General features: G+C 53.1%; 99 protein-coding genes (2 of these 99 only partly in view). 52 read left to right on the forward strand and 47 right to left on the reverse strand.

Annotated features, from left to right (window positions below; all coding sequences use genetic code 11):
* The 7 genes from cheB to U5L07_11440 all read right to left on the reverse strand — a co-directional run.
* Window positions 1–962, reverse strand: the 5' portion of a protein-coding gene (gene cheB / locus U5L07_11410; protein MDZ7832348.1) for a chemotaxis-specific protein-glutamate methyltransferase CheB. 109 nt of this gene lie to the left of the window's left edge; the window shows 962 of its 1,071 coding nt (coding positions 1–962); its start codon is at window positions 960–962; the stop codon falls past the left edge of the window.
* Complete coding sequence (locus U5L07_11415) at window positions 959–1,894, reverse strand: diguanylate cyclase (GenBank protein MDZ7832349.1); 936 nt, start codon at window positions 1,892–1,894, stop codon at window positions 959–961. Before U5L07_11415 ends, cheB begins: the two co-directional genes overlap by 4 nt.
* Window positions 1,895–1,915: 21 nt before the next feature.
* On the reverse strand, window positions 1,916–4,270 hold the full coding sequence (locus U5L07_11420; protein ID MDZ7832350.1) for a hybrid sensor histidine kinase/response regulator: 2,355 nt from the start codon (window positions 4,268–4,270) through the stop codon (window positions 1,916–1,918).
* Window positions 4,267–6,231, reverse strand: coding sequence for a methyl-accepting chemotaxis protein (locus tag U5L07_11425; protein ID MDZ7832351.1), 1,965 nt, complete (start codon window positions 6,229–6,231; stop codon window positions 4,267–4,269). Before U5L07_11425 ends, U5L07_11420 begins: the two co-directional genes overlap by 4 nt.
* 191 nt (window positions 6,232–6,422) lie before the next feature.
* Window positions 6,423–6,956: a chemotaxis protein CheW gene (locus U5L07_11430; protein ID MDZ7832352.1), complete on the reverse strand. Its 534-nt coding sequence runs from the start codon at window positions 6,954–6,956 to the stop codon at window positions 6,423–6,425.
* Between the two features lie 8 nt (window positions 6,957–6,964).
* Window positions 6,965–8,470 (reverse strand): CheR family methyltransferase, encoded by a 1,506-nt coding sequence (locus U5L07_11435; GenBank protein ID MDZ7832353.1) that lies wholly within the window; start codon window positions 8,468–8,470, stop codon window positions 6,965–6,967.
* Window positions 8,470–8,928, reverse strand: coding sequence for a chemotaxis protein CheW (locus tag U5L07_11440; GenBank protein MDZ7832354.1), 459 nt, complete (start codon window positions 8,926–8,928; stop codon window positions 8,470–8,472). Before U5L07_11440 ends, U5L07_11435 begins: the two co-directional genes overlap by 1 nt.
* Before the next feature lie 422 nt (window positions 8,929–9,350).
* Between U5L07_11440 and U5L07_11445 the strand changes: the two genes are divergently transcribed.
* Genes U5L07_11445 through U5L07_11455 form a run of 3 tightly spaced genes read left to right on the forward strand, consistent with a single transcriptional unit; the run spans window position 9,351 to window position 12,064 of the window.
* Entirely contained in the window at window positions 9,351–10,253 is a 903-nt protein-coding gene (locus tag U5L07_11445) for a cobalamin-binding protein (GenBank protein MDZ7832355.1), read from the forward strand.
* Between the two features lie 27 nt (window positions 10,254–10,280).
* Entirely contained in the window at window positions 10,281–11,255 is a 975-nt protein-coding gene (locus tag U5L07_11450) for an iron ABC transporter permease (GenBank protein ID MDZ7832356.1), read from the forward strand.
* Complete coding sequence (locus U5L07_11455; protein ID MDZ7832357.1) at window positions 11,255–12,064, forward strand: ABC transporter ATP-binding protein; 810 nt, start codon at window positions 11,255–11,257, stop codon at window positions 12,062–12,064. Before U5L07_11450 ends, U5L07_11455 begins: the two co-directional genes overlap by 1 nt.
* 58 nt (window positions 12,065–12,122) lie before the next feature.
* Here U5L07_11455 and U5L07_11460 read toward each other — a convergent pair whose 3' ends face one another.
* The 11 genes from U5L07_11460 to lptD form a co-directional block, all read right to left on the reverse strand.
* Window positions 12,123–13,859, reverse strand: a complete 1,737-nt coding sequence (locus U5L07_11460) for a YcaO-like family protein (protein MDZ7832358.1) — start codon at window positions 13,857–13,859, stop codon at window positions 12,123–12,125.
* A gap of 404 nt (window positions 13,860–14,263) precedes the next feature.
* A complete protein-coding gene (locus U5L07_11465; protein ID MDZ7832359.1) occupies window positions 14,264–15,928 on the reverse strand; it encodes a long-chain fatty acid--CoA ligase in 1,665 nt (554 codons plus the stop codon).
* Between the two features lie 101 nt (window positions 15,929–16,029).
* The gene (locus U5L07_11470; GenBank protein ID MDZ7832360.1) at window positions 16,030–19,746 is read right to left on the reverse strand and encodes an SIS domain-containing protein; all 3,717 of its coding nucleotides are present in this window, start codon (window positions 19,744–19,746) and stop codon (window positions 16,030–16,032) included.
* A 10-nt stretch (window positions 19,747–19,756) separates the two neighbouring features.
* Window positions 19,757–21,106 carry a penicillin-binding transpeptidase domain-containing protein gene (locus tag U5L07_11475; GenBank protein MDZ7832361.1) on the reverse strand — a complete coding sequence of 450 codons (1,350 nt, stop codon included), beginning with the start codon at window positions 21,104–21,106 and terminating at the stop codon, window positions 19,757–19,759.
* Window positions 21,107–21,253: 147 nt separating this feature from the next.
* Window positions 21,254–23,002 (reverse strand): PAS domain S-box protein, encoded by a 1,749-nt coding sequence (locus tag U5L07_11480; protein ID MDZ7832362.1) that lies wholly within the window; start codon window positions 23,000–23,002, stop codon window positions 21,254–21,256.
* 19 nt (window positions 23,003–23,021) lie between these two features.
* Complete coding sequence (locus U5L07_11485) at window positions 23,022–23,885, reverse strand: alpha/beta fold hydrolase (GenBank protein MDZ7832363.1); 864 nt, start codon at window positions 23,883–23,885, stop codon at window positions 23,022–23,024.
* A 2-nt stretch (window positions 23,886–23,887) separates the two neighbouring features.
* Complete coding sequence (metG, locus tag U5L07_11490) at window positions 23,888–25,816, reverse strand: methionine--tRNA ligase (GenBank protein ID MDZ7832364.1); 1,929 nt, start codon at window positions 25,814–25,816, stop codon at window positions 23,888–23,890.
* Window positions 25,813–26,529, reverse strand: a complete 717-nt coding sequence (ricT, locus tag U5L07_11495) for a regulatory iron-sulfur-containing complex subunit RicT (protein MDZ7832365.1) — start codon at window positions 26,527–26,529, stop codon at window positions 25,813–25,815. Before ricT ends, metG begins: the two co-directional genes overlap by 4 nt.
* The gene (gene holB / locus U5L07_11500) at window positions 26,501–27,541 is read right to left on the reverse strand and encodes a DNA polymerase III subunit delta' (protein MDZ7832366.1); all 1,041 of its coding nucleotides are present in this window, start codon (window positions 27,539–27,541) and stop codon (window positions 26,501–26,503) included. Before holB ends, ricT begins: the two co-directional genes overlap by 29 nt.
* 58 nt (window positions 27,542–27,599) lie before the next feature.
* Window positions 27,600–27,881 (reverse strand): HU family DNA-binding protein, encoded by a 282-nt coding sequence (locus tag U5L07_11505; protein ID MDZ7832367.1) that lies wholly within the window; start codon window positions 27,879–27,881, stop codon window positions 27,600–27,602.
* A gap of 239 nt (window positions 27,882–28,120) precedes the next feature.
* Window positions 28,121–30,382 (reverse strand): LPS assembly protein LptD, encoded by a 2,262-nt coding sequence (gene lptD, locus U5L07_11510; protein MDZ7832368.1) that lies wholly within the window; start codon window positions 30,380–30,382, stop codon window positions 28,121–28,123.
* Between the two features lie 319 nt (window positions 30,383–30,701).
* Between lptD and U5L07_11515 the strand changes: the two genes are divergently transcribed.
* From U5L07_11515 to U5L07_11575, 13 genes are all read left to right on the forward strand, one after another.
* Entirely contained in the window at window positions 30,702–31,664 is a 963-nt protein-coding gene (locus tag U5L07_11515; protein MDZ7832369.1) for an HD domain-containing protein, read from the forward strand.
* Between the two features lie 15 nt (window positions 31,665–31,679).
* On the forward strand, window positions 31,680–32,330 hold the full coding sequence (gene tmk, locus U5L07_11520; GenBank protein ID MDZ7832370.1) for a dTMP kinase: 651 nt from the start codon (window positions 31,680–31,682) through the stop codon (window positions 32,328–32,330).
* A 272-nt stretch (window positions 32,331–32,602) separates the two neighbouring features.
* On the forward strand, window positions 32,603–34,903 hold the full coding sequence (locus U5L07_11525; protein ID MDZ7832371.1) for a cysteine synthase: 2,301 nt from the start codon (window positions 32,603–32,605) through the stop codon (window positions 34,901–34,903).
* Between the two features lie 4 nt (window positions 34,904–34,907).
* The gene (locus U5L07_11530; GenBank protein ID MDZ7832372.1) at window positions 34,908–35,852 is read left to right on the forward strand and encodes a hypothetical protein; all 945 of its coding nucleotides are present in this window, start codon (window positions 34,908–34,910) and stop codon (window positions 35,850–35,852) included.
* Between the two features lie 127 nt (window positions 35,853–35,979).
* Window positions 35,980–36,168: a ferredoxin gene (locus U5L07_11535; GenBank protein MDZ7832373.1), complete on the forward strand. Its 189-nt coding sequence runs from the start codon at window positions 35,980–35,982 to the stop codon at window positions 36,166–36,168.
* A 420-nt stretch (window positions 36,169–36,588) separates the two neighbouring features.
* A complete protein-coding gene (locus tag U5L07_11540) occupies window positions 36,589–37,857 on the forward strand; it encodes a DUF362 domain-containing protein (protein ID MDZ7832374.1) in 1,269 nt (422 codons plus the stop codon).
* Window positions 37,850–38,347 (forward strand): methylated-DNA--[protein]-cysteine S-methyltransferase, encoded by a 498-nt coding sequence (locus U5L07_11545; protein MDZ7832375.1) that lies wholly within the window; start codon window positions 37,850–37,852, stop codon window positions 38,345–38,347. The genes U5L07_11540 and U5L07_11545 overlap by 8 nt, the downstream gene beginning before the upstream one ends.
* A gap of 143 nt (window positions 38,348–38,490) precedes the next feature.
* Window positions 38,491–38,943: a four helix bundle protein gene (locus U5L07_11550; GenBank protein MDZ7832376.1), complete on the forward strand. Its 453-nt coding sequence runs from the start codon at window positions 38,491–38,493 to the stop codon at window positions 38,941–38,943.
* 105 nt (window positions 38,944–39,048) lie between these two features.
* Window positions 39,049–39,381 (forward strand): hypothetical protein, encoded by a 333-nt coding sequence (locus U5L07_11555; GenBank protein ID MDZ7832377.1) that lies wholly within the window; start codon window positions 39,049–39,051, stop codon window positions 39,379–39,381.
* 24 nt (window positions 39,382–39,405) lie between these two features.
* Window positions 39,406–41,058, forward strand: coding sequence for a ribonuclease J (locus U5L07_11560; protein ID MDZ7832378.1), 1,653 nt, complete (start codon window positions 39,406–39,408; stop codon window positions 41,056–41,058).
* Window positions 41,059–41,071: 13 nt separating this feature from the next.
* Window positions 41,072–43,297 carry a DNA translocase FtsK 4TM domain-containing protein gene (locus U5L07_11565; protein MDZ7832379.1) on the forward strand — a complete coding sequence of 742 codons (2,226 nt, stop codon included), beginning with the start codon at window positions 41,072–41,074 and terminating at the stop codon, window positions 43,295–43,297.
* A gap of 45 nt (window positions 43,298–43,342) precedes the next feature.
* Window positions 43,343–44,005, forward strand: coding sequence for a class I SAM-dependent methyltransferase (locus U5L07_11570; protein ID MDZ7832380.1), 663 nt, complete (start codon window positions 43,343–43,345; stop codon window positions 44,003–44,005).
* Window positions 44,006–44,068: 63 nt separating this feature from the next.
* Window positions 44,069–45,406, forward strand: coding sequence for a YihY/virulence factor BrkB family protein (locus tag U5L07_11575; protein MDZ7832381.1), 1,338 nt, complete (start codon window positions 44,069–44,071; stop codon window positions 45,404–45,406).
* 54 nt (window positions 45,407–45,460) lie between these two features.
* Here U5L07_11575 and U5L07_11580 read toward each other — a convergent pair whose 3' ends face one another.
* From U5L07_11580 to U5L07_11610, 7 genes are all read right to left on the reverse strand, one after another.
* The gene (locus U5L07_11580) at window positions 45,461–46,504 is read right to left on the reverse strand and encodes a type IV pilus twitching motility protein PilT (protein ID MDZ7832382.1); all 1,044 of its coding nucleotides are present in this window, start codon (window positions 46,502–46,504) and stop codon (window positions 45,461–45,463) included.
* A gap of 173 nt (window positions 46,505–46,677) precedes the next feature.
* Window positions 46,678–47,742 (reverse strand): PilT/PilU family type 4a pilus ATPase, encoded by a 1,065-nt coding sequence (locus U5L07_11585; GenBank protein MDZ7832383.1) that lies wholly within the window; start codon window positions 47,740–47,742, stop codon window positions 46,678–46,680.
* Window positions 47,743–47,909: 167 nt separating this feature from the next.
* On the reverse strand, window positions 47,910–48,155 hold the full coding sequence (locus U5L07_11590) for a hypothetical protein (protein ID MDZ7832384.1): 246 nt from the start codon (window positions 48,153–48,155) through the stop codon (window positions 47,910–47,912).
* A 24-nt stretch (window positions 48,156–48,179) separates the two neighbouring features.
* On the reverse strand, window positions 48,180–48,557 hold the full coding sequence (locus tag U5L07_11595) for a response regulator (protein ID MDZ7832385.1): 378 nt from the start codon (window positions 48,555–48,557) through the stop codon (window positions 48,180–48,182).
* Window positions 48,523–50,277, reverse strand: coding sequence for an ATP-binding protein (locus tag U5L07_11600; protein ID MDZ7832386.1), 1,755 nt, complete (start codon window positions 50,275–50,277; stop codon window positions 48,523–48,525). The genes U5L07_11595 and U5L07_11600 overlap by 35 nt, the downstream gene beginning before the upstream one ends.
* 3 nt (window positions 50,278–50,280) lie before the next feature.
* The gene (locus U5L07_11605; GenBank protein MDZ7832387.1) at window positions 50,281–51,483 is read right to left on the reverse strand and encodes a response regulator; all 1,203 of its coding nucleotides are present in this window, start codon (window positions 51,481–51,483) and stop codon (window positions 50,281–50,283) included.
* Between the two features lie 17 nt (window positions 51,484–51,500).
* On the reverse strand, window positions 51,501–52,049 hold the full coding sequence (locus U5L07_11610) for a response regulator (GenBank protein ID MDZ7832388.1): 549 nt from the start codon (window positions 52,047–52,049) through the stop codon (window positions 51,501–51,503).
* 960 nt (window positions 52,050–53,009) lie between these two features.
* Here U5L07_11610 and U5L07_11615 point away from each other — a divergent pair.
* From U5L07_11615 to U5L07_11655, 9 genes are all read left to right on the forward strand, one after another.
* A complete protein-coding gene (locus U5L07_11615; GenBank protein ID MDZ7832389.1) occupies window positions 53,010–55,109 on the forward strand; it encodes a PAS domain S-box protein in 2,100 nt (699 codons plus the stop codon).
* Between the two features lie 238 nt (window positions 55,110–55,347).
* Window positions 55,348–55,725, forward strand: a complete 378-nt coding sequence (locus U5L07_11620; GenBank protein ID MDZ7832390.1) for a response regulator transcription factor — start codon at window positions 55,348–55,350, stop codon at window positions 55,723–55,725.
* A gap of 46 nt (window positions 55,726–55,771) precedes the next feature.
* Window positions 55,772–58,768 carry a response regulator gene (locus U5L07_11625; protein MDZ7832391.1) on the forward strand — a complete coding sequence of 999 codons (2,997 nt, stop codon included), beginning with the start codon at window positions 55,772–55,774 and terminating at the stop codon, window positions 58,766–58,768.
* A gap of 495 nt (window positions 58,769–59,263) precedes the next feature.
* Window positions 59,264–59,662 (forward strand): transposase, encoded by a 399-nt coding sequence (locus U5L07_11630; protein ID MDZ7832392.1) that lies wholly within the window; start codon window positions 59,264–59,266, stop codon window positions 59,660–59,662.
* 555 nt (window positions 59,663–60,217) lie between these two features.
* A complete protein-coding gene (locus tag U5L07_11635; GenBank protein MDZ7832393.1) occupies window positions 60,218–60,712 on the forward strand; it encodes a PocR ligand-binding domain-containing protein in 495 nt (164 codons plus the stop codon).
* Window positions 60,713–60,793: 81 nt separating this feature from the next.
* On the forward strand, window positions 60,794–61,780 hold the full coding sequence (locus U5L07_11640) for an ATP-binding protein (protein ID MDZ7832394.1): 987 nt from the start codon (window positions 60,794–60,796) through the stop codon (window positions 61,778–61,780).
* A 36-nt stretch (window positions 61,781–61,816) separates the two neighbouring features.
* Window positions 61,817–62,002, forward strand: coding sequence for a hypothetical protein (locus U5L07_11645; protein ID MDZ7832395.1), 186 nt, complete (start codon window positions 61,817–61,819; stop codon window positions 62,000–62,002).
* Window positions 61,962–62,684: a response regulator gene (locus tag U5L07_11650; protein MDZ7832396.1), complete on the forward strand. Its 723-nt coding sequence runs from the start codon at window positions 61,962–61,964 to the stop codon at window positions 62,682–62,684. The genes U5L07_11645 and U5L07_11650 overlap by 41 nt, the downstream gene beginning before the upstream one ends.
* Before the next feature lie 60 nt (window positions 62,685–62,744).
* The gene (locus tag U5L07_11655) at window positions 62,745–63,182 is read left to right on the forward strand and encodes a PilZ domain-containing protein (GenBank protein ID MDZ7832397.1); all 438 of its coding nucleotides are present in this window, start codon (window positions 62,745–62,747) and stop codon (window positions 63,180–63,182) included.
* Between the two features lie 429 nt (window positions 63,183–63,611).
* Here U5L07_11655 and U5L07_11660 read toward each other — a convergent pair whose 3' ends face one another.
* Window positions 63,612–64,625 (reverse strand): DUF4388 domain-containing protein, encoded by a 1,014-nt coding sequence (locus tag U5L07_11660; protein MDZ7832398.1) that lies wholly within the window; start codon window positions 64,623–64,625, stop codon window positions 63,612–63,614.
* 274 nt (window positions 64,626–64,899) lie between these two features.
* Here U5L07_11660 and U5L07_11665 point away from each other — a divergent pair, with 274 nt between their 5' ends.
* A complete protein-coding gene (locus U5L07_11665) occupies window positions 64,900–68,430 on the forward strand; it encodes a transporter substrate-binding domain-containing protein (GenBank protein MDZ7832399.1) in 3,531 nt (1,176 codons plus the stop codon).
* Between the two features lie 97 nt (window positions 68,431–68,527).
* On the opposite strand, the gene U5L07_11670 is transcribed toward U5L07_11665, so the two are convergent.
* The 7 genes from U5L07_11670 to U5L07_11700 all read right to left on the reverse strand — a co-directional run bounded on the left by U5L07_11670 (window position 68,528) and on the right by U5L07_11700 (window position 80,253).
* Entirely contained in the window at window positions 68,528–71,527 is a 3,000-nt protein-coding gene (locus U5L07_11670) for a PAS domain S-box protein (GenBank protein MDZ7832400.1), read from the reverse strand.
* Window positions 71,528–72,375: 848 nt separating this feature from the next.
* Window positions 72,376–73,923, reverse strand: a complete 1,548-nt coding sequence (locus U5L07_11675; GenBank protein ID MDZ7832401.1) for a sensor domain-containing diguanylate cyclase — start codon at window positions 73,921–73,923, stop codon at window positions 72,376–72,378.
* Between the two features lie 134 nt (window positions 73,924–74,057).
* A complete protein-coding gene (locus U5L07_11680) occupies window positions 74,058–76,190 on the reverse strand; it encodes a PAS domain S-box protein (protein ID MDZ7832402.1) in 2,133 nt (710 codons plus the stop codon).
* A gap of 245 nt (window positions 76,191–76,435) precedes the next feature.
* Window positions 76,436–77,026, reverse strand: coding sequence for a GGDEF domain-containing protein (locus U5L07_11685; GenBank protein MDZ7832403.1), 591 nt, complete (start codon window positions 77,024–77,026; stop codon window positions 76,436–76,438).
* A gap of 199 nt (window positions 77,027–77,225) precedes the next feature.
* The gene (locus tag U5L07_11690; protein ID MDZ7832404.1) at window positions 77,226–77,795 is read right to left on the reverse strand and encodes a hypothetical protein; all 570 of its coding nucleotides are present in this window, start codon (window positions 77,793–77,795) and stop codon (window positions 77,226–77,228) included.
* A 522-nt stretch (window positions 77,796–78,317) separates the two neighbouring features.
* On the reverse strand, window positions 78,318–79,028 hold the full coding sequence (locus U5L07_11695; protein ID MDZ7832405.1) for a class I SAM-dependent methyltransferase: 711 nt from the start codon (window positions 79,026–79,028) through the stop codon (window positions 78,318–78,320).
* A complete protein-coding gene (locus U5L07_11700; protein ID MDZ7832406.1) occupies window positions 79,015–80,253 on the reverse strand; it encodes a glycosyltransferase family 4 protein in 1,239 nt (412 codons plus the stop codon). The genes U5L07_11695 and U5L07_11700 overlap by 14 nt, the downstream gene beginning before the upstream one ends.
* A gap of 181 nt (window positions 80,254–80,434) precedes the next feature.
* Between U5L07_11700 and U5L07_11705 the strand changes: the two genes are divergently transcribed.
* Window positions 80,435–81,352 (forward strand): dihydroorotate dehydrogenase, encoded by a 918-nt coding sequence (locus tag U5L07_11705; GenBank protein ID MDZ7832407.1) that lies wholly within the window; start codon window positions 80,435–80,437, stop codon window positions 81,350–81,352.
* Between the two features lie 104 nt (window positions 81,353–81,456).
* Window positions 81,457–82,650, forward strand: a complete 1,194-nt coding sequence (locus U5L07_11710; protein MDZ7832408.1) for a chalcone isomerase family protein — start codon at window positions 81,457–81,459, stop codon at window positions 82,648–82,650.
* A gap of 203 nt (window positions 82,651–82,853) precedes the next feature.
* Here U5L07_11710 and U5L07_11715 read toward each other — a convergent pair whose 3' ends face one another.
* The 7 genes from U5L07_11715 to U5L07_11745 all read right to left on the reverse strand — a co-directional run bounded on the left by U5L07_11715 (window position 82,854) and on the right by U5L07_11745 (window position 92,233).
* Window positions 82,854–84,392, reverse strand: a complete 1,539-nt coding sequence (locus tag U5L07_11715) for a 2-isopropylmalate synthase (GenBank protein MDZ7832409.1) — start codon at window positions 84,390–84,392, stop codon at window positions 82,854–82,856.
* Window positions 84,389–86,005, reverse strand: a complete 1,617-nt coding sequence (cimA, locus tag U5L07_11720) for a citramalate synthase (GenBank protein MDZ7832410.1) — start codon at window positions 86,003–86,005, stop codon at window positions 84,389–84,391. Before cimA ends, U5L07_11715 begins: the two co-directional genes overlap by 4 nt.
* 24 nt (window positions 86,006–86,029) lie before the next feature.
* A complete protein-coding gene (gene ilvC / locus U5L07_11725; protein MDZ7832411.1) occupies window positions 86,030–87,082 on the reverse strand; it encodes a ketol-acid reductoisomerase in 1,053 nt (350 codons plus the stop codon).
* 138 nt (window positions 87,083–87,220) lie between these two features.
* Complete coding sequence (gene ilvN / locus U5L07_11730; protein MDZ7832412.1) at window positions 87,221–87,709, reverse strand: acetolactate synthase small subunit; 489 nt, start codon at window positions 87,707–87,709, stop codon at window positions 87,221–87,223.
* A 12-nt stretch (window positions 87,710–87,721) separates the two neighbouring features.
* The gene (gene ilvB, locus U5L07_11735) at window positions 87,722–89,413 is read right to left on the reverse strand and encodes a biosynthetic-type acetolactate synthase large subunit (GenBank protein MDZ7832413.1); all 1,692 of its coding nucleotides are present in this window, start codon (window positions 89,411–89,413) and stop codon (window positions 87,722–87,724) included.
* A gap of 21 nt (window positions 89,414–89,434) precedes the next feature.
* Window positions 89,435–91,105, reverse strand: a complete 1,671-nt coding sequence (ilvD, locus tag U5L07_11740) for a dihydroxy-acid dehydratase (GenBank protein MDZ7832414.1) — start codon at window positions 91,103–91,105, stop codon at window positions 89,435–89,437.
* Window positions 91,106–91,486: 381 nt separating this feature from the next.
* A complete protein-coding gene (locus U5L07_11745) occupies window positions 91,487–92,233 on the reverse strand; it encodes an alpha/beta hydrolase (GenBank protein MDZ7832415.1) in 747 nt (248 codons plus the stop codon).
* A gap of 356 nt (window positions 92,234–92,589) precedes the next feature.
* Here U5L07_11745 and rlmD point away from each other — a divergent pair, with 356 nt between their 5' ends.
* From rlmD to U5L07_11760, 3 genes are all read left to right on the forward strand, one after another.
* Window positions 92,590–93,978: a 23S rRNA (uracil(1939)-C(5))-methyltransferase RlmD gene (gene rlmD / locus U5L07_11750; GenBank protein MDZ7832416.1), complete on the forward strand. Its 1,389-nt coding sequence runs from the start codon at window positions 92,590–92,592 to the stop codon at window positions 93,976–93,978.
* Between the two features lie 10 nt (window positions 93,979–93,988).
* Complete coding sequence (gene tsaA / locus U5L07_11755) at window positions 93,989–94,408, forward strand: tRNA (N6-threonylcarbamoyladenosine(37)-N6)-methyltransferase TrmO (GenBank protein ID MDZ7832417.1); 420 nt, start codon at window positions 93,989–93,991, stop codon at window positions 94,406–94,408.
* Between the two features lie 150 nt (window positions 94,409–94,558).
* Window positions 94,559–95,464 (forward strand): universal stress protein, encoded by a 906-nt coding sequence (locus U5L07_11760; GenBank protein MDZ7832418.1) that lies wholly within the window; start codon window positions 94,559–94,561, stop codon window positions 95,462–95,464.
* A gap of 14 nt (window positions 95,465–95,478) precedes the next feature.
* Here U5L07_11760 and U5L07_11765 read toward each other — a convergent pair whose 3' ends face one another.
* Window positions 95,479–96,249 carry a 4Fe-4S binding protein gene (locus U5L07_11765; protein MDZ7832419.1) on the reverse strand — a complete coding sequence of 257 codons (771 nt, stop codon included), beginning with the start codon at window positions 96,247–96,249 and terminating at the stop codon, window positions 95,479–95,481.
* Window positions 96,250–96,272: 23 nt separating this feature from the next.
* Entirely contained in the window at window positions 96,273–96,998 is a 726-nt protein-coding gene (locus U5L07_11770) for an HD domain-containing protein (GenBank protein MDZ7832420.1), read from the reverse strand.
* A 156-nt stretch (window positions 96,999–97,154) separates the two neighbouring features.
* On the opposite strand from U5L07_11770, the gene U5L07_11775 reads away from it, so the two are divergent.
* Window positions 97,155–98,519: a sigma 54-interacting transcriptional regulator gene (locus U5L07_11775; protein ID MDZ7832421.1), complete on the forward strand. Its 1,365-nt coding sequence runs from the start codon at window positions 97,155–97,157 to the stop codon at window positions 98,517–98,519.
* Here U5L07_11775 and U5L07_11780 read toward each other — a convergent pair.
* Window positions 98,470–98,712 (reverse strand): DNA/RNA nuclease SfsA, encoded by a 243-nt coding sequence (locus U5L07_11780; GenBank protein ID MDZ7832422.1) that lies wholly within the window; start codon window positions 98,710–98,712, stop codon window positions 98,470–98,472. The genes U5L07_11775 and U5L07_11780 overlap by 50 nt on opposite strands.
* Window positions 98,670–98,873 carry a hypothetical protein gene (locus tag U5L07_11785; GenBank protein MDZ7832423.1) on the reverse strand — a complete coding sequence of 68 codons (204 nt, stop codon included), beginning with the start codon at window positions 98,871–98,873 and terminating at the stop codon, window positions 98,670–98,672. Before U5L07_11785 ends, U5L07_11780 begins: the two co-directional genes overlap by 43 nt.
* Before the next feature lie 358 nt (window positions 98,874–99,231).
* On the opposite strand from U5L07_11785, the gene U5L07_11790 reads away from it, so the two are divergent.
* The 20 genes from U5L07_11790 (at window position 99,232) to U5L07_11885 (ending at window position 113,377) form a co-directional block, all read left to right on the forward strand.
* Window positions 99,232–99,432, forward strand: a complete 201-nt coding sequence (locus U5L07_11790) for a hypothetical protein (protein ID MDZ7832424.1) — start codon at window positions 99,232–99,234, stop codon at window positions 99,430–99,432.
* Between the two features lie 171 nt (window positions 99,433–99,603).
* Complete coding sequence (locus U5L07_11795) at window positions 99,604–99,984, forward strand: desulfoferrodoxin (GenBank protein ID MDZ7832425.1); 381 nt, start codon at window positions 99,604–99,606, stop codon at window positions 99,982–99,984.
* A gap of 195 nt (window positions 99,985–100,179) precedes the next feature.
* A complete protein-coding gene (locus U5L07_11800) occupies window positions 100,180–100,614 on the forward strand; it encodes a flavodoxin domain-containing protein (GenBank protein MDZ7832426.1) in 435 nt (144 codons plus the stop codon).
* Window positions 100,615–100,683: 69 nt separating this feature from the next.
* Entirely contained in the window at window positions 100,684–101,919 is a 1,236-nt protein-coding gene (locus tag U5L07_11805; GenBank protein MDZ7832427.1) for an ISAzo13 family transposase, read from the forward strand.
* Between the two features lie 54 nt (window positions 101,920–101,973).
* Complete coding sequence (locus tag U5L07_11810) at window positions 101,974–102,159, forward strand: hypothetical protein (protein MDZ7832428.1); 186 nt, start codon at window positions 101,974–101,976, stop codon at window positions 102,157–102,159.
* 20 nt (window positions 102,160–102,179) lie between these two features.
* On the forward strand, window positions 102,180–102,548 hold the full coding sequence (locus U5L07_11815; protein MDZ7832429.1) for a cytochrome c3 family protein: 369 nt from the start codon (window positions 102,180–102,182) through the stop codon (window positions 102,546–102,548).
* A 179-nt stretch (window positions 102,549–102,727) separates the two neighbouring features.
* Entirely contained in the window at window positions 102,728–102,886 is a 159-nt protein-coding gene (locus U5L07_11820) for a rubredoxin (protein MDZ7832430.1), read from the forward strand.
* A gap of 135 nt (window positions 102,887–103,021) precedes the next feature.
* Window positions 103,022–104,215: a flavodoxin domain-containing protein gene (locus U5L07_11825; protein ID MDZ7832431.1), complete on the forward strand. Its 1,194-nt coding sequence runs from the start codon at window positions 103,022–103,024 to the stop codon at window positions 104,213–104,215.
* Entirely contained in the window at window positions 104,212–104,400 is a 189-nt protein-coding gene (locus U5L07_11830) for a ferredoxin (protein MDZ7832432.1), read from the forward strand. The genes U5L07_11825 and U5L07_11830 overlap by 4 nt, the downstream gene beginning before the upstream one ends.
* Window positions 104,401–104,477: 77 nt before the next feature.
* A complete protein-coding gene (locus U5L07_11835; GenBank protein MDZ7832433.1) occupies window positions 104,478–105,200 on the forward strand; it encodes a HEAT repeat domain-containing protein in 723 nt (240 codons plus the stop codon).
* A complete protein-coding gene (locus tag U5L07_11840) occupies window positions 105,194–106,171 on the forward strand; it encodes an NAD(P)H-dependent oxidoreductase (protein ID MDZ7832434.1) in 978 nt (325 codons plus the stop codon). Before U5L07_11835 ends, U5L07_11840 begins: the two co-directional genes overlap by 7 nt.
* A gap of 635 nt (window positions 106,172–106,806) precedes the next feature.
* On the forward strand, window positions 106,807–107,640 hold the full coding sequence (locus tag U5L07_11845; GenBank protein ID MDZ7832435.1) for a hypothetical protein: 834 nt from the start codon (window positions 106,807–106,809) through the stop codon (window positions 107,638–107,640).
* Between the two features lie 499 nt (window positions 107,641–108,139).
* Window positions 108,140–108,493 carry a hypothetical protein gene (locus U5L07_11850; GenBank protein MDZ7832436.1) on the forward strand — a complete coding sequence of 118 codons (354 nt, stop codon included), beginning with the start codon at window positions 108,140–108,142 and terminating at the stop codon, window positions 108,491–108,493.
* Entirely contained in the window at window positions 108,490–109,641 is a 1,152-nt protein-coding gene (locus U5L07_11855; protein MDZ7832437.1) for a radical SAM protein, read from the forward strand. Before U5L07_11850 ends, U5L07_11855 begins: the two co-directional genes overlap by 4 nt.
* A gap of 10 nt (window positions 109,642–109,651) precedes the next feature.
* Window positions 109,652–110,578, forward strand: a complete 927-nt coding sequence (locus U5L07_11860) for an SPASM domain-containing protein (protein ID MDZ7832438.1) — start codon at window positions 109,652–109,654, stop codon at window positions 110,576–110,578.
* Between the two features lie 88 nt (window positions 110,579–110,666).
* Window positions 110,667–111,005, forward strand: coding sequence for a hypothetical protein (locus tag U5L07_11865; GenBank protein ID MDZ7832439.1), 339 nt, complete (start codon window positions 110,667–110,669; stop codon window positions 111,003–111,005).
* A gap of 183 nt (window positions 111,006–111,188) precedes the next feature.
* Window positions 111,189–111,422, forward strand: a complete 234-nt coding sequence (locus U5L07_11870) for a hypothetical protein (GenBank protein MDZ7832440.1) — start codon at window positions 111,189–111,191, stop codon at window positions 111,420–111,422.
* A 176-nt stretch (window positions 111,423–111,598) separates the two neighbouring features.
* The gene (locus U5L07_11875) at window positions 111,599–112,798 is read left to right on the forward strand and encodes a hypothetical protein (GenBank protein MDZ7832441.1); all 1,200 of its coding nucleotides are present in this window, start codon (window positions 111,599–111,601) and stop codon (window positions 112,796–112,798) included.
* Between the two features lie 13 nt (window positions 112,799–112,811).
* Complete coding sequence (locus U5L07_11880) at window positions 112,812–113,009, forward strand: hypothetical protein (protein MDZ7832442.1); 198 nt, start codon at window positions 112,812–112,814, stop codon at window positions 113,007–113,009.
* Between the two features lie 29 nt (window positions 113,010–113,038).
* Window positions 113,039–113,377 (forward strand): hypothetical protein, encoded by a 339-nt coding sequence (locus tag U5L07_11885; protein ID MDZ7832443.1) that lies wholly within the window; start codon window positions 113,039–113,041, stop codon window positions 113,375–113,377.
* 314 nt (window positions 113,378–113,691) lie between these two features.
* Here the strand turns inward: U5L07_11885 and U5L07_11890 are convergent, their stop codons facing one another.
* The 3 genes in view from U5L07_11890 to U5L07_11900 are tightly spaced (each overlapping or abutting the next) and all read right to left on the reverse strand, a layout consistent with a single transcriptional unit that may run on beyond the window.
* Entirely contained in the window at window positions 113,692–114,360 is a 669-nt protein-coding gene (locus U5L07_11890; protein MDZ7832444.1) for a GntR family transcriptional regulator, read from the reverse strand.
* Entirely contained in the window at window positions 114,338–115,156 is an 819-nt protein-coding gene (locus U5L07_11895; GenBank protein ID MDZ7832445.1) for an AAA family ATPase, read from the reverse strand. Before U5L07_11895 ends, U5L07_11890 begins: the two co-directional genes overlap by 23 nt.
* Window positions 115,146–115,343: the 3' portion of a hypothetical protein gene (locus U5L07_11900; GenBank protein ID MDZ7832446.1), read on the reverse strand. The gene runs 549 nt beyond the window's last position; only the last 198 of its 747 coding nucleotides appear in the window; its start codon lies off the right edge, out of view; the stop codon is at window positions 115,146–115,148. Before U5L07_11900 ends, U5L07_11895 begins: the two co-directional genes overlap by 11 nt.

Here is a 115,343-nt window from a genome sequence, read left to right on the forward strand (position 1 = left end):
GCCTCGGGCATGCCAAAGACGGTTGCGGTTTCGCGATTCTGCACCAGCGTCTCCGCCCCGCGCTGTTTCATCTCTTTTAAGCCGGCGGCGCCGTCATTGCCCATGCCGGTCAGCAGAATCCCGATCGACCGGTCCCCGCAGTGACTGGCCACGGAAGAAAACAGATGCGACACCGGCCGTTTTAATCGCCCCTGGCCGGCGGATGGGCTGATAAGAATTTTGCCGTCATCCGTAATCCCCATGTTGCCCTCCTCAGGGGCAAAATAAATATGGCCGGGCGCAGGGGATTCCCCGGTTTTGGGGATTTTTAAAGCAAGGCGCGTTTCCCTGGACAGCCATTCCACCATACCGGCCAGAAAGCCCGCGGCAATGTGCTGAACGACCATGATCGGCACCGGAAAATCCGGCGGCAGATCCTTAAAAATCTGCTGCAGTATCGGTGGTCCGCCGGTTGAGGCCCCGATGGCGACGATTTTAAGATTTGGCAGGGCGGTTGAACGGGTGTTTATATCCGGTGCCACCCGGATACGCTTCTGCTGTTTGCCGGGAATGCGCTGGACCACCTTGACCTCTGCCATCAGTTTAATGGTGCGGAGGAGTTTTGCCATAAACGGTTTGGCCTCCGGACTGCCAAGTCCCGGGGGCTTCTGTGCCACGGCCACGGCGCCAGCCTGCATGGCTTTAAAAATATTTTCCGTCTGCTCCGGCGCAACCAGGGAGCTGTATACGATGATCGGCACCGGATGGGTTTCCATAATCGCCCGCGTCGCCTTATACCCGTCCATCCCGGGCATTTGAATATCCATTAGCACGACATCCGGCCGGGCTGAGGCCACCATCTCAAGCGCCTCCCGGCCGTTTTTGGCCGCTCCGGCCAGGCGCAGGCCCGGGTCCTGATCAATAATGTATTTGACGTATTCCCGGGTGGTCCGGGAGTCATCCACGATGAGGACACTGATCATAGAAGGGTTCCGATGATGCAGTTGCGGCCGCTGGCTTTGGCCTGGTAAAGGTTTTGGTCCGCCGCATTAATCAAATGATCCGTGGTCAGATCGGGCAGGTCTGTTTGATCACCGATGGCGGCAATTCCGAAGCTCGCAGTGATTTGGATGCTTCCCTTTTCGGTTTCCGTTTGCATCTCTTCGATCATTCGGCGGAACCGTTCAGCTGCGGCCTGAGCCCCGGCCAGGTCAGTTTCCGGCAGTACGATAATAAATTCCTCTCCGCCATAGCGGGCCATCCAGTCCAGATCTTTTCTCAAGGCTTCGTCAAGCAGATCGGCAAAGGTTTTTAACACCATATCCCCCACTTGATGACCATGCTGATCATTGACATTTTTAAAATGGTCAATATCGGTTATTATAATAGAGAGCGGGGAATGATAGCGCTGGGCGCGTTTAAAGGCTTTGGGCAGGTTTTCATTTAAATATCCGCGGTTAAACAGCTGGGTCAGGGGATCGGTAATGGATAAGAGGGCGATTTCCTTGTTTCTCTGTTTAAGCGAGCTCTCCAGCGAAATAATACGTTCTGCGGTGGCCAGCCGGGCAACCAGCTCGGCATCATCCACCGGCTTGGTCAGGTAGTCATCCGCGCCGGCCTCCAGGCCCTCGATGATGTCATTCTTGGAATCCTTGGCGGTTAAGAGGATAATATATACATAGGAGCCGAAATCATGCTTGCGTATGGCCTGACAAAGTTCAGAGCCGTCCATTTCCGGCATCATCCAGTCGCTAATGACAATGGAAACCTGACGGCTTAACAGCATGTTCATGGCTTCGAGCCCGTTTTTGGCGATCACCACCTGATAGCCATGATTTTCCAGCATCAGTTTAAACTTGAGGGCCTGTGTCTGGCTGTCTTCAACCAGCAAAATCTCAAGGTCTTTTTTTATCATGAAAGGCTGCCTTTCCTATTTTCATAACAGCCGGTCCAGCACTTCTATCAGGTTGCTCTGGTCAAAGCTGCTTTTAACGATGTAGGCGTCAGCCCCGGCTTCGACGCCGCGTTCCCGGTCCTTTTGCGAATCTAAACTGGTTACCAGAATAACCGGGATCCCGGCAAGGGATTTGTCCGCCCGAATGCCGGCCGTGAGCTCAAATCCGTTCATACGCGGCATTTCCACGTCCGATACCACCGCGTCAAACGCCCGGGTTTTAAGCTGGGATAAGCCGTCCGCCCCGTCAATGGCCGTCTTCACATGGTATCCCGACGCCTCAAGGATGTTTTTTAAAAGGGTTCGGGAGGTAAAAGAATCCTCAACGATTAAAACGGACTTTGGCGCCTCCGAAGGCTCGGCGGGGCTATCGGCCGTTGGCCGGGCGATGGAAAAAGACTGGCCGGATGCGGTTTTGATCAGGTCTTTAACGTTTAAAACCGGTATCACCTGGCCGTTTCCCAGGATCGTGGCCCCGGCAAAATGCCGGACTTTTTTAAGCTGCCGGCCCAATGGTTTGACCAGTACTTCCTGCTCGGTAAGCACTTCATCCACGCAAAAGGCGATTTCCGTTGCTTCGGTTTCAAGTATCACCACCGGGATGGCGGTCTGGCCGCTGCCGCCGTTTTTCCCGGCGGGTTTGGGGATTCCCAGGACATCGGCCAGATGGACGAGTGCGGTGGGGCGGCGGTTAAAGTAGATGATTCTTTGGCTTTCAATCGTTTGGATGTCTTGCGGCCGGATTTTTAAGCTGTGCTGGATTTGCGCGTTGGGAAGAATAAGCAGATGCCCGGAAACATCGACCAGCACGCCCCGAAATGTCGCCAGGGTCACCGGGAGATAAATCAGAAACACCGTGCCCCGGCCCGGCTCGGAGCGAATGCGGAGCCGTCCGCCCAAATGATCCAGCGCATCCCGGATAATCGGCATGCCCAGTCCCCGCCCCGATATCTGGGTCACCATGGCGCTGCTTGATACCCCGGACTGAAAAATCAGGTTCAGCGCATCCGCTTCAGCGGCGGCCTCCGCATCTGCTGCCGAAATAATGCCTTTTTTAACTGCGCCTGCTTTAACGGCGTCAATGTCAATGCCGTTTCCGTCATCTGAGATTTCAATGCATACCTGACGGCTCTCCGGCTGGGAGACGGTTACCCGGATGCTGCCGGTGGCGGGCTTGCCCCGGGCGGTTCTGAGCTCGGGGGGTTCTATGCCGTGATCAACGGCGTTTCGCAAGAGGTGGGTCAGGGGATCCTTCAACCCCTCCAGGATGCGTTTATCAATTTCCACGGACTCGCCGTCAATCCTTAAATCAACAGATTTGCCGCGATCCCTGGCAATCTCGCGGACCATGCGGGGAAAAACCGTAAAAAGGCCTGAAAAGGGCATCAGCGAGGTATTTTTGGTCTCAGCCAAAAGATCATCGATCAGGCCGCTGAACTGCCGGCTGTCCTGCCCGGCTGCCGAGGCCGTCTGTTTGAGCTGATGGTCGAAATCCCGTATAAATTCCATGGTATCGTCGATAAACTGAACGGCCCGGTCCACCCCGGGGGCCGGGGTATAACGATCCTCTAATTTTCGAAAATCACCTTGAAACAAGTCCCATTGGTGTCTCCATTCCTGAAGCGTCTGATCCAGGCTCTCAATTCGCTTTAACTGCTGGTGGGCGGCCTGTTTGATGGTGATTAATTCCTCTGTTTTTAACAGGAGCGCGTCGAGTTTGGCGGCAGGGATGCGAACGGAAGTGGAAAAAAGCGGTTTGGCGGCCTGTTGTGAGGCGGTGTCAGGCGCTTCTGAAGAAAATGACGGATCTCCTTTCGGTGGAGCGGGGAAGGGCGTATCAGGTGGCGGCACATCCGGCGTGTCATGATCCTCATCAGGCGGTTCTTTGGAAAAGTTTTGTGCCGGCTCTCTATATGATGGTTCGTCAGCCCCGGTTCGGGTTTTGGCCTCTTTGAGCGACCGGACCATTTGCGTGATCGCGCTGTCTGTCTCCGCGGCATCCGCTTCCGGGTCGATGGATTTTTCAATCAGCCGTGTGGCCGCATGAAGGGTGTCAAAAAGCGGTGCGGACAATTGCAGGGCGCTGGATTGAACCGCGGCAAAAATGCTCTCCATTTCCTGGCACAGGGATTCAATGACCGGCAGATTCACCGACCGGGCCGCCCCTTTTAGGCTGTGGGCCTCCCGGAATACGGATTCGACGACATCTTCCGGGAGCTCCTCGGCATCGGCTGTTTCAAGGCTTGAAAGCCCGGAAAACAGGGCCTCGATGCGCTCCTGGGCCTCGTCCTGAAATGCGGCCAGCAGCTGCTTCTGGATTTCCGATTCGTCCATCATACCTTATAATTCGACGTAATATCCCGCATGGTCTGGGCCAGCTCCTCAAGCCCCTTGATCGCGTCCTCCAGCTGTTTGACGCCGTCCAGATTCTGCTGGGTGGCATCATTGATGCTCTCCATAGCCTGGGACAGCTGATCAATGCCCGAGCGCTGCTGCTGGTTTGAGGCCGTAATCTGGGCGGCGGCATCCGAGGATTCATTGACCTGCCGCTCCAGGCGGTCAATGGCATTGCCTGCCTGTTCAGCCAGTTCAATGGCCTCCTCCACGGTTTTGGTGCCCCGTTCGGTGGCCATGACCGCCGCACTGGTGGCCTTCTGGATATCCCCCAGAATGCTGCGCACCTGGCTGGTGGCCTCCTTGGATTGATCCGCCAGGGTTTTCACCTCCTGGGCGACCACGGCAAAGCCCTTGCCCTGTTCGCCTGCTTTGGCCGCCTCAATGGCGGCGTTCACCGACAGGATATTGGACTGGTCGGCAATATCCGTGACAGTATTAATGATTTCTTCAATGCTTTTGGTCTGTTCGCTGAGCTTGACCGTGCTTTCGGCGATATAATTCATCTCCTCTTTGATGCGGTTGATGCCGGCGGTGGTGTTTTCCGTGGCCTGCTTGCCGGCAAGCGATATTCTGGCGGTGTTCTCCGCGCTTTTGGATACATATTCGGCCTTTTCAGTGGCCAGCTGAGAGGTCTGGCTGACCTCTTCGACCGTGGTGGTGACTTCGCTGATGGAGCTTGAGGTCTCAGAGGCGCTTGAAGCCAGCTGCGAGGCGGTGGTGGATATCTGGCTGATGGAGGAGAGCAGGTGCCGGGAGGATTGGCCGAGCTGCTTGATCTGCTTTCTGAACCGCTGGGTGCCGCTGGCAAAGGCCTTCATCAGCATGCCGATCTCATCTGCCCGGTTTTTATGCTGTTCAGATACGGTCAGGGTGAAATCGCCCTCATCCATCATCATGACCCGGTAGGACAGGGCATTGATCGGCCGGGCGATCATTTTGGACTGGACATAGCCCGCCCCGCAGATAAGCACCAAAAGGATGAGGCCGGTCCAGAAAATATTCAAGCCCAGTTTGTGCAGAAGGCTGAAGGCTTCCGCGGCATCCATCTGACTGATAATCGCCCAGTTAAAATCCGTTCCCATCCGCTTGGGCAGATCCAGGCTGTCATAGGCGGCAAGGACCTCCACGTTTCGGTAATCCCGGATTTGCCGGGTGCCCGCCTTTTTATCAAGCGCCAGTTTCACGGCCGTAGTTTGGATTTTTTCGCTTAAAACCGATTTGTCCTGTAAAAAGCGGGATTGGGAGCGCATGAGCTGATCCTGGCCCACCAGATAGGTCTCCCCGGTCTTGCCCATGCCGGTTTTATCGCTGGCAATGGCATTGATCCGGCCAGCATCAATCAGAAACACCAGGATGGCCTCAAGTTCGCCGGTGTCCGCATATATGGGGGCGGCCATAAAAAGCCCGGGCGATGCGCCGGATTGATAGTTTGTTATATCCGTTAAGAGAGGGGCCTCGGTTTTTCCGATGTCTTTGGAGATGGCGGCCAATCGGGTCATCGGCGCGGTTTCCGCAGCCGCATCTTTTTCGGCCGGCGCTTGCGCCTGGTGCATCAGTTCCCCTGTTTTTGAGAGCAGAAAGATATTGCTGTAGCCGAAGCCTTTCATATAATAGTCAAACAGCGGGTTCATTTCCCGGTAGGTCCCGGTGTTTAGCATATTCCGGATATGCTGGGAGCGGGAGAGCAGGATCAGGTTTTTCATCCGGGATTTTAAAAATTCGAGCACCTGTTCCTTTCTGATTTTGTTGACCGCGGACAGATGGTTGAAGGCCTCGCTTTCCATGGCGGAACGGGAGTAAATATAGGTCATGCCGCCCAACAGGATGAGCGGGATCAATCCGACGATTAAAAACTGGGTGATCAGTTTTGCCATGATCCGTTTGGAAAACCATCGCAGCATGTTGGACTCCTTATAAGGAACTTCACGGTTTAAGGTATAGGGTTTAAGGTGTAAGGTATAAAACTCAAGGTTTCAGTGTTCAGGCCTGCAAAAATTTTGGCTCGCTCGCATAATATTTCCTGAAACCTGACACCTGAAACCTGACACTTGACATCTGAAACCTGTATCCGGAATTTTTAATCAATGCGTGTTTACTCTGCCGTCTGATCAACCACCAAAGCCTCGTCTGTCAGCAGTTTTTCACCGTCAAGCACAATCGTCCCTGACGCATCAATCCCCTTCAGATAGGCGGCCCGCACCCCGGTCAGCGTAGGTACCGAGGTGTGCGGCAGATCAACCGGGATTTCCTTAACGCCGATGATCCGGTCCGCCAAAACCCCGAATGCCATATCTTTTGCGGATAAAATTAATACATAGGCGTTTTCCGCCCGCTCGCTTGGCTTAAGTTCAAACAGGCGCTTTAAATCCATGATTGACAGGATTTCCCCCCGCACATGGATAATCCCGGGAATATAGGCCGGAAGGCCGGGCAAAAACGTCAGCTGCCCAATCGGCAGAACCTCCCGGACAAATTGCAGCTCAATGCCGTATACTTCCCCGGCCAGAAAAAAGCCCACTGTTTTGACAGTTTCTTTTTGTTCCGGCCCGGATTTTGGTTTTGCCAGGGTTTCGGCCCGTTTTTTAAGGATTTCGGCATCGGATTTCTTGGCGGCGTTCTCCGGCATCGGCAATTTTACCTGATAAAGGATTTAACGGTTTCAAGCATGCGGCCAGCGGTCATGCCCTCTGAATGGGGCAGGATTTCCCCCGGATCTTTGGCTTTTAACAAACTCTGGGCGTTTAGGAAGCGTTTCCGGCTCTCCTCAGGCCGACCCCTTTGTTTGAGCAGAAGGCCCAATTGGAAATGGGCCATGACAAAATCCGGGTCCAGGTAAAGGCTTTGTTTCAATGCCCGGATGGCCGCCTCCGGGGCATTTTCCGCCTGATGGAGGCCGGCCAGCAGAAAATACAGATCCGGATTCAGCTTTTCGGTTTCAATGGCCGCCTGGCACCAGTACTCGGCATTTTTAAGCTCTCCGAGGTTGGCATGGCATCGGGTCAAAAGCACCATGGCCTCGGTCTGCATCAGAAACGTCCCGTTTCGGGCGCGCCCGTTTGAAAGCATCCGGTGGAGTTTATCTGCCGATGCCTGGTAGCGCCCCTGGTCATAATCTGACAGGGCATCTTCATAGCTATAGCGCACAGAAGGGGCTTTAACCGGCCGGGTGTCTGTCATGCGCCGATTGCAGGCCGCGCTGTTTGATCTTTGGCCGGCAGCGCTCGGATTGGCGGGACTCCGTTCCTGATTCCGCCTTTTTGCATAGGTTAACGGATATTTTTCCTCTTTGCGGGCAGGGCCTTTGCGAAAGAAAGTGGCATGGGTGAACCGCACCGGGGTAAGGGCCGAAGAGTTGACGAATCCGGACTCCGCCGGTCCGGTAATCAGCCAGCCGTTCTCCTCCAGAAGATCGATCAGCCGGTTTATCACATGCTCCCGGCTCATGGGGTCGTGATACATGAGCACATTGCGGCAGAAAATCACATCCATGGGTTTGGGGCCGCCCAAAATTTTCCGGTAATCCGGTTCCGCAAAATTGAGCCGGGTAAAGCAGACCTGCCGGCGGATGCGGGGGAGAATCTCAAACCGGTTGTCCGGGCAGGGCTTAAAATAGGTCCGGATAATCGACTCCGGCGTTTCCCGCATGGACCACTGGGTATAGATGCCTTGTTCGGCGATTTTTAAGAACTTTTGGTTCACATCTGTGCCCAGAATATGGATGTCCCAATTGTTCAGCCGGCTGCCCAAGCGATCCAGCAGGATGGCGATGGAATAGGCTTCTTCGCCGGTGGCGCAGCCCGCGCTCCAGAAGCGAAGCGTTTTTTCCGGCCGCCGGGGATGATCAATCAGTCCCCGGATGACATGGTCCTGGAGGGCCTGAAACATATGCTTGTCTCTTAAAAAATAGGTCTCCCCGATGGTCAGATGCCCCACCAGCGGCTCCAGGAGTTCGGCGGGCGCGGCGGATTCAAGAATTTTTCGGGCGTATCGGGCGGGTTCGTCAAAACCGGTTTCGCGGGCTGCGGCAGCAATGCTTTTGGCAAGCGTCTTCCATTTCGGCCTGGGAAATGAAAGACCGGTGCGGGCGGTAATAAATCGGCTGATGTCGCTTAGAATCTGCTCCGATAAAGACAAATGCATTACACTGTTTCAATCGCCAGTTTGGCCTGTTCAAGGGTTGTTTGCGGAATCAGGGTGTCAATATCATAGATAAATACGGTTTGGTGTTCAAACGTCGCCGCGCCGGTGATGTATCTGCGCATTTCCGGGTAGATGGTTTCCGGATCAATGGCCGGCTCCGGGTAAAGCAGGTCCACGCCGGCTATTTTATCCACGGCAAATGCAAGGGAAAATCCGCAGGCACGGCAGAGGATGATCCGGTCGGATTCGCGGATCGGCCGCTCCGGCAGACCAAACTGTTTCCGGATATTAATTAAGGGGACCACGGCCCCGCCCATATTGATAAGTCCCAGGATCAAATCCGGGGCATCCAGCGGATAAGCCGGCTGCACCGCCCGGATGACGTGCTCAACAGCTGAAGCCGGGACCGCAAAGTGCTGTTCATCAATTGCAAAAATAAGGTGATGGTCCCCGGACATGTCTGATGCCCCCCCCGGAATTTGTGTGAATATAATTAAATCCTTATACGTCAATTTGGGCTGTTTTTCAAGAAAAAGCCTGTTTCGGCCAGGGTGAATTTGTTCTGGCGATAAACCCCATAACCAAGGGGTCGTTCGCATGTAAGGTCGGCACGGTGGCCGACCCTACGCAATTTGGAGTTAACCCGTATTAAGGTCGGCACGGTGGCCGACCCTACGAAATTGGTGTTAACCCTCGTAGGGCGGGCCACCGTGCCCGCCTGAAAAATAGATAGAACAAATTTATCGTGCTGTTTCGGCTGAAGTATCGACGGGATGCAGGGGGTTGTTAACGCCTTATTTGTTTACAATTTGCCGCATATGGACTATTACAGGGGGCAAATTAAGGTTTCCAATCAGTTTATATCAAGGGGTATTTGGTAATGAGGCACATGGCGCATCTTTTCCGGATCACCGGCATGGGCATCGCTTTATTGCTGGCTTGTCAGCTTCCTGCCTGGGCAACCGAGATGCATTCCCTGGTGGATCAAACCGGGCGAAAGATCCGCGTGCCTCCAGCACCGCAGCGGGTGGTGGCGCTTGCGCCGAGCATAACGGAAATCCTTTTTGCCCTGGACTGCCAGGACCGGCTCAAAGGGGCCACGCGATTTTCCGATTATCCGGAAGCAGCCCAAAAGGTTCCCAAAGTGGGTTCCTATGTATACCTGGATTTGGAGAAAATCGTGGCCCTGGATCCGGATGTTTGTATTGCCATCAAAGACGGCAACCCGCGGGCGGTGATTGACCGATTGGAATCCCTTGATATCCCTGTGTTTGCCGTAAACCCCAGGGGACTGGACACGGTGATGGCGGCTATCGGCCATATCGGTAAACTGATGGGAGCGGAAAGCCGGGCGAATGAAATTGTCGCGGACATGGAGGCCCGGATCGACGGGGTCGAATCCAAGGTGGCCCAGACCGAAAAACGGCCCCGGGTGTTTTTTCAGATCGGCATCGCACCGATTGTGTCCGCCGGCTCGGATACATTCATCCATGAGCTGATCGTAGAGGCGGGCGGGAGAAATATCGCGGGCAAATATACATCCTACCCCCGGTTTTCCAAGGAAGAGGTGCTGGAGCTGGCACCGGATATCCTGATTATCACATCCATGGCCCGAAAAGAGGTGTTTGATCGGGTGAAGAGGGAATGGGAGAGGTGGGATCAGATTCCGGCAGTGGCCAATGACCGGGTTCATCTGGTGGACTCCAACCTGTTTGACCGGCCCACGCCGCGGCTGGTGGACGCGCTGGAGAAATTGGTTGAGCTGATTCATCCGGAGTTGTGATTAATCATGTCGGCGGTAAGCAGGAAAATGCTTATAACCACCCTGGCCATGCTGGCGGTACTGGTTGGGGTGATGATTCTGGGCCTTGGGATGGGGTCTGCGGAAAAGGGGTTTATGTCTTTTTTAAGGGCCATGTTTTCCCCCGGAAAGGCGGATCCCCTGCTAAGCACAATAATCTGGGAGCTCCGCTTTCCCCGGGTGATCGTGGCCGCCCTGGTGGGCGCGACCCTTTCCCTGGGCGGGCTTGTATTCCAGGCTCTGCTTCGCAACCCTCTGGCTGAACCCTATATCCTGGGCATTTCCGGCGGCTCTGCCATCGGCGCGATTATCGGCATTCTTTTGGGATTTGCCCGGTTTCCGGGCGTTAGCATACTGGCTTTTATCGGCGGCATGGGAACGCTTCTTCTGGTGCTTTTCATCGCAAGCGGCAGAACCCTGCTTAAAAAAGAGGCGCTGCTGCTGTCCGGCGTGATGGTCAATGCGTTCTGTTCCGCGGTGATCATGTTTTTGATCTCCCTTACCCAGGATTCGCGCATTCACAATATCATGTTCTGGCTGATGGGGGATCTCTCGGCGGCCGGCAGAAGCGAGGCCATGCTGATGGCCGCAATGGTGCTGCCCTGTTTTATCGTGGTATTCTGGCTGTCCAATTCCATGAACCTGCTTCTGATGGGAAAGGAAATGGCCCACTCCATGGGCGTCAATGTCCGGCTGATCACGGTTGTGCTTCTGGTTTTGACCTCCTTTATGGTGAGTGCCACGGTTGCCAGCTGCGGGCTTGTGGCATTTGTGGGGCTGGTGATCCCGCATTTGTTCCGGCTGATTATCGGTGCGGATCACCGGGTTCTGGTGCCGGCCTGTCTTTTCGGCGGGGCCGGCTATCTGGTGCTATGCGATCTTCTGGCCCGGACCCTGCCCCAGCACGGGGAAATGCCGGCCGGGGTGATCACTGCCATGGTGGGGGCGCCGGTATTTATTATTCTTCTGAAACGGACGGGATAATGGCACCTTCGGTGGATGTAAAAAAATTGGCGTATGCCTATGAAGACAGCCGGGTACTTGAGGATTTATCATTTTCCGTGGGCCAGGGCGAATTTTTTGTGGTGATTGGGCCGAACGGGTCCGGAAAAACCACTCTGATGAAGCTGATTGCCGGGCTGCTGAAGGCCCAACGGGCCGCCATCCGAATTATGGGCCAAGATATCCGCTCCTACGGCAGAAAGGCTCTGGCCCGCCGGATTGCCTTTGTGCCCCAGCAGATGCCCATGGATTTTCCCTTCACTGTGGCGGGTGTCGTGCTTTTCGGCCGCGCCCCGCATTTAGGCACCTTTGGCCTGGAGTCCAAAGAGGATCGGCAGCAGGCGGAACAGGCCATGGCGTTTACGGAAGTGGATCATCTGGCCGGACGCCGGATGGATCAGTTAAGCGGGGGCGAGCGGCAGCGGGTGTTTATCGCCCGGGCCATCTGTCAGGCACCGCAAATCATGATACTTGACGAGCCGACCGCAGCGCTTGATATTGCCCATCAGATGCGGATTATGGATTTAATGGAGAAGATGAAGCAGGAAAAGGGCATCACTGTGCTCATGGTCTCCCATGACGTTAACCTGGCGGCCATGTATGCGGATACCTTGCTGCTCTTGAAAAACGGCAGGCTGGCAGAATGGGGGCCGCCGGGCCAGGTGCTCGCCTATGAAACCCTTGAGCCGGTCTACGGCTGCCCGCTGCTGGTGGATGAAAGCCCGCTGGGCGAGCTGCCGCGGGTAACCCCCGTGCCGGGGCGCTATATTATTGAGGAGCTGGTGAAATAGGTATTAGGTATTGGGTATTAGGTATTAGGTGGGTAGGTGTTGTGCCAACACCTAACACCTAATACCTAATCCCCAATTTCTCCAGATTCTCCCGGGCAAACCCGATTTCCGGATCAATGCTCAAAGCAATCTGGTAATAGGCGATGGCGGTCTCCGCATCCCCCAACTCCCGGTAATTGGTGGCGATGTTGGCGTAATCAATGGCGGAATTGGGGTTCAGGCGGATCACCTGCTCAAAACTATGTATGGCCTTTTGGTGCTCGCCCAGTTTGAAATAGCAGAATCCCATCAGGTTATAAATATCGGTTCGCTCCGCATCCCATTGAATCCCCTGGTAAAGCACGTCAAGGGCCTCTTCATAGGCGCCCGAGGTTTTTAAGCAGACCCCCATGTAGGAATAGATGCTGGGAATATCCTGCGGATCCGGTTCCAGGTCACGGGCGGCCTGAAAATGCGAAAGGGCGGCTTCAGGCTGGTCCAGGGCAAGAAAGCAGGTGCCCAGATAGAATTTGATGTAGTATCTGCTGGGCAGCTTCTGGTCAATCCATTCAAGCCGCTTAACAGCCGCGTGCGGGGGATATTTTTCCGTGATCAGCTTGCCGCAGAACATGGCGATACTCGTGGCTTGCGCCCGCTCCCGGAAATGGGCGCCCGGGATCAGGGTATAAAAGGCCGGGATGTGAAGCTCCGGATGGGCGGTCGGAATGGTGATGACCGGCATATCTTTTTTTGAAAGCGCGGCCACACAGTTTTTGATTTCAGTTTTCATATTATTATTCGAAATATCCGGCAGGTCGGCGAGATTTATACGTTTTGCCGGATGGGTAATATACCGGGCCTCATCCAAAGTTTTTAGTTTCGGCAGGCCGGAGGCCACATAGTTTGAGCCGGTATTAAAGTCGCCGCCCAGCTGGGCGGTTTCCGACAAGGCCCGGGAGAGGGCTTTTTCCGGATTCGGCGTGGTGCCGGCGGTCCATACGATTTCGCTTTTCTCCGGATGCGTTGCCGGGTCATGGGCCAAAACCCCGACCGTGGGGATTCCCATGTCCAGGGTAAAGTCCGACAAATAGAGCGAAATCCCGTTTCGATGGAATTTTTCCAGAAGCCCGCGCCCCACCGGATCAGCGGCGGATGCCGGATTAATGGCCGGCACCGGGATTTTCTCCCGGCAGATCAGGGCGGAGACATGACGCTCCACGATTTCACAGATGCCCTGGCACAGGGCTTCTTCCACGCAGTTGCCCGCAGATGTGCCGTTAAACGCGTTTATGGCAAAAAACCAGTCAAACGGGACCAGCATCTCCCGGTTATTTGTGAAATCATGGCCCCGGGTCCATTTCAGGGAAAGTTCGGAAAAAATTTCCCTGGCAATATCCCGATCCACCGTATCATCGTGGACCGAGCGGGCGATCATTTCAAATGGAAGGGCGCTCTCCCGGATATTTTCATAAGTGTCCATGATGAAATTGTCCGGATTTTCCGCAAAACTATAGATGGAAAATCGCTCCACCAGCTCCATCACGGCACTGGCTTCAGCCTGGGCCGGGGTGGCGCCTTTTCCCATCTGTTTGGCCGTGCCGGTCAGCCGGGCCGCATCCGATCCGCAGACACTGAAAAACACCGGAATGTCCAGCCGGCCGTTATCGATCCGCACGGTTTCGGCCAGGATATCCAGATCCAGTTGAGCGAATTTTTCCTTCACCCGGCGGACGGTTTCCGCCGGCGGGACGGATTTATCCTGGTCTTCTGTGGACTTTTTATATGCATCGTTTAGGGTTAATACATGTTTATGCAATGGGTTTGTATTCCTTCCTGTTGCTTATCCGTCTTACTGATTCGTACTCGTAATCGTACTCGTAATCGGCTTTTAATTTTTTAGTTTCGATTACGAGTACGAGAACCGTCCCGCTGGCGCGGGACTGAGTACGATTAAATTACTTAGAAGTATTCCCCCAGGCCGTTGCCCGGGACCGAGCTACAAAGTAAATTTAAAGGCACTGAGGCACGATAAATTTGTTCTGTCTATTTTTCAGGCGGGCACGGTGGCCCGCCCTACGAATGGGGAAAAACCCGATCCATCGTAGGGTCGGCCACCGTGCCGACCATAAATTATTGATTTAATTAATCTAATACCTAATACCCGTGAAGTTACTTAGAAGAACCCTGAACCCTGAACCCTGAACCCTGAACCCTGCCTCCTTATTTGGCCAACTCGGCTTCCCTCAATTTCCGCCGCAGGATTTTACCCACTGTGCTCTTGGGGAGTTCATCGATGAACTCAATCTGTTTGGGCACCTTATAGGGCGCCAGATGTTCCTTGCAGTATTGGATCACTTCTTCTTCGGTCAGGGTTTCGTCTTTTTTGGTGACAATAAAGGCTTTGACGGTTTCGCCCCGGTACTTGTCCGGTATGCCGATGGTGCAGGCCTCAAGGATTTTCGGGTGGTCAAAGAGCACGTTGTCCAGCTCAATGGGATAGACATTATATCCCCCGGCAATGATCATATCCTTTTTCCGGTCCACAATGGTGAGATAGCCGTCTTCATCGAACCGGCCGATATCGCCGCTGTAAAACCAGCCGTCTTTTAACACGGCCCGGGTCTCCTCCGGCTTTTTGTAATAGCCCCTCATCACCTGGGGGCCTTTAATGGTGATCTCGCCGACCTCCCCGAGCGCTACCTCGGTCTCCCCGGTTTCCACATCCATGAGCCTGACATCCGTGTCCGGCACCGGACAGCCCACAGTGCCGGGTTTTATTTTGCCGCCCCACGGCGTGACGGTCACGATGGGCGAGTTTTCCGTGGATCCGTATACCTCGCACATATCCGCGCCGGTCAGATCCTTTAAATCGCGGATGGTATCTGCCGCAAGCGGCGCGGCCCCGGAAAAAAAGCCTTTGATGGAGGAAAGATCCATTTTTCGGAATTCGGGCTCGGCCAAGAGTCCCACGAAAATGGTGGGCACCCCGGGAAGGAATGTGGGCTTGAATTTTTTGATCATTTTGATGTTGATGGCCGGTTCCGGCCGGGGGACCAGGATGATTTCATAGGCCTGCCAAAGGCAGTAGTTCTGAATGGCGGTAAATCCCGCGGAGTGAAAGACGGGGAAGTTGCCGACCAGCCGCTCCGTGCCGGGCTTTAGTTCCGGAAACCACGCCTCAAACTGCTGCACGTTGGCGCTTAAGTTGGCGTGAGTAAGCATCACGCCCTTGCTTTTGCCGGTGGTGCCGCCGGTATAGAGCAGCGCCCCGATCTCGTCCCAGTGACTTTGCTCTTCTACCGGCGTGTCCGGGTAGCGTGAGATGACTTTCCGAAAGGAAAAGATGTCATCTGCCATGGGCATTTTTCGGTACATCTCCCGTTTGGCCAGGGGAAACAACTGCTTCAAGGGAAACGGCAGATAGTCATTGATGTTGCAGGCAATAATGTTTTCAATCTGTGTTTGATCTCTGATTTTTTCAATCCTTGGAAGCAGCAGGGAAAGCGTAACCAGGAGCCTGGCATCGGAATCATTGAGCTGATAGGCGAGTTCGCGTTCGGTGTAGAGCGGGTTGTTCTGGACGGTCACTGCGCCGATCCGGAAGATGGCGTAGTTGGCGATCACGACCTGGGGGATGTTGGGCAGGCAGACCGCCACCTTGTCCCCGGGCTGGATGCCGCAGTCGCTCAATGCGCGGGCAAAAGCATTCACCAGGCGGTCAAGTGCCGCATAAGTGATGCGTTTGCCCATGTAGTTTAAAGCGGTGTGGTTGGGAAAGTTTTGGGCGGAGCGGGAAAGGGCGGCGGAAACGGTTCGCTGTTCATAGTCCAGATAAGGCTTAACACCCTTGGCATAGGACTTATGCCAGAGTTTTTCTACGGCCATCATGGGCCTCCAGACGCATGAATGGTTAGTGGACCAGATGCGTTAGTAAAAAATCCGTCTGTTTTTGAACGGCATCCGCAAACGCATCCCCCTTGTATAAATCAAAGTCTCGAGACAAGCATCTCGCTTACCTTTTCCGCAGACCGGCCGAAGAGTTCCGGCATGTCGAGAAGCTCAAGGAATTTGTCCTCCCACTGGATATTGTTTTCCTGGACCAGGTTCTTGATGTGCTCGTGCTTGCCGCCTAAGGCCTTGACTTTGGCGGTAAGATCCACCTGCTCCTTAAAAGCGATTTCAAGGAGCATCAGGTGTTCGATGGTATTCGGCCGGTTGGGATCGGTGGATATAACCGGAATGATCAGAATGCTCCGGTCGTCCTTTCGGCCTTTGCCGATGTAGACATTGCCCTGCCGGACGATGATTTTTTTGGTGCCCTTAAGCGTCTGATCCGTCTCGGACCGGGATGGGATGGCACTGGAGGTGCCCTCTTTTTTAATGATCCGGATGCGGGTCTCCTCGGTTGGCTCGCCCAGCAGGTTGATGCCGGATATCTGGTAAAGGGTCAGGCCCTTGATATCATCAATAATCCGCTGCAAATTCCGGAGTACCATGATGTTTGAGATGGAGAGCTGGGCAATGCCGAAGCCGTGTGCGCCGAGCACATCAAAGAGCAGCCCCTCGGCCTTTTCCTCGATCCGGCTGGTGCCCACGGTCACGGTTTTGGCCTGGTGCTTGATGGCATCCACCGGCCGCGCCAGGCAGTTGATCGCCTCGCCCAGGGATTCGAAGAGTTTCTCAAACATGTTTTTGGCCGTGCCCTTTACCCCGAAATCGATTTCAAAATCAGAGAGCGGCAGACGGCCGGCCAGATATTTAAGCAAAAGGGTCAGGTTGGTGGCCCCTTTAATGCCAAGCGGGGAGGGCAGTTCATTATTGGTCTGTTTTTTGCGGAACTCCGTATAAAACTGAATGATTTTTTCCCGGAAGCTCTTTTCCAGGGCGATTTCAAATATATCCATATCCGCTTCGGTCAGGCGGTTGATGGTCTCCTGCAGGTCCTGCCGGAAGTCATAGAGAAAGCGGGAGCCCTCATTAATGGCAAGGGCCGCATAGTAGCCCCAGATATGGCCCACCAGGGTATTTAGGATCGGCGCAAAATGTTCGCTCGCAGACGGCACATGGATGACATCCGATGCATAGGGATCAAACCGGTCCTCATGTTCATCGGCAATAACAATCGGCAGGGCCTTATGGGAGCGGAAGATGGCCGTGTCCTTGATGATATCCCCGATAACGCTCCGCCGCGTGCCGGCGGCGCAGACAAATATCAGCGGCTCGGAGGAGAGATCGATATGTTTTTTATCCTCCACAAAGTCAGAGGAAATGGTTTTATAGCAGAGCTCGCTCAGCTTGATCCGGATTTCATCCGCCGCGGATTTGTTCGGCCCGCTCCCGACCGCCGCCCAGTAGGTGCGCTGGATCGCCAGGCGCCGGGCAGAGGTTTGAATCCGGTGGCGGGCGGCCAGCACCTTCTCCATTTTTTCTGGGATTTCAAGCATCTGCCTGATCTCCTGGGAGATGAAGGCCTCGTTGCGCCGGCGGGTCAGCTGGGTAAAATACAGGCCCAGAAGGGCCCCGGCAATGATCTGGGAATAAAAGGCCTTGGTAGAGGCCACCGACATTTCAATATCCCGGCCGGAGCTGGTATACACCACGCCGTCCACTTTAAAGGTCAGATCCGAATCCCGGCGGTTGACAATGGCAATCGCCCAGGCGCCCAGCTGCTTCATCATATCCACGGTCCGGTTGGTGTCCGTGGTGGTGCCGGACTGGCTGATGGGGATCAAGAGGGTTTCATTCAGATGGTCGGTTTCGCTGATAACTCCGCTTAGCTCCGAGGATTTTAAGGCATCCACCTGAAGGGTCGGGTCGTTTAAATAAAACCGCAGGATGTTCGCGCACACCTGGGCGGCTACGCCGGCCGTGCCCTGGCCGATGAATAGAATCCGGCGGATGGCATCGGCTTTAAGTGCAGACACCAGCGCATCCGGCACCATGGAGCCATCCAGGGTCAAAACGTACCGGGAGCCGCCGTTTTCAATAATCTTCCATCGGTTTTCAAGGGTTTTTCGGACCGAGACCGGGGACTCCATAATTTCTTTCAGAAAATAGTGGCTGAAATGCTGCCGGTCGATATCCCTTGAGGTAAGCGGAGTTTTTCGGATATCCGCTTCAGTCAGGGCAATCGGCGTGCCGTCGTAGAATATGGCCTGAACCCCGTCCAGTCCGCCGGCTGATGCCTGGTCGATGACAAATATCTGGCCGTAAACCGGCTGGCCGGCATCACTATAGCGGGGGGTGCCGCCGTCGAGTTTCAGGTATTCCGAGGTCTCCTCCACCAGGCCGTAGATTTCTGAGGACGGGATGTAGTGGTCCCCGGCAAGCCCCACGAATATGGCCTGACCGCTCCCCTTTAGCGCCAGAAAGAGTTTGCCCGGGGCCAGGTCCGTGTGCATGGATATGGCGTGCGAGCCTTCAAAATCATTGACCGCCAGACGAAAAGCGGTTTCAATGGGATATCCTCGCGAAAGATAGGATTGAATGTGCACCGGAATGATCTTGGTATCACAGCTGATTTCGTCGGGTATCTGTATGCCGCGGGCAAAATACCCGGCTTTGATGGTCTGGTAGTTGTCGATATCGCCGTTTAAGCAGACATGGATGATACCGGCGGCATCCGGGGAGTCGGGCAGTGTGCGGTTGTCCACCGGATGGCAGTTGGCCTCATTGATGGCGCCGACAGACGCCCACCGGGTATGGGCGGAGACGGTATGATAGAGAAACGGCCGGGAAAGCACCTGCTTTAGTATCGGGTCATCCGTTATCTGGCCGCGGATAAAGGAAATGTTTTCCCCCAGACCGCCGATTTCCGCAGCCACCTTATAGGTAATGGCAAGCGAAACCTGTTTTTCGGGCGTTTCCCGGCGGGTCTCATTTACAGAAATGGCCTGGTTGGTCAGTATATGAAAGCTCTGGCGGGAATTGAAATCCGCTGTCAGGCCGGCGGCTGCGATCTCTTCTGTCAGGCGGTCATAAACCGACGGCGCCATGATGAACAGCAGCGAAATTCCGGCGGAATCCCGGCCTCTGACTTCGAGCCGGTCGATGCTGTTTAATACGGCATTGATATTTTTAAGGGTGGTAATGGTTTCTGCCGGCGGCTGCGAATGTTCCGTCCCGTTTAGCGCGCGGATTTTTTCAATGTTGTCGACAATCTCCGTCTTTAAGCACCAGCCCGTATCTTTCAGCCGTTCAATGCGCTGGGACATGGCTTCGACAATGCCGGGACTCAACCGGCCCATCAGGCGGGCAAGCCGGCTGCTTTCCGCGTCAATGATGCGGCCAAGCTCGGCTGATAGGGCCTTTAGCTGCTTTTTCGCTTCCGCTTGCGTAAAAATATGGTAGAACGCCGTCCGGGTTTTAAGCGAGCGGACAGCGGCATAGAAATTTTCGATCAGTTCCCCGCCGCCCAGGTAATCCGATCCGATGTCGGGCTGGGCGGCTTGATCAAGAGTCTTTGAGGCTTCGGCAATCTGCGCCAGCATGTCCCCCACCGGCGGCATGGCATAATTCTTATTCTCGGTTTCATCGGTTTTCACCGCCACGATGCCGGTGATGCCGCACTGGCAGGTGCCTGCCGCATAGGGGAATAAAATAATCGTTTTTGCTGGAACGCTTTGGATGTGTTTGCCAAAGGTTATCCGGAATCCGGCCAGGAGAAAAATAAATTCGGAAATCCACTGAAGAATATGTCTCATAGGTTTCATATTACAAGTTTGAATCGGTTGAAGGGGTTTTAAAATATTCCTGAAACGCCAGTTTCGCATAGCTGGCCGCCCGGGTGCCGATGTATTCCTTGTGCGCCACAAATACGGCGACCGCCAGTTTTTTCCCGCCGTCGGGGTCTTCGGCGAACCCGGCAAACCAGTCGTATTTGATGTGCAGGGGGTTGTTGTTGATGGAGCCGGTTTTACCCCCGATATCCAGCCGGGAAAGGACCTTGTCCCGCCGGCGGGCGCTGAAGGCTTTTCGGGCGGTTCCTTCGGTGATCGTGGCATGCATGAGCCTTTTTAATCGGTTGGCCGTATCCGCTGAAACCGCCTGGTTCAGGACTTGGGGCTGGCTCTTATAAACCGGCTGGTTCTTTTCGCGCACGGTTTGAATTAAGGTGGGCGCCATGAGTCTTCCCTCATTTGCGACGCCGGCTACCAGGACCGCCGCATGCAGTGGCGAAATCAGGGTCTGCCGATTGAACCCGCAGGCGATTTCCGCCCAGTTAAAAACTTCATCTTTTACTACAAGCGGGCTTTGGGCAAGCGGCAGATCAAAATTAATGTCTTGGTTAAACCCAAACGCCCTGCCATATTTTTCCAGTCCGGATTTTTTCAGGCGGTGGACACCGATTTTGCCGAACACCGGATTAATGGAGTCCGCAAAGGAATCTTCAAATGTGATGTGGTTGGTATACCGGTGTTCGTTGGTTTTAAGCTGGGATTTGTATAGGGTGTATTTTCTGCCGTTAAAGGAGACCGGCGTGGTAGGGCGAAATCCGTACTCCTCAATGGCCGCCCCGGCGGTGACGATTTTAATCAGGCTGGCTGCAGGAAAATCCGGCCGCGTGCACACATTGGAATTCTCCCCGGTTCTATCAAAACTGACCATGGCCTGAATCTCTCCGCTCTCCGGGTCAAGGGCCACAAAACCGAAATACTTGGCATATTTGCGGTCTATGTGATCCGTAATGACCTGCTGCAGAGACGGTTTGACGCTGGTGACCATGCGGTATTTCCCCCTGCCGGATTCAAGGTAGAAGCTTTCCCGGGTGAGCTTTGTCAGCGGTTGGCTGGCCAAAAGCTTCTGCAGATCAGACTGGTCCAGGGGCTTAACAGAAACCTCTTCCGGCTTTGCGCGGGAAGTCGCCGGCTGAATAAATGCCCGGTCATATACCCAGAAAGCGCCCTTGGTGAGCGCGATGAGGACGATCAGGGCGAAAAAATAAATCGGCAGCCGGCGGACGGCCTTTTCTTTGGCGGATCGCCGATGCAGTTTGACCTGATAGTTACGCCAGCGATGGGTGGGGGCGTAAAGCCGGGTATTTAATTTTGAGCGTTTAAACATTGAATTCTATATTTGCATGTTGATGTTCTTGACGAAAAGCCGTTTGGCGGCCCATACGATCCGGTTTTTCGGGCAAACGCCCGATAGTTCAATTTTTTCTTAATTTACCGGCAATCCAAACCCCCTGTCAAATCGTTTTTATCCGCCTTACGGCGACAGGGAGAGCAAATAGGATCGCAGGTTCATCTTTTTGTTTTTAAGCCCCAGTTTGTTGCGGATGTTGTTCCGGTGGAATTCAATGGCCCGATCCGATAGGTTTAACAGTTCGGAAATTTCCTTTGTGGTTTTGCCGGCTTTTACCATGTCCGCCACCTGAATCTGCATCGGAGTCAGCTGCTGATACTGGGTGGAGAGTTTTTTCATATAGGGGGAAACCATGTCCTGGACGTTGTTCTCCAAAATTTCCAGGTATGTCTGCTGGGAGGCGGAGAGCGGGGTGTTTTTCAGCTTTTCGATATAGGGCAGAATAAGCGACTTGACATTGGCCATCACCTTTTCTTCAAGCTCCTCTTTGTCCTGATCCCGCTGTTTTAACAAAATTTTTAACGCCGTATTGGTCTCCTGCAGATTAAGGGACTGATCCCGCAGGCTTTCCTCGGTCTGGCGCAGCGAGGTTTCGATTCTTTTTCTTTCCTCGATCTCTTTAAGCAGCCGTTCATTGGCGGCCACAAGTTCCTGGGTGCGCTCCGCCACGCGGATTTCAAGTTCCTCATTGGCCCTGGCCAGGGCGGTTTCCGCGTTTTTGCGGTCCGTGATATCAACGAATGCGCCCATCATACAGATCGGGGCGCCGCTGGTATCTGTTACCAGGTTGGCGGAGAGAAGAACGGTCACGGGGGTGCCGTCTTTTTTAATCCCTTCGATTTCTCCGTACCACCGGCCCTCCTTAAGTATAACCGACATGACATGAAGCGCCTGGTCCGGATCCCGGGCAAAGCTCACCGCCTGTCGGCCCAGGACTTCGGCGATGTTGTCATCGCCCCACATATCCATAAACGCCTGATTCACATAGGTGATGTTGCCTTCCAGGTTTCCGATGACAATGGCGTTGATGGAGGAGGTGACAGCAGAATCCTTGATGCGCAGCTCCGCCTCGATATTTTTTCTTTCCGTGATGTCGATGAAGGAGACCATGATGCAGACGGGCCGGTTTTCGTCATTAAACACCAGGTTGGCGGAAAGCAGCACGGTAACGGGCGTCCCGTCACTGCGGAAGCCTTCGATTTCCCCCTCCCATGCGCCGGATTCCAGCACGGTACTGAGCACAAGGGCCGCCTCGTCCCGGGATCGGGCCAGCGTTAATGCGGATTTTCCGATCAGTTCATTCGGGTCGGATGCGCCCCAGATCTGCAGGGTGGCGTTATTTACGTAGGTAATCGTGCCATCAAGGTCGGCCATGCCGATACCGTGGATACAGGAGGCAATGGCAAATTCCTTGATACGGAGTTCCTCCTCGATCTTTTTTCTCTCCGTGATATCGATGAAAGAGTCCATGGTGCAGATCGGCTCGCCCGCGTCGTTGTGGACAAGGCTTGCGGAGAGGTAGACGATAATGGGCGAGCCGTCTTTGCGAAAGCCCGAGATTTCGCCTTCCCAGTAGCCGTTTTCCAGAACCGCGGTCATCACCTCAAGGGCCTGGTTCTCATCCTGGGCCAGCTCAAGAGAGGATCGGCCCAGAACCTCGGCAGGATCATCCGCGCCCCACATGCGGAGCGCCGCATTGTTGACATAGATGATGTTGCCTTCAAGATCGCCGATGCCGATGCCCTGGACTGAGGAGGCGATGGCCCGGTCCTTGATCAGGAGCTGATCCTTGATGGCCTTGTCTTCCAGCGGATGGCCGGTATCACCGAATGCCGGAAACGGCCGGTGACCGCCGTTTGATTGTTGCGTCATGAAACCCCCTTTGCAGGCTTCATAGATACGTTTGGGCCCATTGGCTGGTATGGGCCATGATCGCGGATTTTTGGGTGTCCAGATGGCCGGAATGACCGCTTTCCGGGATCAGCTCAAGGGATTTTTCGCAGGTGAGGGCGTCAAAAAGCAAGCGGGCGGTCTCCGGCGGATCCACTTTGTCTTCTTTGCCGTGCATGACAAGGGTTGGGATTTGAATCCCGTGCACCCGGGTCAGGGTATCCACAAATGCGCACGACGCTGCCCCGGGCAGCGGAAATGCCGAGTATGCTTCAATAAGCGCCGGATCGTTAATAATTTGCCGGTTGACTGCCGGATCATAGGCTATGGTGGCGGATTTCAGCACCCATAGCATGTTGAACCGCCAGCCCGCACCGGTCAGTCTTTTTTTTATCCGGGAGGCACCGAGGAGTGATTTGAAAAAGAGCGTCTCCCAGACGTTCAGATAGTTTCTGACCGTGGCATCCAAAGTGACGATGGCTTTGATCCGGGGCTCTGCCAGGGCCGCCTCCAGGACGGCGGTGCCGCCTGAGGAGAAGCCGAAGGCGCCGATCCGTTCGGCATCGATAGATTTTTGAGTGGAGAGATAATCAATGGCCGCGCTGATGGCCCGGACCCATTGATCCATATCCAGATAAGACCGCGGACCGCCGCTTTCCCCGTGGCCCGGCATATCCACGGCCATGGCGGCAATGCCGCTGCCGGCAAGAAATTCAGCAAATTCGAAAAAGTTTTCCTTTTTTTCAAATGCCCCGTGGCAGATGATCAGGCAGGGCGCAGGCACTGAATGGCCGCCGGCAGGGACGAATAAGGCGGCGGCCAATGTTTCGCCGCTGAAGTCAATGGTGATATTTTGGCGGTTCATGTTTATTTTAACGCTGCCCCCGGGGCTACCGGCTTTTCCACCGTGGCAACAGTTGAGCCCGCCTCCGTGGATGCGGCCAAAAGCATCCCTTCGGACCGGATGCCCTTTAATTTGGCAGGTTTCAGGTTGGCCACCACAATGACCTGTTTGTTAATGAGATCCGCCGGGCTGTAGCTTTGGGCGATGCCCGCCACAATGGTCCGTTCTTCCGTGCCCAGGTCCACGGTTAATTTTAACAGTTTATCGGTTTTCGGTACCGCTTCGGCGGAAATAACCGTGGCCGCCCGAAGATCAAGCTTTCCCACGTCATCAATGGCAATTTCAGGCTTGAATTCGGGCGTATGGGCTGTCTTCTGTTCCGGCGCCCCGGATTCTTCAGGTGCCGGCTTTTGTTCGATCCGGGGGAAAAGGGAGATGGCTTTGGGCAGCCGGGTGCCGGGTTGAAGCGCCGGCCACTCCCTGATCGCTGAGATGGAGAGGCATTCGGAACGCTCCATGTCAAAGCCCAAACGGGAGAGCATGGTCCGGGATGTGTCCGGCATGATGGGATACAGCAGGCCCGCAATCACCCGGAGGCCTTCCAGAAGATTGTAAATAACCGCTTCAAGCCGCTGTTTCTCTTCCGGCTGCTTGGCCAGCTCCCACGGGGCGGCGGTATCCACGAATTTGTTCATGCAGCTGATGTAGTCCCAGATGGCCATGGCCGCCTTGTGAAAATGGAGTTCCGCCATTTCACTTTGATAGGTCTCAATGGCCGTCCGGGCCGGCCCGGCGAGTTCCGGACCGATTTGGGCCTGCGTGCCCTCGTCAACCCCCGGAATGACGCCTTTGAAATATTTGTGAAACATCCCCAGCACCCGGGAGAAAAGGTTGCCCAGGTCATTGGCCAGATCGGCATTGATCCGCTGAATCAGGGCTTCCTCTGAAAAATTGGCATCCAGGCCGAAGGTCATGTCCCGTATGAGAAAAAACCGGATGGCGTCGGTCCCGTAAGTTTCCTGCAGGTAATGGGGGTCCACCACGTTGCCCAGGCTTTTGGACATTTTACTCTCATCCACATTCCAGTAGCCGTGCACATAGAGCCGCTTGTAGATGTCTATCCCGGCGGCCTTCAGCATGGTGGACCAGTAAATGCCGTGGGGTTTCAGGATGTCCTTGGCCACAATGTGCCGGGCCTGGGGCCAGAATTTTTTGAAGTTTTCGCCATCCGGGTACCCCAGGGCGGAAATGTAGTTGATCAGGGCATCAAACCAGACGTAGGTGACGTAATCGGGATCAAAGGGCAGGGTGATTCCCCAGGTCAGGCGCGTTTTCGGCCGCGAGATGCAGAGGTCATCCAGCGGCTCTTTTAAAAAGGAGAGCACTTCATTGCGATATCGCTCCGGCTGGATGGTCTCAGGATAATCGGTCAGGTACTGGATGAGCCAGTCCTGGTATTTGCTCATCCGGAAAAAATAATTGGACTCCTTGATCAGTTCCGGAGCGGTGCCGTGATCCGGACATTTCCCCTCCACCAGTTCCCGCTCGGTGTAGAAGCGTTCGCAGCCGTAGCAGTAAAGCCCTTCATATTCGCTGTAATAGATATCTCCGGCATCATAGATCTGCTGCAGGATTTTTTCAACCACCGCAATGTGATCCGGATCCGTGGTACGGATGAAATGATCATAATCAATATTGTACTTGGGCCATAGGTCCTTGAACAGCTGGCTGATCCGGTCCGCGTATGTCGCGGGGGTCTCCCCCTGGCTTTCTGCGGCCTTGACGATTTTGTCCCCGTGCTCGTCCGTACCGGTCAAAAAATAGGTCTCCTGCTCCTGCAGGCGGTGAAACCGCCGGGCCACGTCCGCGGCAATGGTCGTGTAGGTATGGCCCAGGTGCGGTTTGGCATTTACATAGTATATCGGCGTGGTTATATAAAACGGTGTTGTCATTCGATGCCTGGTTCCTCTTCCGCGTGGTTGTTATTCTGATTGTTTTGATTCTTTTGGTCTTTCGGGTTCGGCTTCCGGTATATGCCGTCTTCGAAGGTGAGGCAGCACATGAGCCGGCCGCAGACGCCGGATATCTTTGTGGGATTTAGGGATAATCCCTGGCGCTTGGCCATTTTAATGGATACCGGATCGAATTTGGTTATAAACGCGCTGCAGCAAAGTTCGCGGCCGCAGCGGCCGATGCCCCCGCATATTTTGGCCTGGTTTCGGATGCCCACCTGCCGCATCTCAATCTTGGTCCGGAATTCTTTGACCAGCATCTTAACCAGCTTCCGAAAATCCACCCGGCCGTCTGCCGTAAAATAGAAGGTCAGTTTGCTGGTGTCAAAGTTGGACTCAATGTTAAACAGGTTCATTTCCAGGCCAAGTTCCTGGATACACTCCTTGCAGAACGTATACGCCCGGGCCTCGATATCCTTGTTTTTTTCAATCTGGCGGATGTCTTCTTCTGTTGCCGGCCGGTAGACTTTTTTAAGCGGTGCCTTCTCGGCCTTGCGCTCCTTGGCCATGGGCGGAACCGCCACCGTGCCGAAGCAAAGCCCGTTTTCCGTTTCCACGATGACCCGGTCGCCGGTATTTAACACATAGGCTCCGCAGTTGAAGTCGTATATTTTGCCGGCTGCTTTAAACCGGATGCCGATTATTTTTTCCATTTTTCGTGCTTTCCTTATCAGTCAGGGCAAGGACCAGATGGTCCATTGCCAGTCTGGCATTGGCGTTGGCATTCATATTCCGGGCCGCCGCCTCGATGACCTTTGCAATCTCAAGCAGCCGCGCCGGAGCCGTCTTTTTTGACCGGGCGGCGATGTCCGCCTGAAAATCCCGGTTGATCAGCTGACCCGGCTGATGCGGATAAACGGCCAGATCCCGGTACCAGGATTTCATGATATCCAATGCGGTCTCCAGGCGACTGCTGTTTTTGGCCAGGGATTCGGCAAACGCCAGCTGATAATTCAACGGCTGGCTGTCCAATTGCGTCAGCGTCCTTATAATCCAGTTGCGATGCGCAATCCAGTCTTTTTCGATCATGGCCGCCGCGCGGGTGAGACTGCCGCCGGCCATGGCCGCCACAATATCGGCCGCATCAGCGTCTACCTTGAACCGGTGTTTTAGATAATTTCTGATACTTTCCCGGGATACGGGGTTGAACCGGATATGGCGGCATCTGGATAAAATGGTGGGCAGCAGATCGGAGGCCTGCCTGGCGGTCAGAACAAATACGGTCCGTTCGGGCGGCTCTTCAAGGGTTTTGAGCAGGGTGTTGCCGGCCTCCGGGTTCAGGGTGTGCGCATCGGCGATAACCACCACCCGTTTTTTTGCTTCATAGGGTTTTAAGGCCAGGCGCTGGCAGAGCTCCCGGATTTGGTCCACCTTGATGTAGGTGCCGGACGGAAGAATCCAGTGCACATCCGGGTGGGTTGCCGAAAGAATTTTTCGGCAGCAGCGGCATTGCCCGCACGATATATCGGCCGTCCCGGAAGCGGATGAGCCGGCGGTATCCGCGTCGCCGGAAGCTCCGCGCCCGAAATTCATCCGCGGCGATTGGCAGTTGCAGGCCATGGCAAACGCTTGAGCCGCAGTCTGTTTGCCGACCCCATCCGGGCCGGTGAAAAGATACGCATGGGGAAAACTGCCGGTTTGGAGCGCCGCAGTCAATAATCGCACAGGCCGATGCTGGTCCAGTAAGTCACCGAATCCGGGCACAAGTCCAACCGTCAAGCCATTATTGATTTTTGTTGACCCGTTCCCGGAGTTCCTTGCCGCATTTGAAAAACGGCAATTTTTTGGGCTGGATCTTGACTTTTTCCCCGGTTTTGGGGTTTCTGCCCGTGTAGCTTTTATACTCTTTGACGAAGAAGCTGCACAGACCCCGGATTTCAATCCGTTCCCCCTCGATCAGGGCGTCGGCCATGGAGTCGAAAAAAATCTGGACCACTTTGGCAGCCTCAGATTTTGAGATATTGGATTCCTTTTTCAAGGCGGAAATCAGTTCCAGTTTATTCATATAACCTCCCTGTTATATTGTTTCGCCTGATATATTATTTAAATAATTGCAGTATAGACAAAAATTTTTTTAAGTCAAGTAGTTATGGACAAAAAAGAGCGGCCCGCTGATTGATTGCATATGGATACAGCCATTCTGCCGTTTGCGTCAAGTCTGATTTGAGTGTTCAGGTTTCAGGTGTCAGGTGTCAGGCCTAAACCCTAAACCCTGAACCCTGAACCCTGAACCCTGAACCCTTATCACAGCCGGTTGCCCACCTCCCCTAACCCGTGGAGCCGGATCATCCCGGAGATCCGCTGATCGGTTTCATCATCCGAATATCCTACAGCAATTGACCAGCACTGGGATTGGTAGAGGGCTTCTATGCGTTTTTCAATGTCTGCACTGTCATCGAGGTTCCGTTCATATTCGCCGCTGATCCGGATGCGGTCTGTCAGGGCGATACTGGCGGCCAAATCAATGGACTGCCGGCTGTCCCGAAGATAGCGATACTCCAGTGCCAGATGATCGCCGCGCTGATTCCGCAGCCGGGCGGAGAGCAGGTGAGAGAGCAGTGTGTCTGCTTCATGGCTCCATTCCGCTTCGGCATGGAGGTTCAGCATCCGGACCGGGGTGATATCCATTTCCGCGTAAAGGGGAAGAAACGGCTCGGCATCGGTTTTCTTTTCCCTGTTAAAATCATAGGCCTGTTCAATGAAAAACCGGAAAAAGCGGTTATATCTGGCCTCAGCCGCTTCCCGGCCGGCATCCGTCTCCGGCCTGGCGTCCGGATCAAAATATTTGGCGGTCAGCAGGTGGGTTAAGGAAAAGCTGATCTGGTTGGCCCCCGCGATCCGGTCAATGCTGTCAAAATCCGGATATTCGGACTGGTCCGTGTCCGGTACGTATTCATAGGCAAGCTCCGGAATGATCGTATGCTTGATAGGACGCGCCGCAGGGGTTTGATCCTTGTATATCCGGTAAAGATCCGTGGAAAGCGTTGCTTTAAGGTCATAGAGTTCCCGGTGCTGATAGTCTTTGTCCCTGCCCGCGGCTTCAGTCTCCATATCCGGGTCATCATCGGCAGACCAGGCGGTCTGGCGGATGCCGGCGGAGGGCTCGAACGTAAAGAAGGGGCCGGCGCGAAGGGGCAGGGAAAACCGGGGGTGGATGTCCATCCGGTGGCCTGAGATGCCGTCCTGGCGGTAAAAATAGGTGTACTCCGTGTCTGATTGAAAAAAAACCGGGCTATCCAGCATCGGCTGCTTTAAAACGTCAAAGGTCATGGCCGGCAGCTGCTGAAGGGTATCATCGCTATCTTCCAGCCGCCGCTTGATAACATTGTCATACCAGAGCAGATCCGCGTTAAAGCTGTACCGGGGCCAGATTTTCTGAAGGTGGGCCCGGTTTTCCCGGACCGGATCATCATTATCGTCCAAGCCCCGGCCGAATTCAGACGCAAAATAGGCATTGGTGTCATCATATCCGGTATACCCGTCCTCAAATTCCCGCAAATAATCCTGGTCGCTTACAATATCCAGATCCAGCTGGGCATCCATGCCATAGGGCATCTCCTGGTCGGCTTTCATGCGGAACCAGTAGCGGTCGGAATTGGGCCGCAGATACCGGTCATCGCCATAGCCCCACTCAGCCCCTGCGGCCTCGTCATCGTCCACCTTCCGGTCCTCCATTCCGTCAAACATCAGGGCGCCTTGAGACTGAGGGCTTAGCCGGTAGCGGAATTCGCCGCCCAGTTTTTCGCCCCGGTTCTGGATGTGGTGATAGTAGAATGTGGCATCTAAGCTCCTGTGGATCGCCCAGTAATAGGGCTGGATAAATTCAATACCGTTTCGGTCTGAAAACCCGGCTTCCGGGGCCAGAAAACCGGATTGCCGGTTTCGTTTGACCGGAAAGGCAAAATAGGGAAGGTAGGCGACCGGAAGGTTTTTTGCCCAGAGCGCAGCATGGCGCACCGAGCCGTAGCCGCCCATATCCACTGCCAGATCCCGGCCGGTCACCTGCCAGTCCGGCACTTCGCCGTCACAGCTGGTTAAACTCCCGCGATTGATCGCATAATGGTCCTCCCCGGTCTTTTGAATCTTATCGCCCCGGATGTAGAAGTTCTTCTCCTCGATAAAAATCAGGCCTTCATAAACCGTACCGGTCTGCTCATTCAGGTCAAGGTTCATTCGGCTGCCGGACAGGCGGTCGCCCCGGCTGACCAGCCGGACATTGCCGGAGGCGTGCGCCTGCATGGTGGATTGATTGAACCGGACCGAATCTGCGAAAAGCGTGGTGGCGCCTTTTTTTATGACCACCTGGCCGGTGGCCGTATAGACATCCTGATCCTTGTCATAGACCAGGCGGTCGGCCGTGATGCGCCAGGGCGCGCCTTCTCCGCTGTCATTGGGTAGGGGCAGGGTTTCCGCCCGGCTGCTTGGGGCGGTTCCGGCAAAAATAACGGCAGCCAGAAAGAGGAGAAAGCCACTGATTCGCAACAATTTTTGATTTTGGGTGTTCATCCTGCACTGTATCCATTGGGTTGGCGAAAACCGGTGGATTCTGGTCACGGTAAATTTGTTTTATCTGTTTTTCAGGCGGGCACGGTGGCCCGCCCTACGCGACAATGCAGACATTTTGTAGGGTCGGCCACCGTGCCGACCTTACATGCGAGAAACCCCATGGTTATGGGGTCGTTCGCCAGAACAAATTCACCGTGGGATTCTGGTTATCTGGCCTTGAAGCCCATCGAATTTTTCAGTATAGATCCATGATGGTCTTTTGAACGTTACCAATTTTTCAGCTTAATGCTTTTAAGCTTTTATCATAAAGGCGGCCAGAATGAAAAATATCTTTGTCAGTGATCTGAAATCCGGGCAAGCGGTAAACGACAGCTTTGTGCTCGCGGAAAAGCATTTGTCCCGGAAAAAGGACGGCGGCCAGTATATTACCGGGGTATTATCCGATAAAACCGGCACCGTCAAAGGGGTGGTCTGGGATAATGTGGAGGAATTAACCGAAAAGCCGGCTGCCGGCGATTTTGTCCATATTCGGGGAAATGTCTCCGAATACCGGGGGACGCTTCAGGTGGTGATTCAGTCCATGGTAACGCTGGCGGCAGCGGATGTGGATAAAGCGGATTTTTTGCCGGCCACCCGCCGGAATCCATCGGCCATGTTTGAAAAATTAAAGGCTGTTTCGGATTCCATGGCCAACCCGGATCTAAAGGCCCTTTTGGCCGCCTTCTGGTCGGATGCGGCGTTTGTGGAAAAATTCAAAACCGCGCCGGCCGCCAAAAAGATGCACCATGCCTATCTCGGCGGCCTGCTCGAGCACACATTGTCGCTCGTCCTCCTGGCGGATCGGATTGCGGACCACTATAGCGGCATTGACCGGGATTTGCTTTTGACCGGCGCGATCCTCCATGATATCGGTAAAATTAAGGAGTTCCGCTATGAGCGGCAAATTGACTACTCAGACGAGGGCCGGCTGGTCAGCCATCTCGTGATCGGAGTAGAGATGGTCCAGGAAAAAATCGCCATGCTTCGCGACTTCCCGCCCCGGACCGCCATGCTGATCAAGCATATGATAGTCAGTCATCACGGCAATCGGGAATACGGTTCCCCTGAGCCGCCCAAAACCCTGGAAGCGGTGATGCTTAATTACCTGGATGAAATTGATGCCAAGATAACCGGTATCCGGGAATTCATGGATAAGCAGGCGGCGGATGAGGACTGGACCAGTTATCATAGGCCGCTGGACCGGTTTTTTTACAAGGCGGCGATGACGCCGGATCCGGAATAAAGAAAGAATAAATAGATGTTTATTACATTTGAGGGGATCGAGGGCTCGGGGAAGACCACCCAGATTCGTCATGCAGCCGAATTTCTGACCGCTGCCGGGCACCGGTGCCGGATAACCAAGGAACCTGGGGGGACGGCCGTCGGCCGGCAGATCCGGTCCATCCTGCTGGATCCGGAAAACCGGGATATCCATTCGGTGACGGAACTGCTATTATATGCGGCAGACCGCAACCAGCATGTACAGAAACTGATCCGGCCGGCCCTGGCAGACGGGCAAACCGTCATTTGCGACCGGTTCCATGATTCAACCGTGGTCTACCAGGGGTATGCCCGGGAACTGGATATGGGGTTGATCGAAGATTTAAACGCCCGGCTGCTGGCTGATCTTAAGCCGGACATCACCTTTGTCCTGGACCTGGAGCCGTCCGTCGGACTTAGGCGGGCCTGGCAGCAGGTAAGCCAGGGGGATCGCACCGACCGTGAAACCCGGTTTGAAAACGAGGCGCTTTCTTTTCACCAAAAGGTGCGGGCGGGCTACCTGGAACTGGCCCGCCGGGAGCCGGGCCGGTTTATTGTAGTTGATGGGGCCCGGGATGAAGATGCGGTTAAAGAGGATATTTTAACCGCGCTGGCGGAAAGGCTTGGGGCCAAAGGGCAAGAGGCTTAACCTGGGGGGCGGGTTTCAGTGTTCAGGTGTCAGGAAAATGCCGTTAACTTAAGAATGAGAATTGTTTCGGTTGTCATTTCGATCGCCAGCGAGAAATCTTAGGATTCCTCGTCGCTGTCGCTTCTCGGAATGACAGTGGCGGAAGGCTAAAGTTAATGAAACAGGGGATCAAGATTTATAATGCCTGTTTTGAACACTGAAATCTAAACCCTGAACCCTGAAACCTGAACCCTGAACCCTGAACCCTGACAGTCCGATACAGAGGCGAGTTGATGGGCAAAACCATATTAGATGCCATTGGAAATACCCCGCTGGTGGAAATACAGCGGCTGAACCCGAACCCGAGGGTTCGTATTTTCGCCAAAATTGAATACATGAACCCGGGCGGCTCCATCAAGGATCGGCCGGCGCTCTCCATGATCGAGGCCGGGGAGCGTTCCGGACAGTTAACCCCGGATAAGACGGTGATTGAGGCCACCAGCGGCAATACGGGTATCGGCCTGGCCATGGTCTGCTCGGTCAAAGGGTATCGGCTGCTTCTGGCCATGCCGGAATCCGTCAGCATTGAACGCCGGAAGATTTTAAGCGCCCGGGGGGCGGAGATTCTGTTGACCCCGGGACATCTGGCAACCGACGGCGCCATCGAAGAGGCCTACCGGCTGGCCCGGGAATATCCGGAAAAATATTTCATGACCGACCAGTACAATAATGAGGCCAACTGGATGGCCCATTATTCAGGCACGGCAGAGGAGATTATCCGCCAGACCGAAGGCGAATTGGCCATGTTTGTCGGCACCATGGGCACCACCGGCACATTGATGGGCATATCCCGGCGGCTTCGGGAATATGACCCGAACATTCGGATTATCGGGGTGGAGCCGTATTTCGGCCATAAACTGCAGGGGCTGAAAAATCTGAAAGAGTCCTATCGGCCGGAGATATTCGCCAAGCAGTGGCTGGATGAAAAGGTGAACATCGATGACGAGCCCGCCTTTGAGATGACCCGGCGCCTGAGCCGCGAAGAGGGCCTGTTCGTGGGCATGAGCAGCGGGGCGGCCATGGCGGTGGCCGCCCAGCAGGCGGAAGCCATGGAGCAGGGCACCATCGTGACCATATTCCCGGACAGCGGGGAGCGGTATCTGAGCACGCCGATTTTTGAAGTCAAAAAGCGGGATGACATCCGGCTGTTTAACACCATGAGCCGCTCGGTGGAGCCGTTTGAGCCGTTAAAGGCCGGCCGCGTGTCCATCTACTCCTGCGGCCCCACCGCCGATTCCCGGATGAATATCGTCCAGTGCCGCCGCTATGTGTTTGCCGATATCCTCTGCCGCTATCTTTCCTACCGGGGTTATGAGGTGACCCATGTCATGAACATCACCGATTATGACGACAAGACCATTCAGGGATCGGAGGCGGCAGGTGAGGATTTGGCTGCATTTACCGGGCGCTATATCGAGCTTTTTAAACAGGATCTGGCAGCGCTTCAGATCCGGCCGGCGGATGAATACCCCAGGGCCGGTGAACACGTCAATGACATGGTGGAAATCACCCGGGACCTGGTGGATAAGGGGGCTGCGTATGAAAAAATGCGCTGCGTCTATTTTAATATCAGCGCCCTGGATGAATACGGCGGCCTCTCCGGTATTGATCTGGACAAGATCAGGCTCGGCGCCACGGTGGATCTGGATGATTATGAAAAAAACAATCCCAAGGACTTTACCCTGTTAAAGCGGGTCCGGCTTTCCGACCTGAAACGGGGCTTGTATGTGAAAACCAAATGGGGCAATGTGCGGCCGTCCTGGCACATCCAGTGCGCGGCCATGTCAATGAAGTATCTGGGCGAGACCTTTGATATTCATACCAGCAGCCGGGATCTTTTGTTTCCGCACCATGAAAATGAGATGGCCATTGCCCGGGCGCTGACCGGAAAACCGCTGGCCCGCTACTGGCTCCATTGCGAGCGGGTTGGGCTTGACCCGGCAGCCCAGGGCGATGGCGGTGAAAAGCAGGATCTGCCGGGCCTGGATGTGCTTTTCGGGGAGGGATATACGGCCCGGGAAATCCGGTTCTGGCTGCTCTCCGGGCATTACCGCAAGCCCCTGACATTTGACCGGGACCGGCTGATCCAGGCGAGAAATACATTGAACCGTCTGGATGCTTGTGTCCAGGCACTTTTAAATGTCTCATCCGGCGAGCCCTACCCGGAAATCGATCAGCTGGTCTATGACATCAGGCAGGGTTTTATCAATTCCATGGATGATGACCTGAACATGCCGCATGCCATTGCCGCCGTGTTCAAGGCCGTTCGTCGGATTAACCGCCTGATTGATAACCGGCAACTGGCTGCAGCGGATGCCGAGAAAATCCTGGAGAGTTTCAGGGATATCGATCAGGTGCTGAAAATCTTTGACTTCAGTCCCGCCGGCCGGATGGATTCGGACGTGCAGGACTTGATGGACCGGCGGGAAGCGGCCAGAAAGGCCGGCGATTTTGCCGAGGCCGACCGCATCCGCGATGAGCTCAAGGCCAGAGGCATTGACGTCCATGACCAAAAACTCGGAAGGAGTGAATAATACCGTGAAACCGGTCTATTTTCCGTTCACATGCGTATCCGGCGAGCTGATCGCCCGAATCAATCAGTATGTCGGCCCTTTTATCGTATACCAGCCGCTCTCGGACCAACCCCCGGCACCGGTGGCTGAGGCTGCCCGGGAAGGCCGCGTTGAATTCCGGGCGCCGGTGACAGGCGATGAGGCGCAAATCCTCGATGCGGCCCAACGCTCCCAGCACTGGGGCATGGCCCATCAGGGGCATATGGAGGCATTCAGGGTGCCGGCCGGCGGGGACTTTTACAATGAAACCTTTGCCGCGGAAATCCGGTCCGAAATTCTGGGGACCAAAACGCCGCAGGCGGATCCGGCGCCCATGTATACGGCCCGGCTGTTTCTTTACCTGGCCCAGGCATTTGATATGCAGCAGAGCACGCTTCACGAGGAACTTACGGCATCGGATCGTACGCGGAAACAAATGTTTTCAGACCTGAAAGGGGATGCGGAAACCCGCCTGCCGGCATCTGAGAAACATAGTCCGGAGGATTTGGGCGAGTACCAGACCCGAAACCGGATTACCTCATGGCTTCGCCTGGCCGCAGTGGAAACCGGGCCGGTACCCGCTTTGCTGACCACCAGCCGGGCCGTATTTGAGCATATTCTTGAATTCGTGCCCAATGTTCAAATTGCGCAAACTTTTGATCAAGGGCCGCCGGGTGAGGCGTTTAAACAGGCGCTGCCTGATTATTGGCGGGAACTGGCTGAGGGCCAATCCCCTGAATCGATAACCCCGCCGGCTGCCACCGGTCTGACGGCGGAGGCGGCGCAAATGCAGTTAACTGTGGCGGTTTTGCCGGCAAGCACGCCGGCGGAGCTCCTGGAAAAGCTGCTTGAACCGGATCAGTCGTCCCCGGCAGATTTTGGAAAAACCGGTCGCATACTGCTTAATCTGCTCTCAGTTAAAAAAATATGAGCAGGGGCTTGACTGCCTTTATCAATTGGGATATGAGATTCCTCTTTAGCTTTGTGTTTGGGCCAAGTATTTGGATAAAAGAGAAATTTTTCTCATATCAATTAATTGATGAAAGGAGATTGGAAAAATGGCGTTTAATCCGATTGTTGATCCGGAAAAGTGTGAAGGGTGCGAAGAATGTGTTGATGTCTGCCCGGTTGAGGTATTTGAAATTCAAGATGGTAAATCGGTTCCGGTTAACGCCGAGGAGTGCCTCGGCTGCGAATCCTGCATTGAAGTCTGCGAGCCCGGCGCGATTACGGTTGAAGAGACCTAGCCCCTGTTTCACTTTCAGCTTCCCCGGTTATCCGTTAATCGGGGAAGCTGCTTTGCCTGCCTTTCCCAAGCCCTTTCGACAATTATTTATCCAAACTCTTAAATACGCATATGACCCTTCTAAAAAACTTCATCGTACTCAGTCCCGCGCGAGCGGCACGGTGGCCGACCCTACGATGAATCGGGTTTTTCCCCATTCGTAGGGCGGGCCACCGTGCCCGCCTGAAAAATAGATAGAACAAATTTACCGTGCTTTAGCATTAAGCACCTGTCATTTCGAGGAACGACAGTGACGAGAAATCTAAAAAAATCATTTAATTACAAGATTTCTCGCTGCCGCTCGAAATGACAACCGAGCCAATTTTTAATCTTAAGTTAATGGCATTGTCCCAAACCTTTAATTGTTTACAGGTCACGTTCAATGGATTGGCTGTTGCCTGAAATGGCGGTTATCCGGCAGTCCCTGGTCAGCCGTGAGATTGCCGATGTGCCGGCCGCATTTGCGGCGGCCATGGCGCCGATTGAAAAAGCCCTCGGCAGCGAAAATGGCGCGTCCGTGGCGGTTTGCGTGGGCAGCCGCAACATTTCCCGTTTGGATGCGCTTGTTTTTCAGTGCCTGCGGTTTTTAGAAGACAAGGGGTTCCGGCCGTTTATCGTGCCGGCCATGGGCAGCCACGGCGGGGCCACGTCAAAGGGGCAGAGGGCGGTGCTGGCTGGTTTTAACATTACTGAGAGCACTATGCAGGCGCCCATTGCAGCGGAAATGAAGGCCCGGCCCATAGCGTCGCTGGGGGCGGATCTGCCGCTTTATGTTTCAACCGCCGCGCTTGACGCCGACTATATCGTGCCCATTAATCGGATCAAGCCCCACACCAAGTTCAGCCGCGCCATTGAAAGCGGTATTTGCAAAATGCTGACCATCGGCCTTGGCAAGGCGGACGGTGCGGCCGCATTTCACCGGGCCGCAGTTACCCGAGGGTTTGGCATTATTGAACAGGCGGCCGAAAAACTGCTCAAACACCTGAGCATTCTGTTCGGCGTGGGGGTGCTGGAAGATGGATACAGCCGGCTTTCCCATATCGCGGCCCTGCTGCCGGAGACGATGATTGATCGCGAAAAAGAGCTCCTTTTGCAGGCCAAGCAGATGATGCCGGCCATTCCGTTTGATCCAATCGATATGTTAATTATTGATCAGATCGGCAAAGACATCTCCGGTATCGGCATGGACTCCAATGTGACCGGCCGTCACCGGGATATTGCGGGGGATTTTTACAGCGCCCCGCATGTGAAGCGCATTTTTGTAAGAGGCCTATCCCCTGCCTCGGGTGGCAATGCCAACGGCATCGGATTGGCGGATGTGACCACCCGCCGGCTGGCGGATGCGGTTGACTGGCAGAAAACCTTTGTCAATGCGGTAACCGCCGTTTCTCCGGAAAAAGCGGCCCTGCCCATGCATTTTGAAACCGACCGTGAGTGTCTGACGGCCTGTGCAAAAACCACGGGTGTGGCGGAAATGCCGGGTCTGCGACTCGTCCGTATCAAGCATACAGCCAGCCTTTCTTATCTGCAGGTATCCAGGCCGCTGGAATCCGAAATCCAGGTTAATCCCGCACTTTCCCGGATAGGCGACTGGGCGCCGCCTGCCTTTGATGCTAACGGCAATCTGAAGGATTTCATCCCCGATGAATGAACCGGCATGCGCTGCTGCTGATACCCCGCTTGGGCCGGTGGCCATCCGGTATCAAACCCACCCTTTTCGGTTAACGGCCCTGGAATTGCCAGAGCCGGGCCGGCTTAGACAACAGCATGCGGCCGGTATGCCGGAAATTGAAGAATTGCAGCAGATATTTGCACTGATCCATGGTTATTTCAACGGCCGGCCCATTTTTCCGCCCTGGCAGTTTCTTGTCATGGCCCATTTAACCAAACTCCAGCGGAAAGTTCTTTACGTAACCGCCCAAATCCCCTATGGGTCATTAAAAACATATAAACAGATGGCCGCGGCCATCGGACAGCCCCGGGCCTGCCGGTTTGTGGGCAGCGCCCTGGCCGGAAATCCGTTTCCCCTCATTCTCCCCTGCCATCGGGTGATCCGCAGTGACGGGCGCATCGGAAACTTCGGCGCGGGCCCGGAAATTAAGCGGTGGCTCATTGATTTTGAGGCCGGAAACTCGCGGTAAATTTATTCTATCTGTTTTTCTGCCTTACGCGATAATGCAGACATTTTGTAGGGTCGGCCACCGTGCCGACCCAGGGCTAATTTGTTCTGTATCCAAATCGAAATCGCTATCGGGATCGGGATCGAAATCGAAATCGAAAAAATATGACCCTTGGACACGAAAAACTGGACGTCTATCGCCTTTCAATAGGCTACGTTGCATGGGTTTACGAGAAGGCCGACAGCCTGAACGGAGTCCATCGGCCTGCCCGGGATCAATGGCTTCGGGCCAGCCAGTCGATACCGCTCAATATCGCCGAAGGTAATGGCAAGACCGCGGAAGCCGACCGAAGGCGTTATTTCGAAATCGCTCGTGGCTCCGCGCTTGAGTGGGCGGCGATTCAAGATGTGCTGGTTGTCGGCAAGGCGCTGGACAAGATGGAAAGCCGGAACCGCAAGGATGAACTCGACCGTATGGCCGCGATGCTCAGCCGTCTCGGCGGAAGAGGATACCAAGTTCGAGAGGATCAGGAAGTCTACAGCATCGATTTCGATCCCGATCCCGATTTCGATCCCGATAGCGATTTCGATCCCGAGGAAAACGAATCCCAACCTTAGCGTTAACAGGACCGGGGGTATGGATTTTGCGGTTAGAACAAATTAGCCGTGCGTGCCGACCTTAGATGCTTGCAATTGGATTTTCGGCATGCTAAGGATTAATATATGAAACAGTATGTTATTGATGAACTGCGTCCGGGGGATCATGAAAAATTAAAATCCTATCTGGAGTCGCATTGCGGTCCGGCGGAATTAGGGGATCTTTACTGGGTGGCGCTGGATGAATCGGTGTATTCGGAGACACAAACCGCCCATGCCGATTGCCAGCCCTTTTATGCCGCCGTCCGGCTGGGCGAGCAGTCTGTTGCCATTGAGTTTTTGATTCGAACCAAAAATCGTATCCGGTGCAACTGTATCGCTTATGCCACAGCCCGCCAGAAGACATGGCTCATGGATTTTCTGGATGCCATGTTTGAGCGGCTGGAACTGAGGACCTGAGAAAATGAAGTGGTGGCGGGCAGCATGCTGAAGATAATCCCTTTAGGCGGGCTCGGGGAAATCGGGCTGAACATGATGGTGTTTGAATCCCGGGACACGCTGGTTGTGGTGGATGCCGGCCTGATGTTTCCCGAGGATTATATGCTGGGGGTGGATTATGTGATTCCGGATATGGACTATATCCGGGAAAACCGCTCCCGCGTGGCGGGGATTGTCATCACCCACGCCCACGAGGATCACACCGGCGCACTGCCGTATCTGCTGCGGGACGTCAATGTTCCGGTGTATGCCACCCCGTTTACCCTGGGTATGATCCGGCATAAACTGGAAGAGCACGGGCTGCTTGAAGCCGCCTCCCTGGTGCCGATCGCTCCGGACCGGAAATTGCGGCTGCCGCCGTTTGAGTTTGATTTTATCCGGGTAAACCACAGTGTGGTGGATGGCGTGGGCTTTGCGCTCAATACGCCGGAAGGTCTGGTGGTCCATACCGGGGATTTCAAGCTGGCCGAGACCAACATTCCGGGCATGATGACAGATATTAACAAGTTTGCCCGGCTGGGAGACCAGGGCATACTGGCCCTGCTGTCGGATTCGACCAATGTGGAGCGGCAGGGACACACCATATCGGATGAACGGGTGGGCGAGACCCTGGGCCGGATTATTGCCCGGAGCAGCGGCCGGGTGATCATCGCTTTGTTTGCCTCAAATATCGCCCGGATTCAGCAGGTGGTCAATATCCTCGCCAATACGCAGCGCAAACTCGTATTTAACGGCAGAAGCATTGAGTCGAGTGTCAATATCGCCAAGGATCTGGGACTGCTCCATATTCCGGAAGACCGGGAGATCGATATCAATCAGATTGAGGCCTTTGCCCCGGATGAGCTGGTGATTTTAACCACCGGCAGCCAGGGGGAGCCCATGTCCGCGCTAACCCGGATGTCTGCCGGCATGCACAAACAGATAAAGATCGCGCCCGGGGATACGGTGGTGCTGTCCTCCAAATTTATTCCCGGCAATGAAAAGGCGATTGCCAAGATCATCAACAACCTCTTCCGAAAAGGCGCTGAGGTAATCTATGAGACCATCTCCGAGATCCATGTATCCGGGCATGCCTTTCGGGAGGAACTGAAAATGATGATCAACATGACCATGCCCGACTATTTCATCCCCATCCACGGGGAGTATCGGCACTTGTATCATCATGCAAGGCTTGCCGCAGAATGCGGGATCCCCGAGGACAACGTGCTGCTTGCGGAAAACGGCCAGATTATCTGTTTTGACGGGCAGGGCGGCCGGATTGCAGAGGAGATGGCCACCACCCGGGTGCTGGTCGATGGCAAGGGAATCGGCGATGTGGGCCGATCGGTTTTAAAGGAGCGGCGGCTGCTTTCGGAAAAGGGGGTGGTGGTGGTGATTCTGGTTCTTGATGAAACCAGCGGCTTTGTCATCCACGGCCCGGAAATTGTCTCCAAAGGGTTTGTGTTTGAAAGCGAAACCGGGCATATCCTGGAAGACGCCAAGTGCATTGTTCTGGAAGTGGTGGATGATATGATCGTCCAACAGCCCCCGGATTGCGCGGCGTTTTTGCGAAACCGGCTGCCCGGTGCCCTCAGGGAATACTTTAATTTTACCATGAAGCGAAAACCCGTGGTGGTGCCGATAATAACGGCGGTGTAGGGATAGTTACTCCATGAAATCCATGCGAAATGAAATTTTGGGCATTTTTCTGTTCTTTCTGGTGATATTTACCCTGATCAGCCTGGTGACCTATAGCCCGGCCGATCCCTCGGTGCATCATGTGGGCACCAGCGGGAGCGTGCATAACTTTTTCGGCCTGATGGGCGCCCATATTGCCGGGATATTTGTCGGACTTTTCGGGGTGGGGGCATTCTGGATACCGGTTCTGCTGATGCTTGCCTGTATCGAGTTTTTCAAAGAGCGCTCGGCCCAGGCCCTGCTGCTGATTGCCGGCGGCGGCTTGATTTTAACGGTGGTGACCGGAAGCCTTTTTGCCATCTATGGCGAGTCCTACGAGATATTCGGCAGCCGCTATGCGGCCGGCGGGATGATCGGACATCCCGTGCGAACGATGCTTTTGGCCTATTCCAATGCCACCGGCGCCACGGTGATTCTGGCGGTGTTCTTTATTATCGGCTTTATCCTGACCACCGGGGTGTCCTTTCTCGGGGTGCTGCGGAATTTCGGCCGGATGGTTGGAATGGCATTTACCCGGATTCAGGGCATTTTTGCCAATTTCAGGCAATGGAGAAAAGAGAGACAGAAGGAAAAGAAAGCCCGGAAGAAGCCGAAAAAAGCCGCGCCTGAAAAGAATCCGCCCAAGAAAAAGAAGCCGCCGCAAAAAGCGCCTGCAGAAGATATCACCATCAAGGAGGCCCCGTGGTCCCGGGAAAAAAAATCGCCGGTGCCGGCGCCTAAGCCCAGGCAGCAGGTTTTTGAATCCATGCGGTTTAGCAGCGGCTTCCACCTGCCCGCCCTCGAGTTTTTAAAGGACTCGGAAATAGTTGCCGATTCGGTGGATCATGAGCATCTGCGGGAGATGTCCCATCTGCTCGAGCAGAAACTTGATGATTTCGGAGTCAAAGGAAAGGTCGTGACTGTTGCCCCAGGGCCGGTCATCACCCGGTTTGAGTTTGAACCCGCGCCCGGGATTAAAATCAACAAGGTGGTCAACCTCTCGGATGACCTGGCGCTTGCGCTTAAAGCCATGAGCATCCGCATCATCGCCCCGATTCCCGGAAAAGCTGCGATCGGCATTGAGGTGCCGAACAAACAGCGCGAAGTGGTGACGATTAAGGATATCATTACATCCTCGGAGTATGAAAAATCCAAATCCTTTCTAACATTGGGATTGGGCAAAGATATTGTTGGCAGCCCTGTGGTTTCCGATCTTCAGACCATGCCGCACCTGTTGATTGCCGGTGCCACAGGCACCGGAAAGAGCGTGGCCCTGAATACCATGATCTGCAGCCTGTTGTACAAGGCCACGCCGGAGGATGCTAAATTTATCATGATCGATCCCAAGCGGATCGAGCTTTCCGCCTACAATGATATTCCGCATCTCATCACCCCGGTGGTTACGGACATGAAAAAGGCCACCAATGCGCTCTTCTGGGCGGTGAAGGAGATGGAGCGCCGGTATCAGCTGCTTTCTGAAAACAAGGTCCGAAATATCAACCAGTACAACCGCAAAGTCCAAAAATCCGCTTCAGAGCCGGCGGAACCGGATGCCCCGGTGCTGGAGAAGCTGCCATACGTGGTGCTCATCATTGATGAGCTGGCGGATCTGATGATGGTTTCCTCAAGGGATGTCGAGGTCGCCTTGACCCGGCTGGCCCAGATGGCACGGGCCGCCGGCATCCATTTGATCCTGGCCACCCAGCGGCCCTCCGTGGATGTATTGACCGGGGTGATTAAGGCAAATTTCCCCACGCGGCTTTCCTTTCAGGTATCCTCCAAGACGGATTCCAGAACCATTATCGACGCCAATGGCGCGGAAACACTGCTCGGAAACGGCGACATGCTGTTTTTGCCGCCGGGCACCGCCAAGCTTCAGCGGATTCATGGGGCCTTTATCACCGAAGAAGAGGTCTCAAGCATTATTGAGTTTTTGAAAACCCAGAAATCGCCGGATTATAACGAAGAAGTGCTTGAAAAGCAGACCTCGGAGAAAAACGGGGCCGAGGATAAGGACTATGACGAACGCTATGACGAGGCCGTCGCCCTGGTTGCCCGGACCGGCCAGGCATCCATATCCATGGTCCAACGGCACTTGAGGGTCGGATATAACCGGGCCGCGCGGATTATCGAGGTGATGGAGGAGGAAGGCGTGGTGGGACCGTCGGACGGGGTGAAGCCGAGGGAGGTGCTGGCGAGAAATTATGAGGAGATGTCGTAAATAAGGGTATAAGGTGTAAGGTATAGGGTGTAGGGTGTAGGGTCTATGCTGGATGATGCGCTGATTGATTCGGTTAAGGGGTTTTTGGATAAAGAAGAAGGCCGCCGGCTGTATGAAATGGCGGGTCTGGCCAGCCGGATGGGGCCGTGCCTTGAGATCGGCAGCTACTGCGGCAAATCCGCGCTTTATCTGGGGACGGCCTGCCGGGAAAACGGGGGCATTCTATTTTCCATTGACCACCATCGCGGCTCGGAAGAGCAGCAGCCGGGCGAGGGCTATTTTGATCCGGACACCTATGATCCGAAAACCGCGATGATCGATACCCTGCCGGTTTTGCGGCAGACCCTTTTTAAGGCCGGCCTGGAAGACGCGGTTGCCCCTATAGCTGCCCGCTCGGCGGCTGTCGCCCGGTTCTGGTCCACGCCCTTAAGCCTTGTTTTTATAGACGGCGGCCACACCTATGAGGCTGCAATGGGCGATTATACCGCCTGGGCGGGCCATATTATGCCCGGCGGCTATCTCCTGATCCATGATATCTTCAAAAATCCGGAAGCAGGCGGTCAGGCGCCTTACTATATTTACCAGCTGGCCCTTTCATCCGGGCTTTTTAATGAGCTTCCCATGACAAAGACCCTGGGCGTCCTGCAGCGCAGGCGGCCGGCTGATCCCTTGCTTGCTGCAGAAGAAACCTATCCAAATGAAATTTAATGATGAATCCGTCGCGCACGCCATTAATCATCTGTCACAGGAAAAGTCAGGGAGGAACTGTTCATGAAGAATTGGCTGAGCTGGGTATCTGTTGTCATACGGTTTGTCCAGTATGATATCTGGCGAACCCGTGTAAAGGATTTAACCCGGTTTAAAGGCTTTCTGATTAGAAACACCCGGGTGGTTGTCATCGCCATAAAAGAATTCATTGAGGACAGGTGCACGCTTCGCGCCTCGGCGCTGACTTTCTACTCGCTTCTCTCCATTGTGCCCATGGTGGCAATGGCATTTGCCATCGCCAAAGGGTTCGGCTTTCAGAATCATCTTGAAGACCAGCTCCTGGAAAAATTCAGCGGCCAGGAACAGGTGATTCTGCAGGTGATCGATTTTTCCCGGAACATGCTTGAAAATACCAAAGGCGGCATCATTGCCGGTGTGGGCGTTGCCGTTCTGCTCTGGGCGGTCATGCGTATTCTGAGCCAAATCGAATTTTCGCTAAACGATATCTGGAGAATAAAAGCCGCCCGTTCTTTTGGGAGAAAATTCAGCGATTATCTCTCTATAATGCTTATCGCCCCGGTTCTGCTCATCATGTCCAGCAGTGTCACCGTCATGGTCGCCACTCAACTTAGCCAGATAACCGAAAAGATAGCCCTGCTGGGGGTGTTCTCCCCGCTTATCAGCCTGGTGATTGAAATTCTTCCGTATGGCCTGATCTGGATTCTATTCGCCTTTTTATACCTTTTCATGCCCAACGCAAGGATCAACTATGCTTCCGGGCTGATCGCGGGTATAGCGGCCGGAACCATCTTTGTCATCGTGCAGAAGATCTATATTGTTTTCCAGGTGGGGGTTGCCCAGTACAATGCCATCTATGGCAGCTTCGCCGCATTGCCGCTGTTTCTGGTCTGGCTGCAGCTCAGCTGGTTAATTGTGCTCTTCGGGGCTGAACTCTCCTGCGCCCACCAGAATGTGGAGGCATATGATTTTGAACCGGACAGAAAGGATATGAGCCTCTCATTTAGAAAACTGTTGAGCGTGCAGGTTATCCACCTGCTTGTCACGCAGTTCATGCGCGGGGAGGCCCCGATGACCATACGGACAATATCTTATCGGCTGGAGATGCCCATCCGTCTGGTTCAGGAAATTGTCTCTAACCTTTCAGAGTGCGGTCTTGTATCCCAAACCGCACCGAAAGACGGAGAAAATATTGCCTGCCAGCCGGCGCGCGACATAAACGAATTGACCGTCGCTTCCATCATAGAAGCAATGGAGAATAAAGGCGGCGACGCAATCCCGGTTGCCAAAACAGAGGCATTTCTCGACCTGTCAGAGACATTGAGAGAGTTTAATGCCGCCATCGAGAGATCCCCGGCTAACAGGCTGCTCAAAGACATTTAATTCCGGTGCGGGCATGTTTAGTGTTTAGGGACGCACCAAACAATTAAGCAGATTTCATGAAAAAATCGTCTTGTCCATGGCTTTTTCATATGCTGCTTCGCGGGTGATGCGCTCCTGCTGGACCAGCTGCTTCAGGTGCTGATCCATGGACTGCATGCCCGCAGCGGTGCCGGTTTGAATTATGGAGCTGATCTGGGATATTTTCGCCCCCCGGATCATGCTGGCCAGGGCCTGGGAGCCGATCAGCACTTCATTGGACGCACAGCGCCCTTTGCCGTCTTTTGTTCGCAATAGCTGCTGGGCGATGACCGCCCGAAGGGCTTCCGAGAGCATGGTCCGGGCCTGGGCCTGCTGGTCCGTGGGAAATGCGTTGATGATGCGGTCCACGGTCTTGGCCGCGCTGTTGGTATGCAGGGTGCCGAACACCAGGATGCCCAGTTCCGCGCAGGTTAAGGCCAGGGATATGGTTTCCAGATCCCGCATCTCGCCAACCATAACAATATCCGGATTTTCCCGGCTGGCCACCCGCAGGGCATCACCGAAGCTTTTGGCATGGGTTCCGATTTCCCGGTGGGTCACCAGGCAGCGCTTGTTGGGATGCACAAACTCCAGCGGGTCCTCGATGGTGATGATGTGGCCGTCGCGTGTTTCATTGATATAGTTGATCATGGCCGCAAGCGTGGTGGATTTGCCGCTGCCGGTCGGACCGGTCACCAGCACCAGCCCCTTGGTATAACAGGCGATGGTCTTGAGAATCTCAGGCAGGTTCAACTGCTCAAGGGTTAAAATATCGGTGGGAATAATGCGGAAAACCGCAGCAATGCCCCGGTGCTGGTAGAACATATTGCACCGGAAGCGGCCCACCCCTTCCAGTTCATAGGCCATGTCAAAATCCAGATCATTTTGGACAGAGGCCCGCTGTTCGTCATTTAAGATTTCAAAAAGGATGTGTTCATTTGATTCTGCGGTAAGCGGGGGATGATCCAGGGCGGCCAGTTCCCCTTTAAGCCGGATCAGCGGCGGAAACCCCACGACCATATGCAGGTCGCTCGCCCCGTTTGCCTGCATTTCTCTGAAGTATTGGTCAATCGCTGCCATATTTGCCTCAAATTTTAACCTGGGTTTTCATTTCAGGCGCAACCACCTGCCAGTTAAATGGCGGGCGCGGTGGCCCGCCCTACGAAAAATTTTGTAGGGTCGGCCACCGTGCCGACCGTCCATATGCTTACAGCCCCATGATATGGACTTGACCGGCAAAAAAGTTTGTCCCGTTATTTGCTTTCTTTAACCTGGATTTTCATTTTATCCGGATTGGCCGCATTGGCCACCGCATCCTCCGCAGAGATTCGGCCGGACTGATATAAGGCCAGCAAGGATTCATCCATTAACTGCATGCCGAGTTTTTTGCCGGTCTGCATCATGGAAGGAATCTGAAATGTTTTGGCGTCCCGGATGAGATTGGCCATCTGGGTGGAGCCGATCAGAACCTCAAGGGCCAGGGCCATGTGCTGCTGATCGGTATGGGCAATCAGCCGCTGGGTGATCACGGCCCGCAGGGACTCGCTTAACATGGCCCGGATCTGGTTCTGCTCCTTGGGCGGATAGGAGTCGATAATCCGGTCCACCGTCTTGGGCGCACTGGATGTGGACAGGGTGCCGATGACCAGGTGGCCGGTCTCAGCCGCGGAGATGGCCATGGAGATGGTCTCAAGGTCTCTTAGCTCGCCCACCACGATTATATCAGGGTCCTGGCGCAGCGCACCTCTCAGCGCATTGGCATAGGCCCATGTGTTTTTGCCGATCTGCCGCTGGTTGACCACGCCTTTTTTAAACGGATGAATAAATTCGATGGGATCCTCTATGGTTAAGATATGATGCGGCCGTTGGGTGTTAAGGTAATCCACCATGGCCGCCAGGGTGGTGGTTTTGCCGTGGCCGGTGCCGCCGGTGACAAGGATCAGGCCCTGGTGCTGGTCCAGAACTTTTTGCACCACCGCCGGCATTTCAAGGGATTCAAGCGTGGGTATCGCCGGCGGAATCAAGCGGAAAGCCGCGCTCATCCCTTTCTGGTGCATCATGGCGCTGCCCCGGAAGCGGCCGAGTTCCGGGACCTCGTAGGCAAAGTCAAGCTGGGCCTCCGCCGTCAGGGTGGCCTGCTGTTTTTCATCCAGAAGCTCGAAAATAAGCTGTTTGCAGGTTTCAGGGGTTTGCGCCGGGCTTTTTAATTTTCTAAGGCGGCCAAGGCGCCTGACGATAAACGGCTCGCCAGGGGCGATGTGCACATCAGAGGCGTTTAAATCCGCAGCTGCCTTGAAAACCTTATCTAATTTGGCCATTCCGATGCCTCCACTGCTAAAACTTAACCGGTTTTTTTCTGTTTTTGGGAATTTTTTCCATATAATTTTTGGCGGGCACGGTGGCCCGCCCTACGCTATTGATGGAATTTCGTAGGGTCGGCCACCGTGCCGACCCCCTATGCATCCACCGATTATATCTATTATATCTATGCCTTTAACTCGGCTGAAGGCAGGATAAGCTCTATCTCATCGCGCCTTAAGTTTAAAAATCCGGCGGCGAAAACATGCTGCCCGTCCCGGTCGTACACCACCACGTCGGTGACAGAGACAAAGGGCTTGGATTCATTCATGTAATCGGTGAGGCGCACGCCGGGGTAGATGCTCAGATTCCCCACAATCTTGAACTGCCGGGTAAAAATATGGACTTCCATTCGGTCGTTGCTTTCATTCATGCCCGCCTCCTTAAACTTTTCGCCTCAAATCACTTCATTGATGGCCCCAACCAGCTCCCGGGTCCGAACCGGCTTTGAAATATAATAGGCGCTGCCGGTTTTCTTCAAACTACTCTCACCCGTGTCAGTCCGGGTGGCCAGGGCGGTGACGAAGATTATGGGGATTTCCGCTGTTGCGGCATAATCCTTTAATTCATCCGCCACCTCTTCGCCGGTTAAATCCGGCATCATCAGGTCCAGCAGAATGATATCCGGCTTTTCCTGCCGGGCCAGCTTAATGCCGTAGCGGCCGTTGGTCGCCACGAACACATCAAACATGCCGGTATTGATCAGATTTTCCCGGACAAAAAAACAGAAATCCTCTTCATCATCGATGATCAGGACTTTTTTGGTCTCGGCCATTGATTAACTCCCCTGTGTTATTGTTTTCTCCCCAAGGCTGAAGCTTGACATAGAAGGTGGTGCCTTCATCCACCTGGCTTTCCACGTCAATGGTGCCGCTTAAGCGGTCCATGATCATATGGGCCAGACTCAAGCCAAGGCCGGTGCCTTTGCCGGTGTCCTTAGTGGTAAAAAACGGTTCAAAGATTTTCGGAAAATCGTCCTCGGAAATGCCTTTGCCCGTATCCGCGATTTCAACGACCACCATGGAATCGCCGACTTTGAAAAAATCCGCGCGGCGGTAGCCGGTTTTGTAGCCGACGGTTGTCACCTTTTTGCGGTACACCCGGAGGGCCAGATGCTTTTGCGGGGATTCGGCTATGGCATCCACCGCATTGTTCACAAGATTTAAAAGCACCTGCTCCAGCATGTGCCAGTCCGCCGCCACTTTAATAGATTCATCCGCATAATCCCGGCGCACGGTCACGCCGTTTTTATCTATATGATGGGCGGCAAGGGTTATAACCTCTTTCAGCAGTTCGCAGATGGCCACATCTTTGACCTGAAAATCGGATTTTCTGGAAAAAGACAGCACATCATCGATGATCCGGTTGGCCCGATCCACCGCATTGGAGATTTTTTCAAGGGATTGATGCACATTATCGCCTGCCGCCTGCAGGTTGAAATCCAGATAATCCACCCCCATGGCGATAATTTCCAGGGGATTGCGGATTTCGTGGGCCACGCCGGAGGCCATGCGGCCGAGAGACGCCATCTTGTCCTTTTGAATCAGCTGATCCCGGGTGGTGCGCAGCAGTTCAATCGTGCTGTCCAGCTCCTTTTCGCGCTCCACCCGCTCGGTAATGTCTTTGGCAACGACGCAGACCGCAAAGACGCTGTTATCCGCCGGGTTCCGGATGGGGCTCAGGGTGTTTGAGAACCATCGGTGGTTTGTTTGGTCATAGGATTCAAACTGCACCATGTCGTTGTGTTGGTAAACCCGGTCCACCTTATCCAAAAATACGCGGCTCTCGTCGCTTGCATACAGGTCCGCGTATGGCCGGCCAAGCAGGCGTATTTCCTTTGAAAACCCGTGATAATTCACAAATTTGGAATTGGCGAACAACAGGTGCCCCGCTTTGTCTACGCTGTAAACCAGCACATCCGTGGCCTGCACGATCTGTTCATACTGCTCATTAGCCGTCCTGAGCCGATCCTCCTTGTCGTTCATCCGGGCGGATACGATATAGCCGTAGAACAGGGCGATGGTCACCATGAACGGAATCCGCAATGCGTAGCTGATGGACTCAGACCCGGTGAGCAAGCCGTTCTGATAGAGCATCCAGGCATAAATGGCGGCAAAAATGGCGATATTGACCATCAGATAATGGAATCGGGCGCTCATGGTGGTGAGGCAGAGGATCAAAAAGTAGATAAGATATAAATCCGAGCCCACATACCCGGAGAAATAGATGCCGGCGGGCAGCATGATGCTGTCAAAAAAGATGATGAAATAAAACACCCGGTCATCGAAAAAAAACGTCTCCGGCACGGCCGCCACAACCAGGTTGGTAAACAGGTAGAAGGCGATAAATATATAGCCCCAGTTTTTGACGTCCGGGCTGGCCGGGGTGAAAACAATGACATAGGCGGTAATAATAATGACCAGCAGCCGAATGATAAGCACCATTCGCTTCCGGGAGAACGGCCCGTCCGTCATCGCTTCCAGATTCATTCCCATGCGTTATTTCCCCGCAGATGGCTGTTTGATATCAGCGTGTTGGTAAATCCCGTTTTCAATATCGCGTTCGCTCCAGATAAAATCAGAAACCGCCGTGTTATCCGGGCTGTTAATCGCCGCTTTAATCTCCCGGATTTCATCGATGGCATCAAGGAATGCGTCCACAACCACCGGCTCAAAATGTTTTTCCCGTTCCGATCGGATGATATCCAGCGCCACTTCCGTGGGATAGGGGTTTTTGTACGGCCGTTTGGTGGTTAAAGCATCAAATGTGTCCGCAAGCCCGACGATACGGGCGCTCAATGGGATCTCCGGTCCGGCCAGGCCGTTTGGATATCCCTTGCCGTTCCATTTCTCGTGATGGTTTAGGGCAATCTCGTTCGCCAGCTTTAATACCTCGGCCTGGGAGCCGGAAAGAATATTGGCGCCGATGGTGGTATGGGTTTTGATGACGTTAAACTCCTCGGTCGTAAGCTTGCCCGGTTTTAAAAGGATGTGATCCGGTATGCCGATTTTTCCGATGTCATGCATGGGGGAGGCATAGCGCATGAGCTGCACGAATTCTTCCGGCTGGCCGAGCTTTTGGGCCATCATCTCACAGTAGCGGCTGATGCGAGTAATATGGTCCCCGGTGTCGTCGTCCTTATATTCCGCCGCCAGGCACAGCCGGTTAATGGTATCCAGATAGGACTGGTTAAGCTGCTGGTTCATACTCTGCAGTTCCGTCATGGCGTGTTTTAATTCCGTATTCACCGTTTCCATGCGGGCAACGTTTGCCTCAAGCTCTGCGTTGATCTGATCGCGCTCGATTAAAAGGTAGCGCATTTTTAAGACCCGCTTCAGACGGAGCAGCAGTTCCCGGGGGCTGAAGGGTTTGGTGATAAAATCACTGGCCCCCTCCCGTATAAGGGTCTCATAGTTGTAATCCTCCGTGAATCCGGTCATGAGCATGACATCCGCAAAATATTCGGCTTTGACTTTTTTAAGCAGGGTCACCCCGTCCATTTCAGGCATCATGATATCGGATACCACCACATCGATCGGTTCCTGTTCTAAAATCCGCAGCGCCTGTCTGCCGTTTTCAGCCATCCGGCAGGTATAGCCGGCTTTTGAAAGGGTTTGTTCCACCAGTTGCGCCACCGGCGCCTCATCATCGACCACAAGTATTTGGGCTTCTTTGGGGGCTTCAGTAATAGAAGGGTTCATGATTCGGTTACCTGTTTTTAGTTCTTTGAATTATTGGGTAAAAATACGCCTGCCACCCGCAGGAGCAGTTCCTTTTCCAGCGGTTTCGGCAAAAGCATCACCGGGGACTGCTGCATGGCGTCCATGATTAATTGACTGTCCGGATACCCGGTAATCAATATGACGGGGACATGCGCATCAAAGCCGCGAAGGTGGGTAAGAAATTCAACCCCGTTCATTTCCGGCATCTGAAGGTCCAACAGGACAAACTGCACATTTTCCCGGTTAAATATGGCCAGTCCGTCAGCGCCGTTAGCCGCTTCCCGAACCTCGTAGCCCTGCCGCTCTAAAATCTGACGGGCCAGGTTCCGAACCGGCGCATCATCATCCACGATCAGGACCACCGGCGGCTGATTTCTCAGGTGATGGTTTTCAGCCCAGTGCAGTAAGTCGTCTTCCCGAAACCGCCAGTCCTTGCCGACTTTAAATGAGGGAATTTGGCCCTTACGGGCCAGCCGGCGGATGGTTTCCACGTGGGCGCCTAAGAATTCGGCTGCTTCGCTGGCATTAAATATTTTTGGATTCATGATATCCTTTGTTTGGCCATTGCTTGAAAGTATTCCCCCCGGGCCGTGCGCCCGGGACCGAGCCTAAAAATAACTTTAAAGGCACTGAGGCACGGTAAATTTGTTCTATCTATTTTTCAGGCGGGCACGGTGGCCCGCCCTACGAATGGGGAAAAACCCGATTAATATTGGGGCGGGCACGGTGGCCCGCTCTACAAATACGAACAACACCGAACCATCGTAGGGTCGGCCACCGTGCCGACCATAAATTCTTGATTTCATTAACCTAATACCTAATACCCAAAACCTAATACCCGATAAGTTTTTTAGAAGCGTTAACCGGACCCCTGAAAATTCCGGAGGGGGCCGGCAGAACGGAGGAAAAAATGACGCCGCGCCCAGTTCCTGACGCGTTATATTGAACTCAATTAAATTTAGTTGAGTTTAGTTGAGTTTAATTTAATTGAGTTTAATTTGTAATATTGTATGTGTCAATATAAAAACATACACAGCCGGGCGAATTTTTCCGGGCAGCAAAAATCGTACGGGGCGGGGTCGGCGCGGTGGCCCTGTCATACGTTGGCGGGCACGGTGGCCCGCCCTACGCCTGGGGAAAAACCCGATTAATATTGGGGCGGGCGCGGTGGCCCGCTCTACAAATACGAACAAAACCGAACCTTCGTAGGGTCGGCCACCGTGCCGACCTTATTATTTTAAGGCGGGCGCGGTGACCCGCCCTACAAATGGGGGAAAAACCGCCCCCATCGTAGGGTCGGCCACCGTGCCGACCTTACTGCGAATAGCCCCCTGGTTAAGGGTTTTATCGCCAGAACAAATTTACCGGACAAATTTGTTTTTACAGTTGACCGGCCGGGCAAATTCAATCATTCTAATACTTGCGTATTTGTATGAAAATTTTCATGTACTTATCAATCGCGTCAACCAATACCGGAGTCACCCCCAAACCGTAGGCTAAACGGCATGTCGTCTTTAAACCAGGTGCGCCGCATTTTTCAGGCTTTTTTCGATTCTCTGGATAAGTGGACCCGGCCGCAGGCGCATTTGTCCCAGGATAGCCTGGTTTACTGGCGGGAGCGGATTGTCTGGAGCATCCTTTTAACCGGGGTGATTTTTGGGGGGATTGCCTTTGTGCCGAGCGTGCGGCTTTGCATCAAGGAGGGCAGATGGCTGGTGGTCTTTTTTGATACCGCCATCTACGCGATGGTGGTCATCCTTTTCTTTGTCCGGCAAATCCCATTTATTGTTCGCGCTTATGCCATCATCATCGGCTCCTATATCCTGGGCATGGTGTTGATGCTGGTTATCGGCCCCTCGGCCTCGGGGCCGTTATGGCTGTTCGCATTTCCGATCATTGCGGGCATTATCCTGGGCATTCGCGCCGCATTTGCTGCACTCGGCTTAAATATACTCTCCCTTGCCGTTATAGGGGCTATGTTGGGGAGCCAGGCGCCCCCGTGGATCGACCCTGCGCCCCATACCATGGAGCGGTGGTTTGTTATCTCCCTTAATTTTATTTTATTAAACGCTGTCGCCGCCCTGTCATTGGCTATCGTGCAGCGGGGCCTGGCAGCATCGCTAAGCATAGAAAAAACCATGCGCGAGTCCATTCAAAAACAGATGGATGTGCGGATGCAGGCAGAAAAGGCCAGGCGGGCAAGCGAAGAGAGATTAAGCGCGTTGGTTGAAAACGCCCCCATCGGCATCTTCTGGACCACGGCAAAAGGCAAAGGGCTGGACGGCAACCCGGAAATGGCCCGGATGGTGGCCTGTGCATCGCCTGAGGAGGCCAGGCAATATTTCACCGATCTGAGCACCCAGCTTTATGTTGATCCCGGAGACCGCGAAGATATTCTCACCCAGATCAAGGAAAAGGGCTATGCGGAAAATGTCGAATACGAGGCGTACCGGGCCGACGGGAGCACCTTCTGGATGCTGGTAAATGCCCGGATCAACCGTCGGATTTCAGAGGATGACTTTGAAATCGAGGGCTTTGCCGCAGACATCACCCAGCGCAAGCAATACGAGGAAAAACTGCTGGCTTACCAGATGGCGATTGAAAGTTCCGGGGATTTTATCGCGATTGTGGATGAGAACTATGTCTATCAGGTAGTTAATTCTGCCTATGCAGCGCTTCAGGGCAGGCCCAAACATGAGATCGTCGGCCGGCCGGTGGCGGCCATAATGGGTGAAAATTTTTTTCAAACTGCCATTAAGTCTTCCTTGGATCGGTGCCTGGCCGGAGAAAATCTGTATATTGAGGAGAAACGGCTGCATCCGAAACTCGGCGTGATTGATTTGGCGATCAGTTATTACCCCTTGCGCTCAGAGGAACAGATCATTGGTGTTGTGGCCCTGCTGCGGGATATTACCGAATACAAGGCGGCTGAATCCGAACTTATAGAATCCCGGGAGCAGTTGCGCGGGCTTTCGGCGCATCTTGAGGAGGTCAGAGAAAAAGAACGCGCAGAAATCGCCCGGATGCTGCATGACGAACTCGGGCAGGCCCTGACCGGTTTACGGATAGACACCCTGCAGCTGGGCCAAAAATTGCGGGCAGTCAATCCGGAACTGGCGGAAAGCACGGATTCAATGGTCACGCTGATTGATTATTTGAATAATAAAACCCGGCAGCTGGTAGCGGATCTGCGGCCGGGCATGCTGGATGATCTCGGCCTGATTCCGGCGCTTGAGTGGTATGTGGATCATTTTATGCAGCGTACCGGCATTCATTCTGTTTTCAGCACCAATACCCCTGAGCAGGAATTGGCTGATGAGACGGCCACCGGCATTTACCGGATCTGCCAGGAGGCACTCACCAATGTCTATCGCCATGCCGCCGCAAGCCGGGTGGAAGTCGAACTGACCGTCGGTGATGGACAGATCGCTTTGGAAATACGGGATAACGGCGTTGCTATTGATCTGCAGCGCATTAACACCCAAAATTCATTCGGAATCCTCGGCATGCGGGAGCGCGCATGGGCCCTGGGCGGCACGCTGACTGTGGATCGGGCCCGGCCGTCAGGGACCACCGTTCGGGTGCAGGTGCCGATCAGTTTGTAGGGCCGGCCACCGTGCCTGCCCCAATATTGATCGGGTTTTCCCCATGCGTAGGGCAGGCCACCGCGCCTGCCTGAAAAAGCGGTCGGCGCAGTGGCCGACCCTACATAGAGCATGCAACCGCAATTATCCAAAAAGCCGACCCAACGTAGGGCAGGCCACCGTGCCTGCCAAAAAAGTAGGACGGGCCACCGGGCCCGCCTGAAAAACTTGTCAAATCGAATAAAGCGGGGTAAAAATATTGAAGATACTTATTGCAGATGATTCCGGTATTATCCGGGATCGGGTAAAAGCGGCCATCCATGGCATTTCAGCCACGGATCAGATTTATGAGGCCAGCACCATTGAAGACACCCTGAACCGCCTCGATGCCGTTTCCCCCGATGTGGTCATTCTTGATCTCCGCATGCCGGACGGCAGCGGCACGGATGTGCTCAAAACCATAAAAGCCTATCCTGATCCGCCGGTTGTCATCGTGTTCACGAGTTATCCATATCCCCAATACCGACGAAAATGCATGGATTTGGGGGCGGATTATTTTTTCGATAAATCCAAAGATTTTGAGAAGCTATCGGCGCTTATCGAATGGATACACGTTGATGCCGGCCCAAGTGCCTGAGAAACGATTGGTTTTTCATTAGACGGAAAGAAAGGAGCTTTGTGAAATGGCAGCGAGCAAGCCGGTCAGGCCCATCAAAATTCTCCTGGTAGAAGGCAACCCCGGGGCCGTGGATCTTGTTGCCGAGATGCATGCCGAACTTGCATCAGCCGAATATCATATTAAAAAAACAGAAAAGCTGGCCGATGCCCTTGGGCAGTTGCAAACCGATTTTTATGATATTGTTCTGCTGGATCTGAACCTCCCGGACAGCCGGGGCCTTGAAACACTGCAAAGCCTTAAGGGGGCGGCCCCCCTGATGCCGGTTGTGGTGATGACCAACCTTGATGACGAGGAAACCGGCCTCGCCACCGTCCACGAAGGGGCCCAGGATTATCTGGTAAAAGGCAGAATCGACAGCGCCGTGCTCCGGCGGGTAATCCGATACGCCATTGAACGGCAGGAATCGGTCAGGCAGATTCAGCGCTTAAACAATATCTTGTCCGCCATCCGTCATATCAACCATCTGATTGTCCGGGAAAAAGACCGCCAGCGCTTAATTGAGCAAGGCGTACGCCCCATGGTGGATTTCGGCGCCTGGGATACGGCCTGGATTGTGCTTTTTGATAATTCAGGCCAGCCTGAAGCCTGGGCCGAAGCCGGGATCGGGGAGGCCTTTTCCGGGTTGATCGAAGGGTTTAAGCAGGGCCGTCCCCCGGCATGCGCCCGGGAACTTTTTGCACAGGGCGCTGAAGAGATATTTTTCAGCCATGACCGGCATTCGGTATGCGGGGAATGCCCCCTGGAACCGCAAATCCAGGGCGGCACCTGCATGAGCTGCCGGCTTCGAAATAACGGCCAGGAATTCGGCATGATCACCGTGGCCCTGAAAACCCAGGCCGCGCAGGAAAATGAACTGGAACTGGTCAAGGAGGCGGCCGGCGATATTAGCCTGGGGCTTCACGGCATCCGCATCGAGGAGCAGAAAAATGCCGCAGAGGAGCAGTTTCAGCGGATGTTTTATGAATCCACCTTTCCGGTCATGCTCCATGCCGAAGACGGCGAAGTCCTTGCCGTCAATAAGGTATGGCGGGATCTGACCGGCTATCGCCATGACGAAATTCCGACCATCGGGGACTGGACCGAAAAGGCTTACGGTGAGCAAAAGAATGAAATAAAGGCCAGTATCGAAGAGCTTTATGAGCTAAACCGGCGCCGGGATGAAGGTGAGTTTGTCATCCAAACAAAAGACAGACAACAGAGAACCTGGCGGTTTTATACCACCCCCCTGGGTGGTCTGCCGGACGGCCGGCGCATCGTCATGAGCCAGGCTGACGATGTCACGGAACAGAAACAGGCGAAAATCTATCGGGAGCACTATATCCAGGAGCTCCAATTGGTGAGCGATACGATTATCCAGGGCAGCCGGGTGACAGACATTGATGCCCTGTGTCAGCTCCTGGGTGAAACGATCCATGGGGTCAATCCCCGGGCATATGTGCTGGTTTCTTTGTATGATCGAAAAGAGAAAGCGATCAAGCTGAAGTCCATGCATGGCCTGGAGGCATTGATGGACGGGGCGACAGATTACCTGGAGATGCTCCGGGATATTAATTTAAGGCCTGAGGAAATGGGCGAAGAGGCGGAGCTTTATACCACCGGACTGCTTGAACAGATTCCGGGCGGGCTATATCAGCTTATGGCGGAAAAAATTCCAATGGAAACATGCCGGGAGATGGAAGCCCTGCTGGATATCGGCTCGGTATATACCATCGGTTTTGCCCTTGACGACAGGCCCTATGGGGGGGTGTCCCTGCTTTTAAAAAAAGGTGAGGACCTTGGGTTCCGGTATGCCATTGAAACCCTGGTTAGCCATTTTTCGGTGATTATCAATCGGCAGCAGACAGAAGAAGAACGAAAAATGCTTGAATCCGAGCTTCGGCAGGCCCAGAAGCTTGAAGCCATCGGCACCCTGGCGGGCGGCATCGCCCACGATTTCAACAACATCCTGACCGCCATCATCGGCTATTCCGAATTGCTGCTGGAAGATGCGGAAAAGGGAACCCTCTTTGAACAAAATCTCAGCCAGATTTACGCGGCCGGGGCCCGGGCCAGGGATCTGGTCAAGCAGATCCTCACCTTCAGCCGACAGACAGAGTCGGATATGGTGCCCCTGAATGTCAATCTGCTGGTCAAGGAATCCATGAAGCTGCTCCGGGCATCGCTGCCGAAATCCATTGAAATCAAACAGGAGATAGAAACCGACATTTTAGTCAGCGGCGATCCGGGGCAAATTCACCAGATCATCATGAATCTCTGCACCAATGCCGCACAGGCCATGGAAAACAGTGGGATAATGACAATCCGGCTTCGAAAAGTGGACCTGGATGCGCACTTTACCGCCTCGCACTTCGGCATGAAACCCGGGAAACACGTGGCTTTGAGTGTCTCGGATACCGGTCCCGGTATTGACCCGGGGCTTATTGACAAAATTTTTAATCCGTTTTTTACCACAAAATCTGAGGAAAAAGGCACGGGTCTTGGGCTTTCGGTTGTTCATGGCATTGTTGAAGGCCATCACGGTATGATCGATGTGGCAAGTCAGCTGGGGCAAGGCAGTGAATTCATCGTTTACCTGCCGGCTGCCGAGTTTGCGCCAACCCAAACAAAAGCAACAGAAAAAGAACTCCCCAAAGGTTCAGAGAGAATTTTGTTTGTGGATGATGAGCATCCGATTGCCGAGATGGTGGAGCAGCAACTGATAAACCTTGGCTATACCGTGGAGGTCCGCACAAGCAGCATTGAAGCATTGGAACGGTTCCGGGAAAGTCCGGGGGATTTCGATCTGTTGATTACGGATATGGCCATGCCCGAGATGACGGGTATTATCCTGATCAAAGAGGCTCGCCGCTTGCGCCCGGATCTGCCGGTTATTCTCTGTACCGGCTTCAGTGAACAGATCAATGAAGAAATGGCAAAAGAAATGGGTGTATCCGCATTTCTGCTAAAACCCATTGTCCGGGACGAAATGGCAGCCGCGATCCGTGAGGCATTAGACACCTGAAAAGTGGTTAACGGCTGAGGAGCCCAAACCCTGATTCGGCGGGCGCAGTGGTTAATGGCAGGCATGGTGGTTAATGGCGGGCGCAGGGTCGGCCGCCGTGCCGGCCGACAAATGGGCGGGCACGGTGACCCGCCCTACAATAGGAGATGCCAGGGACCAACCGTCGTAGGGTCGGCCACCGTGCCGGCCCAAAATGATCGGCAAGCACGATGCTTCGCCATACAGCAGGATGTGCCTGCGGCCCAAACCGTCGTAGGGCCGGCCACCGCGCCGGCCAAATTGATGGCGGGCACGGTGACCCGCCCTACAGCAGGATATCCCAGGGACCAACCGTCGTAGGGCCGGCCACCGCGCCGGCCGATAAATGCGGCCACCGCGCCGGCCCAACAACGCCAATGAACACATGACTGTTCAAAAATAAATTTAATGGCCCGCAGAAGAAAAAACATACGGCTTCCGCGAGAACAATACGAAATCCCCGCCCGGATTTTCAGCATGACCATTTGTACATTTAACCGCCGTCCCTTATTTCAAAACGAAAATTACGCCCAAAAAATAATTCACACACTGCAATCCGGCCCCTTTGGCGAACAGACAAAACGCTATGCGGTTTGCCTGATGCCGGACCATCTGCATATAATGATTTCACCGGTTACAGGCAATTTGATGGATGCCATAAACAGCTGGAAAAGTTACACCGCCAATCTTTTGATGAAAAACGGGTTGACCGGCACCTGCTGGCAAAGAGGGGTTTATGATCATGCCCTGCGAAAAGAAGAGGATATCCGGGTCGTTGCCGAGTATATTGTAAACAATCCCGTTCGCGCCGGTATAGTGGATCGATGGCAGGAATATCCATATTCATGGCACCGATGGATGGCGGATATGCCATGATTGCCGGCCGGTTTGATCGGCCGCTATGCCGGCCGATGTCATGGCGGGCACGGTGGCCCGCCCTACAATGGGATTTGCCAGGGAATAACCGTCGTAGGGCCGGCCACCGCGCCGGCCAAATTGAACGGCCACCGTGCCGACCGATAGAGAGAGACCATTGATACAATGAACCAGGACCCGACAAAAAACAAACCCGCCGAAGGGGCTTCGGAGAAAAAAAGCCGAAACGGATGTGCGTCACATCGAGTGGATGCTCGCCCCGAAAAAAACGGCAGAGAGTGATTTTGCGCCCGAATACGGCGATTTGAGCCTGCTCAACGAAACCGGAATAATCCTGGCTACGGTAGGAAAGGAACAGCTCCGGGATATGGCCACGGAATACCTTGATCTGCTCGAAACCTCCACGGCCATATACGAAACCAGCGGCGATTATGCCCTGGGATTGTTTTCTTCGGGCTGGTGCCGAATGATGGACGCCGCTTCCCGAAGACTATGCCATACCGACGATAACCGTGCAGCGCTCAATAGCGGTAAATGGCTGTGCCATGAATCCTGCTGGCAGGAGGCTTCTCTGCCGGCCATAAAAAGGGGCAAGCGGTGGACGTGGCCTGCCACGGAGGAATCCGGTTATATGCGGTACCCATTCGGGCCGGCGGCGCAGTTGTGGGGGCCATCAACTTTGGCTACGGCGACCCGCCCACCGATGAAGAGACGCTGCAGGCGCTTGCCGAAAAATACCGCCTTTCCGTCGAAGATTTGCGCAAACAGGCCCAGACCTACCAATCCCGGCCCCGATTTATTATCGATTATGCCAAGGAGCGCATTCAAAAAGCGGCTTTGTATCTGGGCTACATCATTGAGCGCAAGCAGGCCGAGGACGAACTCCGCCGGCTAAAAGCGCATCTCGAAACCGAAGTGGCAGAAAAAACAAGGGAGCTCAAAGAACGGGTGGCCGAGCTGGAGCGCTTCCGCGATGCCACCATTGAACGGGAGTTCCGGATAAAAGAACTGCGCGATGAGATCGCGCGTTTGAAAGCCGGCACTTCGTGAGGCCCGGATGGCTGACATATCTTCTGGCGGCTTGGCTGCTTTTTGTCCCGGCCGGCGCCTTCAGCCAGGAAAACGGACATATTGAGGCCCCGGTTTCCCCGCAGGACCGCATCGTCATCGCCTCGGAACCCGATTATCCGCTACACTGTTATCCCGCTTTTGATTGTCGGCGGCGGCATCTCCATCCTGTTTCTCCAGAAGGCGGTCAAAAGGCGCACCAAAAGCTTGAACAATCTGAAGGATGACCTCGAAGCCCAGGTGGCCCAGCGAACCGCGGAGCTCCGGGAAAAAGTGGAAAAATTAAACAACAGCCAGCAGGCCATGCTCTATATGGTGGAAGACCTCAATCAAATGACCGCCGAGTTAAAAGAGGAACGCCGCAATCTGGAACTGGCCAACCAGGAACTGGAAGCATTTGCGTATTCGGTCTCCCACGATTTGCGGGCCCCGCTTAGGGCCATTGACGGCTATGCCCGGTTCCTGCTGGAAGATTACGCACAACAGCTTGATAATGAAGGCAGGCGCTTTATCGACACCATCCGGCAGAATGCCGTCCGCATGGATAAACTGATTTCCGATCTGCTGAGTCTTTCCCGGATTTCAAGAGCTGAAATGAATTTTTCCCCAGTTGACATGCGGGCCATTGTCGAATCCGTGTACCAGGAATTGGCAAGTGAATCTGAGAAAACTGCATTTGATATCCATATCGATCGCTTGCCGCAAGTCGCATGTGATATTACATTGATTAAGCAGGTCTGGCGCAATTTAATCGGCAATGCCTTGAAATACAGCGCCAAATCGAATATCAAAAAAATCGAAATTGAGGCTCAGCAAAAGGATAGAGAGGTGATCTTTTGCATAACCGATTATGGCGCCGGATTTGATGAGCGATATGCGCACAAACTGTTCAGCGTGTTTCAACGGCTGCACAAGGATGATGAATTCGAAGGCACCGGGGTGGGGCTGGCCATTGTTCAGCGGATTATCCACCGCCACGGCGGCCGGGTTTGGGCCCGCGGAAAAATCGATCACGGGGCGGCGTTTTTCTTTACACTGCCCCGGCAGTGACGATGCGCTTCGGGTCGTCATTCAAGGAGACAACCCATGGAAAACTTAAATGAAGTGGAAATTCTGCTGGTGGAGGACAATCCCAATGATGCCGAAATGGCCATGCGGGCCCTGAAAAAACACAACCTTGCCAACAACGTCCTGGTGGTGGGCGACGGCGAAGAGGCCCTGGATTTTCTGTATGCCCGCGGGCCATACGAAAACCGGCAATGTCAGTTTTGACAAAGACTACTGCGCCGATCACGCGGGATTTGTGCCGGGCGACTTTACCCTTCTGGCGGTCAGTGATGACGGTTGCGGCATGGATTTGGAAACCCGGGATAAAATATTTGAACCGTTTTACACGACCAAGGGTTTGGGTGAAGGCACCGGCCTGGGCCTTTCCACGGTATATGGCATTGTCAAGCAGAACAATGGATTCATTAACGTCTACAGTGAGCCGGAAAAAGGCGCCACCTTCCGGATTTATCTGCCCCGCCATGCAGGCGAGTCAGGCGCGCTTGAAACGGAATCCGCGGTTAAAACCCCGCCGCACGGCAGCGAGACCGTGCTGATCGTTGAGGACGAAACGCCGGTGCTAAATCTTGCCAAGACCATGCTTGAAAAACTGGGCTATACCGTTCTGGATGCGGCCACGCCGGAGCAGGCCATGAAAAAGGCCCGGGAACATGGCGACAGCATTCATCTCCTGATCACCGATGTTGTCATGCCGGAAATGAACGGCCGGGCGCAGGCTGAGCAACTGCAAGCCCTGTATCCGGAGTTAAAGGTATTGTTCATGTCCGGTTATACGGCCAACTTCATCGCCCACCGGGGCGTGCTGGCTGCGGGCGTGCATTTCATTCAAAAGCCGTTTGCCAAAATCGACCTGGCGGTCAAGGTGCGCAAGGCCCTGGCGGATTGATCTATAATGGACTGTTGGGGGAATTAATAATCATTCAATGCAGCTCGGGGAGGATCTGACATGACCAACCAATGGGAAAAGCAGCGCAAATATAAACGGGTATTTTTTTCCAGGCAGCAAGGGCTTACCGCATTGTTTGCCCTGCCCGGTATCCAAAGCACCATTCCGGTTAAAATAATGGATTTAAGCCTGGGCGGCATGGGCTGTGTTTTAATCCGGCATCCCAACCTGACGTTTAAGGAAGGCGATCACCTGACGCTGATTGAATTGCATGACCTTGAAAGACGGCGCATTCCAGCCGATATTGCGGTTGAAATCCGCTGGGTGATCGATATGGAGAGATTTCAAAGCATCGGCCTCGGCTGCCGATTTTCCGATACGCCGCCGGAACTGGAAAAGAGCCTGCAGTCCTTTATTGAACAAGGCCCATCCGCGGATGAGATCAAGCCGCAAACCACGGATTCCAAGGATTTTGTCAAAAAAAAAATCGCCGGATGAATCAGACGGGGTCAATTTGTTCCGCCTGTTTTTCGGGCGGGCTTGACGGCGGGCTTTACGGCGGGCACAGTGGCCCGCCCTACAATGGGATGTGCCAGGGACCAACCGGCCTATGGTCGGCCGCCGCGCCGACCGACAAATGGGCGGGCACGGTGACCCGCCCTACGCCTGGGGAAAAACCCGATTAATATTGGGACGGGCGCGGTAACCCGCCCGACAAATGGGGAAAAACCCGATTAATATTGGGGCGGGCATGGTGACCCGCCATACGAATGGAGAAAACCCGATTCATCGTAGGGTCGGCCACCGCGCCGACCTAAATTGATGGCGGGCACGGTGATACGCCATACAATGGAATGTGCCAGGGACCAACCGTCGTAGGGTCGGCCACCGTGCCGACCTAAGCCGACCATATTGAACGGCCTCATTTTAACCCGCTTGATTGAAGGCCTGCCATAACAGTTCGATGATATCTTTCATATACGGCACCTGGTTTTCTTCCCGGATTTCATTTAATGCCATTTTTTCTTCTTTGGATTGATTGATTTTGGCTGCTTCTTTTTCAGCCACAGCCCGAATTGGATTTTCATTGACCGCCTCCCGGAAAATTCGGGAGAGCGCGATCCGAAGCAGGCTGGATCGTTTGAGCCCCATATTATCCATTGCCCATCGGAATTGTCCTGCGTCTATGCCCTGAATTTGTCTAATCACGGCTTCTTCCAGCTCAGCCAATGTTCTTGGCTGGCGAACTTTAACCCTTCCGGAGGAAATCAGGGAATTTAATATCTGGTATGCGGTAAAATCGTCGAATCCGCTTTTGTCAAAAATTTGCCGTACCGTTGCCTGGCCGTTGAGCAGTGACAAAATACGCCATTCATCCGCTTTAAGTTTAATTTCGCCCCTGCCGCCTGTTTGGCCGGAAATTTTAGGGATCGCCGCGTCGCTCGGTATCTGTTTCTTTAAAATCCCCATTTCTTCGATCCGGCGGGAGGCATCAAGCAGAATATTCATGGTATCCAGTTTATACTCGATGGCTCCCTTCAGGTTGAGCGGGGCGTCCATATATTCAAATTTACCGGTACCCCACAACAAAACATTATATACCGTGTTTTCGGCCTGCTTTAGAAGAAAGGCATTGAGCCGCTCCAGGGAGAGGTAGCCCTGCTCCACGAGCGTTTTGCCAAGCCGTTCCTTCTTTTTTAAACTAAGCGTCAAACACTCATCCAGCACTTGCTGCGAGATCAGGCCGTTTTCTTTCATAAGCTCGCCCAGGCGGTTATTTTTTCGGGTTTCCGTGGCAAACACAATATCCCCGTCATGAAGAAAGACCTGGACCGTATTGGTCTCGGATTTAATAACCAGTCTGCCGGTGCGCTGCTCGTATGCCAGCATTCGCAAAAGTGCGCTCAGCTCGAATGTTTCCAGGTTGCCGGTTAGCGACATAAATGCTCCCTGAGTTTAAAAATTTTATTCAACCTATAATAATAGAACCTTAAGCTTATATCAACAAGGAATCATTTGTTGCTTTGTCCACTCCCCTGCTTTTTGATAACTATTTATCCTTCCCTATAAATTTTTGCATATTACAGTCTTGAAGTTATTATATATAAACGATAAGTTACAAAACGATATGCCAAAAATTCAGAAGGCTAAAAGCGCGAGTGTCTGCAGCTCTAAGTCATTTAACTTCCCAGATTACATCCAAAGACTTTCAAACATGCACCTAAGCTTCAAGCACCCATACATACCGCACAAGTTCTTTATCGCAACAATTCTTGCCATCGCTTTATTGTTTTTTTACACGCCCGCCAATTCAGCCGAAAAAGCTGATCCCCCTTTGCTTTCCGCCGCTGAAACCAACTATCCCCCATTCTCCATTGTTGACCCGGAGGGACGGGCAAACGGTTTCTCGCTTGAACTGATGCGGGCGGCGCTTAACGCCATGGGCAGAGATGTGACTTTCCGAACCGGTCCCTGGGCCGAGGTAAGGGGGTGGCTTGAACATGGCAAAGTCAAAGCTCTGCCAGTTGTGGGGCGAACAACTGAGCGGGAATCCATCTTTGACTTCACCTTCCCCTATATGTCCTTGCACGGCGCTCTTGTCGTGAGAACTGAAGCAAGAGGTGTTCGGGGAATGGGCGACCTCGAAGGCAAAACCGTTGCCGTCATGAAAGGCGACAATGCCGAGGAATACCTGCGCCGAAAAGATCATGGGGTGGAAATCAAAACCACAAACACGTTCAAGCAGGCATTGCAGGAACTTTCCGAAGGTCGCTACACGGCAGTGCTCATTCCCTGGCTGGTGGCGCTTCGCCTGCTCCAGGAAAATGAACTGCTCAATCTGCGGATAGTCGACAAACCGGTTGAAGATTTTCGCCAGGATTTCTGTTTTGCGGTAAAGGAAGGCGACCGCGAGACGCTGGCCTTGTTAAATGAAGGCCTTTCCATTGTCATGGCAGACGGCACCTATCGCCATCTGCATGCGAAATGGTTTGCCGCTTTGCAGCTGCCAAGGAACCGTCGGATTGTCATTGGCGGGGATCACAATTATCCCCCTTTCGAGTATATTGACGAAAACGGCAATCCCGCCGGATTCAATACCGCCATTACAAAGGCCATCGCCAATGCGCTGGGCCTTGATATAGAAATCCGGCTTGGCCCCTGGGCCGAGATTCGGGATGAACTCGGTGCGGGCAAAATCGACGCCATACAGGGTATGCTCTATTCACCCGGGCGGGACCTCACTTTCGATTTTACGCAGCCCTATACGGTAAACCATTATGTCAGCGTCACAAGAAAGGGTGAACGCCCCCCGCCGGAAACGGTTGAAGCGTTGAGCGGGCAGCGGATTGTGGTTCAGAAGGGCGATATCATGCATGATTTCGTTCTGGAAAACGGGCTCGAAGATCAGGTGGTCACCGTTGCCGCACAGGAGGATGCGCTGGAAAAGGTGGCATCAGGAGATCGCGACTGTGCTTTAGTCGCCCGGCTGACAGCCTTGTATTGGATCGATAAAAAGGGATGGCAGAATTTAACGTTAAGCCAGCAGCCGCTGCTTTCACCGGGCTATGGATTTGCCGTGCCGCATAATCAAAAGGCCTTATTGTCCCATTTCAGTGAGGGGTTGAAGCTCATCGAAAAATCCGGTGAATATCAGCAGATCCGGCGGAAATGGCTTGGGGGCTATGAAGATTTGCCCCCCACTTTCTCCGAAGTTTTCCGATATATCGCCTGGGTGGTTGTGCCGCTGATTTTAGCTGTTTTAGCGGTTTTTCTCTGGTCATGGTCTTTGCGCAAGCAGGTCAGGCGCCGAACGGCGGAATTTCAAAATAGTGAAAGGCAATACCGGCTCCTGGCCGATAATACGCTTGACGTGATTTGGACCATGACCCCGGAAACCGTATTTACCTATGTTAATCCGGCGATTGAACAATTAACCGGTTATACCCCTGAGGAATGGATCGGCAGCCGTTTGTCAGACCACTGCAGTGAGGCTGAATTTGCTAAATTGGCCGCGATTATTGCCCGGGAAATTGATAAAGGCCTGGCTCATCAGGGCGCCGTATTTGAAACGGAGATTTATCGAAAAGACGGCTCAGCCGTTGCCGTGGAAATTCACGGCACGATTATTTTCGATGAAAATGCCGCGCCGGTCAGACTCCAGGGCGTTACCCGCGAGATCACTGAGCGTAAAACGGCCGAGCAGGCGCTGCGTGATAGCGAGCAAAAATTTCGGCTTCTGGTTGAAAGCTCGCCGGATGCGATTTTCGTCCAGACCAATGGCCGGTTTGCCTATTTGAACCAGGCGGCAGTCACGCTTTTCGGGGCCAGCGCTTCCGGCGATTTAATCGGAAAACCGGTATTAGACAGCTTTCATCCGGACTATCATAATATCGTGCGCGAACGGATTCGCCTGTTGAATCAGGAAAAAATGGCAGTGCCGTCCATTGAGGAAACTTATCTGCGAATGGACGGCAGTCCCGTGGATGTTGAAGTGAAGGCCGTCCCCTTTCGCTATGAAGAAAAAGACGGCGCACTGGTATTCGTCCGGGATATTTCCGAGAGAATTAAAAAAGAAAAGGCGCATCAGCAGTTGCAGGAACAATTTGTACAGGCGCAAAAAATGGAATCCGTGGGCCGGTTGGCGGGCGGGGTGGCCCATGATTACAACAATGCGCTCAGTGTTATCATTGGCTATACGGAGATGGCTTTGGATAAGGTTTCTCCGGATGAACCATTGTATGCGGATTTGGAAGAGATCTTCTCGGCGGCCAAACGCTCATCGGCCATCACCCGGCAATTACTCGCGTTTGCCCGGAAACAAACCATTTCACCGAAAGTGATCGATTTAAATGACACAATTGAAAACATGCTGAAGATGCTCCGGCGTCTGATCGGAGAGGATATCGCCCTGGCCTGGCGGCCGGGGTCCCAGCTGTGGCAGGTAAAAATGGACCCGGTTCAGGTCGATCAGATACTGGCCAATCTGTGTGTCAACGCAAGAGATGCCATCACCGGTGTGGGCAAAATTACCATTGAGACACAAAATGTGACGTTCAACGAGGAATACTGCAGAGAACACGTGGATTTCCTGCCCGGCCAATATGTCCTGCTGGCGGTCAGTGACGATGGCTGCGGCATGGATAAAGAGACTTTGGAAAGTATTTTTGAGCCCTTTTACACGACCAAAGGCCTTGGCGAGGGAACCGGGCTGGGACTGGCCACCGTATACGGCATCGTTAAACAAAATGAGGGGTTTATCAATGTCTACAGCGAACCGGAAAAAGGCAGCACTTTTAAAATTTATTTGTCCCGTCATATCGGTGGTGAAAGGGAAGGGGCGGAAACAGAGATAGGGGCGGAAACACCGGTGGGTCGAGGTGAGACTATTCTGCTTGTTGAGGATGATTTGTCAATTCTGAATCTCGGGAAAATGATGCTTGAAAAGCTTGGCTATAAAGTTCTTTGTGCGAAAGATCCGAATGAGACAATGGCCATTACCGAGACTTATGCGGACGAAATTCATCTTTTGCTCACCGATGTGGTGATGCCCGGGATGAACGGCCGGGAACTGGCTGAAAGATTGGAAACGTTTTATCCGGGGCTTAAGGTTCTTTACATGTCCGGCTACACCGCCAATGTCATTGCTCACAGAGGCGTGCTGGAAAGCGGTATGCATTTTCTTCAAAAGCCCTTTTCCAAAAGGGAGCTGGCTATTAAGGTGCGAGAAGTATTGGATCATCGATAAAAGAGGTTTGTCAAATGGCCAGATTGTCGAAAAACAAGTGGACCATATTTGGTGCGTCCCCTTTTCTATGCTCTTCAGGAAAGATATTTTTCAACTATTACTGCCCTATCGCATCCCGCACCTTGACCGCTAATTCCTGCATCGAAAAAGGTTTCTGAATGAATTTAACGCCTTCATCTATCACCCCTTTATGGGCAATCACATCAGCCGTATAGCCCGACATGTATAAAATTTTGAGTCCGGGCCGGCTCATGGCCATTCGTGAGGCCAGATCCCGCCCATTCATCTCCGGCATAATCACGTCGGTGATGAGCAAATGGATTGTTCCATTGTATGCTTCAAATAGTTGCAATGCCGCAGATGGATTTCCAGCAGTCTGAACGGTGTAACCCAGCCTTTCGAGGATCTGTCTGGACATTTGCAGCACAGGTATTTCATCTTCGACGATCAGGATGGTTTCCGTTCCCGTGGGTAATTGCCGTGTGGGCGTGGATTCTTTTGCGGGCTCCAAAGCGGATTCTTCCGTTTCAAGACGGGGCAGGTATATTTTAACAGTCGTTCCCTTTCCGGGTTCGCTGTCTACATTGATAAAGCCGTTGTGCTGTTTGACAATGCCGTATATCATAGCCATGCCGAGTCCGGTTCCTTTCCCGATCTCTTTGGTGGTAAAAAACGGTTCAAACAGATTCGCCAGCGTCTCCTTGTCCATGCCCGAACCATCATCGCTTACGGAAAGCATGACGTATTGTCCGGGAACAAAATAAGGATAAAGGTTACAATAATCGTCATCAACCTCGACATTGTTTGTTTCTATTTTAATTTTGCCTACATCGGCAATTGCATCCCGCGCATTGACGGCAAGATTGGCCATGGTCTGGTCAACCTGGGAGGGATCTAGTTTTACCGGCCAGAGATTGTTGCCCGGGTGCCACACAAGATCAATATTTTCGCCGATCAAGCGTTGCAGCATTTTCAGCATGCCGGAAATGGTCTCATTTAAATCGAGCTGCACCGGATTGATGGTCTGCTGCCGGGCAAAAGCCATTAGCTGCCGGACGATGTCGGCGGATTTTTTTCCAGCGGTATATATTTCCTGGATCGTTTTACGGAGAGGGTCTGACGGGTCCATCATGTCAATGGCCATTTCGGCATAACCATTTATAATGGTCAGCTTGTTATTGAAATCGTGGGCCACGCCACCCGCCAGACGTCCGACGGATTCCATCTTCTGGGCCTGGTTGAGCTGGGCCTGGAGTTTTTCCTTCTCCGCTTCGGCCTTTTTGCGGTCGGTGACGTCTCTTGCAACCCCTCGAAAACCGATCGCCTTGCCATTGGCATCTCTCATTAAAGAAACAGAGGTGTCCACATAGCATTTTTCCCCGTCTTTTCTTATAAGCGCCCAGTCAAATGTCTTTATCGAGGCTCCGGTAGTAAATACTTGATTAAATGCCTGAAAAACTTTTTCGGTATTATTTTTATCCGTTAATTCCCTAAAGTTCATCCCCATTAATTCGGCACTTGAATAGCCGAGTATCCGGCACGCGGAATCATTAAAAAAGGTAAAATTTCCGGCTGTATCCACCTCAAAATAGCCATCTTCGATACTGTCCAATATGGTCCTGTATTTCTCCTCGCTCGCCGCAACCGCCTTTTCCGCCTGCTTGCGCTCCGTGATGTCAATACAGGAAGCTATACTGCGATTGGTTCCGGCAATCATGTCCACGGCCAGAAAAATATTTCGCTTTTCACCGTGGCGGGTAATGAAACGAAACTCATACTGGTGTGGTGCAGGGTCCGGATTCCCGCGGCGCAAATAATGGTATTGTTTCATCCAGCCGACATCATCGGCGTGAATAAATTCGGTCCAGGATTTTTTCCCTTCCACCTCCTGCCTGGAATATCCGGACAGTGTTTCGAAATTGGTGTTAACATGCGAAATGGTGGTGTCTTCTTCAATAATGAACATGGCCGTGCCGGAGGTCTCAAATATGGCGCGATAGTAGCTCTCAGATTGCTGCAGGGCTTGTTCAGCTTGTTTTCGCTCCACTATTTCGCCTATTAAATAAGCTGCGGAACGAATCCGTCGCTTGGCCAGTTCAATGATAAAAGGGGGACGGATTTCATAGGCATTTGAACACTCGACTAAGTCTTTTATATCTACCCCGTATTTTTTAGCCAGCTCTGACAGTCTGTTAACATCGGTTGGCGGATCTCCGTATCCGACATTAATTGTCCCGATCACCTCCCCACCGGCGAATATAGGTACGGCATAAAGGCGGATTCCGCCCTCACATTCCATATCTACCGGCTTTGCTGTGGCAATGGATTGTTTGGCGGTATTCCAGCATGATTCATGGCACAACCATTTTCCACAACTCAGGGCCTGTGCGCTGTCCTCTGTCTTACACAAACGATATGAAGCCTGATCCATAAACCTGCACCAGTCAGAGGAAAACAGGCCCAGGGCGTAATCGCCGTTTCTTTCATAGACGGCAACCGAGGTTTCAAGCAAATCCAAAAAGTCGTCTGCAATATTTTTAAGCGTTTCTTCTCCTGCCGCATCCAGTATCTTCCGGCTGGTATTGAGTTTTGTCAAATCCCCGTAAGGGGGGACATAAGGCTCCTCTAAAGCGCGGCGTGCAGCGTAAAGGGCTTTCTGTCGGCTGGAAAGCATCCATTCGATTCTTTGCAAGCCTTTTTCGGTCTGTTTGCGCTCGGTGATATCTTCAATGGCAAGGAGGATAAGCCGTTCTTTTCCGGACTTTCTGTGAATTTCCCGGGCATTGACGAGCATGGTGCGCCGGCCGAGGTCGGCAAATTCCTGTTCAACCTGGTAGTCATCAAGGGTTGTTTTTTGAGGAAGGAGAGTTTCGAGCAGATCCCGCAGTTCCGGAATGTCCCACTGTTTGTTGTCCAGGTCATAAATCAGTTGCCCCTCGGTCTCTTCAGGCTTTACCGTAAAGGCGTCATAAAAGGAGCGACTGGCTGAAATTACCCTGAGATCCTGATCCAGAATGATCAAGGGGTCACGCACGGTGTTGATGATGCTCTCGGCGTATTCGCGGGCTTCCCCGTCTGAATTCTTAAACGCTGTCATTTCTTTGTTCCTGTAAATTTTGTTTTGTAACCCAAAACCTATTTACTTGGTGCTATCTTTTAAATCCTCATCAGGCAACTGAAGTAACCGGGAGTATAATATAGTTTGGATTTTTCCGGCAAATGCAATACATATTTTTAAATATAACGAAAGTATAGGTGTTTTGCAAAAACAGGGCCACGGATTTTAGCCTTTTGCGTACCCTTTTTATCACCGCGCGGTAAATGTGTTCTATCGATTTTTCAGGCGGGCACGGTGGCCCGCCTTACAATGGGATATGCCAGGGATCAACCGTCGTAGGTTCGGCCGCCGTAGCGACCGACAAATGGGCGGGCACGGTGTCCCGCCCTACAATGGGATATGCCAGGGACCAACCGTCGTAGGGCCGGCCACCGTGCCGGCCTAAATTGACGGCAGGCACGATGGCCCGTCATACAGCAAGATAGCTCGGGATTTGGTCATCGTAGGGTCGGCCGCCGTAGCGACCGACAAATGGGCGGGCACGGTGACCCGCCCTACAATGGGATATGCCAGGGACCAACCGTAGTAGGGTCGGCCGCCGTGCCGATCGACAAATAGGCGGGCACGGTGGCCCGCCGTACAATGGGATATGCCAGGGATCAACCGTCGTAGGGCCGGCCACCGTGCCGGCCTAAATTGACGGCAGGCACGATGGCCCGTCATACAGCAAGATAGCTCGGGATTTGGTCATCGTAGGGTCGGCCACCGTGCCGACCAAAGTGATGGGCCACCGCGCCGACCTTAAATGCGAACAACCCCATGGTTATAAGGTTTTTCGCCAGAACAAATTCATCGGGCGGGTCGTATTTTTACCGGTTTTGGGGAGATCAAAACACCACCTGGTTTCTTCCCCGGAACTTGGCTTCGTAGAGTTTACGGTCTGCTTCAACAAGCAAATTCTCCAGAGAGAGCTCGGACCTATATTCACAGGCTCCCGCGCTTATTGTTACTTTTCTTGGCACAGAAAACCGGTTTTCTCCAATAGCGGCTTGAATTTTTTGTGCAATTGTAGCGGCGCCTTCCAGGTTTGTTTCCGGGCAGAGGATCAAAAACTCTTCCCCGCCCCAGCGTGCCAGCCTGTCGGTGGCGCGAAGCATTGAACTGACGATATCCGCCACTTCTTTAAGCACCTGATCGCCTGCATCGTGCCCGTACGTGTCATTGATGCTTTTGAACCAGTCAATATCAAATATGATGATTGAAAATGTAGCGGCATACCGCATGGTTCGCTGATACTCTTTTTCCAGCGCTTCATTAATTTTCCGGCGGTTTAGCAGGCCCGTGAGATAATCGGTTTGGGAAAGCCTTTCAAGCACTTGATTTTTGGCCTCCAGTTCCTGATTCTTTTGAAACAGGGCCCGCTCGGTTAATTGTTCTATGGCATTTGCGATTGAATCAATCTCGTTATGCCGGGAAGTTGCGGGAGGATCTGCCTGATTAGGATAATCTGTTTGCGGAGATCCTGATATTGCGGCTTTAACCCGCTGTTCCAGCGTTCTCAAAGGGGCGATTATATTATTGCTGAGCGTTCGGCTAATAATTTGTCCGACCAGCAGGCTCACTGCTATAACAACCGCAATGCTGAGCAAAATCCTGACTATTAAAAACTTAAGTATTTCGTATTTATTAATAACCGTAACCACAATCCAGCCCAGGGATTCCAGCCGGGAGTGGTAGGCGATTTTGCTTTGTTGTTTAAAGGTATAGCCCGAACGGCCGGCAGAACTGGAAAAGTCATCTTCAGTATCCACAATTTTTTTGAATTCCTTGCCTCGAAGGTTCTCACGATGGTGAATGATAACCGTCCCTTCCTCATCAACCACGAAACTATACGAAGAAGAATACGCCGGATCACGCTCGGAAAGGATTTTTGTAACCGCGTCCATGGATGAGTCTATGGTCATTACTCCCTGAAGATTACCGGTATCGTCGGTCAAAACCTTGCTGAAGGATACCAGCCACTCCCTGGTTTTGGCCTCCCGGTAAGGGATACCGCCGGATATATCCGGTGACGCCTTTAAGGCCGCCAAATACCATGGCCGTTTTCTCGGATCATAGCCCTTTGGTGGTGTATAGTCATTGATTAAAAGCGTTCCATCCTCATATCCGGAATAAATGTAGTTGATATTTGGAAGAAATTTCTTGAGGGTTTCAAAGAGCGATAGGGCCTTTTCTTTATGCGAAAGAGGATCTTCAACCGCGTAAATCACCTCCGGCTTCCGGGCCAGAAACTGTACGGCGGACCTCAGCGGTGTAAAGTGTCCCTGTATATAGTTGGTAGCGGCTTGGTTCTTATTACGAATAACTGCGTATGCGCTGTTTATTCCATTATAGTATAGAATCGCGGACATCAGGATTCCAAAAAGCAGAACCATGACCAAAGAAAGAAACAGTATATTTACAAACAGCCATTTTTTAAGTGTTCTGATTCGTTGCCGCTTCACCCGAGACTGCCACTCTTCTTTAAAATCAACTTGCTATCCTCTTCAGGAAAGATATTTTTCAACTATTACTGCTCTATCGCATCCCGCACTTTGACCGCTAATTCCTGCATCGAAAACGGTTTCTGGATGAATTGAACGCCTTCATCTATCACCCCTTTATGGGCAATCACATCAGCCGTATGACCCGACATGTATAAAATTTTGAGTCCGGGCCGGCTCATGGCCATTTGCGAGGCCAGATCCCGCCCATTCATCTCCGGCATAATCACGTCGGTGATGAGCAAATGGATTGTTCCATTATATGCTTCAAATAGTTGCAATGCCGCAGATGGATTTCCAGCAGTCCAAACGGTGTAACCCAGCCTTTCGAGGATCTGTCTGGACATTTGGAGCACAGGTATTTCATCTTCGACGATCAGGATGGTCTCCGTTCCTGTGGGTAATTGCCGTGTGGTTTCCTTTGCGGGCTCCAAAGCGGGTTCTTCCGTTTCAAGACGGGGCAGGTATATTTTAACAGTCGTTCCCTGTCCGGGTTCGCTGTCTACATTGATAAAGCCGTTGTTCTGTTTGACAATGCCGTATATCATAGCCAGGCCGAGGCCGGTTCCTTTCCCGACCTCTTTTGTGGTAAAAAATGGTTCAAACAGATTCGCCAGCGTCTCCTTGTCCATGCCCGAACCATCATCGCTTACGGAAAGCATGACATATTGTCCGGGAACAAAATAAGGATAAAGTGTACAATAATTTTCATCAACCTCGACATTGTTTGTTTCTATTGTCATTTCTCCCACATCGGCAATTGCATCCCGCGCATTGACGGCAAGATTGGCCATTATCTGGTCCGCCTGGGAGGGATCTAGTTTTACCGGCCACAGGTTGTTGCCCGGGTGCCACACAAGCTCAATATTTTCGCCGATCAAGCGCTGGATCATTTTCAGCATGCCGGAAATGGTGTCATTTAAATCGAGCTGCACCGGATTGATAGTCTGTTTCCGGGCAAAAGCCATTAGCTGCCGGACGATGTCGGCGGATTTTTTTCCAGCGGTATATATTTCCTGGATCGTTTCGCGGAGGGGATCTGGCGGGTCCATCATGTCGATGGCCATTTCGGCATATCCATTTATAATAGTAAGTTTGTTATTGAAATCGTGGGCCACGCCACCCGCCAGCCGTCCGACGGATTCCATTTTCTGGGCCTGAGCGAGCTGCTTTTGAAGCTTTTCGCGCTCCTCCTCGGCTCGCTTGCGATCGGTGACATCCCAGACAGTCGATACCACCAGATTGTTTTCGGGCAAGGGAATGTTCTTGGCTGTTATATAAAAAGGTTCCTTTCCAGGACGTGAAACCGGGATATCTTCCCAGTACATTCGCTCCGGGTCGTTGCTGGCGTAATCCTCAAGCACCCTTTTTTTGATCTGTTCTCTGAACGTTGCATCCGTATAGACAACTTCCCAGAAATCGTTCGGTGCAGCCAATGCGTCCCGTGTGGTTCGGTAGAATCTGGCGAAATTCTCGTTCATGTAGGTGAAATGGACTTCTGGATCGACTGAGTTGACGGCGACTCCCACTGGAAGGTTATCCAGGGTGGCTTTGATAAAAGCTTCCCGTTCTTTCAGCTTTTCAATAGCCTGCTTACGCCCGGTGATATCTCTTGCACTGAATACGATTCCTTGAGGGATACCATTTTCATCTTTAATAAAATTTCCAATGGTTTCAAACCAGATGTAGTTGCCGTCTTTGCACTTGTATCGATATTCAACCCTGCGAGGATAGCCCGATGCAACGAGTTCATTAAATTCCTCCAGTATGCGCGGGTGATCTTCCGGATGCACAAAATCCATCACATTTTTTCCGATCAGGAAACCAGGCTCGTAACCCAGGATCTCATGGGCTTTTCCGGCAAAAGTGAAATGGCCCTCCATATCGGTCAGTGCGACCATATCCAACATGTTCTCGGTGACGATCCGGAACAGCGCAGCCTGATCATCCCTTTCTTCAAGCTGGCTCCGCAGCTGCTCGTTTTGTAACTCGGCCTCAATCTGCTTTACCTGCATTTCGTAAAACTGTTGTTGAATTTCTTCGAGTGTCATGGAAGCAAAATCAGGAAAGGGGATGGCTTTGATTTTTTGCTCTGCTTGTTCGCGGATTGAGGTCGAATTGGATTGCACGCGTGGCGGGTGGTTCTTTTCATCCGTCATGGCGATCTCCTGGGATGGTCAGGCCAAAAAATCCATTCAGCAGATATGGCCTGTATGGGTCTCCGGCAAAGCTTCTTATAAATCCTTTAGGGCGCCCGCTATGCTTTAGCACTCTGCGATTAAGCCTGTTTTTCTTAGGGGTTATCATCTATCATAACTGAATCAATTCCGGGTTGCAATGGTAACGTTAGATTTTTACGTAAGAAAAGAAGGGCAGGCCACCGTGCCTGCCTGAAAAACTCGCCCTATCCTGCGTTTTTTACAACCCGGTTCCGCCCCGCCGCTTTGGCCCTGTATAGTGCTTTATCAGCCAGCAGCAGCAGCAGCTTGTCTTTGCTGGCGGCATTTTCATTATGAGCGGTCACGCCGATGCTTGCCGTGTAAAAAATTTCTTTTTCTTCATAGATTGCAGGGGTTCGCTCAATTGTCAGCCTCAACCTTTCGGCCAAGGTCGCCGCTTCTGCGAGGCGGGTGTGCGGTAAAAGCAGGCTGAATTCTTCACCCCCCATCCGGGCGGGCATATCCGGCTGCCGAAGATGGTTTTTAAAGATTACCGCCATGTGCTGTAAGACTTCATCCCCGGCGGCGTGGCCGAGTGTGTCATTGACACGCTTGAAATCATCAATGTCAAGCGTCAAAACTGAAAAAATGTGTCCGTACCGGTTAGCGCGTTCGAGTTCGCTATCAAGCGCGTCCATGAAGTACCGGCGGTTCCAGAGGCCGGTCAGCTCATCTGTGGTGGCCAGCTTGTTCGCCCGCGCGATGGCGACCTTGAGCTCTTCATTCGCTCTTTTCTCGCGCAGGAATTGTTGTTGACGGGCAAAGGTCGCAGCCAAATTATCGGCGGCAAGACTCAGCAGGGCATGTTCGGTATCCGTAAAAATACGCTCCTCAGTGGTGTCAATGAATCCGAGAAATCCGATCAGCCGCCCTTTCGGCCGGATTGATCGGCGTCTGCAGAACCATACACATTATTTCGAGTTTCGAGGGGCGCTCCATACTGATTTACTGTCGGTTCAAGGGGGGAGGTGGATTTCAGCCCGATTTGCGCATTACATGCGACTTGAGATAGCATCGCCCCCTTTTGTCCCGCACATCAAGAACCGCGTGCCGCAGCACCATCACCGGGATGCCGCCCTTGAGGCCGACGGTCAGATCGTAGCGCGAAAAGGCCAGAACCACCCCCCGGATGATCTCGCCCTCCAGCAGCGTAAAAAATAATACCTCCCGCTGCTGCATCAGGGGAAAAAGGGTTTTGTTTTTGATGTAATGGCGGTTTTTCGGGGAAATGATCGGTTCCAATCCACGCGCCGCGATCTTTTTATCCGTTTTGATCCGCTTGCCGGCGGCCCCGGCCTGGGATGCCGGGTAGAGCAATTTGATATTGATTTTATCGATTTCCTGCTCCGTCTCTCCATCAGCGCTCAGCACGACCTGATAAGGGGAATTGGCAACCATCCGGGCCTGGATGATATTCCGGCCGTGCAGGTGATAGACCCAGGGCGATGGATCATTCAACGCCGCATCAAATACCGATTTTTCGTAATTGTCTTTCAGATATTGCCTTAACGTACCGAAATTCTGCATCCCTGTTTCTTTTCTCATAATGGTGAACTTAATAAAGATTACCGGCGGATGTCAACTATTAGGATTGCACGATAAATTTGTTCTGTCTTTTTTCAGGCAGGCACGGTGGCCTGCCCTACATACTCCGGGATTTCCAATCTTGCCGCATCTACTTTTCTTAGGCAGGCACGGTGGCCTGCCCTACGGCTTAGGCAGGCACGGTGGCCTGCCCTACATACGGCCACATGCGTCGTAGAGTCGGCCACCGTGCCGACTAGTTGTCCGTTAACAGGACCGTGGTTATGGGTTTTGCGGTTAGAACAAATTAGCCGTGTCACGGACCCCAACATACCTAAACTTGTCTTGGATAAACTAGTGATTGCACATAGCAGCTATGAAGCTTCAGTTATACTGGACTATACGCCGCTAAGGACTCTCAAACACTATACGGATTCTTTCAGTTTTAAAGATGCCCCCAATATATTGATGTGGGACTGTTAACTGAACTTTGGCGCGGGATCCAAATTCATCGATCCAGATTCATTAGCGGCGGCCTGAGGCTTATGATTTCTTAAAATACAGCACGAGGCTCTTGCCCAGTACGGGGTTTAGGAGGGTGTCCATAAAGCGCGTGATTTTCGGCTTTTTCATGATATCCCAGGTGAGGAGCCGATGGTAGAGGTTGATTGGCTGGATGTCGTCTCTGGTCGGTCCCATCAGGCATTTGAGCCACCAATAGGGGGTGTGCAGGCTGTGGGCAAAATGGGTGGTCCGGAACACAGCGCCGCTGTTTTCAAATAGCTGCCGGATACCGTGCTGGGTGTAAATCCGGACATGGCCGCCGTTTGCCGAATAATAGGCGGTGGAGAGTTTCCAGCAGATTTTTTCCGGATAATACCGGGGCACACTCACTACAAGGTCTCCGCCAGGTTTGAGCACCCGCAGGATCTCGTTTGAAGCCCTTCGGTCATCCGGGATATGCTCCATTACCTCCGAGCAGATCACCAGATCAAAAATTTCGGCGGGAAAGGGTAAGGACAGGATATCGCCGGCCGCGCATCCCCAGCTGCCGCCGCCGTGTGCGCCGATGGCCTCATGATATGCCAGCCGGCCCCGGGCTTCATGGACATCCTTATAATTGGCATCCACCCCTATGACGGTCACACCGTCGCAGGCATAAGCGCGGCAGCAATGTCTGCCGCTGCCGCAACCGATATCCAGAATTTTATCCCCGGGCCGCACCCGGATCCGGTTAAAATCAACGGTAATCATTGATCACTTGAGAATAGGCAGCGACTGTGCGCTTTGCCGCCGCCTGCCAGGTCAGGTGGTTTTGTACCCGGCGGTAGCCGGCGTCACTTAATTTTTGGGCGTATTCCGGATGATCAAGCACTGATACGAGGGCCCTGGCCAGCGCCTCCGAATCCTTTGGCGGAACGAGGATGCCGGCATCGCCGACAACCTCCGGAAGCGCCCCGCCCGTTGTGCTGATCACCGGAACCCCGCAGGCCATGGCTTCCCCCGCAGGCAGCCCGAAGCCCTCATAGACTGATGGCACCACGGAAACCGTGGCCCGGGCGTATTGCCGCACAAATTCCTCGTAGCTGATGCGGCCTGTGAAGGTCACCAAACGGCCGATGCCCAGCTTACGGATCAGTTTAATGACCATGCCGTTTTTTTTGGGCGTGCCCACAACAATTAATCGGATGTCCCGCCTGGCCGAAATTTTAGCGATAGCCTCCAGCATGTAGTGCAGACCCTTTAACGGGGTGTCTGCACTGTTTGTGACGATGATGCGGTTGGCCTGCCGGGGGATGTCTTCTATCGGATAGAAAAAATCCGTATTGATGCCGTTGGGCACCACGGAAAATCGGTCCTCATCAATATCAAAGGCCCGGCTGATATCCGCGCGGGCGCATTTTGATACGGTAATGATCCGGGGCATGCAACGGGCCACCCGTTTCTGCATATCCAGAAAGGAATGCCATCGCAGTTCTTTTAGCTTCTGCCACAAATGCGGCGCGGTTTTTACCGCGATCTCCCGGTCCACCGTGATGGGGTGGTGGATGGTGACGATGGTGGGCAGCATTTTTTTGATGCCCCACAGCCCGTAGGCCAGGCTCTGATTGTCATGGATGATATCATATTTTTGTTTATTCGCTTTGATGTATCGGGCCGCCCGGAGGCCGAAGGTAAACGGCTCCGGAAAGCCCATGGTGGAAACCCCCAGCCATTCGATCAGATTGATCATGTTTTTGAGTTCATAAGTTTTCGGCACACGGAAAAGATTGTCCGGGTTATAGAGGTCCAGGCCGGGGAGCTTGACCAGGTGTACCCCCGGATCCGTTTCCGGGTAGGGGGGGCCGGAGATCACTTCCACGCGGTGTCCGAGGGCTGCAAGCGCCCGGCTGAGGCTTTTTACATATCCGCCCTGTCCGCCGCAGTGCGGGTTGCTGCGGTAGCTTAAAATGCCGATGCGAAGGGGATGTTTGGGCATACTATTATTTGACGCCTGATCTTTTCTTCTCTATACTGACGGTTATAATCAAGTTTCCCTTAGAGTAAAATACTTCAAATACTGATGCATTGTAAATCCGTCAAGCGTTTTATGGGGTTTTCCCTAAACCTTAAACCTTAAACCCTAAACCTTAAACCTTAGACCCTAAACCCTGAAAAAAATGGAAAATCCCCTCTCAATCGATATCGGCGGGCTTTTACTTGAGAACCCGGTGATGACCGCCTCCGGCACATTTGGATTCGGCAGGGAGTTTGAGCCGCTGGTTGATTTAAACCGCATGGGCGCGGTGATTGTCAAGGGGCTTTCCCGGGAGCCATCCCCGGGCAATCCCCCGCCCCGGATTATTGAAACGCCCTGCGGCATGCTAAATGCCATTGGTTTAGAAAATATCGGCATTGACGTCTTTATCCGGGACAAACTCCCTTTCCTCCGGCAATTTTCATGCGCCGTAATCGTCAATGCCTATGGTAAAACACCGGAGGATTATGCGGCGGTGGCGCAGCGCTGCGAGGGGGTTGAGGGCATTGACGCCCTTGAAATCAATATATCATGCCCGAATGTGAAAGCCGGCGGGGTGAGTTTCGGGGTGGATCCGGCGGCCGCCGCAGAGGTGGTTTCTGCGGTCCGGGAGAAAACCGACAGACCGATGATCGTCAAACTATCCCCGAATGTGACCGATATCGTCTGTATTGCCGAGGCCGTGGCGGCGGCCGGTGCGGATGCGCTCTCTTTGATTAATACCCTGACCGGCATGGTCATTGATATCCATAAACGGCGCCCCAAACTTGGCAATATCACCGGGGGGCTCTCCGGTCCGGCCATCAAGCCGGTTGCCCTTCGAATGGTCTGGCAGGCGGCACAGGCGGTAAATGTGCCGGTTATTGGCATTGGCGGGATTAATACAGCCGAGGATGCCCTGGAGTTTATCATTGCGGGGGCTTCTGCGGTTCAGGTGGGCACAGCCAATTTCACGAATCCGGCGGTCACAATGGAGGTCATCGAGGGCATTGGATCGTTTCTTCAGCAGCAGGGCATCAATCATATTAAGGACCTGATCGGCACGTTGAAAACGGATTAAAAAAAATGCTATCCACATCCGGGGGTCCTGTGGTATATAATTTACTTAAACCAAACGGTGTTTGTTTCATTAAACGACAATTTAATCAAAAAAAGGAGTCTACTATGCTGAAACGAGTAATTATTGCCATGATGGTCGTTTTAATGATGGCGAGTGTATCTTATGCGCGGGAATATGAAGGCATTGAGATACCGGAGACCCATGAAATCGGCGATACGGTCCTTTTATTAAACGGCGTAGGGGAGCGTTCCGTATTCATGCAGGAGGTTTATGTCGTCGGGCTATATTTAACGGAGCCCGAAGAAGACTACCAAGCAGTGTTAGAAGCAGATGAGCCGATGGGTATCAAACTGCATGTCACTAATGCCTTTTTTGCAAGCAGTGAAAGGGTTATGGATGCTTTATACAAAGGATTTCGAAATAATATGCCGAAGGGCGATTTGACTCCGATTGAAGACAAGGTCGAAAAATTCAACCAGTGTTTTTCCGGTGAAATTGCAAAGCACGACGTCTTTGACATTGTCTATTTACCGAATAATGGCGTGACAGTCAGTAAAAATGGTGAGCCGCAAGATACGGTTCCGGGCTATGAATTCAAGAAAAAGGTTTTTGGTATATGGATCGGTGAGACCCCGGTTCAAAAAGATATGAAGACTGCGATGCTGGCCGGTGATGTTTCGGATAAGGCCCTTACCATGCAGGAGGAGAAGCTCGCGCAGCTTGAGAAAGAAAAAGAAAAGCGCCTGGCCCAGGCTGAAGAAGCCAAAGCCGCCGCGGCAGCCGAAAAGAAAAAAGCTGAAGAGGCAGCCGCCGCAGCTAAAGAAAAAGCCGCCGCCGAAGCCAAAAAAGCGGCTGCTGAGGCCAAAGCAGAGGCTGCCGCCAAAGCTGAAGCGGCCAAGGCAAAAGCGGTAGCGAAAAAGGAAAAGGTTGAAGAAACGGCTTCCGGTGTTATCTCAAAGGATAAATTTGTCTCCGCGGATATATATTTTACCCTGGGCGGCGACAGTTTAAGCGCTGAGGCCAAACAGAAACTGGATAAAAAGGCGGCCTGGCTCAAAGCCAACCCGGATGCCATGGTGCTTGTCGAAGGCCACTCAGATGCCCGGGGCCCGAAGGATCTCAACTATCGACTGGCTGAAGAGCGTGCCAATAGCGTTAAAAATTATCTCGTTGAAGCGGGTGTTGATGGAAACCGCCTCGGCGTGATCAGCTACGGCGAAGAGCGGCCCATCGCCGCCGGCGACAATAACGCGGCCTGGGCGAAAAACCGCCGGGTGCATCTGCGGATTATTGAATAGAATCGGATGTCATTTCGAGCGAGAGCGAGAAATCTTTTAATTGTTTGACTTTTAAAGATTTCTTGTCGATGGCGCGCCCCGAAATGACAAGCGTGAGGCCCTATGTAAATAAAAAGGGGAAGGCCGGTTTCAACGGCTTTCCCCTTTTTTTCTTTTCCCTCACAGGCGGCCTACAGGCCGCTTGAAGAAGCCTGAAACTGCTGCTACAGGCCGCCCTCCGTGTTGGGCGGATTTTGTTTCAGGTATTCCAGGCGGTTTAACCCATTGACATAGGCGTATGCACTGGCCGTAATAATGTCCGGGTCCGTGCCGCGGCCCAGCGCGATAAGCCCGTTTTCCTTGAGCCGCACGGTCACTTCGCCCTGGGCGTCCGTGCCGTCAGTGAGCGCATTGATGGAAAAGCGCATAAGCTCGGACCGGGTCTGCGTCATTTCGGCAATGGTGTGGTATGTGGCGTCAATCGGACCGTTTCCGGTGCCCGTGCCCCTGATGACCTTGCCGTTGATCGAGATTTTGACGCTGGCGGTCGGAAAGACCGTGGTGCCGATGGAAAGATGGAGATATTCCAGGGAATAAATGTCCGAGGTCCGAAGGATGCCTTCATTGACGATGGCTTCTATATCCTCGTCATGAACGACCTTTTTCTTGTCCGAAAGGGACTTGAATTTTTCGAAAACGATTTTGATCTCGTCCTCGGAGAGATCATAGCCCATGTTTTTTAAATATTTTCGCAGGGCATGCTTTCCCGAATGCTTGCCCATGACCATCCGGTTACTGGTAAGCCCCACGGTTTCCGGTTTCATGATCTCATAGGTCATGGGGTTTTTTAATACCCCGTCCTGATGGATGCCGGCTTCATGGGCAAACGCATTGGCCCCGACAATGGCCTTATTCGGCTGCACCATGATACCGGTGATCATGCTGACCAGCCGGCTGGTGGGGTGAATGCGCTGGGTTTGAATGCCGGTGGTCACCGGCACATAGGTGGGCCGGGTATGAAGCGTCATGACCAGCTCTTCTAACGAAGTGTTGCCGGCCCGCTCACCGATGCCGTTCACCGTAACTTCCGCCTGCCGGGCCCCGGCATGAATCGCCGCCAGGGTGTTGGCGGTGCCCAGGCCCAGGTCGTTGTGGCAGTGCACGCTAAGGATGGCCTTGTGGATGTTGGGCGTGTTTTTCATCACATAGGTGATCAGTTCGCTGAATTCATTGGGAATGGCGTAGCCCACGGTATCCGGCAGATTGACCACCCGGGCGCCGGCATCAATGACCGCCTCAAAAATCTGGCAGAGAAAATCCGGATCACTCCGGGAGCCGTCTTCTGCGGAAAATTCCACGTTATCCGTAAACGAGGCCGCGTATTTGATGGCGTCTACGGCGGTGTTCAACACTTCTTCCCGGGACATATTGAGCTTGTAGGTCATGTGGATGTCAGAGGTCGCCAGAAACGTGTGAATCCGGGGCCGATTGGCATGGGATACCGCCTTCCAGGCCCGGTCAATGTCTTTGACCGAAGCCCGGCAGAGGGCGGCGATTTCAGAGTTGACCACCTTTTTGGCCACCTCCGAGACTGCCTCAAAATCCCCTTCAGAGGAGGCGGGAAACCCGGCTTCTATGACATCCACCCCCAGTTTTTCCAGCTGGGTGGCAATGCGCACCTTTTCTGCCACATTCATGCTGGCGCCGGGCGACTGCTCCCCGTCCCGCAGGGTGGTATCAAATATATATAATTTCTCCTTCATGGTATGACTCCATTTGTTTTATCTTTGGCCAGCTTGAACTGGAAGCTGTCTGCCAGCGCCTGCCAGGTGGCTTCTATGATATCTTCAGAGACGCCGATGGTGCTCCAGAGCTGCTCTTCATCCCGGGATTCAATCAGCACGCGGACCTTTGCGCCCGTGCCTTCGCTGCCGTCTAACACGCGCACCTTAAAATCTACCAGATGCACCGGGTCCAGTTCATTGGCATACACATGGTTTAGTGCCTTACGCAGGGCGTTATCCAAAGCGCTCACCGGCCCATGGCCTTCGGCGGCCGTAATTTCTTTGACATTGCCGACCCCGATCTTGATCAGGGCATGGGAGTAGCAGGGCTGATCCTTGTCCTTTTCAATGGTGACCCGAAAAGAATCCAGCTCAAAAAGCGGCTCAAACTGCCGGGTCAGTTTTTCCATTAAAATTTTAAATGTGCCGTCCGCCACATCAAACTGATAGCCTTCCTGCTCCAGGCGTTTGACTTCAGCCACGATGTCACTGGTGCTCACCCCGTGGGAGTTGATATCAATCCCCATTTCTTTGGCTTTGTATTCCACATTGCTTTTGCCGGCCATATCCGAGACCAGCACCCGCCGCTCGTTGCCCACCAAACCGGGATCCATGTGTTCATAGGCCCGGGGTTCCTTCATGATGGCGTTGACATGGATGCCGCCTTTATGGGCGAATGCGCTTTTTCCCACAAACGGCCGGGAATGAATGGGCGGCATGTTGGCAGTCTCGCTCACATAAAGGGAGACCTTGCGGAGTTTTTTGAGATTTTCTTCCCCAATACAGGGATGGCCCATCTTTAACTGGACAATCGGAATAATAGAGGTCAGGTCGGCGTTGCCGCAGCGTTCGCCATATCCGTTGATGGTCCCCTGCACAATAACCGCCCCGTTACGGACCGCGGTGATGGTATTGGCCACCGCAAGTCCGGAGTCATTGTGGGTGTGAATGCCGAAACGGATTGCTTGGGCGGTTTTTCCGACCTCCGGGTCATCGAACAGGGCATCGCGGACCTCTGTCATGATCTGCTCGATTTCATGGGGCAGGGTGCCGCCGTTGGTGTCACAGAGCACCAGGGCATCCGTGCCGCCCGAGACCGCCGCCTTCAAAGTCTTTACCGCATATTCCGGGTTGTCCTTGTATCCGTCAAAAAAATGCTCGGCATCATAGTGGACTTCCAGATGATGCTGTTTCAGGTATTCCACCGATTCCCGGATAATCGCCAGATTATCATCCATCTGGATGTTTAAAATCTTTTTGACATGCAGATCCCAGGTTTTACCGAAAATGATGCCCACCGGTGCGCCGCTTTCAATAATGGCGTTCAGGTGCCGGTCTTCGGCCGCTGTAATGCCATGCTTGTGCGTAGCGCCAAAGGCGGTGAGCCGGGAATTCTGAAAGGTTTCGGATTTGGCCATGCCGAAAAATTTTTCATCCCGTTCATTGGAGCCCGGCCAGCCGCCTTCGATATAATGAACCCCCAGTTCATCGAGTTTTTTGGCGATCTTTAGCTTGTCGATGGCGGAGAAATTGATGTTTTCTCCCTGCGTGCCGTCCCGTAACGTGGTATCATAGACCAGTACCTGTTCCATGATGAGTATCTCCAGTATTTTTATTTATTTTCCCCGCCGATCAGGCCGCAGGGACCTTACCGCAGCGCCGGTTGTCCACATTTCGGAATTCTTGATGGCGTCGAGTTCCTTGTTTAATTTTTCGCGGTAATCCGGCGCACTGTTGGCCTCCAAAACCCGCTGGGTCTCTTTTCCGGAGGCAACGCTCTCATAGAGGTTTTCAAAAACCGGCATGACTGCATCCCGGAACTTGGGCGCCCAGTCCAGCGCGCCGCGCTGGGCTGTGGTGCTGCAGTTTGAAAACATCCAGTCCATGCCGTTTTGATCGACTAAGCGAATCAGGCTCTGGGTGAGTTCCTCTACGGTTTCGTTAAAGGCCTCGCTCGGGGAATGCCCGTTTTTGCGAAGCGTATTGTATTGGGCCTCCATGACACCGGCCAGACACCCCATGAGCACGCCGCGCTCTCCGGTCAGGTCGCTGAACACCTCTTTCTGAAAGGTTGTGGGAAAGAGATAGCCCGAGCCGATGGCAATGCCCAGCGCCAGGGTTCGTTCTCTGGCCCGGCCGGTGTAGTCCTGCTCAATGGCAAAACTCGAGTTAATGCCGTTTCCGGCCAGAAAATTCTCTCTCACGCTCCGGCCGGAGCCCTTGGGCGCAACCAGAATGACATCCACGTCCGCCGGCGGAATTACCTTGGTCTGGTCTCTGTAGACAATCGAGAAACCGTGGGAAAAATAGATGGCATCCCCGGGATTCAGACATTCTTTAATCTTCGGCCAGGTAGCGACCTGGCCCGCATCTGACATCAGCTCCATGATGATGGTGCCCTTTTTGGCCGCCTCTTCAAGCGGGAACAGGGTTTTTCCGGGGACAAACCCGTCGCTTTTCGCCTTCTCCCAGTACTCGTCGCCTTCAAGCTGGCCGATGATGACCTCCAGGCCGTTGTCTTTTAAGTTCAGCGCCTGGGCCGGGCCCTGCACGCCGTAGCCCAAAACCACGATGGTTTCATCCTTTAAGATTTCCCGGGCCTTGTCATTGGGAAACTCATCCGAGGTAATTACTTCTTCGGTTACACCGCCGAAATCGATTTGTGTCATTTGGGTTCCTCCTTGGTTGAATATGATTAAATTTTTAATTTTTAGGTCTTTGATATTGGGTATTAGGTTTTAGGTATTGGGTATTAGGCGGTTTTTAGTTGCTAACGCCTAATACCCAACTGCTAATACCTGCCAAGCCTACTTTTTCTCCCGATACAGGGCAATGCTGCCGGTCCTTGCAACCTCACGAATCCCGAACGGCCGGAACAGGTTCAGGATGGCAGAGATTTTTTCATCATCACCGGTTATTTTGACGGTAAAATGGTCCTGGCCCACGTCAACCACCTGGCCCCGAAAAATGTCGGTAATCCGCAGGATTTCCGCCCGGTGCTGCTGGACGGCGTTGACTTTGATGAGCACCATCTCCCGCTGCACATACTCCTGGCCGGTGAGATCAAACACCTTGATCACGTTAATGAGCTTGTTGAGCTGTTTTTTGATTTGCTCGATGATCATGGGGTTGCCCTTGGTGGTCATGGTAATCCGCGATATGGCCGGATCCATGGTTTCGGCCACGCACAGGCTTTCAATGTTGTACCCCCGGCCGGAGAAAAGTCCCACAATCCGGGAGAGCACGCCCGGTTCATTGTCCACCAGAATAGATAGTAAATGTCGTTTTTCATTCATATAAGCACCTCATTAAACCAGCAGCATGTTTTTAATCGGGGCCCCGGCAGGCACCATCGGATAGACGCATTCCTCCTGCTCAACCACAAAGTCCATGATTACCGCCCCGGGATGGGCCAGGCCTTCGGATAAGACCTTCTCCACTTCCTCCGGTGTTTTGGCCCGCAATCCTTTGGCGCCATAGGCTTCGGCCAGTTTCACAAAATCCGGCGTGTGATGGAACTGGGTGGAGGCGTAGCGCTTCTCATAGAAAAGCTCCTGCCACTGCCGCACCATGCCGAGAAAACAGTTGTTCAGGATCACCACCTTGACCGGCAGGTTATATTGGACGGCAGTGGCCATCTCCTGGATATTCATCTGAATGCTGCCGTCGCCGGCCACATCCACAACCAAATTGCCCGGAGCCCCCACCTGGGCGCCGATGGCCGCAGGCAGCCCAAAGCCCATAACGCCTAAACCGCCGGAGGTGATAAACCGGCCCGGCTCGCGGAAATGATAGTATTGCGCCGCCCACATCTGGTTCTGGCCGACCTCGGTGGTGATGATGGCATCCCCATGCGTCAGCTCAAAAAGCTTGTCAATCACGTACTGCGGCTTGATGATATCCTCTCCCTGCTTGTAGGCCAGCGGCGTGGTGCGCCGCCATTCATCGATTTGGGTCAGCCACTCCTGGCGGTCCTCCAGGAGATCCGCGTAATCCTCATTTTCGATCAGCTCATTTAATTGCTTAAGCGAAATTTTGCAGTCCCCCACCACGGGCACGGACACCTGAATGTTTTTCTGGATGGAGGTGGGATCGATATCAATCTGCACGATCTTGGCGTTGTTGGCGAATTCGTCGGTTTTGCCGGTTACGCGGTCGTCAAAGCGAACCCCCACCGCTATCATCAGATCGCAGTCCGTGACCGCCATATTCGCCCGGTAGGTGCCGTGCATGCCGAGCATTCCGAGCCACAGCGGATCGGTGCCGGGAAATCCCCCAAGCCCCATTAAGGTGCTGGTCACCGGAATCTGCGCTTTTCTGGCAAATGCGGTCAGCTCTTCGTGGGCTTTGGAGAGCACCACGCCGCCGCCGGAGAAAATCACCGGTTTTCTGGCTGTCCGGATCAGGCTGACCACTTTTTTGAGCTGCTTGATGTTCGGCTCATAGGTCGGATTATACGATCGCAGCCGGACCTCCCCGGGCGGAGAATAATTGGTGGTGGTGTTGACCACATCTTTGGGCAGATCGATCAGCACCGGCCCGGGGCGTCCGGATCGGGCGATATGAAAGGCCTCTTTGACTGTACGGGCCAGATTTTTCACATCACTGACCAGGTAATTATGCTTGGTGCAGGGCCGGGTGATGCCGACAATGTCGACTTCCTGGAACGCATCATTGCCGATCAGCTTGGTGGGCACCTGGCCGGTAAAAATCACCATGGGAATGGAGTCCATATAGGCCGAGGCAATGCCGGTGACCGTGTTGGTAGCCCCCGGTCCGGAGGTTACCAGGGCAACGCCCACCTTGCCGCTGGCCCGGGCATAGCCGTCCGCCGCGTGTACCGCCCCCTGTTCGTGCCGCACCAGATAGTGGCTAATCTCGGTCTTTTGCAGCGCGTCATAAATATCAATCACTGCCCCGCCGGGATAACCGAAAATGGTATCCACGCCTTCTTCTTTTAACATCTCCATCAGGATTTGTGCCCCAGTGAGCTTACTCATAGTCGCCTTCCTATATAATCATTAAGATTTCATTATTGCGCCTTTATCCGCAGACGACACCATCTTCGCGTATCTGGCCATATAGCCTTTGGTAATTTTGGGCGCCGGCGCCTGCCATTTTTCCAGACGTTTATCGATTTCCGCGGAGTCGACCTTTAAGGTAATGGTTTTTGCCGGAATATCAATCGATATGGTATCCCCCTCATTCACCAGGGCAATCGGGCCTTTCTGCATGGCTTCCGGGGATGCATGTCCGATGGCCGCCCCCCGGGTGCCGCCGGAGAAGCGGCCGTCCGTGATAAGCGCCACATCCGCATCCAGCTGCATACCGGCAATGGCGGAGGTTGGGGTGAGCATCTCGCGCATTCCCGGGCCGCCCATGGGACCCTCGTAGCGGATGACCACCACATCGCCTTTATTGATTTTTCCGTCAAGAATCGCCTCGGTTGCCGCTTCCTCGGAGTCAAACACCCGCGCCGGCCCTTCATGGCGCAGCATACCTTCCACAACTGCGGACTGCTTTACCACACACCCGTTCGGCGCCAGATTGCCGAACAGGACAGCTAAGCCTCCTTCTTTGTGATAGGGGTTTTCAATCGGCCGGATCACATTTTGATCCAGCACCCGCGCGGATGCGAGGTTTTCCGTGACCGGGCGGCCGGTGACCGTCATGCACTCCGGGTGGATCAGGCCGGCTTCGTTTAAAACCTTCATAACCGCGGGGATCCCCCCGGCATTGTTAAGGTCCTCGATATGGTGCGGACCGCCCGGACTCAGAGAGCACAAATGCGGCGTCCGGTTGCTCACGGTATTGATCCGGTCCAGTTCCAGGGGCCAGCCGATTTCATGGGCAAGGGCGGTTAAATGGAGCACCGTGTTGGTTGAGCAGCCAAGTGCCATATCCACGGCGAGCGCGTTTTCAAACGCGTTTTCGGTTAAAATTTGACTGGGCGTAATCTGCTTTTCAAACAGTTCCATCACCTTGATGCCGGCCGTTTTGGCAAGCCGAATCCGGGCCGACATCACCGCCGGGATGGTGCCGTTGCCGGGAAGTCCCAGGCCGATTACCTCGGTTAGGCAGTTCATGGAATTGGCGGTAAACATGCCGGAGCAGGACCCGCAGGTAGGGCAGGCCGCATCCTCAATGGCCGTCAGCTGGGATTCCTCCATTTTGCCAGAGCGCACCGCGCCCACCGCCTCGAATACGGAAATCAGGTCGACTTTTTCCCCGGGTTTTTCCGGGTGGCGGCCGGCCAGCATGGGACCGCCGCTGATCACCACCGTGGGCAGATCCAGCCGGGCGGCCGCAATCAGCATGCCGGGCACAATCTTATCGCAGTTGGGGATCATGACCATGGCGTCCAGGGCATGGCCCCGGGCCATAACTTCGATGGAGTCCGCGATCAGTTCGCGGCTGCCCAGGGAGTATTTCATGCCTTCGTGGTTCATGGCGATGCCGTCGCAGACGCCTATGGTGCCGAATTCAATCGGGGTCCCGCCCGCCATTAAGATGCCGGTTTTAACCGCTTCGGTGATTTTGTCTAAGTTCACGTGGCCGGGCACAATGGAATTGACCGAATTGGCCACCCCGACTAAAGGGCGTCGGATTTCCTCATCCGTATACCCCATGGCTTTAAACAGCGAGCGGTGCGGCGCGCGCGCGAGTCCTTTTTTGGCATTGTCACTTTTCATCCCGAAATCCTCCATCAAAAAAAAACCGTTATCAGCAAGTGCTGATAACGGTTTTTAAGGTTAATTTCCTTTTTAATTCAAGTGATTATCAACACCTGCGGTCCCGGTCGGCGTAGCCTACGCCTACAGTAAGGCCAATAATAAGTATCAGGTTGTTGTTGATAATCAGCTTAAATCGTCTCATTTGGGTCACCTTTGAATATTTTTATCTCGTAACAGTATAGTTTATGCTTGTCAAGAACCTTTTTCACGGTAAATTTGTTCTATCTATTTTTCAGGCGGGCACGGTGGCCCGCCCTACGCGACAATGCCGACATTTTGTAGGGTCGGCCACCGTGCCGACCTTACATGCATGAAACCCCATGGTTATGGGGTTTCTCGTCAGAACAAATTTACCGTGGAACCCTTTTGCGGTTTTTGGAACTTATCCCGATACCACTCAATCGTCCGTGCCATAAATGCTGCCTGATGGTTTTCATCGCTCATTGGGTGATCCCCGTTTTCAAGCCGTACCAGCTCCACGGGCGCGCTTGCCAGTTTATAGATTTCCAGGGCATTCTCATAGGGGACGATCGGATCCGCATCCCCGTGAAACAGCAGCAGGTTTGAAACCCCGGCAAGCCGGTCGGAAATATCAAAAAACAGTTGTTCCCGGTTCAGGGATTCAAGAACAGGCTGCTGGGCGGCATCATTGATATAGGGCGCCCGGATGGCCTCGCTTCGAATCGGGGCGGCCACGGTGACGATCGCCCGGGGGTTGATTTCGGAGGCAGCGGCCAGAACCGCGGCACCGCCCAGGCTGCTGCCGAAAAGAGCGATCCGGCCATCGGTGATATCCATATCCAGAAGGTTTGTGATCGCGTCCATCAAATCCCGGCACCGGCCGTCAAATGTGGTGACTTCGGCAAACTGGCCCTCGCTTTGCCCGCATCCCCGGTGATCAAACCGGAAATAGCCGATCCCGATTTCATTGCACTTCTCCGCCAGGGCGATTTGTTTGGGGGATTCGCCATCGCTCATCAGTCCGTGGGCGCCCACCACAATCGGCGGCTTAGCATAATCCGGGAGGTGAAGCGTGCCGTGGATTTTTAAGCCGTCAGAGTCGAACCACACAGTTTCTGTCGTCATTATTTCCCCTTGATGTGATTTTTCAGAATAACCGGGATTGCATTTTTATCCAATTCTAATTACTTTAGCCTCACGGTAAATTCGTTCTGTCTTTTTTTAGGCAGGCACGGTGGCCTGCCCTACGACGACATGCGTCGTAGAGTCGGCCACCGTGCCGACTATCTGTCCGTTAACAGGACGGTGGTTATGGGCTTTGCGGTTAGAACAAATTAGCCGTGACTTTAGCCTTTTTTGCAAATGTGGTTTGTCAAATATAAATATACCGGCAAAATTTGCAGATTTTTTATTATTTTTCAAACCCTAAACCCTAAACCCTAAACCCTAAACCCTAAACCTTAAACCCTTTATTTATTTCTATGCGGATTAAAAAAGGACAGGAAATTGAGCTGGAAATAACCGACCTGGCCTTCGGCGGCCGGGGAATTGCCAAGGTGGACGGGTTTACCGTATTTGTCGACCAGGCGGTGCCGGAGGATCGGGTCGTGGCCCGGGTTTTTAAGCGAAAGAAAAATTATGCCGAGACCCGGGCGGTTTCTTTGATTGCCCCGTCGCCGGACCGGGTCGATCCCCCGTGTCCGTACAGCCACTGGTGCGGCGGCTGCAAATGGCAGTTTCTGGACTATGACAAGCAGCTTGAATACAAGCAGCGGCATGTCTCGGAATCCCTGGCCCATATCGGCGGCATTAAAGGGGTTTGGGTGCATCCCACCCGGACCTCGGATCAGGTGTTTCATTACAGAAACAAAATGGAATTCTCCTGTTCAGATCGGCGGTGGCTGCTGCCGGAGGAATTGGGCGACGAGCGCATTGATATCGGTTTTGCCCTGGGCCTGCATGTGCCGGGTACCTTCCACAAGGTGCTTGATATTGACCGCTGCCTGCTGCAGCCGGATACCGGCAATCAAATTTTAAATGATGCCAAAAGCTACATGAAAACCTCAAGACTGCCGGCCTACGGGCTAAAAACTCACAAGGGGTTCTGGCGGTTTCTGATGCTAAGGCATTCGGTGGCATATGATCAGTGGCTGGTCAATATTGTGACTGCTTCCGAATCTGTGGCGGACGTCAAGCCCCTTGCGGAAGAACTAATGGGCCGGTACCCGGAAGTGGTTTCCGTGGTCAACAATATCACGGCTAAAAAGTCCGGCGTGGCCACCGGCGACTATGAGGTCCCGCTGGCCGGGGAGAATTGCCTGAAGGAGTGCATCGGCCCCTATGAATTCGAGGTCTCGGCCAATTCGTTTTTCCAGACCAATACACGGGGGGCGGAGATCCTCTATCATACCGTAAAACAATACGCGGATTTGTCCGGCAGTGAAACCGTGCTCGATCTTTACAGCGGCACCGGCACCATCCCCATTTTTCTCTCTGATTCGGCAAGGGCCATTACCGGCATTGAGATTGTGGAAAGCGCGGTGGCGGATGCGGAAAAAAACTGCCGTTATAATGATATTTCAAACTGCGAATTCCTGGTGGGGGATATCAAGACCCGGCTCTCCGATATTACCGAAAGACCGGATGTCATGATTATTGATCCGCCGCGGCCCGGGATGCACAAGGATGTGGTAAAAAACGTGCTGGAAATGCGGCCCTCCCGGATCGTCTATGTATCCTGCAACCCGGCCACCCTGGCCCGGGATCTGTGGATGCTCTCCGACCGGTATCGGGTGGACGAGGTGCAGCCCGTGGACATGTTTCCCCATACCTATCATATTGAGGCGGTGGCAAAGCTTGAGAAGCGATAAAGGAGATTTTATGCCAATCGAATTTGAACCCATCGGCACTTTTCACACGGAGGCCACAGATATCCCGAGACACTGGAGTGTCTCTGATGTGACCGGCCGGATTGTCATTGATGAGAACTATGTCAAAGGGCTAAAGGATATCCAGCCCGGCCAGAAAATCATCGTTTTGTTTCATTTCCACAAAAGCGCAAAGTTCGATCCTCAAAAGCTGATCCAGACCCCGCCCCACCGCCAGCAGGCCATGGGCGTCTTCAGCATCTGCTCCCCCTTTCGGCCAAATCCCATCGGCCTCTCTGTTTTGGAAGTTATAAATATTGATAAAAATATTATTTCCGTCAGACGGGCGGATATGATCGACGGCACCCCGATCCTTGATATCAAGCCCCATATCGAGGACAAGCACGACTGTCCGAGTTATGCAAACGATTGATGCCAAGGCAATTTGATAAAAATTAAGGTTTTGTGATTTTATCTCCTGTTGTTATTTCCCCAAACCGATGCTATTTTATAAACAGGCGTAAATATTATTTGATATCGTTTACCAGGTTTTATTCAGGGGCGTTAAGGAAAGGAGGGGGGTATGCGACGGCAGTTCCGAAATATTTTCTGCGCGACGGATTTTTCCGAGTTTGCCGATGCGGTGCTGGCCTATGGGGTGGCCATGGCCAAGCGCTTTGAGGCCAACCTGTATGTCTGCCATGTGGTTGATTTGCCGACGGTTTCCGCATACGGCGAGGCGGTGTTTGATCCGATAGAATATCAGCAGCGGTTCATGGATACGGCCCGGCAGGAGATTGACCGGCTGCTGGGCGATACCGATGTAATGTATCAGCCGCTTATCTCCATCGGCAATACCACGGATGAGATTGCGCGGCTGGCCAATGAGTATATTGCGGACCTGGTCATTACCGCTACCCACGGCAGATCCGGTATAAAGCGCTTTTTTCTGGGAAGCGTCACTGAACGCCTGATGCGTACCCTTCCATGTCCGCTGCTGGTGTTAAGGGGCTCTGAGGAGTTTACCGACCGCTCAGCGACCAAGCAGTTTCCCTTCAAAAAGATTCTGGTGGGATGCGATTTTTCAGAGGATTCGGATCTGGCCCTGGATTACAGCCTCTCCATGGCCCAGGAGTTTGAAAGCGAACTCCATCTCGTGCATGTGGTGGAGCCTTCCGGATACAAGGATCTTTTCAAGCTGCCCCAGGAATCCGGTGATAAGTTTAAAGAGGAACTCTACGATATGGTCAAGGAGAAGCTGAATTCACTGGTTCCCAAGGAAGCCCTGGCCTGGATTAAGCTGGAGACCAAGGTTTTGGTGGGCAAGCCCTATGCCGAATTGATCCGGTATGCCCAAATGAGTGCTATCGATATGATCGCTTTGGGCATACGGGGGCACGGGATGGTGGAGGAGCTTCTGGTCGGCTCCACCACCGACCGGGTAATCCGTCAGGCGCCGTGTCCCGTGTTATCAATTTGTCCGGAATAGGGGGGTTGGGGGTGTTAATTTTGGGCCGCTGTTTTTGATTCATGCCAGCCCGTGTCCGAAAGGATCGCCCCGCGCTGGCTGATGACCACCTCCCGGATGGGCACTTCGCTTCCGGCGATTTCCATGCCTTTTTTGACAATACCCGGCAGCCCCGAGCAGCAGGGCACCTCCATGGTAACGATGGTGATGCTGTTTAATCCCGCCTGCCGGATTACATCGCCAAACTTTTCTGCATAGCCGTCCTTATCATCAAATTTGGGGCATCCAATCATAACGGCTTTACCGTCCAGCAGATCCTGATGGAGATTGGGATAGGCCACGGCCACACAGTCGGCAAGCACGAGCAGATCCGCATTCTTCAAAAACGGTGCGTTGGCCGGCACCAGCCGGATCTGCACCGGCCAGTGGGACAGCCGGCTGTCGGTTGGCCCGTGTTCGGCGGATTCCGCCTGCGATGCGGAAACCGGCGTTAAATTCTTTATTTGGCTGGACGGGCAGGTCCCCGGCCCCGCGGATGGGTCGCAGGCGGTCTGGTTTTCCATCTGTGCCAGGTGGTTTTCAACAGCCGCCTCGTCAAACTCTTCGGCTTCGCGGTCAACAATATGAAGGGCGCCCTGGGGGCATTCGCCGATGCAGGCGCCGATGCCGTCGCAGAGGTTCTCCGAGATGACCCGGGCTTTGCCGTCAATTATTTTGAGCGCGCCTTCGGCGCAGGCGATCACGCACTGGCCGCAGCCGTCGCAGAGTTGGTCATCGATTTCAATGATTTTGCGTGTGGTTTTCATATGTCCTCCGTTATTTTCTTGATCTACAGCAGCACCTGCCGGACGATCGATTTTCCGGTTTCCGTGTAAAACTGATTTTCTATGATCCGCTCGGCATGCTCGGCGGCCATAGGCTGCTCCTTATGCTTTTCCGCCAGGTTGGTGATCAGGTCCGCATCATAGAGAACCTTGAAATTCTGGGTTTCCTCATCCCTTGGATGATGGTGGCGGCCGATGATATCGCAGACCTCTTCGATCAGTCCCTCTGCAGCGCCCAGTTTTTCAAGGATCTCCCTGGCAATGGGCGGTCCCTCCTCCTCCTGATAACGGGCGGCGGTTGAATTGTGCTTTTTTTCGGCTTCATGGATACCGATGTCATGTAAGTAGGCGGCAGCCATAATCACCGCCATGTCGCCGCCCTCCTTGGCCGCGATTTTTTCGGCATGCCGGGCCACGCGGGTGGCATGACCGATCCGTTTGAAATCGTTTCTGAAGTATTTTTTCACTTCAATGGCGATCCGGTCTTTCAGGAGTTCGTCGCGCTCGGCCAGAAGCTCCGGCGGCATGTTTCCGATGCACTGTTCCGCAAATTTACAGTAAGCCGCGCATCCGAAGTCCATGTTCGGATTGACAAACTGGTGCCCGCAATGCGGGCATCGCCGGGTGGTATCATCCTTGAAGAATTCGACCCGGTTCTCGCATTCCGGGCAGTCCACCTCAAAAATCGCAGTGGGTTTCCAATATCGGCTGTCCTGTCCGGGACATTTCATAATGATGCCTCCTTTCGATGTTTGACTCCTAATATAAGGCGCCATGGAAGAAATTTCATTGACTTGAGTCAAAAGTTAATTTTTTTCGGTGCCTCTTTACGGGGAATCCAAGAAGAATTTGACAAAAAATCGGTGATATAATAAGAACCCACGATCATGACGGAAAAAAAATTCAGGGAAATCCTCGCCAACGAAAAAAATCTGATCCGGATTCTGGACAACCTCAAGGAGGGCATTATTGCCCATGATCTGGACCGCCGCATCTTCTTTTTTAACCATGAGGCAGAGCGCATCACCGGCTACAGTCGCGAGGAGGTGCTATATAAGGATTGCCATGAGGCCTTTGGCGGACCTTTCTGCGGCGAGCGCTGCCTGTTCCGGGAAGCCGATCACAGCATCCCGGATGATATCGGGTATCCGGTCAATATTTTGCGAAAAGACGGGCAGATCCGCAATGCCGAGATGCATGTCACTGCCATGAAAGACGAAGCCGGAGAATTCATCGGCGTACTGGCCTTTATCAAGGATAATACGGATGTTGTTGAGCTAAAGCTTAAAACCGGTCAGATGATGGGGTATGGCGACATCGTCGGCCGGGACAGCCAGATGGTTAGGATCTATAAGCAGATTCAGGATCTGGCTGCCTATGACTATCCGGTCCATATTTACGGGGAGACCGGCACCGGCAAGGAATTGGTGGCAGAGGCCGTTCACAACCAGAGCCGGCGGGCCGGGGCACCGTTTGTGCCCATTAACTGCGGTGCGCTTCCGGAGGGGCTGATTGAGAGCGAGCTGTTCGGCCATGTCAAGGGCGCGTTTTCCGGAGCCATCCGGGATAAAAAGGGGCGGTTCGAATTGGCGAACGGCGGGTCGGTGCTGCTGGATGAGGTGGCGGAACTGCCCAAAGACTTGCAGGTGAAGCTTTTGCGCTTTCTTCAGACCGGCAAATTCGAAAAGGTAGGCGGCGAAGCGACGATTTCTGTGAATGTGCGGATCATCAGCGCCACCAACACCGAATTGGGCGAAGCGGTGCGCGCGAAAAATTTTCGCGAGGATCTTTATTATCGCTTAAATGTCATTCCCATCCATATCCCGCCCTTGAGAGAGCGCCGGGTCGATATCCCGCTGTTGGTGGATTATTTCTTGGAGACATTTTCCAGCCCGGCGGAAAATGGGCGCATCAGGATTTCAGATGAAGCGCTTTCCATGCTCATGGATTATGACTGGCCCGGCAATGTGCGCCAGCTCCAGAATACGCTGCAGTATTCAATCGTCAAATGCAGCAGCCGAATCATCCGGCCCAAGGACCTGCCCATGGAACTGGCTGATCAGCGGGTGGCCAAAAGCCGCCGCGGCCCGGTCAAGAAGCTGGATATTGACTCGGTGCGTGACGCCCTGGAAAAAACCGCCGGAAACAAGGCCATGGCCGCCCGACTGCTCGGTGTGGGCCGGGCCACGCTCTATCGGTTCATCAACGAATACCCCTCAGCCGTGCCGCAAACCCTGGAAAACAGTACTTGAAGTTATAGCCGGACGCAAGCAGCTCAACCCCCTTATCCGCAGCTTTTCGAAGCTCCCGGCCGTATGCCGGATCAATATGGTCCGCCGGGGCGAATGCTTCGGCATCTGTCCGCTGAATCAGAAAAAACATGACACACCGTTCGCCTTTCTCTACCAGATGCTGCAGCCGGTCATGCTGCCTGAATTCGGACAATGGGCAGTGACCTGCTCACCGGAATCCAGGGGCACATCCGCCAGAAACCGTTTATACCGGCGTAAAAGCGTGCCGGCATAAAGTTTTGGCCAGTATATCGCCCCGTTTTGCCTGGATTGCATATCGTTTGCAGCGGTTTTTAAGATTTTTTCAGAAGCCATACATTTTTCCCGTCATTGATTATTGTTTTTGAAACATAAATGTTTCAATGAGAAATCTTGAAACATGTCAAGATCAATTAGCGCATTTTTAGGTAATTTAATCGTACTCGAAAAAATTAAAAGCCGATCACGAGTACGAGTACGAGCACGAGTACGAATCAGTAGGGTGGATAAGCGATAGCGCATCCGCCAAATGTTTCGAGTTCACGGTTCATAGTTCACGGTTTAAAAGTCTCGGTGGCTTTGGCAAAGGCTTCAAAAAAAAGGCCATTTCCTTTAAGTCTCCCTTTCGTAATTTAAGATTTTTGGCATGCAAATTGAAATCCAATTTGGCATAAGGAAAAAAGGGGACAGTTTCTTGAAAACCTGCAATGAAAATATCCAAAAAACCATTGAGCTTGCAGAAGCGATGCTGAATCTGGCCGAGAAGGGGGATCTGGATCGAGAAGATGTGGGGTGCGGTGTGCTCTACGGCATCCTTCGGGATGCGGCCTATCGGATTAGGAAAACCGCCGAGGCGGAGAAAGAGACACACATGCATAAGGGCAAATGGCTTTAGCTTTTAGCGTGTAAACAATTTGTATTGGAAAAATCAATCTGAACCATTATTTTTTATCAAGAGCGCTGGCGGATTGGCCAGACAACTTAAAACGCCCGGCGCTATAAACCAGGAGTCGGGGCTTTTGATTTAAACTGATTATGCAACCCATTGTTCTGAAGGAGGAGAATTATGACGCAACACCTGGAAGTCTATAAATGCGAACTGTGCGGCAACATTGTTGAGATGCTTCATGCCAGTGACGGCACCCTGGTCTGCTGCGACCAGGCAATGACGCTGATGGCTGAGAACACCGTGGATGCGGCAAAGGAAAAGCACGTCCCGGTGATTGAAAAAACCGACAAGGGAATTAAGGTAAAGATCGGCGATGTGGCCCATCCCATGGAGGAGAAGCATTATATCGAATGGATCGAGTTGATTGTGGATGGCAAGAGCTATATGCAGTTCTTGAATCCGGGGGATGCGCCTGAGGCCTTTTTCGAAATATCCGCCGGTCAAGTAACCGCCAGGGAATACTGCAATATTCATGGCCACTGGAAAAACAGTCAATAAGGGGGGTGAGGATGATGGCCAGTTGGAAGTGCTCAAATTGCGGGTATACCTTCGAGGCGGACGCACCGCCGAAGCAATGCCCGTCCTGCAAAGAAAAGTGTGAATTCGTGGATAATTCCTGTTATACGCCCGATTGCGAAGATAAAGGAACGGACGATCGGATCAAATCCAAACACTGAACCCAAAAGGTGAGACATGGCTAAAGCATTGGTCGCCTTTGCGACGCGGAAAGGGGAGACGGAAGTTATCGCCGGATTGATCGCGGAAGGCATGCGGTTTTCCGGCATCGAAGTGGAAGCGGTCAACGCCAATCAGATCAAGTCGGAGAAGGATCTCACGGGCTATGACGCCTATGTGTTCGGCTCTGCGACCTATCACGGGGATATGATGCAGTCCATGAAGACGCTTCTTTTCATGGCTGAAAATGCCGAGCTTTCCGGAAAAGTCGGCGGCGCGTTCGGCGCGTTCGGCTGGAGCGGGGAGGCCCCGGATCGGATCTTTGATACGATGAAAAATATTTTCGGCATGGAGATGGTCAGCAATCCGCTGCGTTTAAAGGCAAGCACGCTTGGCGGCGGGATGAAAATGGCTCAGGACTACGGCCGTGAAATCGCGGCCAAACTGCAGTAAGGTAATAAGTTAAAATAAAATATACAAATATGTTGACTTTTGTTTCACTTCCATACTACAGTCAAATGTATGGAAACTCAACAGAAAGAAGATCTGATCAGTCAGGTGAAAAAAAGGTTCGAGTTGATGGCGGCTCATTTGTCAGAAAAGGACAAAAGGATATGGGCTGCATCAGAAGCCAATACAATTGGCAGAGGAGGAGATACCATTGTTTGCCAGGCAACAGGTATGTCACGTGTGACCATCGGAAAAGGAAAAAAGGAACTGACGGGTAAAGCAGATGGAAGCAAAAAACGCATACGTAAATCTGGGGGTGGGCGTAAGCGTCTGGTGGATAAAAATCCTGCATTGATTAAAGACCTTGATATGCTAATAGATCCGCTTACCAGAGGCGATCCGGAATCTCCTCTCAGATGGACCTGTAAAAGTACCTATAAACTATCAGAAGCCCTTCGTAAAAGAGGGCATAATGTGTCCCAGAAGACTGTGTATTTGATGCTTCAGGAAATGGGTTACAGTATGCAGGCCAATCGAAAAATTAAGGAGGGAAAACAAAGTCCGGATCGGGATGCACAGTTCAATTTTATATATGAGCAGGTAAAAGAGTTTCAAGGCGATGGTCAGCCTGTTATTTCAGTCGATGCCAAGAAAAAAGAAAATATTGGCCAATATAAAAACACCGGTATGGAGTGGGAACCCGCCGGGCAACCAACCGATGTGAACACATATGACTTTCCGGACAAAGAGAAAGGTAAAGCTTGTCCTTACGGTATCTATGATTTGACACGTAATGAGGGATGGGTAAGCGTCGGTATAAGTCGAGATACAGCACAATTTGCGGTTGAAAGCATTCGGCGTTGGTGGAATGAAATGGGCTGTTTCAGGTATCCCGGCGCTACCCGGTTGCTGATCACAGCAGACGGCGGTGGCAGTAACGGCTACCGAGTTCGTTTGTGGAAAAAAGAGGTTCAGTCTCTGGTAAATGAATTGGGAATTACGATCAGTATTTGTCATTTTCCGCCCGGGACAAGCAAATGGAATAAAATCGAGCATCAAATGTTTTCTTTTATGAGCAAGAACTGGCGGGGACGACCATTAGATAGCCTTGGGACTATAGTCAATCTGATTTCAAACACCACAACCCAAAAAGGCCTGAAAATAGAGGCTGATATTGATGATACGCAATATGAAAAAGGTCTTAAAGTTGGTGATGATGAAATGGCTCAGCTAAACATTGAGCGAGCGAGTTTTCATGGTGAATGGAATTACAAAATAATGCCTCAGGAAGTCATGTATACTGGATAAAATTTGTACACTTTATTTTAACTTAGATACTAAGAAAGCAAGGAGGAAGATATTATGACGACACCACAGCACTGCCCGGGATTCCAGCAGTTTAAAAATTTGAAGTCATTTACCTGTAATTGCCCCGAGTGCAGCGAGGCATTGGAGATTTTCTCCGATGAATTTGACAAGCCGCACAAATGCCCGAAATGCGGCAAGGAAGTGGATTTCACCCAATGCACGCTGTCAGGCAGCGCCTGATGGCCGGATTGGAGCAATGCATGCGAAAAATTATTTTGATTCTGACCGCATCGGCAGTTGTGACGGCAATGAGTGTAGCCGCCTTATCAGCGGCACAGGAAACCGCACAGGAAACCATTGATAAGGGGGCGGCCGAGATGAAGCTTGAGAGCGGCCGCCTGCCGGCCGCTCCGTTCCCCCATAGACTGCATCAGGAAACGCATGATGACTGCAATGTCTGTCACAACATGTTTCCGCAAAAGCGCGGGGCCATACAGAAGCTGCAGGAGCAGGGCAAACTCAAGAAGCAGCAGGTTATGAACCAAAGCTGCATTGCCTGCCACAAGGAGCGAAAAATGGCCGGGCAGGCTTCCGGGCCCTTGTCCTGTATGGACTGCCACGCCAGGTGAAAAAGCTTTAATAACAGGTTTCAGGTTTCAGATTCGTACTCGTGCTCGTACTCGTTCTCGTAATCGGCTTTTAATTTTTTTTCGATTACAACGAGTACGTGTACCGTCCCGCTTGCGCGGGACTGAGTACGATTAAGTTAATTAAAATACGATTACGTTAATCAAAAAAGGAGGGCGTTATGGACAAATATGTATGCCAGGTCTGCGGTTATGTTTATGACCCGGAACAGGGTGATCCGGATAACGGGGTTGAGCCCGGTACATCCTTTGAAAATCTGCCGGATGACTGGGTGTGCCCGGTCTGCGGCGCAGGCAAAGATGATTTTGAAAAAGAATAATTTAGTTTAGAGACCGGTTTCGGTGTTTAAAAAGGTATTGGGTATTAACATTTAGGTATTAGGTGTAGCTAATACCCAACACCTAATACCCAAATCCCAGTTAACTGAAACCGGTCTTTCTTATGGAGGCAGTGAATGAAGCCAGTAGAAATTGCAAAGGGAATCTACAACGTTGGTGTGATCGACTGGAATATCCGGGATTTTCACGGATACTCCACCGAGCAGGGCACGAGCTATAATGCCTTTCTGGTGGTTGATGAGCAGGTGGTGCTTATTGATACAGTGAAAAAAGAGTTTGCCGATCAAATGCTGGCCAATATTTCCGAGGTTGTGGATCCCAAAAAGATAAATATAGTGATCAGCAATCACACGGAAATGGACCATTCCGGGGGCCTGCCCCGGGTCATGCATTACATCGGTGAAGACAAGCCGGTTTACTGCTCCAAGATGGGGCATAAGAATCTGGTCCAGCATTTTGGGGATAACTTAAATTATCAGGCAGTCGAAAGCGGCCAGGAGCTGAGTATCGGCAGCCGGACGTTGACATTTCTGGAAACCCGGATGCTGCACTGGCCGGACAGTATGTTCACTTACAGCCAGACCGATAAGATCCTGTTTTCAAGCGATGCCTTTGGCCAGCACTATGCGGGCTATGAAATGTTTGACGATGTGGTGGGCGATGCGATTATGCCGCATGCCAAAAAGTATTTTGCCAACATTCTTCTGCTGTACGCGCCCAAAATATTGAAGCTGGTGGAACAGGTCACGGAAATGGGGCTTGATATCCGGATGATTTGTCCGGATCATGGCATTATCTGGCGAAAGGACCCGGGCAAAATTATTAACGCCTATGTCGAATGGAGCCGGCAGGAGCCTGCACGGAAGGCCATTATTATCTATGATACCATGTGGAAGAGCACCAAGCTCATGGCAGAGGCCATTGCCGACGGCATTGCGGAAACCGGGGTTTCCGTAACCCCCGTGCATATCCGGAGTTCCCATCGCAGCGAAATTATGACCGAAGTCCTGGACGCCAAAGCCATAGTGGTTGGCTCGCCAACATTGAATAACGGGCTGTTCCCATCGGTCAGCGATATTTTAACCTACATGAAAGGCCTTCAGCCGAAAAACAAAATCGGCGCGGCATTCGGTTCCTATGGCTGGAGCGGGGAATCGGTCAAGCTGATTCATGACGAACTGGCGGCCATGAAGTTTGACATGCTCGATGGAGGGTTGAAAATCCAGTATGTCCCGGACAAGGAAGGCCTTGGCAACTGCCGGGCATATGGCCGAAAAATCGGTCAGGCGGTGCTTGGTCAGGCTTCGTGAAGCCCCCGGTTGTGGAGTTAAGCGAATGCATCCGCTGCGGCGTCTGCGAAGAGGTTTGCCCGGAGGTGTTCCATCTAAGCGACGCGGGGTATGTGGCGGTGGCGGAGCTTTGCGAATATCCGGAAGAATTGGTTGACGAGGCCATCAAGCACTGTCCGGCGGATTGTATTTATTGGGAAGCGTAGGTATAGGGGTGTGGGGTGTAAGGTGTAGGGTGTAAGGTGTGGGGTGTGGGGTTAAAGGAATAGGGTGTAAAAGGGGAATGTCAGATAATATCGATTTAATCGGAATGACCGGACGGCAGCTCAAAAAAAGGGTCCGCCAACTGCTTGCCTCGGATACGGATATCAATGACATATTGGATGCACTGGCCCGCATTCCCGCCCGAACGGCGGTCAATCCCTTGTTCGCCTGCTTCTATGATGGCTCGCCGCTTGTCAAATGGCGGGCGGTGGCCGGAATGGGGTTTGTGGTCGCCCGGCTGGCTGAGCGCAATATGGAGTCCGCACGGGTCGTGATGCGGCGGCTCATGTGGAATTTAAATGATGAGTCCGGGGGTATCGGCTGGGGCTCGCCTGAGGCTATGGCGGAGATTATGGCAAGACAGCCAAAGCTTGCCGATGAATACGGCGCCATTTTAGGCTCCTATGTGCGCCGTGATCAGAATTTTTTAGAGCATGAGGGCCTGCAGCGGGGTTCGATCTGGGCTGTCGGCCGCTTGGCAAAGGTCCGGCCCGCGCTCCTGCAGGATACGGTCGGCGATTTACGACTTTTTTTGACGTCTCCGGATGCCCACCACCGCGGATATGCGGCCTGGTCACTCGGCAATTTAGGCGCCGCGGCGGCTGTTTCAGAGATTGAAGCGCTTTTGGCGGATAATTCGGAAATCGATATGTTTCGCGATTTGGCGCTTGTTACAACCCATGTCAGCCGCCTGGCCAAAGAGGCGCTGGCAGCCATCGAAAACGGAAAGGGATCATGCTAGTTCTCGGATTGCAGGGAAGCCCCCGTAAAAAAGGCAATACCAACCATCTTTCGAACCTGGTGCTCGAGGCGGCCGCCGGCTGTGGCGCGGAAACCCGCCTGGTACAGGTCCCCCAAAAAAACATCAAGCCCTGTATCGGCTGCACCCAGTGTGAGCGCAAAGGGTTTTGCTCGATCGAGGATGACGATATGGCGTTGGAGATGTATCCGCTTCTCCGGCGGGCGGACCTGATTATCCTGGCCACGCCGATCTACTTCTATAACACCACCGCACAGCTCAAAGCGCTGATCGATCGGTCCCAGACCCTATGGTCGCGAAAGTATAAACTGGGGCTTGTGGATCCGGGGCGCCCCTTTCGCAAAGGGATGATGCTTTCTGTCGGGGCCACAAAAGGCAGGAATCTTTTCGAGGGGATGACCCTGACCGCCAGGTATTTTTTCGATGCGGTGGGCGCCTCGTTTGACAGCAGCTTAACCTATCGGCACATCGAAAATATCGGGGATATGAAAAAGCATGATACGGTGGCCGATGATGTCAGAAATGAAATCGAAAAGATGGGCCCGGTCTTTCGAAGAAAAAAAATTCTGTTTGCCTGCCGGGAGAATGCCTGCCGCAGCCAGATGGCCGCCGCATTTGCCCGTTACATGGCCGGTGATGCCCTGGATGTGGACTGTGCCGGCAGTCAGCCGGCCGAACAGGTCAATCCGGTAATGCAGGAAGTTATGGCAGAGATCGGCTATGATATGGCCTTTCGCACGCCCAGCAGCCTGAATGCGGCTGTCGAAGCATCGGAGCCGCATATTATCGTGACCATGGGGTGCGGTGAGGAATGCCCGCATGTGCCAGGCGTTGAAATGCTGGACTGGGAGCTTCCGGATCCGGCCGGCCAGTCCAAAGAATTCATGTGCCGGGTAAGGGATGAAATCCAGGCCCGGGTGGAGGCGCTGGTCAGCCGAATCATCAATAAATGAGAATCGACATAGCCCCTCAATTCAATTTTGCAGAACAACGGACGCCCCCCTATCGGACCGATGTTTATACCAATTTATCTATTGCTAAACATTGTACTCAAAGATATACAGAGATAACTAAAACCGATTTAAATCAATGGGGCCGGATTGAGCCATAGCCCCTTCTAAGTAACTTCACGGGTATTAGGTTTTGGGTATTAGGTATTAGGTTAATGAAATCAAGGATTTATGGTCGGCACGGTGGCCGACCCTACGATGAATCGGGTTTTTCCCCATTCGTTGGGCGGGCCACCGTGCCCGCCTGAAAAATAGATAGAACAAATTTACCGTACCTCAGTGCCTCTAAAGTTATTTATAGGCTCGGTCCCGGGCAAACGGCCCGGGGGGAATACTTCTAAGTAACTTAACGGTTTAAGGTATCGGGTATAAGGTGTAGGGTCAATGAAATCAAGGCTTTATGATTTAAGTAGCTCACAGTTCACAGTTTCAAAAATTTAGTGCCTAAACCCTAAACCCTAAACCCTGAAACCTGAAACCTGAAACCTGAAACCTGACACCTGAAACCTGACACCTATTATTCGTATGGTCAAATTTCATGCTCAAATTTCAGCTGATTTAAAAAGGGGGATTGTCAAATGAAGAAGAGATGGAAAATTATGGTGGGGCTGATTCTGATTTCCGCTTTAATCGTTTGCCCGGTTTTTGCTGCGGATGAGGCCGGTTCTTCGGGCGAAGAAATGCCGGAGGCCGCTTCGGCATCTGAAGGCGGGCAAGAGACCGCCGCTGGAGAGCAGACAAAGCTGGAAAAGGCAAATGCGCTGCTGGCTACCAAGGAGCTGGATAAAGTCAAGCAGGCCATTTCCATTTATAAAGAGATCCTGAAAAATGATCCCCAAAATTTTGAGGCCACCTGGCGCTGTGCCAAGGCCTACCGGGAATACGGCTATAAAGCCAAGCATAAGAGAGTCTCCGGGTGGGAAGACATCTGTGCGGAATACGGCAAAATCGGCATGGAATATGCCCAGAAGGCAATTGAGCTGAAACCGGATGAACCCCAGGGCTATTTTTTCTACGGCCTGAACGTGGGGGTCTATTCAGATGGTGTGGGCATCATCACCGCACTCAGGGAGGGGCTTAAAAACAAGACCCAGGAGAACCTTGAGAAGGCCTATGAGATCGACAAGACCTTTGACAACGGCGGTCCTATGCTCGCCCTGGGGCGGTTCTGGCAAAAGGTGCCATGGCCCTACAACGATAAAGACAAGGCCATGGAATATTACCGGGAGCTTCAGGAAACCGAATATTTCGGCCATCATGTGGAAGGCTACATCTATCTGGCGGAACTGTTGATGGACAAATGGGGAAAAAACCCCAAACAGGAGGCCCGATCGTTATTGAACGAAGCCATTGAAAGCACGGAAAATCCCTATTGGCAGGAGCGGGCCCGGGATTTGCTGGCCGAGCTGTAGAAAAGGGGACGGGCGCAGACAGTCCATCCGGCTCAAACGATACTAAAATGCCGCACAGCCACACGGTGAATTTGTTCTGGCGAACAACCCCATAACCATGGGGTTGTTCGCATGTAAGGTCGGCACGGTGGCCGACCCTACAAAATGTCGGCATTGTCGCGTAGGGCGGGCCACCGTCCCCGCCTGAAAAATAGATAGAACAAATTTACCGTGCGCACAGCCTTGACAGATTTTCAGGCAGAAGATATATTTATAATAATGCTGCGATGAACGCAGCGGGCTAAAAAGGGGGTGCCGGCAATTTCGGCACCGGATACACGGCTTAATCAATACTTTCAAGAAGAAAGGAGACAATCATGAAGATTAGAAAAGTCAGAAAAGCGCCCACCGGTCTTTGCAAGTGCAAACGATCCTGCTAGCTACCAGATTTTAACTGAAAAAATAGCCTGTGCATGCCTTGTCTGCACAGGCTATTTTATTTGAGCACACACCTTTGCTTATGACCAAAATCGATTTTAAGAGCTATATCTGCCGGCCGTACTGTATTTTTTTCCGGGAAGGGGAAAAAGAGGAAATGGCCTGCTACGGCGCCCAGGTGGTGGAAGCCCTGGTTGATCGGGGCGTGGTGTCTCCGGAACAGATCACGTTCGCCAAGGACCCGGCGCTTTGGCACCGGCACCGGCCCGTTATTGAACCCCATGTTTGTTTTCAATGCCCTTTTAGGGCCGAAGATTGCGATTTTCAATCCAATGCTCCCGAAGACGACATGGAGCCCTGCGGCGGCTATATCGTGCTCACCCTTCTGGTTGAGCATCGCCTGATCGATGAAAAATCCCTGGAAGCGGTGACATGACCTGGCAGCAAGCCTACCTGCGCCTGGCCCCTGAGGCGGCGTTGAAGCGGCTGGAAATCCCCTATATTTATCATAGAGGAAGAGATGAGCTCTATGAGATCGATGACCGGGCACTCGATTTTTTAAGCCGGTGCGACGGCCATACAAAAGGCGAAAACCTGACGGATGACGCCGAGTTCGTCGAATACTGTATCGAAGAAGGGATTCTGGAGGCGCTTGCCGTGCCTGCGCCGATTGATATCACCATCGATCACAGCCCTTCTCCGTCCCTTCGGTACCTGGAACTCCACCTCACCCATCGCTGCAATCTTAAATGCCGGCACTGCTATCTGGGCAAATCCCGGCCGGCTGAGCTGGCGCTTTCAGAGGCCGTGGATATTACCCGGCAGTTTTCTGAAATGGGCGGACTGCGGCTTCTGATATCCGGCGGCGAGCCCATGGTTTACCAGGAGCTGGCGTCCTACCTGGAGGCTGTCAGGGATCTTAAAATCCGGCGGATCCTGTTTACCAACGGCACCCGCATCACCCCGGATAATATCAAGCAGCTGGATGTGGATGAGATCCAGTTCAGCCTGGACGGCTGGCAAGCGGGGCATGACTGGCTGCGCGGGCCGGGGGTGTTTGAAAAAACCGTAAACGGGGTAAATATTGCGCGAAAGGCCGGCATTCCGGTCTCCTTTTCCACCATGATCCACAACGGGAATTTGACGGAATTTGACCGGATGCGCGAATTTATGGCGGAAGTCGAAGCGCTGGAATGGGGCGTTGATATATTGACGGTGGCCGGAGCCCTGGAAGGGCATGCGGATATTACCGTGCCCTATGAACAGGCCGCCCCCTTGATGGCCTATGCTTACGGCGGGGGCTATCACGGCGCATCTGAAGGCTATGCGTGCGGCCGGCATCTGATGGCGGTCATGCCGGATGGGAAAGCCGTAAAATGCGGTTTTTACAGGGATCGGCCGCTGGGCGATGCCCGGCAAAGCCTGAAAGACTGCTGGCTGAATATGACGCATATCCGGCTGGACGAGCTTGAATGCCGGGATTGCCCGGTACTTGAAGAATGCCGGGGCGGCTGCCGGTTCCGGGCCTCTCATCCTTTGGCGCCGGATCCCGCCATGTGCCGGCTTTACGGGATCTCCAGGTAAAAAGCACTTTATGCCCGCATACCTCCAGTTCTATCCCACCCTGCGGTGCAACTTTGACTGCGACTTCTGTTTTAACCGGCAGCTGCCCGACTGCGGGGATGTGTCGATCGAGAACTTCCAAAAAATGGTGTCCGTGTGCCGGGCAAACGGCATCCGGCACATTGATATGCTGGGCGGTGAACCCACATTGCATCCCGGTTTGTTTGAAATGCTGGACCTATTGGTGGATGCGGGATTGATGAGCACCATCAGCACCAATGGCAGCCGGGTGGAGACGCTTTGGCAAATTTCCGATCGGTATTCAAGGGAATCCGTCCGCCTGGGAATATCCATGAATTCGGAAGATGTTGCCGAGCCGCTCCATCAGTATATTCTTTCCCGCCGGCCGATCCTGAAGACGATTTTTTCAAAACACGACTTGATCCCGGACGCATTTAAATCCTATATTGGCCTTCAGGGCATTGAATTTTACCTGCTTTACCGGGACATCCTCAATTCGGCGGATCTTTTATACAGCCTGCCGTTTGAGGCGTTTTACAGCCGGCTTGTGGACATTAAAAAAGCATATGCCGGTGTAGACGGCGTGTTCTGTTCCGGATTTCTCCCGGATCTGGCAGATTTTCCAGAGCTTGGAAATGTGCGCTGCCCGGCGGGCACCACCAAGCTCTCCGTGCTGCCGGACGGGCGGGTTTTTCCATGCTACCTGCTTTTCCGATACAGTGAATTTGAGCTTGGCAATCTGTTTGAGGATGATTTTGACACCATCTGGCAGCATCCGACACTGGAAAAATTCAGGCATTTTCAAGGCAACCCGTGCCCGCAAACCGAATGCCGGCTGCATCAGAGATGCCACGGCGGATGTCCGGCCATCAGCTACATGTTTGACAAGAATCTCGACGCGCCGGATCCCAGATGCGTCTATCCGGTGAATCAATGAACCGTGAACTTTGAACTGTGAACCGTGAACCTCAAGTTACTTTAGAAGCCCTTATTCTTAAATTGCATAAATATCTAAGGGAGCCCTGATGAAGCCAATCGATTTAAGAACTCCGGCACTTTCTGCGGAAGACGGGGAGTATATTTTCGGCAAGGAGCATACCGGCAGCCATGCCTGTTACATGATTTACGGGGTTTTAAAGCCCGGTGAAACGGATCGCCTGGTAAAACCGGGCGCGGGCCATGAGGAAATGGTGCTGGCCGCCGCCGGGGATCTGGAGGTGACAGGCGCGTTTGCCGGTCGTTTGGCCGCCGGATGCGCGTTTCATATTGAGGGGGAAGATACCGCATACCTGAGTAACCCGGGATCCGAAGAAGCGGTCTATGTTGTGGCGGGCGGACACTCTGAAGCAGGGCATCATCACTGAGGGATATGACCTGCGAAAGGAAAAGCATGAAAAAAGGATTCAAAATCAGCCTGGCCATTCTTATTGTCGTGATGTGTGCCGGGTATTTCGGGTTAAAAGCCTATGCCCCGCATGTGGAATGAGCCTTTTTTAAAACGCTTTTGCCGTGGCGGCCAGACCGCCTGCGGCAATCGGAGGGCGGAGATGGATCTGGACAATTTTTTACGACTGGTAAACAATTTCTATTACACCCATACCTATGCGGCCATCGGCATTATTGCCGCCCTTGCCATCATTGCCCTGTTCAAGCCCAAACAAACAGTTAAGGCGCTTTTGATAATTGCGGGCGTGGTCGCGGTGGGCTATATCCTGTATCTTATCGGCGGGGCGGTATGGTCCGGGTTTACAGACAAGAACCAGATGCTTCATAAATACTGACGGCTTCGCAAAAAGTCCAATATCTTTGTTGCGCTGCATCCCTCGGAATTTCACGTACGCGTCAGTACGCTGCATTCCTCGGGATTTGCGCGCCGCGATCTTGAACTTTTTTCTTTGCCGTCCCGAAATCGACTTTTTACGAGTCCATCAATACTAATCTTTGAAAAAGGCAGCCTATGCCTCAGGCATTCGATCTCTCAGATGACAGGTTAGCTGAAATTGCCCGTCAGATGGAGGAAAAAACGCGCGACGGGTTAAAGAAAGATGGCGGCGAGCTTCTTTGCATCCCCACGTTCGTACCCATCCGGTCCATCCCCCAATCCGGCCGCCTGTTGGCGCTGGATCTCGGGGGCACCAATGTGCGCTGCGCGCAGGTTGCCCTGGATTCGGGCCGGCTTAAATTTGAAAAAGGGCCGGTTAAAGAGCGGCTTACAAATGAGCAAGAGCGGCAGTTGGATCAGACGGATTTTCTGGACCGGCTGGCCAACATTATACATTCCGTTGAACCGGCTTCAAATCTGCCCCTGGGATACTGCTTTTCATATCCGGCCGAACCTACAAGAGACGGGGATGCGGTTCTGCTGCGGTGGACCAAGGAAATGTTTGTTGCCGATACGGTGGGGCAAAAGATCGGTGAAATGCTGTGCCGGCACTTGGCTGGCCGGCATTTCTTTTGGCAGTGCACGAAGGTAAAAGTAATCAACGACACGGTGGCAGCCCTGCTTGCCGGCATGGGGGCGCCCGGTGCAGATGCCTATATCGGGCTCATCGTGGGGACCGGCACCAACATGGCGATATCCCTGCCCACCGGGCGGATGCCTAAGATGACCGAAGACCGGGACGAAACCGTTGAGCTGCCGGTCAATTTGGAATCCGGTAATTTCCGGCCGCCCTTTTTGACCGAATGGGATGAAAAGCTGGACCGGGAATCCAATAATCCGGGCCAGCAGCGGTTTGAAAAAGCGGTTTCCGGCCAGTATTTAGCCCATCTCTTTAAACTGCGTCTGCCGGAGAGCCGGATTGATACCCGGCAGGGCGCGGCAGCCGTATTTGAAAAAGCTTACGGGGCATCCGCTGAAACGGATACGGAAAAAGAGATGGCAAAAGCGATTATCAATCGCTCCGCCCGGCTGGTGGCAGCGTCCCTGGCCGGCCTCATCTCCTTTTTAGCGACAGGTCGGGCGCAGCCGGTGAAAAAAGTTGTAATAACCTCTGAAGGCGGTGTTTTTTGGGGGCATCCGGCATATAAAGAAGCAGCCGAGTATGCATTGCGGCATTTGTTAAATGCCAAGGGCCTGTCAGGGCTTGATTTTGAGTTTTTGGCTCTTGACCATGCCAATCTGTTGGGCAGTGCCATTGCCGGGCTCTCAGAATGAAATGGAGGAGGCGATGAACCCGCTTAAAACAAAAATATTTACCTATTTTACCCTAAACATCAATCCGCCCAATGAGATTCAGATCAACGAATGGCTGGCTGATCATCCGGATATAGAAATCGTACATATGCTCCAATCCGAATCCATGGCGGAAAAAAACGGCGAGATCGAGCGCAATCTAAGTATTACCATTGTCTACCGGGAATCCTGACTGAAAATCCATTGATAAAGGGACGGCTTATGCAAGCGGAAAATTTTGTAATCGGGAAAGTCTATTTTGAAGGAAGCTTTTTGCACCCGGAGTATCCCATCCCCGAAATTGAAACCTGGATCTATGTCGGCATGAATCTCTTCGAGGAGGAAGCGGAAGAGGAGAATGCCTATTTTTTCATCAATCCGCAGAAATACTATGAGGACGATCTAAAGCCCGCGATCCAGGATGAGAGCTTTTTCGAGGATATTGACGGCTATTATGTGGTCAAGGAAAGCGATTTGGATGCGATCATGGATATTGATGAACTCGCTGCCTGGCTGCCCGCCCTGAAGGGGGCGGAAAATGCGGAAGAGGTCTTCTTCTAAGTAACTTCACGGTTTAAGGTATAGGGTGTAAGGTGTACGGTCAATGAAATCAAGAAGTTATGGTCGGCACGGTGGCCGACCCTACGATGAATCGGGTTTTTCCCCATTCGTAGGGCGGGCCACCGTGCCCGCCTGAAAAATAGATAGAACAAATTTACCGTACCTCAGTACGTAGGGCGGATAAGCGATAGCGCATCCGCCAAATGTTTCGAGTTTACAATTCACGGTTTACAGTTCAAAAAACTCAATGCCTTTAAAGTTATTTATAGGCTCGGTTCCTGCCGCCTGCCGCCCGCGGGCCGGGGAGGGCGCTTCTACCCAATACGCTGCTGCGCGATAAGATTCTCTAAGTGGATTTTTTTGAGGGCATCGGCGAAATGCGTAAAATCCCGGGCAGCGGCGCCGGGGTTTTGGTCAACGATATGCTGATAGCTATCCCGGATAAGATCAACCATGGTTTCAAAGTAATCGGGAAAAATCGTCAGGGTCGAATATTGTATCCGTTGGGCACTGGGCATGAGTTCCAAGGCGATTTTCTCGACGATCGGGTTCCGGGCGGCGGCTAATATCATCTTGCCATAGTCCGTGAATCCTTCCAGGTAGATTTCATAGTCCTTTGTTTCAAGGCTTTTTTCGATCTTGTCCAAGGCTTTTTTTAATGCCTGTATTTCCTTTTTTGTCGCATTTTCCGCTGCCTTGGCAAAGACATACTGATAGATGATCGTGACAGTGTCATAGAAATTTAAAATATATTCCTCGGTTAGTTCGGTGACCTTGTAGCTGCCCGAGGCGGTACGCTCAAGGAGGCGGTTCTGCTCCAGCATGTGCAGGGCATCCCGTACCGGGCTCCGGCTGACGCCCCATTCTTTGGAAATTTTGGTCTCATAAATCATCTCGCCGGATTTAAGTTCATTCCGGATAATCTGGTTGCCGAGAATTTGCACCAGTTGATCCGAAAGATTATTGCGTGCCAGTTGTTCCATAAAGCATCCCGTCAGTTACTGGTTTTGAGGGAAAGATTTTTATTTCCGAAAGACACTGCCGAATCGCATCCATGGCCGGCCCGTCCTCCGTCTCAAGCAAACTGGTGCCCGCCATATCCCCCTGCCGAATCATTTCGTCCTCCGGAATCCAGCCCAGGCAGGAAAGGGGCTGCGGGATGCGGAGGGTATCAAACTCTTCTTCGCCGCGGAGCCGGTTGATAATCAGGCCCGCCTGCGCATAGCCGACCGCCTGATCCGCCACTGCCAGGATGGTTCTGGCGACTTCAAGCCCCTTTTTGGACGCATCGGAGATCATCAGGAGATGGGTGACAGCTTCCATGACCCGCCGGTTGATCTGTTCAATGCCCGCTTCGCCGTCAATAACGACATAGTCAAAATTAGCGGCCAGTGACACGATAATATCCTTTAACATGTGGTTGACCTGGCAGTAGCAGCCCTCGTTTTCCGGCCGGCCAATGGCCAAAAACGCCAGGTTCTTCCGCTCTTCAAGCGCAGCCAGTATTTCATAGTCCAGGCGGGATAACACATCCGCCTTATTCTGCGCCTCCCCGGCCTTTACCCGTTTTATCAGATCATTTCGGATTTCATCCACGGTTCTGGCCACAGAAATCCCCAGAGCCGTGGCAAGCCCCACCGCGGGATCCGCATCAATGGCCAGGACCTTTTTTTGCGGATCGGCCAGTAAAATTTTAATAATACCGGCGCTGATGGAGGTTTTTCCCACCCCGCCTTTGCCGCACAGGGCGATGATTCGTCCTTTCGCCTTATCCGGCATGGGAGGCTGCCTTCCGTTTTTTTAAAGCCTTTCGCATGGCTCGCAGCTCCGCCACATCGCTGCAGACCGCATTATATTCGCAGGTCGTGCAGTCAAAAGAGAGCTCTTCGGCCATTTTGTTCATTGCCCCGATAATTTTTATGGTTTCGCAGGCGATGCCCTGGATCTCAAGGACCGCTTCCCGGCT

Source organism: Desulfobacterales bacterium, from assembly GCA_034520365.1.
Classification (GTDB): domain Bacteria; phylum Desulfobacterota; class Desulfobacteria; order Desulfobacterales; family Desulfosalsimonadaceae; genus M55B175.

Coding starts and splice junctions, on each gene's coding strand:
- U5L07_11670 (MDZ7832400.1), bottom strand. CDS start 71,527: ATGACAGCGTTTAAGAATTCAGACGGGGAAGCCCGCGAATACGCCGAG.
- U5L07_11765 (MDZ7832419.1), bottom strand. CDS start 96,249: ATGAAAACCACACGCAAAATCATTGAAATCGATGACCAACTCTGCGAC.
- U5L07_11855 (MDZ7832437.1), top strand. CDS start 108,490: ATGACCTGGCAGCAAGCCTACCTGCGCCTGGCCCCTGAGGCGGCGTTG.
- U5L07_11745 (MDZ7832415.1), bottom strand. CDS start 92,233: ATGACGACAGAAACTGTGTGGTTCGACTCTGACGGCTTAAAAATCCAC.
- U5L07_11760 (MDZ7832418.1), top strand. CDS start 94,559: ATGCGACGGCAGTTCCGAAATATTTTCTGCGCGACGGATTTTTCCGAG.
- U5L07_11605 (MDZ7832387.1), bottom strand. CDS start 51,483: ATGAACCCTTCTATTACTGAAGCCCCCAAAGAAGCCCAAATACTTGTG.
- U5L07_11805 (MDZ7832427.1), top strand. CDS start 100,684: ATGGAAACTCAACAGAAAGAAGATCTGATCAGTCAGGTGAAAAAAAGG.
- U5L07_11610 (MDZ7832388.1), bottom strand. CDS start 52,049: ATGAATCCAAAAATATTTAATGCCAGCGAAGCAGCCGAATTCTTAGGC.
- metG (MDZ7832364.1), bottom strand. CDS start 25,816: ATGACAACACCGTTTTATATAACCACGCCGATATACTATGTAAATGCC.
- U5L07_11515 (MDZ7832369.1), top strand. CDS start 30,702: ATGAAAAATATCTTTGTCAGTGATCTGAAATCCGGGCAAGCGGTAAAC.
- U5L07_11560 (MDZ7832378.1), top strand. CDS start 39,406: ATGCTGAAGATAATCCCTTTAGGCGGGCTCGGGGAAATCGGGCTGAAC.
- U5L07_11795 (MDZ7832425.1), top strand. CDS start 99,604: ATGACGCAACACCTGGAAGTCTATAAATGCGAACTGTGCGGCAACATT.
- U5L07_11705 (MDZ7832407.1), top strand. CDS start 80,435: ATGGAAAATCCCCTCTCAATCGATATCGGCGGGCTTTTACTTGAGAAC.
- U5L07_11660 (MDZ7832398.1), bottom strand. CDS start 64,625: ATGTCGCTAACCGGCAACCTGGAAACATTCGAGCTGAGCGCACTTTTG.
- U5L07_11595 (MDZ7832385.1), bottom strand. CDS start 48,557: ATGGCCGAGACCAAAAAAGTCCTGATCATCGATGATGAAGAGGATTTC.
- U5L07_11480 (MDZ7832362.1), bottom strand. CDS start 23,002: ATGACGCAACAATCAAACGGCGGTCACCGGCCGTTTCCGGCATTCGGT.
- U5L07_11555 (MDZ7832377.1), top strand. CDS start 39,049: ATGAAACAGTATGTTATTGATGAACTGCGTCCGGGGGATCATGAAAAA.
- ilvD (MDZ7832414.1), bottom strand. CDS start 91,105: ATGAAAAGTGACAATGCCAAAAAAGGACTCGCGCGCGCGCCGCACCGC.
- U5L07_11665 (MDZ7832399.1), top strand. CDS start 64,900: ATGCACCTAAGCTTCAAGCACCCATACATACCGCACAAGTTCTTTATC.
- U5L07_11880 (MDZ7832442.1), top strand. CDS start 112,812: ATGAACCCGCTTAAAACAAAAATATTTACCTATTTTACCCTAAACATC.
- U5L07_11545 (MDZ7832375.1), top strand. CDS start 37,850: ATGAATGAACCGGCATGCGCTGCTGCTGATACCCCGCTTGGGCCGGTG.
- U5L07_11535 (MDZ7832373.1), top strand. CDS start 35,980: ATGGCGTTTAATCCGATTGTTGATCCGGAAAAGTGTGAAGGGTGCGAA.
- U5L07_11425 (MDZ7832351.1), bottom strand. CDS start 6,231: ATGCTGCGATGGTTTTCCAAACGGATCATGGCAAAACTGATCACCCAG.
- U5L07_11695 (MDZ7832405.1), bottom strand. CDS start 79,028: ATGATTACCGTTGATTTTAACCGGATCCGGGTGCGGCCCGGGGATAAA.
- U5L07_11840 (MDZ7832434.1), top strand. CDS start 105,194: ATGCTAGTTCTCGGATTGCAGGGAAGCCCCCGTAAAAAAGGCAATACC.
- U5L07_11485 (MDZ7832363.1), bottom strand. CDS start 23,885: ATGAACCGCCAAAATATCACCATTGACTTCAGCGGCGAAACATTGGCC.
- U5L07_11675 (MDZ7832401.1), bottom strand. CDS start 73,923: ATGGTTCTGCTTTTTGGAATCCTGATGTCCGCGATTCTATACTATAAT.
- U5L07_11815 (MDZ7832429.1), top strand. CDS start 102,180: ATGCGAAAAATTATTTTGATTCTGACCGCATCGGCAGTTGTGACGGCA.
- ricT (MDZ7832365.1), bottom strand. CDS start 26,529: ATGGAAAAAATAATCGGCATCCGGTTTAAAGCAGCCGGCAAAATATAC.
- U5L07_11690 (MDZ7832404.1), bottom strand. CDS start 77,795: ATGAGAAAAGAAACAGGGATGCAGAATTTCGGTACGTTAAGGCAATAT.
- U5L07_11600 (MDZ7832386.1), bottom strand. CDS start 50,277: ATGGGAATGAATCTGGAAGCGATGACGGACGGGCCGTTCTCCCGGAAG.
- U5L07_11820 (MDZ7832430.1), top strand. CDS start 102,728: ATGGACAAATATGTATGCCAGGTCTGCGGTTATGTTTATGACCCGGAA.
- U5L07_11680 (MDZ7832402.1), bottom strand. CDS start 76,190: ATGACGGATGAAAAGAACCACCCGCCACGCGTGCAATCCAATTCGACC.
- U5L07_11445 (MDZ7832355.1), top strand. CDS start 9,351: ATGAGGCACATGGCGCATCTTTTCCGGATCACCGGCATGGGCATCGCT.
- U5L07_11565 (MDZ7832379.1), top strand. CDS start 41,072: ATGAAATCCATGCGAAATGAAATTTTGGGCATTTTTCTGTTCTTTCTG.
- U5L07_11885 (MDZ7832443.1), top strand. CDS start 113,039: ATGCAAGCGGAAAATTTTGTAATCGGGAAAGTCTATTTTGAAGGAAGC.
- U5L07_11710 (MDZ7832408.1), top strand. CDS start 81,457: ATGCTGAAACGAGTAATTATTGCCATGATGGTCGTTTTAATGATGGCG.
- U5L07_11865 (MDZ7832439.1), top strand. CDS start 110,667: ATGAAGCCAATCGATTTAAGAACTCCGGCACTTTCTGCGGAAGACGGG.
- U5L07_11420 (MDZ7832350.1), bottom strand. CDS start 4,270: ATGATGGACGAATCGGAAATCCAGAAGCAGCTGCTGGCCGCATTTCAG.
- U5L07_11875 (MDZ7832441.1), top strand. CDS start 111,599: ATGCCTCAGGCATTCGATCTCTCAGATGACAGGTTAGCTGAAATTGCC.
- U5L07_11465 (MDZ7832359.1), bottom strand. CDS start 15,928: ATGGCCGTAGAAAAACTCTGGCATAAGTCCTATGCCAAGGGTGTTAAG.
- U5L07_11835 (MDZ7832433.1), top strand. CDS start 104,478: ATGTCAGATAATATCGATTTAATCGGAATGACCGGACGGCAGCTCAAA.
- U5L07_11430 (MDZ7832352.1), bottom strand. CDS start 6,956: ATGCCGGAGAACGCCGCCAAGAAATCCGATGCCGAAATCCTTAAAAAA.
- U5L07_11715 (MDZ7832409.1), bottom strand. CDS start 84,392: ATGAAGGAGAAATTATATATATTTGATACCACCCTGCGGGACGGGGAG.
- tsaA (MDZ7832417.1), top strand. CDS start 93,989: ATGCCAATCGAATTTGAACCCATCGGCACTTTTCACACGGAGGCCACA.
- U5L07_11630 (MDZ7832392.1), top strand. CDS start 59,264: ATGACCATTTGTACATTTAACCGCCGTCCCTTATTTCAAAACGAAAAT.
- U5L07_11440 (MDZ7832354.1), bottom strand. CDS start 8,928: ATGTCCGGGGACCATCACCTTATTTTTGCAATTGATGAACAGCACTTT.
- U5L07_11650 (MDZ7832396.1), top strand. CDS start 61,962: ATGCCCGCGGGCCATACGAAAACCGGCAATGTCAGTTTTGACAAAGAC.
- U5L07_11895 (MDZ7832445.1), bottom strand. CDS start 115,156: ATGCCGGATAAGGCGAAAGGACGAATCATCGCCCTGTGCGGCAAAGGC.
- U5L07_11580 (MDZ7832382.1), bottom strand. CDS start 46,504: ATGGCAGCGATTGACCAATACTTCAGAGAAATGCAGGCAAACGGGGCG.
- ilvC (MDZ7832411.1), bottom strand. CDS start 87,082: ATGACACAAATCGATTTCGGCGGTGTAACCGAAGAAGTAATTACCTCG.
- U5L07_11540 (MDZ7832374.1), top strand. CDS start 36,589: ATGGATTGGCTGTTGCCTGAAATGGCGGTTATCCGGCAGTCCCTGGTC.
- ilvN (MDZ7832412.1), bottom strand. CDS start 87,709: ATGAATGAAAAACGACATTTACTATCTATTCTGGTGGACAATGAACCG.
- tmk (MDZ7832370.1), top strand. CDS start 31,680: ATGTTTATTACATTTGAGGGGATCGAGGGCTCGGGGAAGACCACCCAG.
- U5L07_11850 (MDZ7832436.1), top strand. CDS start 108,140: ATGACCAAAATCGATTTTAAGAGCTATATCTGCCGGCCGTACTGTATT.
- U5L07_11655 (MDZ7832397.1), top strand. CDS start 62,745: ATGACCAACCAATGGGAAAAGCAGCGCAAATATAAACGGGTATTTTTT.
- U5L07_11505 (MDZ7832367.1), bottom strand. CDS start 27,881: ATGAATAAACTGGAACTGATTTCCGCCTTGAAAAAGGAATCCAATATC.
- U5L07_11585 (MDZ7832383.1), bottom strand. CDS start 47,742: ATGGCCAAATTAGATAAGGTTTTCAAGGCAGCTGCGGATTTAAACGCC.
- U5L07_11475 (MDZ7832361.1), bottom strand. CDS start 21,106: ATGTTTAAACGCTCAAAATTAAATACCCGGCTTTACGCCCCCACCCAT.
- ilvB (MDZ7832413.1), bottom strand. CDS start 89,413: ATGAGTAAGCTCACTGGGGCACAAATCCTGATGGAGATGTTAAAAGAA.
- U5L07_11775 (MDZ7832421.1), top strand. CDS start 97,155: ATGACGGAAAAAAAATTCAGGGAAATCCTCGCCAACGAAAAAAATCTG.
- U5L07_11700 (MDZ7832406.1), bottom strand. CDS start 80,253: ATGCCCAAACATCCCCTTCGCATCGGCATTTTAAGCTACCGCAGCAAC.
- U5L07_11785 (MDZ7832423.1), bottom strand. CDS start 98,873: ATGGCTTCTGAAAAAATCTTAAAAACCGCTGCAAACGATATGCAATCC.
- U5L07_11575 (MDZ7832381.1), top strand. CDS start 44,069: ATGAAGAATTGGCTGAGCTGGGTATCTGTTGTCATACGGTTTGTCCAG.
- U5L07_11435 (MDZ7832353.1), bottom strand. CDS start 8,470: ATGCATTTGTCTTTATCGGAGCAGATTCTAAGCGACATCAGCCGATTT.
- U5L07_11810 (MDZ7832428.1), top strand. CDS start 101,974: ATGACGACACCACAGCACTGCCCGGGATTCCAGCAGTTTAAAAATTTG.
- U5L07_11645 (MDZ7832395.1), top strand. CDS start 61,817: ATGGAAAACTTAAATGAAGTGGAAATTCTGCTGGTGGAGGACAATCCC.
- U5L07_11870 (MDZ7832440.1), top strand. CDS start 111,189: ATGGATCTGGACAATTTTTTACGACTGGTAAACAATTTCTATTACACC.
- U5L07_11550 (MDZ7832376.1), top strand. CDS start 38,491: ATGACCCTTGGACACGAAAAACTGGACGTCTATCGCCTTTCAATAGGC.
- U5L07_11615 (MDZ7832389.1), top strand. CDS start 53,010: ATGTCGTCTTTAAACCAGGTGCGCCGCATTTTTCAGGCTTTTTTCGAT.
- U5L07_11770 (MDZ7832420.1), bottom strand. CDS start 96,998: ATGAAATGTCCCGGACAGGACAGCCGATATTGGAAACCCACTGCGATT.
- U5L07_11570 (MDZ7832380.1), top strand. CDS start 43,343: ATGCTGGATGATGCGCTGATTGATTCGGTTAAGGGGTTTTTGGATAAA.
- lptD (MDZ7832368.1), bottom strand. CDS start 30,382: ATGAACACCCAAAATCAAAAATTGTTGCGAATCAGTGGCTTTCTCCTC.
- U5L07_11845 (MDZ7832435.1), top strand. CDS start 106,807: ATGAAGAAGAGATGGAAAATTATGGTGGGGCTGATTCTGATTTCCGCT.
- U5L07_11450 (MDZ7832356.1), top strand. CDS start 10,281: ATGCTTATAACCACCCTGGCCATGCTGGCGGTACTGGTTGGGGTGATG.
- U5L07_11800 (MDZ7832426.1), top strand. CDS start 100,180: ATGGCTAAAGCATTGGTCGCCTTTGCGACGCGGAAAGGGGAGACGGAA.
- U5L07_11825 (MDZ7832431.1), top strand. CDS start 103,022: ATGAAGCCAGTAGAAATTGCAAAGGGAATCTACAACGTTGGTGTGATC.
- U5L07_11625 (MDZ7832391.1), top strand. CDS start 55,772: ATGGCAGCGAGCAAGCCGGTCAGGCCCATCAAAATTCTCCTGGTAGAA.
- U5L07_11470 (MDZ7832360.1), bottom strand. CDS start 19,746: ATGAGACATATTCTTCAGTGGATTTCCGAATTTATTTTTCTCCTGGCC.
- U5L07_11860 (MDZ7832438.1), top strand. CDS start 109,652: ATGCCCGCATACCTCCAGTTCTATCCCACCCTGCGGTGCAACTTTGAC.
- U5L07_11455 (MDZ7832357.1), top strand. CDS start 11,255: ATGGCACCTTCGGTGGATGTAAAAAAATTGGCGTATGCCTATGAAGAC.
- U5L07_11590 (MDZ7832384.1), bottom strand. CDS start 48,155: ATGAATGAAAGCAACGACCGAATGGAAGTCCATATTTTTACCCGGCAG.
- cimA (MDZ7832410.1), bottom strand. CDS start 86,005: ATGGAACAGGTACTGGTCTATGATACCACGTTACGGGACGGCACGCAG.
- U5L07_11890 (MDZ7832444.1), bottom strand. CDS start 114,360: ATGGAACAACTGGCACGCAATAATCTTTCGGATCAACTGGTGCAAATT.
- rlmD (MDZ7832416.1), top strand. CDS start 92,590: ATGCGGATTAAAAAAGGACAGGAAATTGAGCTGGAAATAACCGACCTG.
- U5L07_11415 (MDZ7832349.1), bottom strand. CDS start 1,894: ATGATAAAAAAAGACCTTGAGATTTTGCTGGTTGAAGACAGCCAGACA.
- U5L07_11525 (MDZ7832371.1), top strand. CDS start 32,603: ATGGGCAAAACCATATTAGATGCCATTGGAAATACCCCGCTGGTGGAA.